The sequence below is a fragment of the Burkholderia sp. LAS2 genome, assembly GCF_018417615.1.
In the GTDB taxonomy this organism is placed as follows: domain Bacteria; phylum Pseudomonadota; class Gammaproteobacteria; order Burkholderiales; family Burkholderiaceae; genus Burkholderia; species Burkholderia sola.
Genome location: NZ_CP071053.1, coordinates 571151 through 686493, shown reverse-complemented (window position 1 = coordinate 686493; position 115343 = coordinate 571151). Strand labels below are relative to the sequence as shown.

Annotated in this window: 104 protein-coding genes and 2 riboswitches (2 of these 106 running past the window's edge); of the genes, 56 read left to right on the top strand and 48 right to left on the bottom strand. The window is 66.5% G+C overall.

Annotation, left to right across the window (positions count from 1 at the left end):
• On the bottom strand, window positions 1-343 hold the 5' portion of the coding sequence (locus JYG37_RS23445) for a hypothetical protein (protein WP_050017290.1). 119 nt of this gene lie to the left of the window's left edge; 343 of the gene's 462 nt are visible here — the first part of the coding sequence; its start codon is at window positions 341-343; the stop codon falls past the left edge of the window.
• 87 nt (window positions 344-430) lie between these two features.
• Window positions 431-2560: a TonB-dependent receptor gene (locus JYG37_RS23440; RefSeq protein ID WP_089488999.1), complete on the bottom strand. Its 2130-nt coding sequence runs from the start codon at window positions 2558-2560 to the stop codon at window positions 431-433.
• Window positions 2561-3375: 815 nt separating this feature from the next.
• Between JYG37_RS23440 and JYG37_RS23435 the strand changes: the two genes are divergently transcribed.
• Window positions 3376-5004, top strand: coding sequence for an NADP-dependent glyceraldehyde-3-phosphate dehydrogenase (locus JYG37_RS23435; protein ID WP_050017283.1), 1629 nt, complete (start codon window positions 3376-3378; stop codon window positions 5002-5004).
• 113 nt (window positions 5005-5117) lie between these two features.
• Here the strand turns inward: JYG37_RS23435 and JYG37_RS23430 are convergent, their stop codons facing one another.
• Window positions 5118-5750 (bottom strand): LysE family translocator, encoded by a 633-nt coding sequence (locus JYG37_RS23430; protein WP_124554362.1) that lies wholly within the window; start codon window positions 5748-5750, stop codon window positions 5118-5120.
• A gap of 590 nt (window positions 5751-6340) precedes the next feature.
• Here JYG37_RS23430 and JYG37_RS23425 point away from each other — a divergent pair.
• From JYG37_RS23425 to JYG37_RS23410, 4 genes are all read left to right on the top strand, one after another.
• Window positions 6341-6664, top strand: a complete 324-nt coding sequence (locus JYG37_RS23425; RefSeq protein WP_050018102.1) for a hypothetical protein — start codon at window positions 6341-6343, stop codon at window positions 6662-6664.
• A 122-nt stretch (window positions 6665-6786) separates the two neighbouring features.
• Window positions 6787-7272 carry a DUF2946 family protein gene (locus JYG37_RS23420; protein WP_050018101.1) on the top strand — a complete coding sequence of 162 codons (486 nt, stop codon included), beginning with the start codon at window positions 6787-6789 and terminating at the stop codon, window positions 7270-7272.
• Window positions 7273-7514: 242 nt separating this feature from the next.
• Window positions 7515-8984: a PepSY-associated TM helix domain-containing protein gene (locus JYG37_RS23415; protein WP_213346531.1), complete on the top strand. Its 1470-nt coding sequence runs from the start codon at window positions 7515-7517 to the stop codon at window positions 8982-8984.
• A gap of 40 nt (window positions 8985-9024) precedes the next feature.
• The gene (locus JYG37_RS23410) at window positions 9025-11148 is read left to right on the top strand and encodes a TonB-dependent receptor (RefSeq protein WP_213346529.1); all 2124 of its coding nucleotides are present in this window, start codon (window positions 9025-9027) and stop codon (window positions 11146-11148) included.
• Window positions 11149-11230: 82 nt separating this feature from the next.
• Here the strand turns inward: JYG37_RS23410 and JYG37_RS23405 are convergent, their stop codons facing one another.
• Window positions 11231-12463 carry an NADH:flavin oxidoreductase/NADH oxidase family protein gene (locus JYG37_RS23405; protein WP_124630885.1) on the bottom strand — a complete coding sequence of 411 codons (1233 nt, stop codon included), beginning with the start codon at window positions 12461-12463 and terminating at the stop codon, window positions 11231-11233.
• Between the two features lie 78 nt (window positions 12464-12541).
• Here JYG37_RS23405 and JYG37_RS23400 point away from each other — a divergent pair, with 78 nt between their 5' ends.
• From JYG37_RS23400 to JYG37_RS23385, 4 genes are all read left to right on the top strand, one after another.
• Window positions 12542-13000 (top strand): MerR family transcriptional regulator, encoded by a 459-nt coding sequence (locus JYG37_RS23400; protein WP_213346528.1) that lies wholly within the window; start codon window positions 12542-12544, stop codon window positions 12998-13000.
• 177 nt (window positions 13001-13177) lie between these two features.
• Complete coding sequence (locus JYG37_RS23395; RefSeq protein ID WP_213346526.1) at window positions 13178-13498, top strand: DUF1330 domain-containing protein; 321 nt, start codon at window positions 13178-13180, stop codon at window positions 13496-13498.
• 477 nt (window positions 13499-13975) lie between these two features.
• Complete coding sequence (locus JYG37_RS23390; RefSeq protein WP_213346524.1) at window positions 13976-14284, top strand: hypothetical protein; 309 nt, start codon at window positions 13976-13978, stop codon at window positions 14282-14284.
• Complete coding sequence (locus JYG37_RS23385; RefSeq protein WP_213346523.1) at window positions 14244-14564, top strand: hypothetical protein; 321 nt, start codon at window positions 14244-14246, stop codon at window positions 14562-14564. Before JYG37_RS23390 ends, JYG37_RS23385 begins: the two co-directional genes overlap by 41 nt.
• Before the next feature lie 111 nt (window positions 14565-14675).
• On the opposite strand, the gene JYG37_RS23380 is transcribed toward JYG37_RS23385, so the two are convergent.
• Window positions 14676-15509, bottom strand: coding sequence for an NAD-dependent epimerase/dehydratase family protein (locus JYG37_RS23380; RefSeq protein ID WP_213346522.1), 834 nt, complete (start codon window positions 15507-15509; stop codon window positions 14676-14678).
• A gap of 71 nt (window positions 15510-15580) precedes the next feature.
• On the opposite strand from JYG37_RS23380, the gene JYG37_RS23375 reads away from it, so the two are divergent.
• Complete coding sequence (locus JYG37_RS23375) at window positions 15581-16684, top strand: LacI family DNA-binding transcriptional regulator (RefSeq protein WP_050018094.1); 1104 nt, start codon at window positions 15581-15583, stop codon at window positions 16682-16684.
• Window positions 16685-16762: 78 nt separating this feature from the next.
• On the opposite strand, the gene JYG37_RS23370 is transcribed toward JYG37_RS23375, so the two are convergent.
• On the bottom strand, window positions 16763-18055 hold the full coding sequence (locus JYG37_RS23370) for an MFS transporter (RefSeq protein WP_050018104.1): 1293 nt from the start codon (window positions 18053-18055) through the stop codon (window positions 16763-16765).
• 324 nt (window positions 18056-18379) lie between these two features.
• Here JYG37_RS23370 and JYG37_RS23365 point away from each other — a divergent pair, with 324 nt between their 5' ends.
• Window positions 18380-19852 (top strand): bifunctional transcriptional activator/DNA repair enzyme AdaA, encoded by a 1473-nt coding sequence (locus tag JYG37_RS23365; protein WP_213346520.1) that lies wholly within the window; start codon window positions 18380-18382, stop codon window positions 19850-19852.
• Window positions 19849-20382 (top strand): methylated-DNA--[protein]-cysteine S-methyltransferase, encoded by a 534-nt coding sequence (locus JYG37_RS23360; protein WP_124654157.1) that lies wholly within the window; start codon window positions 19849-19851, stop codon window positions 20380-20382. Before JYG37_RS23365 ends, JYG37_RS23360 begins: the two co-directional genes overlap by 4 nt.
• 13 nt (window positions 20383-20395) lie before the next feature.
• Here JYG37_RS23360 and JYG37_RS23355 read toward each other — a convergent pair whose 3' ends face one another.
• Window positions 20396-21214 carry an AraC family transcriptional regulator gene (locus JYG37_RS23355; RefSeq protein WP_213346519.1) on the bottom strand — a complete coding sequence of 273 codons (819 nt, stop codon included), beginning with the start codon at window positions 21212-21214 and terminating at the stop codon, window positions 20396-20398.
• Window positions 21215-21291: 77 nt separating this feature from the next.
• On the opposite strand from JYG37_RS23355, the gene panB reads away from it, so the two are divergent.
• Window positions 21292-22146, top strand: a complete 855-nt coding sequence (panB, locus tag JYG37_RS23350) for a 3-methyl-2-oxobutanoate hydroxymethyltransferase (protein ID WP_213346516.1) — start codon at window positions 21292-21294, stop codon at window positions 22144-22146.
• A 29-nt stretch (window positions 22147-22175) separates the two neighbouring features.
• On the opposite strand, the gene JYG37_RS23345 is transcribed toward panB, so the two are convergent.
• Complete coding sequence (locus tag JYG37_RS23345; RefSeq protein WP_089488990.1) at window positions 22176-22667, bottom strand: Lrp/AsnC family transcriptional regulator; 492 nt, start codon at window positions 22665-22667, stop codon at window positions 22176-22178.
• Between the two features lie 156 nt (window positions 22668-22823).
• Between JYG37_RS23345 and glmS the strand changes: the two genes are divergently transcribed.
• Window positions 22824-24653 carry a glutamine--fructose-6-phosphate transaminase (isomerizing) gene (gene glmS / locus JYG37_RS23340; RefSeq protein WP_213346515.1) on the top strand — a complete coding sequence of 610 codons (1830 nt, stop codon included), beginning with the start codon at window positions 22824-22826 and terminating at the stop codon, window positions 24651-24653.
• A 211-nt stretch (window positions 24654-24864) separates the two neighbouring features.
• On the opposite strand, the gene JYG37_RS23335 is transcribed toward glmS, so the two are convergent.
• The 8 genes from JYG37_RS23335 to JYG37_RS23295 form a co-directional block, all read right to left on the bottom strand.
• Entirely contained in the window at window positions 24865-25359 is a 495-nt protein-coding gene (locus JYG37_RS23335; protein ID WP_213346513.1) for a hypothetical protein, read from the bottom strand.
• A 336-nt stretch (window positions 25360-25695) separates the two neighbouring features.
• Complete coding sequence (locus tag JYG37_RS23330; protein ID WP_213346512.1) at window positions 25696-27426, bottom strand: Ivy family c-type lysozyme inhibitor; 1731 nt, start codon at window positions 27424-27426, stop codon at window positions 25696-25698.
• Window positions 27427-27490: 64 nt separating this feature from the next.
• The gene (locus JYG37_RS23325; protein WP_185731868.1) at window positions 27491-27895 is read right to left on the bottom strand and encodes a hypothetical protein; all 405 of its coding nucleotides are present in this window, start codon (window positions 27893-27895) and stop codon (window positions 27491-27493) included.
• Between the two features lie 42 nt (window positions 27896-27937).
• Window positions 27938-28041: riboswitch (SAM-I-IV-variant riboswitch) on the bottom strand.
• Window positions 28042-28290: 249 nt separating this feature from the next.
• The gene (locus JYG37_RS34855) at window positions 28291-29925 is read right to left on the bottom strand and encodes a phenylacetate--CoA ligase family protein (RefSeq protein ID WP_249746075.1); all 1635 of its coding nucleotides are present in this window, start codon (window positions 29923-29925) and stop codon (window positions 28291-28293) included.
• A gap of 1200 nt (window positions 29926-31125) precedes the next feature.
• Entirely contained in the window at window positions 31126-32478 is a 1353-nt protein-coding gene (locus tag JYG37_RS23310) for a sensor histidine kinase (protein ID WP_050018087.1), read from the bottom strand.
• 50 nt (window positions 32479-32528) lie between these two features.
• Window positions 32529-33203: a response regulator transcription factor gene (locus JYG37_RS23305; RefSeq protein ID WP_213346510.1), complete on the bottom strand. Its 675-nt coding sequence runs from the start codon at window positions 33201-33203 to the stop codon at window positions 32529-32531.
• Window positions 33204-33211: 8 nt separating this feature from the next.
• On the bottom strand, window positions 33212-34027 hold the full coding sequence (locus JYG37_RS23300; RefSeq protein WP_204384021.1) for a MipA/OmpV family protein: 816 nt from the start codon (window positions 34025-34027) through the stop codon (window positions 33212-33214).
• A 123-nt stretch (window positions 34028-34150) separates the two neighbouring features.
• Complete coding sequence (locus tag JYG37_RS23295) at window positions 34151-34966, bottom strand: hypothetical protein (RefSeq protein ID WP_213346509.1); 816 nt, start codon at window positions 34964-34966, stop codon at window positions 34151-34153.
• Between the two features lie 635 nt (window positions 34967-35601).
• Here JYG37_RS23295 and JYG37_RS23290 point away from each other — a divergent pair.
• The 7 genes from JYG37_RS23290 to JYG37_RS23260 all read left to right on the top strand — a co-directional run bounded on the left by JYG37_RS23290 (window position 35602) and on the right by JYG37_RS23260 (window position 45898).
• Window positions 35602-38364, top strand: coding sequence for a type VI secretion system Vgr family protein (locus JYG37_RS23290; protein WP_213346507.1), 2763 nt, complete (start codon window positions 35602-35604; stop codon window positions 38362-38364).
• A 19-nt stretch (window positions 38365-38383) separates the two neighbouring features.
• Window positions 38384-40696: a T6SS effector phospholipase Tle3 domain-containing protein gene (locus JYG37_RS23285; RefSeq protein ID WP_213346505.1), complete on the top strand. Its 2313-nt coding sequence runs from the start codon at window positions 38384-38386 to the stop codon at window positions 40694-40696.
• Window positions 40693-42174 carry a virulence factor gene (locus JYG37_RS23280; RefSeq protein WP_249746074.1) on the top strand — a complete coding sequence of 494 codons (1482 nt, stop codon included), beginning with the start codon at window positions 40693-40695 and terminating at the stop codon, window positions 42172-42174. The genes JYG37_RS23285 and JYG37_RS23280 overlap by 4 nt, the downstream gene beginning before the upstream one ends.
• Window positions 42175-42239: 65 nt before the next feature.
• Complete coding sequence (locus JYG37_RS23275) at window positions 42240-43583, top strand: virulence factor (protein ID WP_213346503.1); 1344 nt, start codon at window positions 42240-42242, stop codon at window positions 43581-43583.
• Between the two features lie 79 nt (window positions 43584-43662).
• Window positions 43663-43920, top strand: coding sequence for a PAAR domain-containing protein (locus tag JYG37_RS23270; RefSeq protein WP_050017691.1), 258 nt, complete (start codon window positions 43663-43665; stop codon window positions 43918-43920).
• A gap of 18 nt (window positions 43921-43938) precedes the next feature.
• Entirely contained in the window at window positions 43939-44253 is a 315-nt protein-coding gene (locus JYG37_RS23265) for a TrfB-related DNA-binding protein (protein WP_050017699.1), read from the top strand.
• A 166-nt stretch (window positions 44254-44419) separates the two neighbouring features.
• Window positions 44420-45898 carry an aminotransferase class V-fold PLP-dependent enzyme gene (locus JYG37_RS23260; RefSeq protein WP_124654139.1) on the top strand — a complete coding sequence of 493 codons (1479 nt, stop codon included), beginning with the start codon at window positions 44420-44422 and terminating at the stop codon, window positions 45896-45898.
• 93 nt (window positions 45899-45991) lie between these two features.
• Here JYG37_RS23260 and JYG37_RS23255 read toward each other — a convergent pair whose 3' ends face one another.
• From JYG37_RS23255 to JYG37_RS23210, 10 genes are all read right to left on the bottom strand, one after another.
• Window positions 45992-46384: a 2-oxoglutarate dehydrogenase gene (locus tag JYG37_RS23255; RefSeq protein WP_245170090.1), complete on the bottom strand. Its 393-nt coding sequence runs from the start codon at window positions 46382-46384 to the stop codon at window positions 45992-45994.
• An 82-nt stretch (window positions 46385-46466) separates the two neighbouring features.
• Complete coding sequence (locus JYG37_RS23250; protein WP_089488979.1) at window positions 46467-48314, bottom strand: S10 family serine carboxypeptidase-like protein; 1848 nt, start codon at window positions 48312-48314, stop codon at window positions 46467-46469.
• 695 nt (window positions 48315-49009) lie between these two features.
• Entirely contained in the window at window positions 49010-50824 is a 1815-nt protein-coding gene (locus tag JYG37_RS23245; RefSeq protein ID WP_124631798.1) for an ExeM/NucH family extracellular endonuclease, read from the bottom strand.
• 168 nt (window positions 50825-50992) lie between these two features.
• Window positions 50993-51934 (bottom strand): CopD family protein, encoded by a 942-nt coding sequence (locus JYG37_RS23240; protein WP_124631799.1) that lies wholly within the window; start codon window positions 51932-51934, stop codon window positions 50993-50995.
• The gene (copC, locus tag JYG37_RS23235; RefSeq protein WP_050017697.1) at window positions 51931-52311 is read right to left on the bottom strand and encodes a copper homeostasis periplasmic binding protein CopC; all 381 of its coding nucleotides are present in this window, start codon (window positions 52309-52311) and stop codon (window positions 51931-51933) included. Before copC ends, JYG37_RS23240 begins: the two co-directional genes overlap by 4 nt.
• 14 nt (window positions 52312-52325) lie before the next feature.
• Window positions 52326-52673, bottom strand: a complete 348-nt coding sequence (locus tag JYG37_RS23230) for a copper-binding protein (protein ID WP_050017683.1) — start codon at window positions 52671-52673, stop codon at window positions 52326-52328.
• Window positions 52674-52739: 66 nt separating this feature from the next.
• Window positions 52740-54035, bottom strand: coding sequence for a multicopper oxidase family protein (locus JYG37_RS23225; RefSeq protein WP_089488975.1), 1296 nt, complete (start codon window positions 54033-54035; stop codon window positions 52740-52742).
• A gap of 1 nt (window position 54036) precedes the next feature.
• Window positions 54037-55539, bottom strand: a complete 1503-nt coding sequence (locus JYG37_RS23220; RefSeq protein ID WP_089488974.1) for a TolC family protein — start codon at window positions 55537-55539, stop codon at window positions 54037-54039.
• The gene (locus JYG37_RS23215; RefSeq protein WP_050017696.1) at window positions 55536-55817 is read right to left on the bottom strand and encodes a hypothetical protein; all 282 of its coding nucleotides are present in this window, start codon (window positions 55815-55817) and stop codon (window positions 55536-55538) included. Before JYG37_RS23215 ends, JYG37_RS23220 begins: the two co-directional genes overlap by 4 nt.
• 89 nt (window positions 55818-55906) lie before the next feature.
• Window positions 55907-56254: a hypothetical protein gene (locus tag JYG37_RS23210; protein ID WP_050017680.1), complete on the bottom strand. Its 348-nt coding sequence runs from the start codon at window positions 56252-56254 to the stop codon at window positions 55907-55909.
• 232 nt (window positions 56255-56486) lie between these two features.
• On the opposite strand from JYG37_RS23210, the gene JYG37_RS23205 reads away from it, so the two are divergent.
• The gene (locus JYG37_RS23205; protein WP_050017679.1) at window positions 56487-57158 is read left to right on the top strand and encodes a heavy metal response regulator transcription factor; all 672 of its coding nucleotides are present in this window, start codon (window positions 56487-56489) and stop codon (window positions 57156-57158) included.
• Window positions 57155-58564, top strand: a complete 1410-nt coding sequence (locus tag JYG37_RS23200) for a heavy metal sensor histidine kinase (protein WP_213346502.1) — start codon at window positions 57155-57157, stop codon at window positions 58562-58564. Before JYG37_RS23205 ends, JYG37_RS23200 begins: the two co-directional genes overlap by 4 nt.
• Window positions 58565-58587: 23 nt before the next feature.
• Here the strand turns inward: JYG37_RS23200 and JYG37_RS23195 are convergent, their stop codons facing one another.
• The 4 genes from JYG37_RS23195 to JYG37_RS23180 all read right to left on the bottom strand — a co-directional run bounded on the left by JYG37_RS23195 (window position 58588) and on the right by JYG37_RS23180 (window position 61369).
• Complete coding sequence (locus tag JYG37_RS23195) at window positions 58588-59796, bottom strand: MFS transporter (RefSeq protein ID WP_050017676.1); 1209 nt, start codon at window positions 59794-59796, stop codon at window positions 58588-58590.
• A gap of 97 nt (window positions 59797-59893) precedes the next feature.
• Window positions 59894-60079, bottom strand: a complete 186-nt coding sequence (locus JYG37_RS23190) for a DUF1289 domain-containing protein (protein WP_080334385.1) — start codon at window positions 60077-60079, stop codon at window positions 59894-59896.
• A gap of 2 nt (window positions 60080-60081) precedes the next feature.
• Window positions 60082-61077 (bottom strand): CDF family Co(II)/Ni(II) efflux transporter DmeF, encoded by a 996-nt coding sequence (gene dmeF, locus JYG37_RS23185; protein ID WP_050017675.1) that lies wholly within the window; start codon window positions 61075-61077, stop codon window positions 60082-60084.
• 16 nt (window positions 61078-61093) lie between these two features.
• Entirely contained in the window at window positions 61094-61369 is a 276-nt protein-coding gene (locus tag JYG37_RS23180) for a metal/formaldehyde-sensitive transcriptional repressor (RefSeq protein ID WP_050017674.1), read from the bottom strand.
• Window positions 61370-61480: 111 nt separating this feature from the next.
• Window positions 61481-61653, top strand: a riboswitch (yybP-ykoY riboswitch).
• Window positions 61654-61721: 68 nt separating this feature from the next.
• On the opposite strand from JYG37_RS23180, the gene JYG37_RS23175 reads away from it, so the two are divergent.
• Complete coding sequence (locus JYG37_RS23175) at window positions 61722-62732, top strand: sodium:calcium antiporter (RefSeq protein WP_213346500.1); 1011 nt, start codon at window positions 61722-61724, stop codon at window positions 62730-62732.
• Window positions 62733-62824: 92 nt separating this feature from the next.
• Here JYG37_RS23175 and JYG37_RS23170 read toward each other — a convergent pair whose 3' ends face one another.
• The 6 genes from JYG37_RS23170 to gstA all read right to left on the bottom strand — a co-directional run bounded on the left by JYG37_RS23170 (window position 62825) and on the right by gstA (window position 70391).
• Window positions 62825-63193 (bottom strand): copper-binding protein, encoded by a 369-nt coding sequence (locus tag JYG37_RS23170; RefSeq protein WP_124631804.1) that lies wholly within the window; start codon window positions 63191-63193, stop codon window positions 62825-62827.
• On the bottom strand, window positions 63190-66396 hold the full coding sequence (locus JYG37_RS23165) for an efflux RND transporter permease subunit (protein WP_124631805.1): 3207 nt from the start codon (window positions 66394-66396) through the stop codon (window positions 63190-63192). The genes JYG37_RS23170 and JYG37_RS23165 overlap by 4 nt, the downstream gene beginning before the upstream one ends.
• Window positions 66393-67916 carry an efflux RND transporter periplasmic adaptor subunit gene (locus JYG37_RS23160; RefSeq protein ID WP_213346499.1) on the bottom strand — a complete coding sequence of 508 codons (1524 nt, stop codon included), beginning with the start codon at window positions 67914-67916 and terminating at the stop codon, window positions 66393-66395. Before JYG37_RS23160 ends, JYG37_RS23165 begins: the two co-directional genes overlap by 4 nt.
• An 11-nt stretch (window positions 67917-67927) precedes the next feature.
• Window positions 67928-69220, bottom strand: coding sequence for a TolC family protein (locus JYG37_RS23155; protein WP_213346497.1), 1293 nt, complete (start codon window positions 69218-69220; stop codon window positions 67928-67930).
• Window positions 69221-69311: 91 nt separating this feature from the next.
• Window positions 69312-69698, bottom strand: a complete 387-nt coding sequence (locus JYG37_RS23150) for a hypothetical protein (RefSeq protein WP_089488968.1) — start codon at window positions 69696-69698, stop codon at window positions 69312-69314.
• 60 nt (window positions 69699-69758) lie between these two features.
• Entirely contained in the window at window positions 69759-70391 is a 633-nt protein-coding gene (gstA, locus tag JYG37_RS23145; protein ID WP_050017665.1) for a glutathione transferase GstA, read from the bottom strand.
• 136 nt (window positions 70392-70527) lie between these two features.
• Here gstA and JYG37_RS23140 point away from each other — a divergent pair, with 136 nt between their 5' ends.
• From JYG37_RS23140 to JYG37_RS23120, 5 genes are all read left to right on the top strand, one after another.
• A complete protein-coding gene (locus JYG37_RS23140; protein ID WP_050017663.1) occupies window positions 70528-70908 on the top strand; it encodes a winged helix-turn-helix transcriptional regulator in 381 nt (126 codons plus the stop codon).
• 22 nt (window positions 70909-70930) lie between these two features.
• On the top strand, window positions 70931-71299 hold the full coding sequence (locus tag JYG37_RS23135) for a hypothetical protein (protein WP_050017662.1): 369 nt from the start codon (window positions 70931-70933) through the stop codon (window positions 71297-71299).
• A 213-nt stretch (window positions 71300-71512) separates the two neighbouring features.
• Window positions 71513-72916 carry an MFS transporter gene (locus JYG37_RS23130; protein WP_050017661.1) on the top strand — a complete coding sequence of 468 codons (1404 nt, stop codon included), beginning with the start codon at window positions 71513-71515 and terminating at the stop codon, window positions 72914-72916.
• 179 nt (window positions 72917-73095) lie between these two features.
• Window positions 73096-73980, top strand: coding sequence for a helix-turn-helix transcriptional regulator (locus JYG37_RS23125; protein WP_089489697.1), 885 nt, complete (start codon window positions 73096-73098; stop codon window positions 73978-73980).
• 135 nt (window positions 73981-74115) lie between these two features.
• Window positions 74116-74706, top strand: coding sequence for a GNAT family N-acetyltransferase (locus tag JYG37_RS23120; protein WP_089488967.1), 591 nt, complete (start codon window positions 74116-74118; stop codon window positions 74704-74706).
• Between the two features lie 41 nt (window positions 74707-74747).
• On the opposite strand, the gene tam is transcribed toward JYG37_RS23120, so the two are convergent.
• Window positions 74748-75533: a trans-aconitate 2-methyltransferase gene (gene tam / locus JYG37_RS23115; protein ID WP_124631811.1), complete on the bottom strand. Its 786-nt coding sequence runs from the start codon at window positions 75531-75533 to the stop codon at window positions 74748-74750.
• A 137-nt stretch (window positions 75534-75670) separates the two neighbouring features.
• On the opposite strand from tam, the gene JYG37_RS23110 reads away from it, so the two are divergent.
• Together JYG37_RS23110 and JYG37_RS23105 are read left to right on the top strand one after the other, a co-directional pair.
• Window positions 75671-76561, top strand: coding sequence for a LysR family transcriptional regulator (locus JYG37_RS23110; RefSeq protein ID WP_089488966.1), 891 nt, complete (start codon window positions 75671-75673; stop codon window positions 76559-76561).
• Window positions 76562-76706: 145 nt separating this feature from the next.
• Entirely contained in the window at window positions 76707-77990 is a 1284-nt protein-coding gene (locus tag JYG37_RS23105) for a cystathionine gamma-synthase family protein (RefSeq protein ID WP_176016409.1), read from the top strand.
• A gap of 145 nt (window positions 77991-78135) precedes the next feature.
• Here JYG37_RS23105 and JYG37_RS23100 read toward each other — a convergent pair whose 3' ends face one another.
• Both JYG37_RS23100 and JYG37_RS23095 read right to left on the bottom strand, forming a co-directional pair.
• Window positions 78136-78714 carry a DUF4142 domain-containing protein gene (locus JYG37_RS23100; protein WP_089489553.1) on the bottom strand — a complete coding sequence of 193 codons (579 nt, stop codon included), beginning with the start codon at window positions 78712-78714 and terminating at the stop codon, window positions 78136-78138.
• Window positions 78715-79118: 404 nt separating this feature from the next.
• On the bottom strand, window positions 79119-79742 hold the full coding sequence (locus JYG37_RS23095; RefSeq protein WP_050014984.1) for an HAD hydrolase-like protein: 624 nt from the start codon (window positions 79740-79742) through the stop codon (window positions 79119-79121).
• A gap of 161 nt (window positions 79743-79903) precedes the next feature.
• Between JYG37_RS23095 and JYG37_RS23090 the strand changes: the two genes are divergently transcribed.
• Together JYG37_RS23090 and JYG37_RS23085 are read left to right on the top strand one after the other, a co-directional pair.
• Window positions 79904-80347, top strand: a complete 444-nt coding sequence (locus JYG37_RS23090) for a GNAT family N-acetyltransferase (RefSeq protein WP_050014986.1) — start codon at window positions 79904-79906, stop codon at window positions 80345-80347.
• 57 nt (window positions 80348-80404) lie between these two features.
• Window positions 80405-80623 (top strand): DUF1653 domain-containing protein, encoded by a 219-nt coding sequence (locus JYG37_RS23085; RefSeq protein WP_006480837.1) that lies wholly within the window; start codon window positions 80405-80407, stop codon window positions 80621-80623.
• 29 nt (window positions 80624-80652) lie between these two features.
• Here the strand turns inward: JYG37_RS23085 and atpC are convergent, their stop codons facing one another.
• Complete coding sequence (gene atpC / locus JYG37_RS23080; RefSeq protein ID WP_050014989.1) at window positions 80653-81111, bottom strand: ATP synthase F1 subunit epsilon; 459 nt, start codon at window positions 81109-81111, stop codon at window positions 80653-80655.
• A gap of 10 nt (window positions 81112-81121) precedes the next feature.
• Window positions 81122-82003, bottom strand: coding sequence for an ATP synthase F1 subunit gamma (gene atpG / locus JYG37_RS23075; RefSeq protein WP_213346495.1), 882 nt, complete (start codon window positions 82001-82003; stop codon window positions 81122-81124).
• On the opposite strand from atpG, the gene JYG37_RS23070 reads away from it, so the two are divergent.
• The 4 genes from JYG37_RS23070 to fabI are packed head-to-tail and all read left to right on the top strand — an operon-like array spanning window position 81996 to window position 86256.
• A complete protein-coding gene (locus JYG37_RS23070; RefSeq protein ID WP_311769354.1) occupies window positions 81996-83120 on the top strand; it encodes a phosphate acetyltransferase in 1125 nt (374 codons plus the stop codon). The two genes, atpG and JYG37_RS23070, sit on opposite strands and share 8 nt — an antisense overlap.
• Before the next feature lie 10 nt (window positions 83121-83130).
• Entirely contained in the window at window positions 83131-84339 is a 1209-nt protein-coding gene (locus tag JYG37_RS23065; protein WP_050014993.1) for an acetate/propionate family kinase, read from the top strand.
• An 8-nt stretch (window positions 84340-84347) separates the two neighbouring features.
• Window positions 84348-85469: an alpha/beta fold hydrolase gene (locus JYG37_RS23060; RefSeq protein WP_050014996.1), complete on the top strand. Its 1122-nt coding sequence runs from the start codon at window positions 84348-84350 to the stop codon at window positions 85467-85469.
• 28 nt (window positions 85470-85497) lie between these two features.
• Window positions 85498-86256, top strand: a complete 759-nt coding sequence (gene fabI / locus JYG37_RS23055; RefSeq protein WP_050014998.1) for an enoyl-ACP reductase FabI — start codon at window positions 85498-85500, stop codon at window positions 86254-86256.
• Between the two features lie 21 nt (window positions 86257-86277).
• Here fabI and JYG37_RS23050 read toward each other — a convergent pair whose 3' ends face one another.
• The 4 genes from JYG37_RS23050 to JYG37_RS23035 all read right to left on the bottom strand — a co-directional run bounded on the left by JYG37_RS23050 (window position 86278) and on the right by JYG37_RS23035 (window position 91510).
• Window positions 86278-87489, bottom strand: a complete 1212-nt coding sequence (locus JYG37_RS23050) for a winged helix-turn-helix domain-containing protein (protein ID WP_213346494.1) — start codon at window positions 87487-87489, stop codon at window positions 86278-86280.
• 335 nt (window positions 87490-87824) lie between these two features.
• The gene (locus JYG37_RS23045) at window positions 87825-88904 is read right to left on the bottom strand and encodes a terpene synthase family protein (RefSeq protein ID WP_213346492.1); all 1080 of its coding nucleotides are present in this window, start codon (window positions 88902-88904) and stop codon (window positions 87825-87827) included.
• Window positions 88905-88957: 53 nt separating this feature from the next.
• Window positions 88958-89728: a polyprenyl diphosphate synthase gene (gene uppS, locus JYG37_RS23040; RefSeq protein WP_213346491.1), complete on the bottom strand. Its 771-nt coding sequence runs from the start codon at window positions 89726-89728 to the stop codon at window positions 88958-88960.
• A gap of 393 nt (window positions 89729-90121) precedes the next feature.
• Complete coding sequence (locus tag JYG37_RS23035) at window positions 90122-91510, bottom strand: MFS transporter (RefSeq protein WP_213346489.1); 1389 nt, start codon at window positions 91508-91510, stop codon at window positions 90122-90124.
• Between the two features lie 389 nt (window positions 91511-91899).
• Here JYG37_RS23035 and JYG37_RS23030 point away from each other — a divergent pair, with 389 nt between their 5' ends.
• Both JYG37_RS23030 and treA read left to right on the top strand, forming a co-directional pair.
• Window positions 91900-92529 (top strand): TetR/AcrR family transcriptional regulator, encoded by a 630-nt coding sequence (locus tag JYG37_RS23030; protein ID WP_050015006.1) that lies wholly within the window; start codon window positions 91900-91902, stop codon window positions 92527-92529.
• Window positions 92530-92666: 137 nt separating this feature from the next.
• Entirely contained in the window at window positions 92667-94385 is a 1719-nt protein-coding gene (gene treA, locus JYG37_RS23025) for an alpha,alpha-trehalase TreA (protein ID WP_050015008.1), read from the top strand.
• Window positions 94386-94505: 120 nt separating this feature from the next.
• Here the strand turns inward: treA and JYG37_RS23020 are convergent, their stop codons facing one another.
• Together JYG37_RS23020 and JYG37_RS23015 are read right to left on the bottom strand one after the other, a co-directional pair.
• Entirely contained in the window at window positions 94506-95996 is a 1491-nt protein-coding gene (locus tag JYG37_RS23020; protein WP_213346487.1) for a carbohydrate porin, read from the bottom strand.
• 92 nt (window positions 95997-96088) lie between these two features.
• Entirely contained in the window at window positions 96089-96358 is a 270-nt protein-coding gene (locus tag JYG37_RS23015) for a hypothetical protein (protein WP_089489770.1), read from the bottom strand.
• A 1083-nt stretch (window positions 96359-97441) separates the two neighbouring features.
• Between JYG37_RS23015 and JYG37_RS23010 the strand changes: the two genes are divergently transcribed.
• Window positions 97442-97579, top strand: coding sequence for a hypothetical protein (locus tag JYG37_RS23010; RefSeq protein WP_162838124.1), 138 nt, complete (start codon window positions 97442-97444; stop codon window positions 97577-97579).
• Window positions 97580-97701: 122 nt separating this feature from the next.
• Window positions 97702-99348: an NRAMP family divalent metal transporter gene (locus JYG37_RS23005; RefSeq protein ID WP_213346486.1), complete on the top strand. Its 1647-nt coding sequence runs from the start codon at window positions 97702-97704 to the stop codon at window positions 99346-99348.
• Between the two features lie 122 nt (window positions 99349-99470).
• On the opposite strand, the gene JYG37_RS23000 is transcribed toward JYG37_RS23005, so the two are convergent.
• Window positions 99471-100379, bottom strand: coding sequence for a helix-turn-helix transcriptional regulator (locus JYG37_RS23000; protein WP_050015089.1), 909 nt, complete (start codon window positions 100377-100379; stop codon window positions 99471-99473).
• Window positions 100380-100660: 281 nt separating this feature from the next.
• Here JYG37_RS23000 and JYG37_RS22995 point away from each other — a divergent pair, with 281 nt between their 5' ends.
• The 15 genes from JYG37_RS22995 to asnB form a co-directional block, all read left to right on the top strand.
• Window positions 100661-101494, top strand: a complete 834-nt coding sequence (locus JYG37_RS22995) for a helix-turn-helix transcriptional regulator (protein WP_050015015.1) — start codon at window positions 100661-100663, stop codon at window positions 101492-101494.
• A gap of 250 nt (window positions 101495-101744) precedes the next feature.
• Window positions 101745-103961 (top strand): type III secretion system export apparatus subunit SctV, encoded by a 2217-nt coding sequence (sctV, locus tag JYG37_RS22990; RefSeq protein ID WP_124638776.1) that lies wholly within the window; start codon window positions 101745-101747, stop codon window positions 103959-103961.
• Window positions 103958-104236 (top strand): type III secretion system export apparatus subunit SctS, encoded by a 279-nt coding sequence (sctS, locus tag JYG37_RS22985; RefSeq protein ID WP_006480854.1) that lies wholly within the window; start codon window positions 103958-103960, stop codon window positions 104234-104236. Before sctV ends, sctS begins: the two co-directional genes overlap by 4 nt.
• The gene (sctC, locus tag JYG37_RS22980; RefSeq protein ID WP_050015018.1) at window positions 104236-106281 is read left to right on the top strand and encodes a type III secretion system outer membrane ring subunit SctC; all 2046 of its coding nucleotides are present in this window, start codon (window positions 104236-104238) and stop codon (window positions 106279-106281) included. The genes sctS and sctC overlap by 1 nt, the downstream gene beginning before the upstream one ends.
• The gene (sctD, locus tag JYG37_RS22975) at window positions 106262-107620 is read left to right on the top strand and encodes a type III secretion system inner membrane ring subunit SctD (protein ID WP_124595238.1); all 1359 of its coding nucleotides are present in this window, start codon (window positions 106262-106264) and stop codon (window positions 107618-107620) included. The genes sctC and sctD overlap by 20 nt, the downstream gene beginning before the upstream one ends.
• A gap of 138 nt (window positions 107621-107758) precedes the next feature.
• Window positions 107759-107971 (top strand): hypothetical protein, encoded by a 213-nt coding sequence (locus tag JYG37_RS22970; RefSeq protein WP_050015022.1) that lies wholly within the window; start codon window positions 107759-107761, stop codon window positions 107969-107971.
• Between the two features lie 124 nt (window positions 107972-108095).
• A complete protein-coding gene (locus JYG37_RS22965; RefSeq protein ID WP_089489769.1) occupies window positions 108096-108572 on the top strand; it encodes a hypothetical protein in 477 nt (158 codons plus the stop codon).
• A 53-nt stretch (window positions 108573-108625) separates the two neighbouring features.
• Window positions 108626-109510, top strand: coding sequence for a type III secretion system inner membrane ring lipoprotein SctJ (gene sctJ / locus JYG37_RS22960; protein ID WP_213346485.1), 885 nt, complete (start codon window positions 108626-108628; stop codon window positions 109508-109510).
• On the top strand, window positions 109507-110247 hold the full coding sequence (locus JYG37_RS22955; RefSeq protein WP_050015027.1) for a SctK family type III secretion system sorting platform protein: 741 nt from the start codon (window positions 109507-109509) through the stop codon (window positions 110245-110247). Before sctJ ends, JYG37_RS22955 begins: the two co-directional genes overlap by 4 nt.
• Window positions 110229-110858: a type III secretion system stator protein SctL gene (sctL, locus tag JYG37_RS22950; protein WP_213346484.1), complete on the top strand. Its 630-nt coding sequence runs from the start codon at window positions 110229-110231 to the stop codon at window positions 110856-110858. The genes JYG37_RS22955 and sctL overlap by 19 nt, the downstream gene beginning before the upstream one ends.
• Window positions 110855-112231 (top strand): type III secretion system ATPase SctN, encoded by a 1377-nt coding sequence (sctN, locus tag JYG37_RS22945; protein WP_050015031.1) that lies wholly within the window; start codon window positions 110855-110857, stop codon window positions 112229-112231. The genes sctL and sctN overlap by 4 nt, the downstream gene beginning before the upstream one ends.
• On the top strand, window positions 112224-112892 hold the full coding sequence (locus JYG37_RS22940; protein ID WP_050015033.1) for a hypothetical protein: 669 nt from the start codon (window positions 112224-112226) through the stop codon (window positions 112890-112892). The genes sctN and JYG37_RS22940 overlap by 8 nt, the downstream gene beginning before the upstream one ends.
• On the top strand, window positions 112886-113695 hold the full coding sequence (sctT, locus tag JYG37_RS22935) for a type III secretion system export apparatus subunit SctT (protein WP_069619387.1): 810 nt from the start codon (window positions 112886-112888) through the stop codon (window positions 113693-113695). The genes JYG37_RS22940 and sctT overlap by 7 nt, the downstream gene beginning before the upstream one ends.
• Before the next feature lie 16 nt (window positions 113696-113711).
• On the top strand, window positions 113712-114743 hold the full coding sequence (locus JYG37_RS22930) for an EscU/YscU/HrcU family type III secretion system export apparatus switch protein (protein ID WP_050015036.1): 1032 nt from the start codon (window positions 113712-113714) through the stop codon (window positions 114741-114743).
• Window positions 114744-115011: 268 nt separating this feature from the next.
• Window positions 115012-115343 carry the start of an asparagine synthase (glutamine-hydrolyzing) gene (gene asnB, locus JYG37_RS22925; RefSeq protein WP_050015037.1) on the top strand. Its footprint extends 1639 nt past the window's final position, so the window shows 332 of its 1971 coding nt (coding positions 1-332); it begins with the start codon at window positions 115012-115014; its stop codon lies off the right edge, out of view.

Below are 115343 nucleotides of genomic sequence, written 5' to 3'. Positions count from 1 at the left end.
CGAGCGTCGCACGCCCGTCGAACCGGCATACGCCGCGGGGTTGCACGGCCGGTAGCCGTAGCCCGCGTCTCGCCTCGTGCTGGTTCGTGAAAACGATCACGCCCGCGCGTTGCGAGCGGGCGGGCAAGCGTCGCGCCGATGCGTCGTCCTCTTCGAACCACACGTCCGACCCGATCGATTCGTCGCCGTAGTCGAGCGCGTAACGCCCCGACAGCGTGATCGTCCGGTCGATCTGCATCGCATGGCAAGCCGGCTCGGCATCCGCCGGGATCGTCTGCGCCCCGGCCGCGAGCGGGCCGCACGCCAGCAACGATAAAAACAGCGCGCGGGCGCGGCCGGTCATGCTCGAGACATCAATCGCGGGGCGGATCATGGGCAGCGAAGTGCGGATCATCGTGACGAAGACCCGCATTGTCGCGCACCGCGTGCGTTACATGTGCCACTTCACCGTGGCGGTCAGCGTGCGCGGATCGCCGGGCATGTTGTACAGGTCCGCGTTGCCGTGCGCGGAGATGAAGTAGCGGCGATTGAACAGGTTGTCGAGCGTGAGCGTCACGTCGACCTTCTTGCTGCGATAGCCTGCGCCCAGGTTGAACACCGTGAACGACGGCAGCGTGACGAGATCGCTCGCCGACGTATAGCGCGCCGACTGGAACTGCATGCCGGCCGCCGCATAGAAGCCGTACGGCAGCTCGCGCTTGAGCCACAGGTTCGCGCTGTGGCGCGGCATCAGCCCCGGCGTGTTGCTCGACACCGCGAGGCCGGCCGCCGTCGATTGCGCGGAACCGTCCACCGTGCCGTTCAGGTACGCGTAACCCGCATACACCGACCACTTCGGCGCGATCTCGCCGGTGAAGCCCAGCTCCATCCCGCGCACGTGCTGCGTACCGATCGGCAGCGCGTAGCCGGGATTCGCCGGATCGCCGATCTGCTGGTTGGTCTGGCGCATGTCGAACAGCGCGACGCTGGCCGTCGCCTTGCCGCCGAGGTCGAAGCGCGAGCCGACTTCATACGCGGTGGTCTTCTGTGGCGCGAGCGCGGCGCCGTTCGAGAACGCGCCGGAGCTGATCAGCGTGTCGGCCAGCGGCGAGAACGACTGGCTGAACGACCCGTACAGCGTAAGCCAGTCGAGCGGTTCGTAGATCAGCCCGACGCGCGGGCTCCACGCATGATCGGTACGGTCGAGATTGACGTTCGACGACGTGTAGTCGTGGCGGATCTGGTTCAGGTAGTCGAAGCGCAGGCCCGCGAGCACCTTCCAGTGTTCGGTCAGCGAGATCAGGTCCTGCGCGTAGACGCCCGCGAGCCCGACGACGGTCGACGCGTTCGTCTTCGCACGCGCGCCGGTCGGCACGCCGGGCAGGACGACCGGCTGCGGATTGAAGAGATCGTAGGTCGCGACCTTCGTCACGCTGTAGATCGTGTCGAACTTCTGCTGCTGCGACAGCTCCAGCCCGTACAGCAGCTCGTGGCGCATGCCGAACAGCGACGTCTTCTGCGTGAGTTCGAACAGCCCGTCGATGCCGTGATCGGTACGCTGGCGCGTCGACTGGTCGAGCGTGACGACCGGGTGCGCGGCAGTCTTGATCGGCTCGTAGTTCACGTAGTTCTTCCGCTCGAGCGAGAAGTCGTACGCGCGGATCGCGCCGTGGAACGACAGCGAATCGTTGAAGCGGTGATCGAGCGACACCGTCGCGCTTTTCGCGGAGACGTCGTTGTATGAACTGTTCACCCCGTCGGCCGACCCGTAGTACGTGTTGATCGGCACGTCGACCGGCCGGCCGCGATACGCGGGCACTCCCTGGTCGGACGTGCGGCGGTCGTGCAGGTAGTCGAATTCGACGTTCAGCACCGTGTCGCGGTCGAGCTTGAACTGCGCGGACGGCGCGATCGCCTGCCGGTTGAGCTGGAACTGGTCGCGGAAGCTGTTCGAATTCTCGGCCGCGCCGGTCATGCGGAAGCGCGCCGCGTCGTTCGGGTTCCACCCGAGGTCGAATTCGCCGCGCCGCTCGCCGCGCGTGCCGAGCGTCACGCCCACGTCGTTCACCGGGTTCGCCTGCGGCCGCTTCAGCACGCGATTCACGATGCCGCCCGCCGAGCCACGCCCGTACAGCACGGCCGCCGGCCCCTTCAGCACCTCCACGCGATCGACGTTCGACAGGTCGCGGTAGTACAGCGCATCGTCGCGAATGCCGTCGACGTACTGGTCCGTGATGCTGTTGAAGCCGCGGATCGTGATCTGGTCGCGCTGGCCGTCGCCGACCGAGAAGCCGACGCCCGGCACGTTGCGCAATGCATCCTGCAGCGACGTCGCGTTCTGATCCTCGATCACCGCGTGCGGCACGACGTTCACGGTCTGCGGCACGTCCATCAGCGACATGTCGGTCTTGGTCGCCGCGCGCGAATGGCCGCCGTCGTACGACGCATGCTCGGCGGCCGCGTTGACGGAAATCGCGGGCAGGGTCGCCGCGGCGTCGGCCGCCTGCGCAAACGAAGTGCGGGCGCCCGCCAGCGACGTGGCGATCAGAAGCGCATGGCACGCGCTCGTGTTGAGTTTCATCGTGAACGTGGAAGGGGGTGAAGAAAACGGCGAACGGCCGGCGCGTATCGCTGCCGACCGGCGCAACCGGCACGAAAAAAGCCGTGACGCCCCGTCACGGCCCGTAATGCGGCGAAATAATAAACGAGAATGATTCGTGTTTTTAATTAATTTTCATCGTGTCGCCTGCCCGCAACGTGAACGCTTATCGCGCCCCGCATTCCTGACGAATGCCTTTCTATTCAGGTCATTTGGCGGCCCGAATCGCAATGAAAAAGAAAGCATTGGATCAGTCGCCTCATGCGGCAACGATCGGTAAAAGGCGAGATTCGGGAGGGCGACGGAGAAACTGGGAAGGATCACGAAGGATCGGGACAAGCAGGCGGGACGGATTCAATAGTCCGGTGTGCGCCGGACCGGGCAACCCCGGCCCGGCGCTCCGGCCAGCCGACCTCGCATCGGCGGCGCGGCGGATCTTCTTCTGTTCTTCACTACGTCTGCTCTCAGGTTCACTGCATTTTTTTCCTCAACGCGTCGGGCCATTATCCGCTCAATTCTGCCGAAGTAAAACGTTTGCGGTTGCACTCAAGCTGTTATACCGGCGATTCGGCAACAGTCTTTCCAAATGCTTACGGTAATTGCGACACGATTCCCTCTGTGTTGCATTCGTCGCGACGTTCCTTTTAAATGGAACTGGTTCCATTCGTTGAATCGGCCATGTTCGTGCGTGACGCGCGCTCGCGTGCGCGTCATGATGCCGATTCAGGATCGAGGATCATTCCGTTCAGGATTCGCATCGCCCGTCCTTCCCGGACACCCCGTCAAACGAGACCGTCATGCCCGATTCCGCCTCCCTGCAGCACCTGTTTCCCGCATTACAGGACATCCCCGCCGAATTCCGGCTGGCTTCGCCGATTCACCAGCGCGTGTCGCTCGTCGACGGCGAATTGCGACCGTGGGACGGCGCGACCAAGACCGTGCTGTCGCCCGTGTGCGTGCGGCAGGCGGACGGCAGCGTCGAGCAGGTCGAGATCGGCAGCTACCCGGTGATGGGCGAAACGGAAAGCGACGCGGCACTCGACGCCGCGGTGCGCGCGTACGACGCCGGCCGCGGCGAGTGGCCGACGATGAAGGTCGAGCAGCGCATCGCGTGCATGCAGGACTTCATCAAGCGGATGGTCGCGCAGCGCGAACTCGTCGTGAACCTGATCATGTGGGAGATCGGCAAGAGCCTCGCCGATTCGCAGAAGGAGTTCGACCGCACCGTCACGTACATGACGCAGACGATCGACGCGCTGAAGGAGCTCGACAACGCGAACTCGCGCTTCGTGATCGCGGAAGGCACGATCGGCCAGATCCGCCGCACGCCGCTCGGCGTCGTGCTGTGCATGGGCCCGTACAACTATCCGCTGAACGAAACCTTCGCGACGCTGATTCCCGCGCTGCTGATGGGCAATACCGTGGTGTTCAAGCCGCCGCAATACGGCACGCTACTGTTCGAGCCGCTGCTCGAAGCGTTCCGCGACGCGTTCCCGAAGGGCGTGATCAATACGATCTACGCGCCGGGCGCGGTGGTCGTGCCGCACATGCTCGCGTCGGGCAAGATCAACGTGCTCGCGCTGATCGGCTCGAGCAAGGTCGCCGATCACCTGAAGAAGCAGCATCCGAAGTCGCACCGGCTGCGCGCGATCCTCGGCCTCGACGCGAAGAACGCGGCGATCGTGCTGCCCGACGCCGATCTCGACCTCACCGTGAAGGAGTGCCTGCTCGGCGCGCTGTCGTTCAACGGCCAGCGCTGTACCGCGCTGAAGATGCTGCTCGTGCATCGCTCGATCGTCGACGAATTCCTGAAGCGCTTCACCGCCGCGCTCGAACAGCTGAAGATCGGCATGCCGTGGGAAAAGGGCGTCAGCATCACGCCGTTGCCCGGCATGCATCGCACCGCGTACATGACCGACGCGATCGACGACGCGAGGGCGTTGGGCGCGCAGGTCGTCAACCATCAGGGCGGCGAGTTCAGCAAGACGCTGTTCTACCCGGCCGTCGTGTATCCGGTGTCCGAAGGGATGAAGCTGTACCGCGAGGAGCAGTTCGGGCCGATCATTCCGGTCGCGCCGTTCGACGACGTGGACACCGCGCTCGACTACGTGACGACGTCGGAGCACGGCCAGCAGGTCAGCATCTTCGGTTCGGATCCCGCGCAGATCGGCGCGCTCGTCGATCCGCTCGTGAACCAGGTGTGCCGCGTGAACATCAATTGCCAGTGCCAGCGGGGGCCCGACGTGTTCCCGTTCGCGGGCCGCAAGGATTCGGCGGAAGGCACGCTGTCGGTGAGCGATGCGCTGCGCGCGTTCTCGATCCGCTCGATGGTCGCGGCGAAGCAGACCGACAGCAGCAAGCAGCTGCTCGATTCGATCGTGTCGGATCACCACTCGAAGTTCATCAATACGGGCTTCATTTTCTGAAGCGGTATTGATCGATGCCGGCGCCTCCGTCGCACGTCGGTGCGGCGGAGGCTTCCGGCAAAGCTCCACGCGGGCTAGGGTCTGTTCACGCTAATAACGGGCTTGCGCTGGCCCTAGACGTTCGTCACCAGCAGCCGAACGCCCGCCACCCCGAACACGACAGCCAGACACGCTTCCATCGCGCGCCGCCCGCGCACGTACAACCGGCGCGCACCGTCCATCGAGAACACCAGCGCATAGCCGCCGAACACCAGGCAGCCGATCGCGAGGCAGCCCGGCACGACGGCGCCGTGCGCGCCGCCCGCGCCGTTCGACGACAGCGCGACGATCGACACCCACACGAGAATCGCCTTCGGATTGGTCAGGTGCAGCATCGCGCCGCGCACGTAGAAGCGCGACAGCCGCTGCTCGCGCGCGGCGTTCGCCGCTGCCGCCGGCGGGCCGGACAACGCCGTGCGCGCCGACTTGAACGCGAGCCACAGCAGGTACAGCCCGCCGAACACCTTGATCGCGACCAGCAGCTTCGACCACGCGAGCAGCGCGGCCGAGACGCCGAGCGCCGCCACCGTCGCCCAGAACATCGACCCCGACATTACGCCGAGCGCGAACGCGAACGCCGCCTTGCGGCCCTGGTTCGCGGCGACCGACATGATCGCGAGATTGCTCGGCCCGGGACTGGCCGTGCCGATGAAATACGCGGTGTAGGCAAGCAGCAGGTTGGCGGAGAAGAAGGCGTGGACGTTCATGTCGAAGCTCGCGGAGACGATCGGGAGATTGTTGGCAAACCTGCGCCGTCTGCCCATGGACAATTGCACGGCAATTCGCTGGGCCAGTTGTGTGGCCATGCAACCAGTCGCCACGCCCGGACCGTCTCTGTTTTGAAACAACTGGCGCATTCGCCGCCGGTTCGCGCGATGCGGCGGCGGGCGCTCCATGCAGTCGTTTCCCGTCGGCGAACGCACGACGGGCGTGGCCGAACCACCCGGCACGCGCCGTTGCGGCCTTTCGCCGGCAGAAACGCGCGACGCGCCCGATGCCCGCGTTACGTTACATCCGTGAAGCATTTCGCATCGTCGCGCCGCTTCCGGCGTCCGATACCGTCTGCCTGCAGCCGATAGACACGCTCCTCGATCGCCTGCGCGATCCAGTCCCGACGGGACTCGCCGCGCGATGCCGGATCGCGGCTCAACATTACTCAACAATCGTGCGGCGGCGCTGGTACGGAATCTGCATTCCGTTCGGGCAGAAGCCGCGCCCGTTACCGCGCGGACATGAATTCACCCTCGGGCGCTCCCCGGATCCGCCCGTACGACATGCACACGCAACGAGGCTCTCCATGGATGCGCAGCCCAACTCGTCCGATTCGTCGTTCCAGCTCTTCCTCGCGAAGGTGCTCGAACAGCCGCTGCCCGACTGGACCGAAAAACAGCAGATGGAACTCGAGATGGCGCACACGCTGTCGACGCAAATGGTCACGCTCGCCGAAGACATGCGCGGCCGCACGCCCGATCTCGCGCGCTGCCTCGTGCTGCTGCGCTACGCGAAGGTGCTCGACTTCATGCTGACGTCGCTCGCCGCGCATCGCGACATTCATCCGCAGACACTGCGCACGCTGTTCCGGCTCGCGAACCTGAAGGTCGACGACGCGTATCCGGTGTAAGCCGGCGCAACGGACCGGAGGCCGCGCACGTCCCTTGCGGCCACGCCGGCCAGGCGCGATTCGCCTCCGCACACGCACGGCCCGCCTGCTCCTGCGCGCAAACGGCGGTACAATCGCGCGCCATGAACGCACTTCGCCGCTTCCTGCTCCGGCCAGGCGTCGCGCGACAGTGGCTGTGGGGGTTGCTCCTCGTGACGCTGCTGTCCCGCGCGCTGATGTCGGGCGCCGTGATGCTCGATCCGGACGGTCCGGAGGCGGGCTCGGTGGTGCTGTGTTCGGGCCGCGGCCCGCTGATCGTCGCCGGCGCCGCACTGGCCGCCCGCTTCGACGCGAGCGCGCCGATCACGCCGGCCAACGATGCGCTCGCGCTCGTCGATGCACTCAAGCATGACGCGCACGCCGACAAGGCCGCATCCTCCGGCGACGGCGACGGCCTGTGCGCATTCGGCGCCGCGCTGTTCACCGCGCTCGCGTCGTTCGTGCTGCTGGTGCTGCTGTTTCCCGCGGCGGCGCCGCGGCGCTTCCGCGTTCACTTCTACAGCCCTCCTTTCGTGCGATCGATATTCGACGATCGCCCGCCCTCCCGCGCGCCTCCCCGGTTCTGCTGAACGTTCCGTCCTGTGACGCATGCACGTCGACGTGCATGCGCGTTCACGCCGTTCGTTTCGCCCGACCTGATTCACGCGTTCACCCGCATGCCCGCGGCGCGCGGGCGACGCCGCCCTGCGCCCCGTTTGCGCAGCGCGCGGTGCCGCCTGCCGCGCCGACGCATGCACGCGGGTGCGACGCACGTTGACGGCCGCCGGCCCGCGCCGGCCCCGCCGCTCGACGAACCCGAGGAGTTCATACCATGTCGACCATCGTCGATCGGGCCATCTCGCCCGCCCGTTCCGCCAGCGCCGGTTACCGGACGCTCTGGCGCTGGCATTTCTATGCCGGCCTGTTCGTGATGCCGTTCCTCGTGATCCTCGCGATCACGGGCACGCTCTACTGCTTCCAGCCGCAGATCGAGCCGCTGCTGTATCCGCACCGGCTGGTCGTCGAACCGCGCGCGACGCCGCGGCTCGATGCCGACACGCTGCTCGCTCGCGCCCGCACCGCGATGCCGGCCGGCGCGACGCCGGTTTCCGTGCAAGTCTCCGCCGCGCCGGACCGCAGCGCCGAGTACGTTTTCCGGTTGCGCGACGGCAGCCGCGAGAGCGTGTACGTGAACCCGTACGACGGCAGCGTGCTCGGCACGCTGAGCGTCGAGAACCGCTTCATGCAGGTCGACCGGATGCTGCATCGCAAGCTGCTGCTCGGCAAGACCGGCGAGTTGCTGATGGAACTCGCCGCCTGCTGGACCTTCGTGATGATCGGCACGGGCATCGCGCTGTGGTGGCCGCGCGGCGCGGCACGCGTCGGGCGCGCGCTGCAGCCCGACCTGTCGCTGCGCGGCCGGCCGCTGTGGAAGAGCCTTCACGCGACGGCCGGCATCTGGCTCGCGGCCGGCACGATCGCGTTCATCCTGTCCGGGCTGCCGTGGTCGGGCTCGTGGGGCAAGAATTTCAAGGCGCTCGCCGCGACCGTGAACCTCGGCGCGCCGGAAGGCGCGTGGGGCGGCGCGTCGGTGCGCTCGACGCGCCCGGGCGCCGCCGCGGTGGCCGACACTGCGCGTGCGCCGGCCGCCGTCCCGTCCGGCCATCACCACGAATCGGACGAATCGATGCCCGGGATGGTGATGGACGACCTGCCGTTGCCGCAAACGCCGTGGGCGGTCGGCAACGTGCCCGTCCCGCATTCACCGTCCGCGCCGACGCCCGCGCCGCTGCCGCTAGGCCGCGCGATCGCGATCGTCGCCGGGCTCGGCGTGACGAGCGGCTACACGCTCGCGCTGCCGGCCGGCGCGGACGGCGTGTTCACCGCGTCGTACTTTCCGGCCGACCCGAAGGCGGAACGCACGATCTACGTCGACCAGTACAGCGGCGCCGTGCTGAAGGACATCCGCTATGACGACTACGGCGCGGTATCGCGCGCGGTGTCGTACGGCACGTCGCTGCACATGGGCCGTTATTTCGGGCTCGCGAACCAGATCCTCTGCGCGGTGCTGTCGCTCGGGCTGGCCGCGATGGCCGTCACGGGCACCGTGATGTGGTGGAAGCGCCGCCCGGCCCGGACGCTGGGCGCACCGTCGCGCGAACGCGGCGCGCCGCCGATGCGCGGCTGGATCGCCGGGCTCGTGCTGCTCGGCATCGTGTTCCCGTTGATGGGGCTGACGATCGTCGCGGTCTGGTTGCTCGACCGGCTGCTGTTCGGCCGCGCGGCGCGCGCCGCGGCGTGACCGACGCAAGCGCTTCCCCCATTCAAAGGAAACCGAAGCAATGAAGTTCAGATTGATGCTGCCTGCTGCCGTGCTCGCGGCGCTGTCGCCGGTCGGGCACGCACACGCACAGGAAAACGGCGTCGACGGCAGCGGCGCCACGCTCGCACCGATTCGCGTCGACGCGCAGAAGGCGCCCGCGCTGATGCAACCGCTCGACACCGGCAGCCATCTCGGGCTGTCGTCGCTCGAAACGCCCGCGAGCGTCGAGCAGATCAGCCGCGCGACACTCGACACGCGCGGCGACCGTTCGATCATCGACGCCGTGAGCCGCGCCGCCGGCATCAGCGCGTCGCCGCATCCGGGCAACGGCAACTCGGAGCTCGCCGCGCGCGGCTTCGTCGGCGCGTCGTCGGTCACCCAGCTCTACGACGGCGTGCGCCCGTACGGCGCGATCGGCGTCACGTTCCCGTTCGACACGTGGTCGGTCGACCATATCGACGTGCTGCGCGGCCCCGCTTCGGTGATCTACGGCGAAGGCGCGATCGGCGGCGTGGTCAACATCGTCCCGAAGAAGCCGACACGCACGCCGATCCGCAACGAACTGCAGGTCGGCGGCGGCACCGAAGGCACCGCGCGGGCCGCGTTCGGCAGCGGCGGCGCGATCAACGACAGGCTGTCGTACCGCTTCGACATCAGCGGCAACCGATCGTCGAACTGGGTCGATCACGGCAATTCGCGCAACCTGTCGGTCTCCGGCGCGCTGCGCTACGACGTGACGCCCGACCTGTTCGTGACGGCGTCGTACGCGCAGGGCTTCATGCATCCGATGCAGTACTTCGGCGTGCCGCTCGTCAACGGTGCGCGCGATCGCGGGCTCGACAAGAAGAACTACAACGTCGGCGACGCCGACATCGCGTTCCGCGACAGCTGGGCGACCGTCTCGGCGAACTGGCAGCCGAGCGACAGCCTGAACGTGACGAGCACGCTCTACCGGATGAAGAGCAACCGTCACTGGAAGGATGCGGAGTACTACACGTACCTGCCATCGAGCGCGCAAGTCCGGCGCAGCAGCTATACCGAGATCTTTCACGACCAGGAGCAATACGGCAACGTGACGACGGCCACCGTCGGCGGCGCGCTGTTCGGCATGCGCAACACGTTTTCGGCGGGCGTCGAGTTCAACCACACGACGTTCCAGCACGACAACAACTCGCCGTATGCGGGCACGTCGACGGTCGATCCGTTCGACTTCGATCCGGGCAGCTTCATCAATACGGCCGGCACGTTTCCGAAGTACCGCAGCCAGTCGAACCAGTACGCGCTGTTCGCGGAGAACCGGCTCGAGATCACGCCGCGCTGGTCGGTGATCGGCGGGCTGCGCTACGACCACGCGAGCGTGAACCGCGACGATCTCGTGAACGGCGGCGCGTTCACGAAGGTGTTCGCGAACACCGGCTGGCGCATCGGCACCGTGTACGACGTGCAGCCCGGCCTCGCCGTGTACGGCCAGTATTCGGTCGCGGCCGATCCGGTCAGCTCGCTGCTGTCGCTGAATGCGTCGAAGGCGAACTTCACGCTCGCGACCGGCCGGCAGATCGAGATCGGCGTGAAGCAGTCGTTCCTCGACGGCAAGGCGGAATGGACGCTCGCCGCGTACCGGATCGTGAAGCGCAACCTGCTGACGGCCGACCCGGTGAACCCGAACCAGTCGATCCAGGTCGGCCAGCAGTCATCGCGCGGGCTCGAGGCGACGGTCGGCGCGGAGATCGCGAAGGACTGGCGCGTCGATGCGAACGTGTCGATCCTGCGCGCGAAATACGACGATTTCCAGCAGTCGTCCGGCGGCACGGCCGTGTCGCGCGCGGGCAACGTGCCGGTGTCGGTGCCGCAGCGGCTCGCGAACCTGTGGGTGAGCTGGCGCTTTGCGCCAGACTGGACGGGTATCGCAGGCGTGAAATACGTCGGCAAGCGGTTCGCCGATACCGCGAACCAGCTCGTGATGCCGTCGTACACGACCGTCGATCTCGGCCTCGCATGGACGCCGCGCAAGGACACGACGATCACCGCCCGCGCGTACAACGTGTTCAATCGCCGCTACGTGCAGTCCGCGTACTACAACGAAACGCAGTATCTGCTCGGCAACGACCGGCGGTTCGAGGTGCTGGCGAACTACCGGTTCTGATGCGGCGCGCCGGCGCGCAACGGGTGCGCGGCGGCGGGCCGGTCAGTGTCCGGTCGCGCCGCTGCCGGCCCGCCCGCGCCCGTCACGCACGCGGGCCCGCCATCCACTTCCGGTAGCGCCGCGTCTGGCATTGCGCGGCCAGTTGCTGCCGCACCAGCGCACGCAGCGGCGACACCTGCGGGTGCGTGCGGCGCCCTTCGCTCAATCGCGTGAGCTGGAACTTGACGACGGCCATGTTCGCCAGCGCGCCCAGCGCCTTGTTCTTCCAGCGGATCGGCTGCAGCACCGGCGCGCTGTCCTTGCCGGCGCGCCAGTCGCGCGGCAGGTTCGGGTCGATCGACAGCGCGGTCGCGATGCCGACCATCGCCACGCCGCTGTCCACCACCTGCTCGGCCACCGCGCGGCGCCGAATACCGCCCGTAACCATCAGCGGCATCCGCGCGACGGCCGTGATGTCGCGCGCGAACTCGAGGAAATACGCTTCGCGCGCCAGCGTGCGCCCGTCGCGCGCCTCGCCCTGCATCGCCGGCACTTCATAGCTGCCGCCCGACAGTTCGACGAGATCGACGCCGAGCGGATTCAGCAGTTCGACCACGCGCTTCGCGTCGTCCGCGCTGAAACCGCCGCGCTGGAAATCGGCCGAGTTCAGCTTCACCGCGACGACGAATGCCGGCGACACCGTCGCGCGCACCGCCTTCACGATATCGAGCAGCAGGCGCGCGCGATTCTCGATGCTGCCGCCCCATTGGTCCTGCCGGCGGTTCGTCAGCGGCGACAGGAACTGGCTCAGCAGATAGCCGTGCGCCGCGTGCACCTGCACGCCGGTGAAACCGCTTTGCTCCGCGAGCTGCGCGGCGCGCACGAAGCGCTGCTGCACGTCGGCGATGTCGGCTGCCGTCATTTCCTTCGGCACCGGAAACTGCTTCGACAACGCGCCGAGCGCGAGCGGCACGGCCGACGGCGCGAGCGTCGTCTGGCCGAGCGCCGCCTGCATCTGCCGCCCCGGGTGATTGATCTGCATCCATACGTGCGCGCCGCCCGAGCGCGCGATCTGCGCCCAGCGACGGAATCGGTCGAGATGCGCGTCGCTTTCGAGCACGACGCCGTTCGGCCCCGTCATCGCGCGGCCGTCCACCATCACGTTGCCGGTCAGGATCAGCCCGACCTGACCGTCGGCCCACGCCTGGTACAGGCGCAGCAACGCGTCGGACGGTGCGTGGTCCGCATCGGCCATGTTTTCTTCCATCGCGGCCTTGGCCAGACGGTTCGGAATCACCGCCCCGTTGGGCAGTGTGAGGGGCGCAAACAGATTCATGGTGGGACATCCTCGATTGACGATGGCCCACGATAACCTTAAAGTCAACTTTAAGGTCAAGCCCTTTTGGAGCCCACCATGAAAATCGGCGAACTGGCGAAGGCGAGCGGCCTCGCGGCGTCGCGCATCCGCTTCTACGAGGCGAGCGGCCTGCTCGAGCCGGCCCGCCGGCAGGCGAACGGCTATCGCGAGTACGGTCCGGAAGCGTTGACGCGGCTCGCGATCATCGACCGCGCGCAGGGCGCGGGCTTCTCGCTCGACGAGATCCGTGCGGTGCTGCCGCCGGATCTCGGCGCATGGCCGCACGATCAACTGCTGGTCGCGCTGCGGCACAAGGTCGACGAAATCGCGCTGCTCGAACGGCGTCTCGCGCAGAACCGGCAGCATCTGGAAGCGCTGATCGACGAGATCGAGAACAAGCCGGCCGGCGAGGATTGCGCGGGCGCCGCGCAGCGGATGCTCGATCGGCTGTGCGAGCAGGCTGCCGAGCCGCTGGAGCCCGTGCCCGTCGTGCGGCCGGCGCGCAAGCGGGCGTGACGGAGTGTGATGCGAGATTGCGGTGCGCCGTCCATCGATCGATGTGCGTCGCGGCCTGAAACACGATGCGGCACGATTGTCCCGATTTGCTTACGTCGCAGGTAATCGACGCGCGCCGCCCACGCCGCGATCATGGCTCCATCGACTCTCGAACCGCATTACGCCAAGGAGCCCGCCATGACCGCCTACGCCATCGCCCATCTGCACGACGTCGAAATGTGCGACGACATCGTCGAATACCTCGAACGGATCGACGGCACGCTTGCGCCGTACGACGGCCATTTCGTGATTCACGGCGCACGGCCGGAGGTACGCGAAGGCGTCTGGCGCGGCGACCTGATCGCGATCGCGTTTCCCGATCTCGACACGGCACGTGAATGGTACGACTCGGCTGCGTACCGGCAAATCCAGCCGCTGCGCGCACGGCACGCGAGCGGCCCGTTGATCCTGATCGACGGCGTCGACGAACAGCACAAGGCGACCGATATTCTGCGTTGAGCCTTGACGCAGGCGACGACGCTTACGACGCGTTGCGCTCCGCCCTCATCCGTCACGGTTCTCAGTAACGACACTGAGATGGCCTGTATACCCGCCATTAATCAGACAAATATTTTCCCGGCATGCTCGACCCGATTATGCGAAACCCGGGGTTGTGTAGATGGTCGCGGGGGATTGCTCAGTCAAGCCGCGCAGCCGCATGGCCGTGAGATACACAACGGCCCCTTCAGGGGCCGCGCTTCGGTGCAGCCGCGAAATCATGCGTTCATGCGGTTGTGCAATCGTGCGATTGTGCTATAGTAAATGCAGGCACTAGCCGGTGCCTGTTTACAAATCGAAGCACCATCCGGTGCTTCAGCGTCAACGTAACAAAACACTATAGGTCGTCAACCGCCGAAACGCCGCGCACCGTTTGGGCATACAGGAGGCAAGTTGGAGCGTGCGCCTACTAAATAAATCACTAGGACGAAACCGGCTATGAACACGTTTGAACACAAGACCAGTGTCAAGGTCGTCGGTTCGAGCGGTCAGATTTCGCTTGGCAAGGAATTCGCCGGCCGGCAAGTGCTCATCGAAGAGCGCGAGCCGGGGGTGTGGCTCGTCCGCACCGCCGTCGTGATCCCCGAGAACGAAGCGTGGCTGCATGCGCCTCAAGCCCAACGTGACCTGCAGGAAGCACTCGCGTGGACTCAAGCCAATCCGCCGCAAGAATCAGACCCTGACGCCCTTTTCGAAGAGCTGCAACATGCACAAGAAAAACGACGTCGTAAAGGTAGATCTGAATAATCCGGTCTTCCAGCGTCAGTGGGTCGACCTGGACAAGACCGAGGCATCACGGGTGCTTGCGACCCTCAAGAAGTTGCTGCAGTTGAACTGGGACCAGCTGTACCGAGACCAGGGGCTGAAGTGGGAAAAGATCACCAGCGTAGCGCCGCCGGCCGGCATCGATGCGCTGTATTCGCTGCGCATCACGCAGGCGCGTCGCGCGACCGCCTATCGTGACGGCAATACGCTCCGCTTCCTCACGATCGAGCCCGATCACGACGCGACCTACGGCAAGAAGTGATCCGATGCGCCGGACCTCGACGCTCGAGGGCCCGGCGTTTTTCAGTTGATCGAGCACGGCCTCGACCACAAATCCGTCGTCAATGAAGCGGCCCTCGGCGGACCGTACCGCTTAAGCCTTCCGCTCCATCGGCTCGCCGACGACGAACCCGCCGCCCTGGAACCGCTGCGCGGGATCGTCGTACTCGGCGGTCGGCGCCGTCACCGGAAACAGCCCGGCGAACTGCTCGGAACTGTCGCGCGGACGGAAGCCGAGGAAGCCGACCTTCGTGTTGTCCCACCACTTCACCGGGTTGTCCGACGCGCCGTAGACGATCGCGTGCCCGACGCGGTTCGTCAGCAGCGAGCAGCGCACGAGCTCGATGAAGTCGCGATAGCTGAGAAACGTGACGAGCATGCGCGGGTTCTTCGGCACCTCGAACGACGACCCGATCCGCAGGCACACCGTCTCGATCCCGAAGCGGTCGAAATAGTAGCGCGACAGCGATTCGCCGAAGCACTTCGTCACGCCGTACAGGCTGTCGGGCCGCAGCGGCGCATCGGCGTCGAGCACGTCGGTGACCGGATGGAAACCGATCGCATGGTTCGAGCTCGCGAACACGACGCGCTTCACGCCGTGCTTGCGCGCGGCTTCGTACACGTTGTACGTGCCGGTGATGTTCGCGCCGACCAGATCGTCGAACGGCGCATCGACCGAAATGCCACCGAGGTGGACGATCGCGTCCACGCCGTCGACGAGATCCATCACGGCCGGCCGGTCGGCCAGGTCGACCACGCGGAGCTCTTCATGCGCGGCCGCGTCACCGAGCGCCGCAATGTCGCTGACGCGCACGACGTCGGCCCAGTCGGCGAGCGCGCCGCGCAACTGGCGGCCGAGGTTGCCGGCCGCGCCCGTCAGCAGCAGGCGGCCGAACGGTTTGCGCGCGGCGGGGGATGAGGCGTTCATCGAATCTCCTTGGATCTGACCTAAGACGGAAAACGTTTTCCAACTATACGCGGACGCGACGCCGAGCGTCAATGGTCGAAGCTGCTCGCAGCCATCCGCACTTTCCCGATATCGGCTGCGATCTGCGCGCCGGCTTTTTCTGCCACAATCGGGCGTTATCGAACGAAAACGTTACCCTTCGCATGAAAAAAGTTTCCTCGACGATCCGCGACGTGGCCGCGGAAGCCGGCGTGTCGGTCGCGACGGTATCGAAGTACGTGAACGGCACGCAGCGCTTCTCGCCGACCGTCGAGGCACGGCTGAAGGAGGCCATCGAGCGGCTCGGCTACCGGTCGAACCCGCTCGCGCGCTCGATGATCACCGGCCGCACGCGCACCATCGGCCTCGTGATCCTCGATATCAGCAACCCGCACTTCACGAACGTCGTGAAAGGCGCGAACCGCGTCGCGCTGCAGCACGACTACACGCTGCTGCTCGTCGATACCGAAGAGAGCCAGGCGCGCGAACGCTCGCTGATCGAGGCGCTCGCGCAGCGCGTCGACGGGCTGATCGTCAGCACGCGGATGCCCGACGACGAAGCCGGCTGGATGCTCGACCTCAACAAGCCGCTCGTGCTGCTGCGCCGCAGCCCCGGCCTGCCGATTCCGAGCGTCGGCATCGACAACCGGCTGTCGACCTACATGCTCGCGCGCCACCTGCTCAATCTCGGCCATACGCGCATCGCGTATCTCGGCTTCGGCACCGCGCGCGTGAACGACGAACGGATCCAGGGCGCGCGCGACTGCCTCGCCGAAGCGGGGCTCACGCTCGACGTGCACGACGCGCACGCGCCGACCGCCGAGGCCGGCGAGCGCGCGTGCTCCCGCGTGATGCTCGGGCCGCAGCGCCCGCAGGCCGTGATCTGCTACAACGACCTGATCGCGCTCGGCTTCATGAAGGAAGCCGCGTCGCTCGGCTTCCGGCTGCCGCAGGACGTGTCGGTGGCCGGCATCGACAACGTGCCGTACGGCGAATACGCGGCGCCCGCGCTGACGACCGTCGACATCCAGAGCGAGAACATGGGCGAGCTCGCGATGCAGAAGCTGATCGACGCGCTCGCCGGGCGCACCGACGCGAGCTATTCGACGTTCGAGCCGCGGCTGATCATGCGCGCGTCGACGGCGTCGGCCGGCTGACGCGATCGCGACGCGCGTCACGTCCCCGAACTGAAAACGCCGCCCCGAGGGCGGCGTTGTCGCTTGGCCGATACGCCATCACGCATCGAGTTTCGCGGGCTTCATCTTCGGCGTGAGCACGTGCATCACGGCCAGCGCGATCAGGTAGGCCGACGCGCCGATCGCGAACAGCACCCAGTAGTGGCCGGTGCGCTGCAGCACCTGGCCGATCACTTCCGAGAACAGCACGCCGCCGATCGAGCCGGCCATCCCGCCGATGCCGACCACCGACGCGACCGCACGGCGCGGGAACAGGTCGGACGCGGTCGTGAACAGGTTCGCCGACCAGCCCTGGTGCGCGGCCGCGGCGAGACCGACGATCAGCACCGCGATCCACAGGCTCTGCACCTGCGACACGAACGCGATCGGCAGCACGCAGCATGCGCAGATCAGCATCGCCGTCTTGCGCGCCCGGTTCACGCTCCAGCCCGCGCGCAGCAGCATCGACGACAGCCAGCCGCCGCCGATGCTGCCGACCGTCGTCAGCGCATAGATGCAGACGAGCGGCAAACCGATGTGCTGCATGTCCATCCCGCGCGACTCGTTCAGCCACTTCGGCAGCCAGAACAGGTAGAACCACCACACCGGATCGGTCAGGAACTTGCCGACCAGGAAGGCCCACGTCTCGCGCTTGCGGATCAGTTCGCCCCAGCGCGGCGCGCCGGCGTTCGCGTTCGCCGCGTCGAGCGCCTCGGCTTCGTCGCGCGGCTCGTCGTATTCCGCGGCGAGCGCGCGCGTGTCGGCCGTGCGATACATCACCAGCCACACCGCGAGCCACACGATGCCGATCGCGCCGATGATCACGAACGCCGCGCGCCAGCCGTAGGCCACCGCGATCGCCGGGATGATCGCCGGCGCGAACACCGCGCCGATGTTCGCGCCCGAGTTGAAGATGCCGGTCGCGAGCGCGCGTTCGCGGCGCGGAAACCATTCGGCCGTCGTCTTGATCGCGGCCGGGAAGTTGCCGCCCTCGCCGATCCCGAGCAGCGCGCGCACGGCCGCGAAGCCCGTCACCGAGCCGACCGCCGCGTGCAGCATCGCGGCGATGCTCCATACCAGCATCGCCACCGCGTACGACACGCGCGTGCCGAGCCAGTCGACGATGCGCCCGAAGCCGAGCAGACCCAGCGCATAGAACGCCGAAAACGCCATCACGATGCGGCCGTACTGCACCTGGCTCCAGCCGATGTCGTGCTGCAGCATCGGCGCGAGCAGGCCGAGGATCTGCCGATCCATGTAGTTGATGACGGTCGCGAAAAACAGCAGCGCACAAACGGTCCAGCGGTAGCGGCTGGCGGCCGCGCGCACCGCGCCGACGACGGCAGAAGGCATGAATGTCTCCGATGCGCGGTCGCGCCCGTCGCGCCGCACGAAGTTCGTTGACCGGCGACCGGCGCCGGGGCGAACGGCCCACGCGCTGACGCACGGGCCCTTTTCACCAACCAATCTGGAAAACGTTTTTCAAAAGGATAGGCCGCGTGCCGGTACCGTGTCAGTCGGGGATTTCGATGAGTCATCTCAAATTGGTCGCGGCAAAAGAGACGACTGTTTCGCAGAGTGGCATTAACCGTTTTTCCGCTGATTTTCCCGCCGCGGCGCGGCAGGCGCGGGGCGGCCGACATACATGTCCGATTCCAGCCAGAATCGACCGCGAGGATGGTTTACAGTCGTCGCATGCGCCTCGATCCCAACACCTGCTACGACGCCCTGCTTTCGCGGAACCGCCGCTTCGACGGCTGGTTCTTCGTCGGCGTGGCGACGACCGGCGTGTATTGCCGCCCCGTCTGCCCGGTGCGGCCGCCGAAGGCGCAAAACTGCAGCTACTACCCGACCGCCGCGGCCGCCGAGAAAGCCGGCTTCCGGCCCTGCATGCGCTGCCGACCCGAGCTCGCGCCCGGCCACGGGCTGCTCGACCTGTCCGGCAATCTCGCCGACGCGGCCGCGACACTGATCGACGACGGTTTCCTGAACGCGCATTCCGTCGATGCGCTTGCGCGGCGCGTCGGCGTGACTGAACGCCATCTGCGGCGGATCTTCGGCGCGCAGTTCGGCGTGTCGCCCGTCGAGTTCGCGCAGACGCAGCGGCTATTGATGGCCAAGCGGCTGCTGACCGATACCGCGCTGCCCGTGGCCGTCGTCGCGTCGACGGCCGGCTTCGGCAGCGTGCGGCGCTTCAACGACCTGTTCCGCCAGCGCTACGGCCTCAATCCGCTGCGGCTGCGCAAGGGGGCCGGTGCAGCGGCCGACGGCGACATGACCTTTCCGCTGCCGTACCGGCCGCCGTTCGCGTGGGCCGACCTGATGCGTTTTCTCGCGCAGCGGCAGATCGACGGCGTCGAGCGGATCGACGCGCAGCGTTATGCCCGCATCGTCGACCTGCCCGACCGGAACGACGGCCGCCGCGTGACCGGCTGGCTGTCCGTCGCGCACCTGCCGCAGCGCTTCGCGCTGGCCGTCACCGTGTCGCCCGCGCTGACGCCGGTCGTGCCGGCCGTGCTCGCACGCGTGCGCCGGCTGTTCGATCTCGACAGCCGCCCCGACGTGATCGATGCGCATCTCGGCGATCTCGCAAGCGGCTCGCCGGGCCTGCGCGTGCCCGGTGCGTTCGATGGTATCGAGATCGCGATCCGTGCGATCGTCGGCGAGCAGCTTGCGTCGGCGCAGGCGGATACGCCGTCGCTGGCCCGCCTCGCGGAACGCTTCGGCACGGCGGTCGACGGCGCGCCGCCGGGCCTCACGCATGCACTGCCTTGCGCCGCGACGCTGGCCGCGCTGCCGCCTTCGGCCCTCGAAACGATCGGCATCGAACACGACACGGCGCGCGCGATCGTGTCCGTCGCCCGCGCCATCGACGACGGCACGCTCGCGCTCGAACCGATGGCGCCGCTCGACGCGACGCTCGCCGCGCTGCGCGCGCTGCCCGGCTTCGACGAACGCGCGGTGCAGTACGTCGCGATGCGCGCGATGGCCTGGCCGAACGCGTTCCCGGCCGACGACGCGTGGCTGCCCGCTCGCACCGAACTCGCGCGCGGGCCGTCCTCCGCACCGCACGCGGCGGCGCGCTGGGCGCCGTGGCGCGCGTATGCCGCCCTGCATGGGTGGCGCCTTCATGGAGATCTGTCGCGATGACTCCCGCTCACCTGATTCCGAGCCCGCTGGGCGACATCGCCGTGCGCATCGAGGACGATGCGCTGACCGGCCTGTACTTCGTCGGCCAGAAATACTTTCCGTCGCTTGCGATCGTGCGCGCAGCGGACGCGCTCGCCAGGTCGCCGGTCGCACGCCGGGTCGCGGAAGAAATCGCCGAGTACTTCACCGGCGCGCGCGACACGTTCTCGGTGCCGATCCACCTGCGCGGCACCGCGTTTCAGCAACGCGTATGGAAGGAACTGCTTGCGATTCCGTTCGGCGAACTCGTGTCGTACGGCGACATCACCGAGCGCGTCGGATTGCCGATGAGCGGCGCGCGCGCGGTGGGCGGCGCGGTCGGCCGCAATCCGGTATCGATCATCGTGCCGTGCCATCGCGTGGTCGGCGCGTCAGGCAGCCTGACCGGTTATGCGGGCGGCATCGACCGCAAGCGTGCGCTGTTGTCGCTCGAAGGCGCGGGGTTTTCGCGCGGCGCGTATCAACCGATGCAGCAGACGCTCGCGTTCTGACGAAGGGTGCGCATCACGCGCTCAACACCGGCCGACGCGCTTCACGCTTCGCATACGCACCGGGCGTCACGCGGAATTTCGCCTGGAACAGCGCAATGAACGACGACGTCGACTCGTAACCCAGTTGCGCGGCCACCGTGCCGATCGGTGCCCCCGCATCGAGCAGCGGCAGCGACGCGAGCAGCCGCACGGCCTGCCGCCATTCGGTGAACGACAGCCCCGTGTCCTGCCGGAACAGCCGCGACAGCGTGCGCCGCGTCGCGCCGACCTGATGGCCCCATTCGTCGAGACTGCGCGTATCGCCCGGCGCCGCGTGCAGCGCACGCGCGATTTTCAGCAGGCGCGGATCGCGCGGCAGCGGCACCGTGAGCGGGGCCGGCTGCATGCGGGCGATCCGGTCCGCGATCAGGCACACGAGCGCACCGTCGGGCCCCGTCTCGTCGTAGTTCACCGGCAACTCGCCGGTCGCGAGCACCAGTTCGCGCAGCAGCGGCGTCATGCAGAGGATCGTGCAATCGTCGTTCACGTCGCCGCGCGCGATGGCTGCGTCGAGATACAGGCTGTGGAACGCGACGCAATCGCGCGTCGACACCGCGTGCGGCACGTGTGGCGGAATCCACATCGCATAGTGCGGCGGCAGCAGTTGCCGGCTCGACGGTGTCGTCACCTCGAGCACGCCGCTCGTCGCATACATCAGTTGCGCCCACGGATGACTGTGCGCGTCGACGCTCACGTTGCGAGGAATCCCGAACGCACGCACGTACAGCGGCCTCGGCAGGCGCGCCATCGGCGGCACTGCGTAAGGGTCGCCGGGATGTCCCGCCAGCAACATAAGACGTCCTCCGAAGGTCATTGCACGAACGAGCGCGATGCTACCGTGGCGGCTCCTTTGTCACACGGCTTCCGCCCATGAGCGCTCATACCCGCATCACCCGCAAGACCGTCACCGCGATCCGCTCGACCAAAGGCATCGGCAGCCTCGTGTCGCTGACCGCGTATTCCGCGCCGATGGCGAAACTCGTCGACGACGTGGCCGACGTGATCATCGTCGGCGACTCCGTCGGCATGGTGCTGTACGGGATGCCCGATACGCTGCGCGTCACGCTCGACATGATGATTGCACACGGGGCGGCCGTCGTGCGCGGCGCCGCGCAGGCGTGCGTCGTCGTCGACCTGCCGTTCTCCACGTTCCAGGAATCGCCCGCGCAAGCCTATCGCTCCGCCGCGCGGCTCCTCGCCGAAACCGGCGCGCAGGCCGTGAAGCTCGAAGGCGGCTGCGAGATGACCGACACGATCCGCTTCCTGACCGATCGCGGCATTCCGGTGATGGCGCATGTCGGCCTCATGCCGCAGCAGGCCAACGCGACGGGCGGCTTCCGCGCGCAGGGCATGGACCCGCGTTCGGCCGCGCAGGTGTTCGACGCCGCGTGCGCGGCCGAGCGGGCCGGCGCATTCAGTGTCGTCATCGAAGGCACTGCCGAAGCGCTCGCGCGCCACCTGACCGAAACGCTGACGATCCCGACGATCGGCATCGGCGCATCGCCCGCGTGCGACGGGCAGGTGCTCGTGACCGAGGACATGATCGGCGCGTTCGATGCGTACACGCCGCGCTTCGTGAAGCGCTACGCGGATGCGAACGCGGTGATGCGCGACGCGATCCGCCAGTACGCGCACGACGTGCGGCAGCGCGTGTTTCCCGAACCTGCGCATTGCTTCGGATACGGCAAGCCGCTGCAACTGCCGGGCGCGGCCCCGACTGCGTGATGCGGGACGAACGACGCGGTTACCTCACGCTACGCGAGCTTGCGCATCGCATGCGCGACCCGCGCGTTCGCCTCGAATTTCGCGCGATGCGTCGAGAAAAACGTCCGCACGTTGCGGACGTTCGACGCGCCGGTGAACAGCCGCCGCGCGAATTCGTCGTATTCGGCGACGTCGGCGAGATCGGCGATCACGACGAAATCGGGCCCCGGCGACACGCGATAGCACTGCGTGACGGCCGGCTCCGCGCACACGTACGCTTCGAACGCGTCGTAGTCTTCGGCCGTCTGCCGGTCGAGGCTGATCTCGATCAGTGCGGTGACGCCCGTGCCGATCGCGACCGGATCGAGCACCGCGACCTGCCGACGGATCACGCCAGCCTCCGTCAGCCGGCGCACGCGACGCATGCAGGTAGGTGGCGACGACAGCGCCCGCTCGGCGAGTTGCAGGTTCGATACCGACGCGTCGTCCTGCAGGATCGCGAGGATGCGCAGGTCGAGGTCGTCGAGGGTGATGCCGGCCATCGCGCACTCCTTCCGGTCAGAAAGTGAAATTTAATTTCAACATGATAGGCGATCATCCACCAATTTCATGTTTTGCAGTTTTTTGAAATTTAATTCCATTTCACTGGCTCTACCATCGCTCTCACTGATCCAGACAGGACATTTACGGAGCGCGATATGTGTGGAATCGTCGGGGCGGTTGCCCAGCGGGACATCCTGCCGAACCTGGTCGACGGCCTGAAACGGCTCGAATACCGCGGCTACGACTCGTGCGGCGTCGTGGTCTACCGCGACCGCGCGCTGGCGCGCGCCCGCAGCGTCGATCGTGTCGCCAACCTGCAGCGCGAGATCGCCGAGTTGGCGTTGTCCGGTTACACGGGAATCGCGCATACGCGCTGGGCCACCCATGGCGCGCCCGTCACGCTCAACGCGCATCCGCACTTCTCGCCGAGCGACGCGAATGCGCGCATCGCGCTGTCGCACAACGGGATCATCGAGAACTGCGATCAACTGCGCGCGGAACTGCAGGCGCACGGCTATGTATTCGCGAGTCAGACCGACAGCGAGGCAATCACGCACCTGATCGACCACCTGTACGACGGCGATCTGTTCGATGCGGTCCGGCGTGCGGTGGCGCGACTGCGCGGCAGCTATGCGATCGCGGTGATGTGCCGCGACGAGCCGCACCGGATTGTCGGCGCGCGCGACGGGATGCCGCTCGTCGTCGGGGTCGGCGAAGGCGAGAATTTTCTGGCGTCCGATGCGATTGCGCTGTCGGGCATCACCGATCGCATTGCCTATCTGGAGAACGGCGACGTCGCCGATATCCAGCTGCATCGCTACTGGATCGTCGATGCGAACGGCCAGCGCGTCGAGCGCGCGGTGCAACGCGTCGCCGCGCATAGCGGCGCGGCCGATCTCGGGTCGTATCGCTACTACATGCAGAAGGAGATCTTCGAACAGCCGCAGGCCGTGGCCGATACGCTGCTCGACGTTTCGTCGATCATGCCCGAGCTGTTCGGCGACGGCGCGTGGCGCGTGTTCAACGACGTCGATTCGGTGCTGCTGCTCGCGTGCGGCGGCAGCTATCACGCGGCGCTGACCGCGAAGTACTGGATCGAGAGCATCGCGAAGCTGCCGGCCAGCGTGGAGATCGCCAGCGAGTTTCGTTATCGCGACAGTGTGCCGAATCCGCGCACGCTGGTGGTTGCGGTGTCGCAGAGCGGTGAAACCGCTGATGTGCTTGGGGCCGTGCACGTCGCGAAACGCAGCGGGATGATGCACACGCTCGCGATCTGCAACGTGGCGACGAGTGCGCTGATGCGCGAATGTGCGCTGCAGTTCGTAACGCGTGCGGGGGTCGAGATTGGGGTGGCTTCGACGAAGGCGTTTACGACACAGCTCGTTGCGCTGTTCCTGTTGACGCTGTCGCTGGCGCAGGTGCGCGGGCGGTTGAGTGACGACGAGGAGAAGAAACACCTGCGCGCGCTGCGGCATCTGCCCGATGCGATGTCGAAAGTGCTCGCGCTGGAACCGCAGATCATGGCGTGGTCGGAGTTGCTCGCGCGACGCGACAACATGCTGTTTCTCGGGCGCGGGATGCATTATCCGATCGCGTTGGAAGGCGCGCTGAAGATGAAGGAGATTTCTTATATTCATGCGGAGGCTTATCCGGCGGGGGAGCTCAAGCATGGGCCGCTGGCGCTCGTCAGCAATGAAATGCCGGTGATCGCGGTTGCGCCGAATGACATGCTGCTTGAAAAGCTCAGGTCGAACATGCATGAGGTCAGTGCGCGGAATGGGCGGCTGTTCGTGTTCGCGGATGTGGACTGTGGGTTGGTGCCGAGTGAAGGGATCGAGGTGATTCGGCTCAACGAGTACTACGGGCCGTTGTCGCCGATCCTGCATACGGTGCCGATGCAACTGCTCGCGTATCACGCTGCGCTGGCAAGGGGGACGGATATTGATAAGCCGAGGAATCTGGCTAAGTCGGTGACGGTGGAGTGAGGGGGGCTTCGCGCTCTTATTGTGTGCTCAGGTGCATTAATTTCGATTACAAAGCCTCGATTCAGTTTCGGCTAGTGTCAGATCAGGTCGGCGGAGCGTTACATCGCAGCAGAGCGCGCATCGCACGCGTTAGAGGGGAAATGGCCGGGAGTTGCCCGGCCAGACTGCGATGACTTTTTAACGTTGTGAAGATCAACCGACTCCCGTCGCATCACTCGGTGCAGAACGCACCATTTTCGAGGAATGGTCGGAGTAATTTTCGATCGACATACTGGACGGGTTGGATGCTCGTCGATTCTTCACTCAAGGCTCCCGCATCCGAAAGTTCGATGCGGCACTCGTTTCGGTATCCTTTTATCATGGCGGTATAGTGATGACCGCTCTCCGGCGTAAAGGTCAGAATGCGAGTGCATGCTTCCGAGAAGTAATCCCGAGCGCGCAAGAGTGAGATCGACAGTGGTTGTCCCGCGACAACTGTTCGAGTTACATCGCCATTGTTAGGTATCGCCGGTAGGCGATTTCGGTCCGTGCAATTGGATGCATTTCCGAATATGCTAGGCAAAACCAAAAAATAATCGTTTTTCGCGAAGGTTAGTAAGGCGGTATCGCCGCCTGTTGGCTCCGCATACTGTGGAGCGACGGCAATGGCGCATCCGGCAAGCGCCGAGGTCAGTGCCGATGCAATAAGTGGGTAGCGCGATTTCAATTTGTTATCCTGTTATCCATATGCCTTGCCTCGATGGCATATCGTTAACGACAATAAAGATCGAAACTTGAGGGCCGTGTCGGAAATAGAGGCAGACTGCCGTCACCACCGATTGAGTGACGCCCCAATCCCCACCAGAAAAGGAACGAGGCTCGGGAATCGGCTGCGATCGCTTTGATTGTGAGGTAGCGTTCGACTTTATCGATCGAATGGTCGATTGCAAAGCGGAACTGGAAACTGAATGACCGAACTACGCGGTGGTGAATGGCTCTTTGTGGCCGAACTGAGTCAGACGATCTGACGCTATCTGTTTGCTCTAGTCCAGCCATAGACAAATTACGGACCGACAACACCTGTTGCCGCGATTTCGCCTAACGCATTCTTTTGGTCAGCGTACCATCGTACGAGACATTCTCTGTCATGGCATTTCCTCTCCCGATAGTTCCATTGCCCGCGCGTTCTTTCGCGAAAAGCAGCTTGGTCCGTTACAGCAGCTTTGGCTTTCGTGTAGATGTCAGCCAACTCGACATCAGCAGCAGCCAGCGCAGCGTCATTGCAAATCAGATGCTCGGCGTCCGAACGAGACTTCGAGCAGTCGAAGCTTGTCGGATAGGTCGCGGACAGAGCTGCGGTCGTTTGAGCGCCTTGCCCCGACCCCGAGCTTGCCGAAAACGGGTATTCATCAATCTGCTGTTGCTTCCAACCGGCCAACGGCGTCCCCTCGATAGACACATTCGCGGCTCCGTACGTCGTGAAAACGGGAGTATTGTCCGACGTTTCCATCATCATAAGCACGCCTTTACCGGTGCTCTCGTTGATGGCAAACACGGCTTTCTCAGAGCTGCACTGATGAGCTTTGCACCCCTCTCCAACGAGGAACCCGTCTTTCAGTTCAATTCCAGATTGACTTCCCACCATAAGACGGTCTGATATTTTTTTCCAGCTTGCACGAGATACGCTTCCGAACGCAGCCTTGAAGCGGTGATCGTTCACAACTTCATACGACGGCTTTCCGATCATCCAGGCGAATTTGCTAGCTGCCGGACTTCCGCTGGCCATCGACGCTTGAGAAACGGCGCCGTCGCTAGTAGCTTGAGCCGAAGATGCCGTGGTGTTCGTCCCAGCTGCCTCCGGCTTCAACAGGTGCATTGCCAAAGCGGCGATCATAGCGACAAGTACAGTGATACCGAATCCAATGACTTTCGGCTTTACGGTATCGCGAGTTGACCGCAGCGCCGGGCGCGGAGTGATTTCAGCTACCAATAGCGATTCGAAGTGTTGGTCTCGTTCTTCGATAAGCGCCAGGGCAGCATCCCGCTCTCGAAAGTAACTCAAGGCCTTGCCACTACCATAGAGAAGCGCAATTGCGATAACAACAAAGCCTGCAACGATGTTCACGACTGGGATGAGGAAAGCGCCGAACAGACCGGCAATGAGCGATCCGGTCAACGACGGCGTTGCCGGATAGCTTCGCACTGCCGCCAGCAACGCAGATGCAGCGTCACTTAGATCTTTCAGGTTCCCGTGATGCTCGGCGCATTTCTTTTCAATCTCGTACACCGCACGCATCGCCTTCTCTTTCTCTGCAAGCGAGATTGAGCCGATGTCAACTGCAAGTCGGATTGCGTTCGTCGTTGTCTCGAACTCGGGGGAAATTGATTCGAGGAAGCCCTGGTGGTCTTCCAGAGTCACCGCCTCGCTCAAGTCTTCAGTGTCGACGTACACGCCGTGCGAGAAGAAGTAATCGACCAAGGCAGTAGTCGTGCGTGTTTTGACCATCACGACGAAGTCCCGCGTCGCTTGCTCCCGCTTTGATAGGCGTTCAAAGCCATTGGTGCCAAAATTTCGGCTTCCAGCAACAACAGAACTGACCGGTTTCGACGTTCGCTTGGCGCTCTTCAGCGAATGCGTATGGAGAATCCCCGTACCAGGGATGCTTGTAGTGATACGGCCCCGTGTGTTGTAAGTGAAGCCTTTTCCGCCGATTGATGTGCTGACGCCGCTCTTGCTGAAATTAATGCGGATGCCCGGTGCGACCTTGATGCTTTTTCGAAAGCCCCAGCCCATTTTTCTTCTGCTCCACGAGCTCCAGCGGTGCCACGCTAAGTCGCATCAGCACTGTGGAATTTGGTCATAGTTTGTATTCTGTTTGGTCGATAGTACAAGATAAATCCGTCGCTCGGCTATAAGACTCCGACGCATGTCCGGCCGCCGCCGAACCACCCCGAACGAAATGATGCTCGACCCTGGTCCGGAGCACACCATCCAGCGCAGCCAGCCGCTCTCGCAGCCGAACCGCTTGCCCTTCCGTCATTTCACCGAGCACGATTTTTTGTTCGAGAACGTCGCCACAGCGGGTGATGGCCCACCGATCGACGGTCGCCGTTTCACCTTCGAGCACAGCAGCCGCGGTCGAGACAATACCCGGATTCCGTCTCGAAACGAGATGAACCGTGTGCGTCAACGTAAAACCGGGAAGAAAATGCGACCAGTCTTCACAGACGGTCGGGCGGGAAGCGGAGGAAACTTGGCTCATGGTTGCTCCGGATGAATGGTTATCGAACCGGTGCCAGCCATGCTGCTCCCGTTTCGTTGCCGTCGATCGGCCGCATCGCCTCAAGGGCGTCCACCTTGCCCGGGAGGGCAGGTTGGCGTCGGAAAACCCGACTCTGGATGCTTGAATTTTCACGTTCGACATTCCGAACGTTGATTCATTATATCGAAAATCCGGCCGCTGACAAGCTGTCCGGTGAAAGCCACATTTCAGTGGGAAGGCTCCACCGATCCGGCCCTCATACGAGAGGGGGAGTCCGGCGACGTCCAAGTCCGAGGACAATCAGTAGAGGCCGCCGGACCGGGATGAGCGATAAGGGAATACGCCGGATGACCCGGCGTGAAGCGACGCTGCCCAAACGCATCCCCCTCCCGCCCTCACGCGATGTACTTGTTCTTGATCCGAATATCGCGCCCCTGAAAGGGCCCCGTATCGTGATCGTGCACATGCACGATCACTTGCGTCGGATCGAACAGCCTCGATACCTCACGAAAATCCTGGTTCACGCGCTTCATACCCTCGAACATCTCGGCATGCAGTACTGCGTCGTCAAGCGGCATCGGCGCACTGGTCGACGCACGCTCGATATGAATGTGCAGGAAGCCCGTCAGGTTCGCATCCTCGGTGGTGGCGAGCTGGAACGTGCTGATTGCATCGTGCAGCGTCGGGGAAGCGGACAGAACCTGCTCGATATCGGACGGGAAAACCTTCGCACCGTAGAACGGTACGCTCGAATCGTTGCGGCCGTAGACAAACAGGAACGGGAAGTGGCTGGTCCGCGATGCGAAGTCCGTCAGGCGTATGCCATGTGCCGACAGGCGCCTGTTCAGTTCGCGGAATCGATACGTCCCGCCCGAATCGCGAATGTTGTAGCGGATCTTCGGCGCCGCACCGGACTGACGGCCGATGGTCACCAGCAGTTCACCGTCGGTATTCGTTTCGATCACGTAGTCGAGCGCGTTGTACTGGAAGAGCATCGGCGGCGTATCGCGACCGAACAGTTCACGACACAATTCGGGGCGGCTCAGCAACGTGCGCCGCAAACCGATCGTCGTCGGAGTCTCGACGCCGATGTTGATCTCGAGATCCGACGCGCCATACGACGAAATGACCGTGCTCGCCTTGCGCAGCAAATGATCGCGCAACGCTTCCGACAAGCCCTCGCCGCCGACGATGAAATCGATGTGATAAGGCGACAGGTCGAGATCGCATTCGTCGACTACCGAGCGGATAAACGGCGGATAGCCGAATATCAGGTACTGATATTTCGGCCCGAACAGCTTCAGCGTGTTGATCAGCTTGGCCTTGTCCGGTCCGATCGACTTCATGATCCCGACGTCGACGAGCGACATCGACACGTTCATGCCCGTTGCCCACGGCCCGAGCGCAAAACAGTTCAGCAGCATCTTGCCGGAATCGCGAAACACCAACTGATAGTTCAGTTGCAGGATGCGCTTGACGTCGCTGCGTTCGGCCGCGCTGCGCACCCAGTTGTTCGGCTGGCCGGTGGACCCCGACGATTCGTCGATGACGACGCCCGACTTCGGAATGGCCCCGCCATAGCAGCGCTGTTCGATCGAGTAGCGCTTGATGTAGTTCTCCTTGGTCATCGCGGGCAGGTCCGATAGCCGCCATCTTCCGCCAGCCTTGTAACCCTCGGCCTTCAGGAACTCGACGTAGGCCGGGCACGTCGTGCTCGCTTTGAGGAAGGCTACGCGAGCGCGCAAGCGGCCAACATAGGCCAGATAAGGTTGAAACACCGGTGCGTTGAGGAACACGTAAAGACGTCCATCGACACTGATCACCCGGCGAAGAAACCACAGCGTCCAAAGAATGGTTTCGAGAAACAGACGGTGGAGCGTATTCATGCAGATCTCGGAGAATGGGACGAAACCGTCGCGTCGACAAGGATGTCGGCGAGCGCCCTGCGCTGGCTTTGCGGCGGTGTACGCGAGTAGCCGACCTTGAAGACGAGCCATGCCCCGTCGACACCGGTGTGCGCACTGAACCATGCGGCGGCGCCGGGGTTCGTGACCAGGTTGCCGTACGGATGCAGGTACAGCCCGAGGCTCGTCAGGGCAAGCCAGAAGCGCAGCAGGAAACGGCCCGACTCGATCGCATTCTCCGGGTTGAAGAAATCGCCGCTCAGCACGCCGATCGCGGGTACGTGGCCCAGTTGCGCGCGATACCGGTGCCTGAAGTAAAAACGCGTCGGCTTGAACGTCAGGATTTTCGACAGATGCGCGGAAAGCCAGAACTCCGCGCGCGACAGGTTCATGCAGCGCCAGTCGAGACCGTCGCGATGCAGCGCCGTCGAGCGTTCGGTGAAGCGAAACCACCCGGTGATTTCATCGTGGTAATCCGCGACGTTCATGTCGTGGAACACGGCATCGATGTTCGCGGCGATGATCGGCTCGACCCGTTCGGCCCCCGATACATGGGTATAGCGATGCCCCCATTCGTCGGCCAGCGCTGCCAGTTGCGTGACGGCCGCGTCCGGTACCGGTGTCGGGTCCATCGAAATGCGCGACGTGCGGCGCGCCATCATCAGCGCCGACAGGTCCTCGCTCGGCGCCCCGGGGTTGGCGACGAGCCGCAACGCAGCGAACGGAATCAATTCCGGCAGGGTCGGCTGGGACATGACGGCCGCCAGTTCCCGTACCGGGCGATGCAACTGCCATTCGACACGCAAACCGTGTGGTGCCGCGAGCAGATCGATCGCTTCGATGAACATGCCCATCGCGGACAACAGGAATGACCCGGTCGTGTCTTCCTTCGGTAACGTACGCGTGCCATCGACGAACAGTTCGGCGCATTCGTCCGAAATCAGTTGCACGCGCCATGGTTGAACGTTGTGCGGCGACGGTGCATGCCGGGCAACGGACAGAATCGCGTGCCAGACAGAAAAGGCTTCAGTGGAAATCCCCGGCATCTCTCGTGGCTTCCTTGTTGTTGTTCGGCAAATTGCCGCTGCGGCGCGAGAATCCGGTCCCTCTCAAGACCGGGCGAAGTTGTGCGCATCTTACACGAGGGCCGGAATCAGTTCACGTGCGCCTGCGGCCGACCTTGACGCTGCCGGCCATCCCGACGATAGGCGGCCGGTGCCTTTCCTAGCAGTCGATGAAAATCGCGAATGAGATGCGCCTGATCGAAATACCCGCACGCATGCGCCCCTGTCGCGCTTGCGCTGCCAGCCAAGACAACCGCCCCGACTAAAACCAAACACTAAACCGCGTCCCCGTCATCAGCACATCGACCGTCAACTTCCATTGATGAGCCTCCGCAATCTCCCTGCAGATTGCCAGCCCGAGCCCCGCACCGTCATATCGCGAATCCGGCGCCCGCCAGTATCGGTCGAAAAGCAGCGGCAGATGTTCCCGCCGAATACCCGGCCCCTCATCTTCAATATGAATCGCCGTCTCGAGAACGGTCAGCACGACGACACCGCCCGACGGCGACGCATTGATCGCATTCTCGATAAGGTTCTTGAGCAGGACGAAAAGCGCCCCGCCGTCCGCGCGTATCGGCGCCGCGGAATCGCGCGCTTCGATATGAAGCGTCACCTGCTTCGCATCGGCCTTGCCGGCCAGCAGGCTCACGACGTCCCGCGCGACGTCGACGCCGCTCACATCACCGAAACTGAAGTTCTGCGCTTCGCTGACTTCAGCCAGATGCAGGAGTTGCTTGACCTGCCGGGCCATCAAATCGATCTCGCGAAGCAAAAGCGCCTTATGGCTGATGTCGGGCTGCAGCTCGATCTGCCCTCTGACCAGCGTGAGCGGCGTCTGCAACTCGTGCGCGGCGTCGGCCAGAAACTGCTGCTGCACCGCGAAGCCATTCTCGAGCCGGGTCAGCGCGTCGTTGAACGCATCGATCAGCGGCTTGATCTCGCTGGGAATCCCGGCCGACGACAGCCGCGTCTTCAGGTTGCGCGGCTCGATTTCCCGCGCGGCACGCGATACCTCCCGCAACGGCTTCAGCACGTGACCGATCGTCAACGGCAGCGTCAGTCCGAAAATGACGGTCGCGATGACGAGCACATACGCGACGGTCCTCGGTATCGGATCGATCCGCGTCCTGACGAGCGCATCGACGAGTTGCCTGCTGTGCGCCACCTGCACGTAATAGACGACGCTCCCGTTCAACGCGCGCTGCGTCGCGACCGCGTACGCCTTGCCGTCGATCGTGGCGGGCAGCACCTTGCCTGCCACCGTCGCGAGGTTCTCCGTCAGCCACGGTCGATCGTCGCTCGAAGGCACCGACGCCAGCAACACCTTCCCCGTCGCATCGAGCACGCGATACTTCACGTCGGCCGGCAAGAGCCGGAACATCACCGCCGGATGCTCGCCCAATCGCACGGATGCCGGGCGCCCGGCCGCATCGAAATGCATTCCGTCCACGATATGACGGATGCTCTCCATCTGCTGGCGCCTTCCCAAGAACTCCGGATATCGATCCAGAAAATAGATGGAAAGCACGGACAGCAGCGCCAGGCTGATGGCGAACGCGGCGACGTTGGTCACCCACAGACGCGTCGACAGGCGCAGGATCCAATGACGGAACATGGCGTTTTTTTACCAGGGAGCAGCAACGGGTGACACGCGGCGAAGCATCGTCACGCGTCCCGCAGCGCGAAGCCGGCGCCGCGGATATTGGTGAGCCGCGTCGTTGTGCCGATCGCCGTCAGTTTCTTGCGCAAGCGGTGCACGGTCACCTCGAGCGCGTTCGGCGTGACCGCCTCCGCGAGCCCCCACGCGGCATGCTCGAGTACCGCATGCCGGACGGTCCGGCCCGCGGCTTCGATCAGGCAGAGCATGACCTGCAGCTCGGCCGGCGCCAGCAGCACCGTCCGGTCGCCGCCGCGCAGCGCGCGCTGCGGCGGGTCCACGGTCACATCCGCGAACGATGCGACGAGGGTCGTGAGCAGCGCCGGACGCCGCATCAGCGTGCGTACGCGGGCGACGAGTTCGGTCATTTCGAACGGCTTGGTCACATAGTCGTCGGCGCCGCTTTCGAGTCCGTCGATGCGGTCATGCAACGCGTCGCGTGCCGTCAGCATCAGGCAAGGCATCATGCGGCCCGCCGCGCGCAGCGTCCGCAGGAACGTCAGGCCGTCTCCGTCGGGCAATCCGCGGTCGACGATCAGCAGCGCGTAATCGGCCCGGTCGATACCGTAAGCGGCTTCCCGGGTATTGCCGAACCGGTCGGATTCGATGCCCGCCGCGGCCAAGGCCTGAGACAACAGGCCGGCCAGGCGTTCGTGATCCTCGACTATCGCCACTCTTGGCATGCTCGCACTCACTTGAACCGATACATGTAGCCGATCCGGGCCTGGGGAACGAACCGCCTGCCGACGAGCGGACTGTCGGTGATGCCGTCGCCGAGACGCGACACGCCGACGTCCACAAACATCGTCTGCTGCTTCGTCAACCGATAGTCGAAACGGGTGCCGGCCGACACGTTCACGGCCGAACCCGCGCTGTAGGCGGGGCGCCACGCACGCGCCTCGGATGGTCGCACGCCGTAATAGTAGTCGACGTATTTGTTGCTCAGCCATTCCGCGCCGACATGCGGCGTGATCGAGAACGCGCCGAGCTCGAACGCCTTCTCGAAGCCGATTTTCGCGCGCTCGCCCTTGTTTCCGCCGAGCAGGAAGCTACCCGACAACGTGCCGAAGCCGGTGCTCCATGACAGTGCGGGCCCATACCACAACGCGCCCTTGCGCTTTTCCATGCCGTTCAGGATCGGGGCATCCGAGCCGCTGTATCCATCGAACAGCGAAAACTGGCCACGCAGCGCGACATTGACGCCGCTCCAGTTGCCGATTTTCAGATCGACCGTGGTGCCGATGGCCTGCACCCATTTGTTGTCGAAGTAGACCAGCGGAAAAGGCAATACGCGGGTGCCGTCGCCCCTGTAGGCCGACGGCTCGATGCCGACGCCCGCGCCCAATCCCCAATGCGTGACGTTGGTCGCGTTGTTGAGGATGGTCAGCCCTGTATTGTCGGGATCGGGCGGGCTCCTGCCGTCGTCCGCCCACGCGGAAGCAGATGAAAGTGCGAATGAAGCGGCAATCAGCCATAACGGGCGGGCGCGGCGAGAGGCAATTTTCACAATCGTTTCCTGGTGTCGAGGGTCGAAACCGGGGCTACTGTAGGACCAGTCGACTTACCGCTCACTTACCAGGAAAAATATCGTCCAAGGCCTCTCCGCGCGCCTGCACGACCCGCCCGCCCCCTACTTCGACAACCGCAGCTTCTTCGACACCACGACGCCGCTCGACGGACTCACCAGCGAGATATCACGAAGATCCATGTGCACCGTGGAGATCCGCGTCGAAATGTCCGTCGGCTCCTCGATACTCGGGTCGGCATGTTCGGTTTGTTCGGTCAGGTAAGGCCGAACCAGGCGTCCGGAAAAAACCAGCGCGAAGTCGCCATGCGTTTGCGCGTACTCGGCGGGCGAAAGGTGCATGCGGCTCCGAACCGTGGTCTTTTTGCCTTGTCCGGCGTCGAGCTCGATGATGTCGACGTGCTGGACGTACCCTTTCGCCTTCGCTTCCGGAGCAATCACGAGCCCGCGCCCGCGCGGCCCCTTCGTCACCTTGCTGAGCAGGATGCCGTCCCGGCCGTCGCGCTCCGCATCGAACAGGTCGACATCCAGCGTCAGCAACTGCCGCCGCGACCGGTATCTCAGCCCGTACCGCACCGGCACCACGAAGGTCACGTCACGGTCCAGACCGACGGCCGCCAGGTCGGGATTCGTCGGGCCGTGCCGGCCGGCGGCACCGGCGACCGCGCCGCGAACCCGGTCGCGCAACGAAGGTGAGAGCGTGCTGACGTGCACCTTCTGCAACGCCTCCCGGATGGCAACCGGATCGTCGCCGACAATCGGTCGTGCCGGGGACGTGTCGTGATCGACAGCCGACGCGACGTGCGTCGGGGCGTCGCCGGCCGCCCCCTCTGCATGCGCCGCGACGGGCGCCAGCATCGTCGTCACGGCGACGATGCACGCGAAGCGCGAACAACCCAATTTGAATTTCCGGTGAAACACGACGAACTCCCGATTGCTTGCGGATCGATCAACGACGAGCACTATAGGGCGGAACGATCGGCAACGCACCCGCCGCTTGAAATTCGCCGATGCCGGCACGCCTCGCCATAGGCTCCTTGTCGGCCCGGCGGCACGTCAACGGCCAACACAACACTACCGTGTTGCCTTGGCGACAACAACCGACGGAAAGCGAGCAGCGGCGCCCATCGAATTCGATCGGCGGGGTGCACATCGCGCGCCAGCGCGCAAGCCCGCTCGCACCGGTTTCAATGGCGTGACGTACCGCTACTCATTTTGAGTCGGGACAACTCTGAATTTTCAAATTCCAATTCAATCATGTCCGAGCCAAAAAAGCCCCACACCAACGATATGCGAAGACGAGGCATGACAAATACCAATTCAGAATATTCGATTCGACACATTCTCATTTAAATAAAAAAGTTCATTCTAATCAAACGATCATTAACCACTGTTTCAAAATGAATTTTTCAACATCTCAAAATAAAAATATCGATTAAAGCTAGAAATAGCTTGCTATTCTTCGCACCGAAATCCCAATTGCCGTTGCATTACCACCCTGAGAGGCGGATTCGAACCCATCCGAATCCGAAACAAAAAATAACGAGATTGTCGTTATGTCGATCGCAGCAACTTTTAGAAACTTTGCGTCGGGTCTGATCGATCTGAACAAGCGTCCAGTCTCCCTGCATTTCGGGCAGGCGCAACGCGCGGTCGGCCATCTGCTGGCGCTCCATCACGCCGATATCCGCGAGGGACTGATGTCGGGCATCGAAGGGCAACTGACCTGCGTGTCGACCTACGATCATCTGCCGCCTGCGCTGTTTCTCGGTTTGCCCGTATCGGTCCGGCTGACGACCGATCGGGGCAACATCCAGGCGATCAACGCGATCGTGCGCGAAGTGCGAGCCGGTCAATCCGACGGCGAACTGACCGTCTATCAGCTGCATGTGTGCGACGCCCTTTCACTGATGGACCGTCGTACGAACGCCCGCCTGTTCCGCTCGCGCAGCGTGCCGGACATTCTGGCGACGCTGATGAACGAGTGGAAACAGCGTAGCCCCGCACTCGCGCGAGCGTTCGATTTCGACCTGTCGGCATTGCGGGCCGATCGGTATCCGGCACGCGAGCTGACGCGGCAAGTCAACGAATCCGACGCACGCTTCATCCGGCGTCTGCTGCGCCGGGAAGGCATCACGGTCTTTGCAAAGGCCGCGCCGGTCGACGGAAGACGCGGCGTGGCCGATGAGCGCCCGATTCACACGCTCGTGTTCTGCGACGATCCGCATCGTCTGCCGGACGCGCCGGCCGGTATCGTACGCCTTCACCCGCGCGACGCCGGCGTCGAGCAACGTGACACCGTCACCCTCTTTGCGTACGACCAGAGCCTGTCGCCCGGCAAGGTCCGCCGCCCGTCGTGGGATTACAAGACCGCTCGCATGGACGACTTCGAGGCCGTCACCGGCCTCGACCAGGGCGAGTCGGGGAACGATCTTGCGCGCCTGCTGACCGACGTCGCGATCGACATCCCGCACGTCGGCGACTCGTGGAACGATCACGCGCGCATCGCGCACGACCGGATGCTGGCCCACCAGTTCGCGGCCGCGCGCTTCGAAGGCATCGGCACCGTACGCGACATGCTGGTGGGGCACGGGTTCACGCTGGCCGGCGACCCCGAGCTGGATATGAAGTCGATCGATCGCCGTCGGTTCGTCGTCACGTCGATTCGACACGCCATCTGGAACAACCTGCCGAAAGACCTGTCGGGCCGCACAAGCGGACTATTCGCGGCAAGCCGCAACCTGACGCCGACCGCCCCGCCGCCCGATGCATCGGGATCAACGGACACGCGCTACGAGAACAGTTTCACGTGCGTGCAGCGCGGTGTGCCGCTGAAGCCCGCCTACGATCCGGCGATCGACGTGCCGCCGGTTCACCTGCTGACCGGCACGATCGTCGGCACGCAGGGCGAAGAGGTGTTTTGCGACAAGGCCGGCCGCGTGCGGGTGCAGATTCACGGGCTGGATCCGGCGGACCATGCGCACGCGCAAGGCGCCGGCACGAACGGCCTGGCCGGCGACAGCGCGCCGATTCGCGTCGCGGCGAGTCTCGCGGGCGAGTATTTCGGCGCGCTGTTCCTGCCGCGCGTCGGCATGGAGGTCCTGCTGGGGAGCCTGTCGGGCGATCCGGACCGTCTGGTGATCATCGGCGTGTTGAGCAACGGCGCGAACCCACCCGCGACTTTCAGCCATACCGGCGGGCTGCCGGGCAATCGCTACGTGTCCGGGATCAAGACGCGGGAAATCAAGGGCCGCCGGCACAACCAGCTTCGCCTGGACGATACGCCGTCGCAAATCTCCGCGCAGTTGGCAAGCGAACATGCGCATACCCAGTTGAATCTCGGCTACCTGACGCAGCCGCGCGTGGACGGACACGGGGACGATCGAGGCGAAGGCGCGGAGCTGCGCACCGACGCCGCTGCGGCCTTGCGCGCCGCCCAAGGCATGCTGCTGACGACCTATGCGCGGTCGCACGCAACCGGCGGTCAACTCGATCGTGATGAGCTGATCCATTTGCTCGATCAATGCACGGCGCTGTTCAAGTCGCTCGGCGATCACGCCGGCCAGCATGGCGGGCAATCCGCCGACACGGCCGGCCAGGACAACATCGCCAACGCATTCCGTCACTGGAAACCCGGCGGGTCGGAATCCGGCGCCACCGGCGATGCCTCCGCGTTCATGGCGTTCGGTGCGCAAGCGGGATCGCTGAACGTCACGCCGAAAACGCACGTCATGTATGCGGGCGAGAACATCGATCAGATCGCGCAGCAACACATGCAAATCACGAGCGGCGAGCGAATCAATCTGCATGCCGGGCATGGCGTCGCGATGTTCGCGCACGGCGACGGCATATCGGCGATTGCGAACCACGGGAAAGTGGCCCTGCAATCGCAGCACGACGACACGCAAATCGAGTCCGGCAAAAACATCCAGTTGACCGCGGCCGACGGCAGGCTGGCCGGCACGGCGAGCGACGAAGTCGTATTCGTCACGGCGGGCGGCGCGTATCTCAAGCTGCATGGTGGCGATATCGAACTGGGATGCCCCGGCAAGTTCACCGTGAAATCCGATGGGCATGCGTGGGACGGCCCCGCCAGCATGAGCGTCGACCTGCCGACATTCGATCAAAGTCCGCTCGGCCGCGTCCCGAAGCTGATTCGGCCAACGGACGGTAACGCGGCGCCGGGATTCGAAGGACAGATTCGAAAGGCATCGGGAACGCTGTCGAGTTTGACGACCGACACGGCCGGGGAACTGCCGGCGGTCGATACCGACCGGTTCGAGAGGCTGGCGGTGCAGTTCGCCAAGAAGAATGTTTAACGCAAGCGCAGGAGTCCGGATGATTGATTCATCTCTCGATCCTCGGCCGGAAGAGGACGCACGCACCGACGAGCACGCCTCGCGGGCCGATGTGCCCGACGCGGCTGCGTCGCGCCCGGAGCCACCTCAGATCGTCGTCGGTCGGAGCGACGGAGTCTCGATGTGGACGAAAGACACCCGGCTGATCTGTATCAAGCAAATGCCGTTGCCTGGTGTCGTCATCTTCGTCCATGGCGTGAACTCCGAAGGCGAATGGTTTGAAGCCGCCGAGCAAGGGCTGTGCGATGGCCTGAATCGCCGGCTTGGGCGGCTGGACGATCAATTGATGTATCACGGCATCGACGCCGGGCAATTGGTGCCGGCGAAGTACACGGAAAGCGTGACGCCGGACGGGTTTCTGAATCCGAAGCTTTGGTCCGGCAATTACATCAAATCTGACCCGTCCTTCTCTCCCGTCATTCATTTCCGATGGGGCTATCGGGCAACCGCCGCAGAGCTGAAAGAGTACGGCGACAAGATTTTCCTGAACGAGAAGGACTATTGGGGCGGCGGCCCGTTCACGAACGGTTGCGCGAGTCTGCCCGATCTCTGGCACGGCGGCCTCGACGACCGCGCGGCCGGGTGGTTGACCGTCCAGGGGATCAACCCGACCAACCGGCCGCTGTATCGCGCGCCGCCCCGCGCATATGGCGTGCTCGCGGCGTTGCGCCTCGCGAGGCTGATCGAGTCGATTCGCCGCATGCAGGCCGACGTGCCGATTACCGTCGTATGCCATAGCCAGGGCAACATCGTGGGCCTGACGGCGGCGTTCTTCGGCGATGCACTGCCCGATGTCGAAGATCCGTGGGGACGTAGCGGGCATTGCGTGGCGGATGCCTACGTACTGGCTAATGCGCCGTACAGTCTTGCGCGCGCAGATGGCCCAAATCCATCCGATACGTTCATGGATACCTGGTCGCAACGCGCGACCAGGGACGGCAGCGGTCGTCGCGGACGGCAGACCTACGCCGCGCGCACGAAAACATTCGGCAAGTTTCTGTCGATCATCGGCACTCGTAAGGCATACGAACTTTCCACCGACAAGATCGATGAAGACATGGCCAACGAACGGGTATCGCCGACCAGCAAGCGGTCTTATTCGGCGCAAGAGGATCGGATTCGCCACGGCCTGAACGGATCGACGTATGGTCGCGTCACCGCGTATTGCTGTCCGCACGATCAGGTGATTTCGGCGGTCACGGTTCAAGGCATCGGCTGGCGCGGCATCGACGAGAACGAACTGAACGATATCAGCGTCCCCGGCGTGCTGACGCAGCGCGTCTTTGCCTCCGGCTTCAAGGTTGGCGTGCAGAAACGCTATCGGTATCGGGAGGATGACTGGCGGCATGGCAAAGAGGGAACGACGTCGGGATTCTGGTATCCGCCTTCGCCGCCGGCCAAGTTCAATCTCATCGGTGCACTCAAGGGAAACGAGTCCGTGTTCGGGGTGGCGGCCACGCTTGCATCCGCGCCGATCATGTTTTTCGTGACCCAGATCAGCTCGGCATTGAATATGTTCCGCGTGAACGCCAATCCGCCGAAGGGCTGGAGCGTGGTGGCGGACGCTCCGGCACTCGACGAACCGTTCCCGCCGAAGGCGTTGCGGTTCGGCAAGCCCATCGAAACGAAGGACGGCAATGCGACAAGCGACTTCAACGAAGGCAACGATCCGCCGGCCGCATGGCGCGACGCAAGCAAGACAGACGCCGACAAGCGCGCTGATGATCCCTACGATCAGTACAAGGCGAAGAACAATGACAGCGTCGCGCAAGGTACGGCAGAGAGCGAAGCCGGACAGCGTTATGAGGATCGCGCGTTGATGCGGATGGAAGCGCGGCGCACGCTGAATACGGAATGGCTCGATGGGGATGGCCACGTGATCGGTGAGGACGGCAAGAGCGAAATGCCGGAGGGCTACAAGGAATGGCGCGACAAGCAGATTGTCGATTGGCTCGATCGTGGTTCGACCAACAGCCCGACGAATCACTCCACGACGATGACCAATCCGAAGCATGCCAGAAAGGCGCTTGCGTACGATGTGGCGATCGGGGTTTGCTATCTGACGCCCGAGCAGCTCTACGACCTGCGAATTGAGGCGGATTGGCGGATGTGCGGCGGGATTCCAGATGACCATCCGAACAAGAAATATGGAGAGTACTTTGCCAGTGGTGCAATTGACGACCTACCGATACATGAGTGGGTACATGCTGAGAGCAGTGAAGGCAAGATGCCGGACGCGATCACGAATGAACGAGAAGATCAGTTCTATCTGAAGGTCGGGGGAGCGATATGAAGGCGCTGATCGCCGAATGGCCGCGACGTGTTGCCGTTGCGGTGGCGGCATGGATGATCGCAGCCCTACTCATGGCCTCCCTGATGGCGCACGTAGAACAACCGGACCCCGCACAATTGGAAATAGGAGATTGGATGAAACGATTTGTCGTCGTACCCGGCCTAGTGGCGCTCGTGGTGTTTCTGTTCACCACGGCCATGGTGCATTCCGCACATTCCGCCCCTATCCCGCAGCCAGTAGGAAATGCAACTCCGACCACCGAAGAATCGGTGAAGCCGGTTGTGGCACAGGTTGTCGGGTTGATCTGGCTGAATCCGTTGCAACGCATGGACTACCCGACCGAATGGCAACTGCTGTGGACGCAAGGGCTTGCCTCGCCGAACAAGAATGACGACATGGTGCGCACAGAGCCGAAGTCTTTCACTACGTTGCAATCGGTAGCCGGAATCGCTTATGGGAATCGCGGCACGGAGACATTCAAGGGCTTCTACCACAAGTACATGGAAAAATTTCCCGGCCTATTGAGTAGTCGTTACGCGATGAACGCCAAGTATTTCTACACAGTAAAACCGGATGACAAGAAGGATTGGCGCGAACTTTCCGGGATTCGCATCGAGGGTGCAGTTCCTGAGCGCCTTGATCCGGCTATCGCGCGCGAATACCTGGCAGAGCCGATCCGAAAAACCTTCTTTATCGGCAACCCACATTTCCCGACGATGTGGAGCCGCAGCGCGCTTCCCGACGTACAAATCACGCGAGGCGGCGCGAACGCCGGATTCACTTCATTGAACAACGCGTTGGACTACTTGCAGGCGAATCCCGACAAGAGCGTCTGGGTAGTGAACTGGGACGCGCCCAACTTCCCGCCCACGGACGCACAGATCAACGAGAACCTTGTCGTGCTGTTCCTCGCCGGCCCAACCTTCAACACCGAGCGCGAACCGCTCGCCTGGATCGGCAAAGCCGCAACCGGCAACACGCATGATTTTCCGCAGAAGGTCGGCACAACACGCGCCGTGCAGGCGTGGAAGGCGACCCTCGAGCAAGCGGCGCGCAATGCCGGCATCGCGGCAACCGGCGTCAACTACATCGTTCACGACGCAGGTAAAGGCAGCGACGCATCGTCGGCGCGCCTTGCCACCCTCGCGCAGACGTTGACCGAAACCCTCCCCGAATACGACCACCGCAAACAGACATTCAACACGGCCGCCCTACTTGGCGACATGGGAACCGGCAGCGCACTGACAGATGTCGCGCTCGCCATCGGCCGGATCAACCACTTCGGCGGCAACGCACTCGTCGCCGGCACGACCGATCCCGAGCATCCCGTCGCGGTCGTTGTCCGGCCACCGTCGAAGCTCACGCCGATCGATCCCGACAAGGACTGGTTCCGCGCACGCGGCGGCAACAATGCCTACCTGCCGTGGTGGGGCCGTCGACACGATACGAATTACGGCATGCAAGGCTATTCATGGTGATGCACACCGGTACGGCAGCGCGTTAAATGTGAACGTAGATGTTGTATAGAGCAGCAGGAGGTGGGGTGAAACGATTTGTAGTTGTCCCTAGTTTGGTGGCACTTGTGGCGTTTCTGTTCTCGACGGCCATGATGCGCTCGGCGCATTCCGCACCTGCCGCTGAACCAATAGCGAACGCAGCTCCCTCCGTCGAAGAGCCGGCGAAGCCATTCTTTGCCCAGGTCGTCGGACTCATTTGGTTGAATCCGTTGCAACGCATGGACTACCCGACCGAATGGCAACTGCTGTGGACGCAAGGACTCGCGTCTCCGAACAAGAACGACGACATGGTGCGAACCGATCCGAAGTCCTTTACAACGCTTCAATCGATTGGCGCGCTGGTATATGGTAACGAAGGCGCAGAAACATTCAGAGGTTTTTATCGCAAGTACATGACCAAGTTCCCGCTGCTGCTTCACTCGCGCTACGCGAGCAACGCGAAATACTTCTACACGGTCAAACCTGACGATAAAAAGAACTGGCGTGAGTTGGCTGGCATCCGTGTCGAGCTTGCGATTCCGGAACGACTCGACGCGGCCGAATCGCAAAGCTACTTGCAGGACTCGATTCGAAGGACGTTTTCGATCGGGAATCGGTATTTTCCAACGATGTGGAGCCGCAACACGCTCCCCGACGTACAAATCACGCAAGGCGACGCGAACGCCGGATTCACTTCATTGAGCAACGCGTTGGACTATTTGCAGGCGAATCCCGACAAGAGCGTCTGGGTAGTGAACTGGGACGCACCTAACTTCCCGCCCACGGATGCACAGATCAACGAGAACCTTGTCACGCTCTTCCTCGCCGGTCCGACCTTCAACACCGAGCGCGAACCGCTCGCGTGGATCGGCAAGGCCGCAACCGGCAACACGGTCGATTTTCCGAGGAAGGCCGGTACGACCCGCGCCGTGCAGGCGTGGAAGGCGACCCTCGAGCAAGCGGCGCGCAATGCCGGCATCGCGGCAACCGGCGTCAACTACATCGTTCACGACGCAGGTAAAGGCAGCGACGCATCGTCGGCGCGCCTTGCCACCCTCGCGCAGACGTTGACCGAAACCCTCCCCGAATACGACCACCGCAAACAGACATTCAACACGGCCGCCCTACTTGGCGACATGGGAACCGGCAGCGCACTGACAGATGTCGCGCTCGCCATCGGCCGGATCAACCACTTCGGCGGCAACGCACTCGTCGCCGGCACGACCGATCCCGAGCATCCCGTCGCGGTCGTTGTCCGGCCACCGTCGAAGCTCACGCCGATCGATCCCGACAAGGACTGGTTCCGCGCACGCGGCGGCAACAATGCCTACCTGCCGTGGTGGGGCCGCCGACACGACACAAATTACGGCATGCAGGGCTATTCATGGTGACGCACACCGGCGCGGCAAATCGCTTCGTCCGAACGTGATCCCCGCGTCAGACCTCAAACCATTTGGAGGACGGAATCCCATGCGGGGAATTATCCGGGTAGAAGATACGCACACCCACGGCGGCCGGGTCGAATCCGGCGCCCGAAAAAGCACGGTGATGGGGCGCGCGGTCGCTCGTATCGGCGACGCGTGCTCGTGTCCGATTCATGGCGCCTGCACGATTGCCGAAGGCGACCCGGCCTTCGACATCGAAGGCGGGGCCGCCGCGTTCGACGGCCACAAGACTTCGTGCGGCGCGGAATTGATCTCGTCGCTTCAACATTCGGGGCGGGTCTGAATGCCGACGCCCCGACGCATGACCGACGAACAGTTTCGGCTGTTGCGGATGCAGGATACGCGGATCAAGCCGCTGAACCAGTGGGCCTTGCACGAGATTTTCGTGAAGGGCCGATCACAACGGGCGCTGGCCGCCGAACTCGGCATGACGCACTCCGCGATGTCGCAACTTGTGCGAAAAGCCTGGCGACGCTATCTCGATCTGCCATGCAACGCCGCCCGCCTCACGACGCTCACGGTCACGATTCCGTCGAGGTACGAGCAGGCGCTGCTGGCATGGGTACGGGATGCGCACCGGTTATCGACCCAACCCGGCCTCGATGGGGCGACGTAATCGCGACGATTCCGGCCAGCGAACCCGTGGAGAAACAAATTCCCCCACTTCCCATAAAAAGACAAATTAATTCCACTTACAGCTGAATCCTCAGCCAACTTTGGATCCTTTTTCCCTTCTGTCCCCCGTATCATTTCCGTCACTACGCAATCAGCAAGAGACGGACATGAGCGACACCCCCCCGCTGCACTACCTCGACTACGCAGCCACGACCCCCGCCGATCCCCGCGTGATCGAAGCGATGACGGCCTGCCTCGGCTTCGACGGCATCTTCGGCAACCCCGCATCCAGCTCGCACGTCGCCGGCCGGCTCGCGAAAGACAAGGTCGAGCACGCCCGTGCACAGGTCGCCGCACTCATCGGCGCGGATGCTGACGAAATCGTCTGGACGTCCGGCGCCACCGAATCGAACAACCTCGCGCTGAAGGGCTATGCGGAAAACGCGACCGGCAAGCGTCACCTGATCACGAGCCGCCTCGAGCACAAGGCCATTCTCGACACGATGGCGAACCTGTCGAAGCACGGCATGCAGGTCACTTTCCTGACGCCCGACGCGCACGGCGAAATCACCGCCGACGCAGTCGCGGCCGCGATCGGCCCCGACACCGGGCTCGTGTCGCTGATGCTCGTGAACAACGAGATCGGCACGCTGACCGACATCGGCGCGATCGCTCGCATCGTGCACGCGGCCGGCGCGCTGCTCCACGTCGACGCCGCGCAGGCGCTCGGCAAGACGGCGATCGACGTGCGCGCGCTCGGCATCGACATGATGTCGATGTCCGCCCACAAGGTGTACGGCCCGAAGGGCATCGGCGCGCTGTTCGTCCGCCGCGAGATCGCGAGCCGGATCGCCCCGCAAATCCACGGCGGCGGCCACGAGCGCGGGTTGCGTTCGGGCACGCTCGCCACGCATCAGATCGTCGGCATGGGCGTCGCATGCGAACTCGCCGCCGACAAACTCGACGGCGAAGCCGCACGGATCGCGGCGCTCGGCGCGCGGCTCACCGACGCGCTGTTCGCGCTCGGCGACGTCACGCAGAACGCAGCCGCGGCCCGCCGCATCCCGCACACGCTGAGCCTGACGGTACATGCGCAGGGCTTTTTCCCGTTCATGCTCGGCGAAGCGCTTGCCGTGTCGTCCACCTCCGCCTGCAATTCGACCAGCGGCGCGCCGTCCCACGTGCTGACCGCGATCGGTCTCGATGCGGAAACGGCCGGCCGCACCGTGCGCATCAGTTTCGGGCGTTTCACGACGGAACAGGAGGTCGACTTCGCGGTCGCCTGTTTCGCGCGGGCGATCGAGCAATGTCGGTCGGCGGCGGCGACCGGCTTCACCGCGTCGCGGCAGATCACGCCGGCCGACCTGAAGGCGATCCGCAATGCCGGTTTCCGTGCGGTGATCTGCAACCGGCCGGACGGCGAAGGCGCGGATCAGCCGGCGTTCGAGGAGATCGCCGCTGCCGCGCGCGAACTGGGCATGGACGCGCGCTACCTGCCGGTCGAACGCGACCGCATCGGCGACGCGGAAGTCGACGCGTTCGGCGCGCTGGTCGACACGCTGCCGAAGCCGGTGCTCGCGTATTGCCGCAGCGGCAGCCGCTCCGGCATGCTGTGGAATCGGCTGTCCGAACGACGCACGGCGTAAACCGCCCGCCACTACACCCGCCCCCCCTGCGTTCAGGCACGAAGCCGGCCCGCGCGATGGAAAACCGCGCCGGCCGCCACCCTGCCTGCTACATCACTCGTCCTGCTGTTCCTGCTGCGCCTGCACCTGCCGCTGCCGGATGAACTGCCGCACATCGCTCATCGTCACGCGACCGGTGTGCTTCGCGTCGATCTCGTCGAAGTGCTTCGACACGAAACCGAGCCCGCTGCTCTGCGCCTGCGCCTTCGTCACGGCCGCGCCGTTGCTCAGCACGGTATTGGCGCCGAGCCGCGCGTCGACGCGCTGCTGCGCCTGCTGCTGCAACGTCGCGCCGGTCGACGGCAACACCGGCGCCGCCCGCGTGGCCGGAAAGAACGGACCGTCGACACCGCGCCCGCCGTGCGGCAGCTTCACCGGCGCCACCGCCTGCGGCGGCAACGCGTAGGCAGTGCTCATCACGGCGCCGAGCACGATCAACGGAGACATACGCCGCATCAATTGGATTAGGGACATGATCGCTCGCATTCAATGGATGAATAGAAGGTTCCTTTGATAAGGACTCCGTCGCTCAAGGGGCGGCCGCCAGCGTGGTCGCCGTCGTCGCACCCGGCGCGCTGCCGGTCGGTACGCTCGGCGGGTTTTCATCCGGCCACGGCGGCGGCAGCATGTGCAGCGTCAGCGCCGTCGGAATCCGCGCGCCCTTGTAGAACGTCTGCAAATCCCGCTTCATCAGCGGACGGGCGACGTCGTCCAGATAGATCATGTGACCGCCCTGGAAGAAATTCACCTGCAGCTTCGGATGCAGGCCCTTCACCGTCTGCAGCCGCGCGAGCTGCTTCTCGGTGTTGAAGAACGGCGTCGCGAGATCGTGGTAGCCGTTCTCCGCGAGCACGCGAAGCTTCGGGTTGAGCTGCAGCGCACCGAGCAGATCGGGGATCGTGTCCGGCATCGGCTGGCCGTCGTGCGAGAAGTCCCAGACGCCGATGATGTCGTCGTTCAGCGGCAGGTACGTCGCGTTCGGGGCCGTATAGCCGAGGTAGTCCGGCATCTGCGTCGCGAGCGCGTTCGTGAACGGCTGCGAGATCAGGATGTCGGACGGATCGCCGTCGTTCTGCAGCCGCGGGTCGGAATTCGGCAGCGACACGCGCCCGTCATACCGGCCGATCGTCGTGCCGGGCACGAGGCTCGTGCCGAACGGATTCGCGTTGAAGTAGTCGCGCAGCGCCTGCTGCGTGAGACTCGACGGGATCGACCACAGCCTCAGCGTCGCATCGCTCGGGAACACCGGCGTGCCGAGCGCATCCGGAATGCCGAGCTGGCTCAATACCCACGACTGCGAGTACTTCTGCAACTGGCTGTAGATCAGCGTCGTGAACAGTTCCGTCTGGAGTGCGTACAGATCCTGGTTCACCGGCGCCGGCGACACCTGGTTGAAGTACGCGGCGACCGCCGCATAGCCGGGCAGATAGCCGGCCACCGTATCGGTATCGAGCAGCAGCCCTTCGGTCGACTGCGTGATCGCCACCGCTTCCACTGCATCCGCGAAGTAGTTCAGGATCGCCGACTGCAGCACGATCCCCGTCAGGTGCACGCCGGCCGATTCGAGCGCGAGCGCGAGCATGTCGGTACGCGGCGTGCCGTACGATTCTCCGTACAGGTAGATCGGCGACGTGCCGCGGCCGTTGACGTTCAGGTAGCGCTGAATGAAGTCGCGCATGATGTTCACGTCCACGTCGGAACCCCAGTACTTCTGGTTGGTGTTCGGCAACACGGCTTCCGACAGCCCGGTGCCGGGCGGGTCGATGAACACGAGGTCGGTGGTGTCGATCAGGCTCTCCGCATTGTCGACGAGCGGATAGTTCGGCCAGTTGTTGCCGAACAGCGGGTCGGGCGTGGCCACGCGGGTCGGCGCGAACGAGCCGAGCCGCAGCCAGATCGACGACGAACCAGGCCCGCCGTTGTAGACGAACGTGACCGGGCGCGGCTTGCCGTTCGTGCTGGGCGCGGTGTACGCGACATACGACATCGACGCTTCCGCATTGCCGTTAGCGTCCTGCGCGGTCAGGTGGCCGGTGGTCGTCGTGTAGTCGATCGTCTTGCCGCCGCCGGTCCACTGGTAATGCATGACGGCCGCCTTCTCGGACACCTGCGACGGCGCGAGGCCGTCGGTCGCGTTCATCGAGTACGCGACCGGGTCGACGTACGGCTGGTTGGCGGCCGGCGCCTGCGTACCGGCCGCCTGCGCGCTGGCCTGCCGGCTCGCGGTGGCCTGCGCGAGGCTCGACGCGCCGACGGACGACGAATCGTCGCCGCCGCACGCCGCGAGCGCCAGTGTCATGAAGGTCAATGCGCCTAGCCCGGCCAGCCGGCCGCGACGAACACGGCGGCTGCCGGTACTGCTCCTGTCTGGTTTCATCTCTTTCCTTTGGCTTCGGATACCGCGTCACAAAGGCCGCCAACGCCTGCGACACGCGCAGGCCGACCCGCCACTCGCGTTGCACGGTCGGCAGTCGGCGATTGGGGATGGGACTTCTCAGAGACTGAACTTGATACAGACACAGAAAACTGCTGGCGAGAATGGTGCTCGGACGCGCCCCCTGCAGTTTGGCCAACTTTTATATGACTAAAATTTACGACACCACAAAAATAGGCGGTGCCGCGCCGCGTTGTCAAAGATCATTCGGATATTAAAATTCCCGCAATGATGCGAAGGGCGGACAGTGTCTGGAATTTGAAAGAAAACGGAATTATTCGTGCAAGGTACGCGTTATCGGCATTGCCGCGTCGAGTATTTTGCCTTTCTCGCGCAAAGCAGCAGCCTTTCCTGTATTGACGCGGCGCATCCAAGGCCTTCGGATCGAGCGGGCATTTCTTTCATTTTTATTATCGCCGATCGATTAATGCGATGCCGCGACATATATGCCATTCAGCGATTCGATTCGCTTCGATCACGCTTCAATTGCAGTTCCGGTGTGCACTGCGTCATCCATAAAATACCGGTTCGATTAATATTTCGAGGAATTATTTACCCGGCATTCGAACGGCTTTGCCGTGCGCACGGCGACGTACGGCATCGCCGCACGTCGCCCGTTGCGATGACTCACGCCACGATCACTTCCCGCCGCCCGGCAGCGCGATATCGATCAGCACCGGATCGTGATCCGACGAACGATACGCATCGGCCGCGTAGAACGTCTTCTGCTGCTCGGCCGACTTGTACGCGAGCGTGTACTGCAGCGCGAGCGGCTCGTCCGCGTTGATGTGCCATTCGTGCACGGCCTTCACGTGCGACGCGAGCGGCAGCGTCGCGAGCGCGTGGTCGAGATAACCGGCTTCGCCGTTGTACACGTAGCTGTACGCGTTCGCGCCGATCCAGCGCGCGACGAGGTTGCGGTAGCCGCGCGATTCGAGCGTGCGGATCGGGTCTTCGTACGTGTAGCTGTTGAAGTCGCCGATCAGCAGCACGCCCTGGCTCTTGACGCCCGTCGGGTTGCCGGCCAGCCAGTCGGCGACCTTCGCCGCCGCGCGCGTGCGCGTCGGATTCCAGCAGCCCTGACCATCGCCCTGGTCGAGATCGTCGTTCGTGGCATCCGGGCAGTTCTTCGACTTCAGGTGGTTCACGGCCACCGTCAGCGCCTGCTTGTTGCCGCCGACCAGCCGGAACGACTGCGCGAGCGGCTGGCGGTTCTTGTCGTCGATCGCGAGCGTCGCCGCGCGGCCGACCGGTTCGACCTTGCGGCTGTCGTAGATCATCGCGACCGAGATCGCGTCGCCGCCGAGCCGCGACGTGCCCGGATCGACCACGCGCCATTGGGCACCGAGCTTCGCCGCGAGCTGGCGCACCGCGCTCAGTTCGCCGTAGCCGTTGTTCTGGATTTCCATCAGGCCGATCACGTCGGCGTCGATCGCCTTCAGCGCGCTGACGATCTTCGCTTCCTGGCGCTGGAATTCCTCGAACGTCTTCGCGCCGCGGTTGTCCGGATCGTCGAAGCCGCCGCCGAGACCGTTGCCGTTGAAGTAGTTGAGCACGTTGAACGACGCGACGCGCAGGTTCGATTTCGGATCGCGCGCCGGTGCGTTCGTGCGCGGGTTCTCGCGCTTGTCGAACACCGGCACGGCCGCGCCGGGCAGCGGCTGTACGCGCCATGCGCCATAGCGCACCTCGAGCACGCCTTCGACGTCGCGCACCGTGTAGCCCGCGCGCAGCGTGTTCGCGGCCGCGAGGCCCGGCGCCGGATACGGCACGGTCGCGGGGTTCTGCTTGTTCGAGCCATCGTCGAGGATCAGGCGGTTGCGTGCGTTCGCATCGATCTGCGTCCGGGCCTGCGCGGGCGGCACGACGCTCGTCGGCGTACGCAGGCGGCCGTTGCTCAGCATCACGCTGCCGTAGCGGCCGAGCTCGTAGTTGTCGGTGACGTTCAGCGTCTGCGGCAGGCGCACGCGCATCCCTTCGTACGCGGCGAACGCGTTCGGGCTGTCGACCGGCAGCGTGAGCGTCGCGGGCGTGACCGTCTGGCCGTTCGCGCACACCGCGATCGCGCCCGACAGCGTGAGCTGCGTCTGCCCGTATTTCTCCTCGACCTTGCCCGTCACGTGCACGAGATCGCCGGCCTTCGCACGCACCTTCGGCGCATAGACGAACAGGCCTTCGGACACGCCCGGCTGGTTGCGGCGCTGCGCGTCGGCCTGCTGGACGAAGAAGCCGCCGAAGCCGTCCGTGCCGCCGAAATCGGCAGTGACGACCGCTTCGATCGATGCGTTCTGACCGGCGAGCGGCGACGGTGCGCCCGGCCCCTGGATATCGGCGATCGGCGTCGTGCTGCCGCCGCAGTTCGCGCTGACGGGCGCGGCAGTGGCGGCAAATACCGGCGCGGCGAGCGTCGGGAGCAGCAATAGCGGGGCAAACAGGCGGATTGTCGAACGCATGGCGGGAATCCCGGTTGTGAGGGTGGCGAAAGCTTAGCGGCGCTCGGTGACAGTTTTTGGTAATCGGCAGACAGGCCGATGTAATTGCCGTCATCATGCCGTGATCGCCATGCGTCGTACGGCCGCGCGTCGCTCACGCCGCGAATCCTCCGCCGAAAAAACGCCGCGCTAGACCGTCCCCGGCAACGCGCTCGACACGAGCACGGCCGCCACCATCAGCACGCCGCCGAGCACGACCGCCTCGACGCGCAGCACCGTGCCGAACCGCTTCAACGCGCCGGCCGGCATCGCGACGGCCGGGTCCTGCAACGCGGCGAGCAGCTTCGGCATCCCGAAGAACCGGTTGTGTCCGCCGAGCATCGCGGCAATCAGCACGAGCACGAGCTTCAGCAGCAGGATCTGCCCGTACGTCGACGCGAACAGGTTGGCGGGCGTATCGACACCGCGCCAGCCGTTGTACGCGCCGGTCGCGAACAGTACGACCAGCGCGTAAGTGGACGCATCGGACAGCGACTGCACGAACGATGCGCCCGTCGCGCGTTCGCTCGCCGGCATGCGGACGAGCCGCGGCATCACGCCGAACGCCGTCACGAGCACGAGCCCGACCCACGCGCTGATCGCCAGCAGATGCAGCCAGTCGATCCACACCGGCGCGCTGAACAGCCCGGCGTCGACCGGATGTCCGCCGTTGCTGCGTGCGAGCGCGACGCAGGCGAGCGCGGCCCACATCGCGAACGGCAAGCGCGTATCGTTCGCGCGTCGGATAAACGACAGCACCACGACGACGAGCATGAACACCGCACCGACCAGCCACGCATGACCGAACCCCGTACCCGCGAGCATCGAATAAACCGCCGGCCCCGCGTCGAGCAGCGACACTTCGCTCATCAGCGCGCAATGCGCCCAGAACGCGGTGACGCTCGCGAGCAGCGATACGACGGACGCGCTGCGCAGCGTCGCGACGAGTCGCCGCCCGACATCGTGTTGCCACACCGATGCGCCGCGCGCGAGCCAGTGCCGGCCGAGCAACGCACCGACGACGACCGCGAACCCGGCGTTCTGGATCGCCACGGCCACGAGCCTCAGCAGGCCGACGATGCCGTCGTTCATCCCTTCACCCGGAACGTATACGTGCCCTTCGTGCGATGCGCATCGGCCGTCATCGCCACCCACTGCACCGTGTACGCGCCGGCCGCAAGCTTCGGTATCGCGACGGTCATCACGCGCGGATTCGACGCATCGACCTTCGCCTTGTCCTGCGTGACGGCGTTGCCGCTCGCGTCGGACACCTTCACCGAGCTGAACGCCGGTTCGAGATCCTCGTTGAACGTGAGCCGCAACGCGTCGGGCGCCGCGTCGACCGTGCCGCCGGCCGCTGGCACCGCGCCTTCGAGCTTGCCGTGGGCCGAAGCCGCGGCCGGTGTCATCGCGAAGAGGGCGGCCGCCGCGGCGAACGCGGCGAGCCCTCCGGAAATCGTGCTGGTCATGTTCGCGCTCCGCATCACGGCTTCTTCAGTTCGACGACGGTCAGCGCGCCGTTCACGTCCTCGGCGACGAAGTCGATCGTATCGCCCACCTTGACCTGCGACAGCATCGCCGGGTCCTTGACCTTGAACACCATCGTCATCGCATCCATCCCGAGGTTCTCCAGCGGACCGTGCTTGATCGTCAGCTTGCCGGCGGCCATGTCGATCTTGCGAATCTCGCCGTGCGACATGCGCTGCGCCGCCGCGGCGCCCTGCTTCGCGCCGCCGCTCATGTCCATGCCGGCCATGTCGCCGGCCGCGTACGACGCGGCCGAGAACGCCAGCGCGCACCCCGTCGCCATCAGAACCAGTCCTTTCTTCATCGTGTCGACTCCCGTGTGAGTGAATGGAAATCGACGGCCGCATCGGTGCGGCCGCCGCGTGCTGCTTCAGCCGTCCGGCAATTCGCCGGTGTATTCGTGCGCGACCGTGCCCTTCGGATGCCGGAACCAGCCCGGATCGCGATAGTCGTTGCGGCCGAGCCCCTGCCGCACCTTGAGCACCGTGAACATGCCGCCCATCTCCAGCGGCCCGAACGGGCCCGTGCCGGTCATCATCGGCAGCGTGTTGTCGGGCAGCGGCATCTCCATGCCGCCCATCGCGCCGCCCGTGCTGCCCATCGCCATGTAGTCGGGCACGAGCTTGCCGATCCGCTTCGCGAGATCCTTCTGCGGCACGCCGATCAGGTTCGGCACCTGGTGGCCCATCGCATTCATCGTGTGATGCGACTTGTGGCAATGGAACGCCCAGTCGCCCGGACGATCGGCGGTGAACTCGATCGCGCGCATCTGGCCGACCGCGACATCGGCCGTCACTTCGGGCCAGCGCGCGGCCGGCGGAATCCAGCCGCCGTCGGTGCCCGCGACCTCGAAGCTGTAGCCGTGCAGGTGGATCGGGTGATTCGTCATCGTCAGGTTGCCGAAACGAATCCGGACGCGGTCGCCGGCGCGCACCGGCAGCGGATCGATGCCCGGAAACACGCGCGAGTTGAAGGTCCACATGTTGAAATCGGTCATCTCGTTCACGCGCGGCGTGTAGCTGCCCGGGTCGATGTCGTACGCGGCGAGCAGGAACACGAAATCGCGATCGACCGGCATCGTGCCGCGATCCTTCGGATGCACGATGAACATGCCCATCATCCCCATCGCCATCTGTACCATCTCGTCGGCGTGCGGGTGATACATGAACGTGCCGTGCGCTTCGAGCTGGAACTCGTAGACGAAGGTCTTGCCGGGCGGAATGTGCGGCTGCGTGAGGCCGCCGACGCCGTCCATCCCGTTCGGCAGCCGCAGCCCGTGCCAGTGGATCGTCGTGTGCTCGGGCAGCCGGTTGGTCACGAAGATCCGGACCTTGTCGCCTTCGACGGCCTCGATCGTCGGGCCCGGCGACTGGCCGTTGTAGCCCCACAGGTTCGCGTTCATGCCGGGCGCCATCTCGCGCACGACGGGCTCGGCCGTCAGGTGGAATTCCTTCCAGCCGTTCTTCATCCGCCACGGCAGCGACCAGCCGTTCAGCGTCGCGACGGGCGTGTACGGGCGGCCGTTCGGCGGCACGAGCGGCGGCTGCGTGCCGGTTTTCGCCATCGTGGGCGCTTCGGGCAGCGACGCGGCGCCGGCCTTGCTGACCATCGCCGCACCGAGCAGCGCGGCGCCCGAGCCGCTGAGAAATTGTCGACGGGACACCATGTCAATGACCTTCCGGATGCGGTTGCGTGGCGGGCGCCGGCGGCGCCGCTGGAGGGGAAGCCGGCTGCGGCGCAGCGTCGGCCTTCGAAGCGGATTCGGGTGCTGATTCGGCGGAGTTCGTCGCGCGCGGCGTAGCACCCGACGACGGCAACCGGCCGCCGACCGCCATCTGCAGATCGGTTTCCGCGAGCCAGTAGTCCTTCAGCGCGTCGATGTAGCCGTTGACCGCGCCGACCTGTTCTCGCGCATCGGTCAGCAGCTCGAACACGCTCGCGAGCATCCCGTTGTAGCGCAGCAGCAGTTCGTCGGAGATCGTCTTGCGCAGCGGCACGACTTCGTCGCGGTAGTGCGTGGCGACGTCGTAGCTGGTGACGTAAGCCGCGTACGATTCGCGCACTTCGGAGCGCGCATCGATGGCGGTTTTCGCGAGCCGGTTCGCGGACTGCATGTAGATCGCCTCGGCGCGCGCGACCTTCGCGCCGCCCCAGTCGAACAGCGGAATCTCGACGCTGATCTCGTAGCCGTGCTCGTGGCCCTTGCCGGTTTCGTAGTCATTCACGTAGCCGAGTTCGACCGCGTTGACGAAGCGCGTGGCCTTGCTCAGGCCGAGCGACGACGCGACGCCCTGCGTCTGCAGCTTCGCCGCCTGGATGTCGAGGCGGTTGCTCATCGCGAAGCGTTCGAGATCCGGCAGGTCCGGGCGCGCCTTCGGTAAATCCGGCAAGCGTTCGGGTAGCGCGTATCGCGTGCGTTCGCCCCACAGCCCCATCGCGCGCGTGAGCTTCTCGCGGGCGGCGACGGCCTGCTGGCGCGCCTTCGCGTACTGGGCGACCGCATCGGCATGAAACGCCTGCTCGCGTGCGTAGTCGAGCCGGCTGAAGTTGCCGGCCTGCCGCATGCGCAGCGCGAGTTCGGCGGCCGCGCTCGCGGCGTCGCGCACCTGCTGCGCATAGTTCGCGGCCTGCTCGGCGGCGACCGCTTCCACGTAGGCGCGGCGCGCATCGGCCGCGACCTTCAGCATCGCGTCGGCCGTTTCGAGCTTGGTCTGCTCGAAGCGGCGGCGTTCGATCTTCGTCGCGAGCGGCATCGTCAGCAGCGCGAACACGTTCGCCGAGAACGTGCGGCCGAGCGTCAGCTCGCCGTCGCCGGCACGCGTGCGGCTGAACGCGAAGCGCGGGTTCGGCAGCCGGCCGGCCTGCACGAGGTCGGCCTCCGACAGCCCGAGTTCCGCGTACGACGCCTGCAGCCCGCGGTTGTTCAGCAGCGCGACCTGCACCGCGTCGCCCATCGACAGCGGTTTCGCCAGCAATTCCCGTGTCCGCCGGTCGACCGCTTCGCGGTCGGCGTCGGTCCGCACCACTACCGCGTCCTTCCCGATGCGTTCCGATGCGACCGACGACACGGCGTCGAACCCGCCGTCCTTCGAAAACGTCGTGCAGCCCGCGAGGAGCGTCAGCACGACCGCGGCCGCGCCGATCCGAGGCGATATCGCGAGCGTCGTCATCGCGTGGCCCCTCCGTGCGTCGAATGGGCGGCGCCGTTGCCGGCCGCGCCGCCGCTCGTGCGCCCTTTCGCAGGTCGCTCCACCACCTCCCGGTTCAGTTGCTTCCAGCCCGGGCCTGCGTCGTCCTCATACCGCTGGTAGCCATCGAACGCGGACGTCACGGTGACGTCCGGCACCGACGCGGCGGCGTCCGCCGGGTCGGGAAACGCGGTTTGCGCGGGCGCGAGCGACGGCACGAGGGCCGCCGCGCCCCACAGCGCCGCAATGATCAATCGCATGAACATGTCTCGTCGTAAGTCGTCCGGCGCAGCGTGATGCGGTGGCCGGAGCAAATAGCGGATCGCGGCGGGTCGGCCGCGGACAGGAACTAGACGGGCATCCTGCGAGGCGGCCGGTCGATGCCGCCGGTCAGGAACGACACGTCCCCGGCCGAACGCGGCGGCGCGACGGTCGTGACGCCGACGCTCGCCGCGGCCGGCGCCTCGAGCGCGCCCGGCATTGCGGAGCCGAAGCAGCAGGACACGCACGCGGCACATGACGACGCATGCCGCGCGTGATCGTGATGGCCGTCCTGCGCGGTCGGCATCGTGTGCAGCGCTTGGTCCTCATGCGGCACGGCAGCGCCCGCGCACGGCATCGAAACAGCCGCGAACGACTGGATCGGCAGGCTCAGCGCCAGCAACACGACGACGAGGAAGGTGCGCCAGTACGACATGGATGCGAAATCAGGCAGGCAATGATCGTTAGGGCCGGCGCGTCGCACGACGGCACGCTCCGGGGACAAGACGGCCGCAGCTTATCGCCGCCGCGGTGACGACGACATGGCCGAAACATGACCGGCCTTTCATGACAATTCCGTCATCCGCCGATCATCGTTCGCGCACGCGCGGCGCCGTACGCTCTGGCGTTACACTGACCGGCTGGAATCACGGACGGCCTGCCTCACCATGCGGATACTGATAGTCGAAGACGAACCCAAGATGGCGTCCTACCTCCGGAAGGGCTTGATGGAGGCGAGCTACACGGTCGATGTCGCGGAAAACGGCCAGGACGGGCTGTTCCTCGCGCTGCACGAGGATTTCGATCTCGTCGTGCTCGACGTGATGCTGCCGGAACTGGACGGCTTCGAGGTGCTCAAGCGGCTGCGCGCGCAGAAGCAGACGCCCGTGCTGCTGCTCACGGCCCGCGACGCGATCGAGGACAAGGTCGCCGGGCTCGAGCTCGGCGCCGATGATTACCTGCTCAAGCCGTTCGCGTATGCCGAGTTCCTCGCGCGCATCCGCTCGCTGCTGCGGCGTGCGCCGCGCAACGTGCGCGACATCCTGCACGTCGCCGATCTCGAAATCGATCTGCTCAAGCGCCGCGTGCGGCGCGCCGACACCCGCATCGACCTCACCGCGCAGGAATTCGCGCTGCTGCAGCTGCTCGCGGAACGCGAGGGCGAGGTGCTGACGCGCACCTTCATCACGTCGCAGATCTGGGACATGAATTTCGACAGCGACACGAACGTCGTCGACGCGGCGATCAAGCGCCTGCGCGCGAAGATCGACAACGCGTACGAGAAGAAGCTGATCCACACGATCCGCGGGATGGGCTACGTGCTCGAGGATCGTTCGTGACCGCACACGCCGCTTCGTATTCGCTGCTGCGGCGCCTGACGCTCGCGTTCGCCGCGGTCGCGGCGCTCGTGTTCGCACTGACCGGCGCGTATCTGTACCGGTCGCTGTCCGCCGAGCTGACGCGGCGCGACGACATCGAGATCTCCGGCAAGCTCAACCAGTTCCTGCAGCTCGCGCGCGCCAGCGGATCGACGGCCGCGCTACGCGCCGACCCGGCCGTGTTCCACGACGTGCTGCTGTCGCATCCGGGCGTCTACCTCGGCATCTACGATGCGCAAAACCGTCCGCTCGTCGAGCATTCCGACGAAGCCGGCAACACGCTCGCGTCGGTGATCGCCGCATCGCATCGGGCAGGCAGCGCCGACGGCCCGTTCACCTGCGCGCCGCCCGGCATCGGCACGTCGCGCTGCGTGTCCGCACGCGAGACACTGCCGTCCGGCGAAACGATCCAGGTCGCACTCGCACGCACGGCGACCGATCGGCAATCGCTGCTCGAAAGCTATCGCGTCGATATCTGGCTCGCGGCGGCCGTCGGCGCGCTGCTGGTCGGGGCGCTCGGCTACGCGGTCGCGTCGCGCGGCCTGCGCCCGGTCGAAAGCCTCGGCCGGCAGACGTCGCGCATCGAGGCGCACAACCTGAACGCACGCCTCGACGCGCGCGGCGGCCCGGTCGAATTGCGCGAGCTCGCCACGTCGGTGAACCGGATGCTCGACCGCCTCGAACGCGCGTTCGTGCGGCTGTCGCAGTTCTCGTCGGATCTCGCGCACGACATGCGCACGCCGCTTGCGAACGTGATCAGCTCGTCGCAGATCACGCTGTCGCGTGCCCGCACGGCCGACGAATACGAAGCGCTGATCGAATCGAACATCGAGGAATGCGAACGGCTGCAGCGGATGATCGAGAACATGCTGTTTCTTGCCCGCACCGACAACGCGCGGCAGCACCTGAAGGCCGCCGAACTCAACGCGGGCAGCGAATTGCGCCGGCTCGCGTCGTATTTCCAGGCGCTGGCCGACGAAGCCGGCGTGCGCATCGACGTGCATGGCGAAGCGCCGGTCGTCGCGGACGCGACGCTGTTCCGGCGCGCGGTGAGCAATCTCGCGTCGAATGCGCTCGAACACGCGGAAGCCGCATCGACGATCGAGCTGGCCGTGTCGACCCAATGCGGTTACGCGGTCGTCGAAGTCACGAATCGCGGCGTTGCGATTCCGCCCGAACAGGTCGAACGGATCTTCGAGCGCTTCTACCGGATCGATTCGTCGCGGCACGGCGCGGCGCGCAACGCGGGGCTCGGGCTCGCGATCGTGAAGTCGATCATGGAGCTGCATCGCGGCAAGGTGGAAGTCGCGAGCCGCGACGGGCGCACGACGTTCGCGCTCTACTTTCCGCGCGACACCGATAGTTAGACGACGCGCCGCCGCGCTCGGCGCTAGCGTTCCTGCGCGGCGGCGAACGACGTACGAACGCACACGAGCAGCACGATGGTCGCCGCGCTGAAGATAGCCCCCGCGTAGAACGTGGCCGCGGCGCCCGCCCGATCCCACAGCATGCCCGCGACGACGCTCGATACGAGCGTCACGATGCCGCTGATCAGGTTGAACACGCCGAACGCCGTGCCTCGCAATTCGGCCGGCGCGGCCTGCGCGACCATCGTCGCGAGCAGCCCTTGGGTCATCCCCATATGGAGTCCCCACAGCGCGACGCCGACGAGTACGGCCGGCCAATGCGCGCCGTGCGCCAGCACGATGTCGGCGGCAATCAGCAGCACGAGCCCGATCACCATCAGTTTCGTGTGGCTCGTCGTATCGGCGAGCTTGCCGAACGGGTAAGCGGACAATGCATACACGACGTTCATCGCGACCATCACGAGCGGCACGAGCGCGACGGGCACGCCGCTGCCCATCGCGCGCAGCACCAGGAACGCTTCGCTGAAACGCGCGAGCGCGAACACGCCGCCGACGGCGACGACCCACCAGTAGCGGGCGCCGAGTTGCGCGACGACCGCGCGGCGGATCGGGTTCACGCGCTTCTCGCCCGGCGCACGCGCCGGCTCGTCGATGCCGAACGCGAGCAGCGCCACGGCCAGCACGCCGGGAATCACGGCCAGCCAGAACGCGAGGCGGAAATCGTCGCGCCACACCAGCATGATGACGACGGCCAGCAGCGGCCCAAGGAACGCGCCCACCGTGTCGAGCGACTGGCGCAACCCGTACGCGGCGCCGCGCAGGTGAACGGGCGTGACGTCGGCGACGAGCGCGTCGCGCGGCGCGCCGCGAATCCCCTTGCCGATGCGGTCGACGATCCGCGCGGTCACCACGACGCCGATCGTCGGCGCGATCGCGAACAGCGGCTTGCTGAGCGCGCCGAGCGCGTAGCCGGCGACCGCGAGCCATTTGCGATTGCGCAGGTAGTCGCTCAGCGTGCCGGAGAACACCTTGACGACCGGCGACGTCGCCTCGGCGATCCCTTCGATCACGCCAATCGTCGTCGCGCTCGCGCCAAGGCCCGCCATCAGGAACATCGGCAACAGGCTGTGGATGATTTCGGACGACACGTCCATCAGCAGGCTGACGCAGCCGAGCACCCACACGCTGCGCGGAATCTGCCGAAGAATGCCGGTCGGTGCGTCGGTCTGCATGGATCGCTCCCGGTTCAGGCATCGTGATGCCGAATGCCTGTGATGCTACCGCATGCTCGCAACCCTGATCGCAGACCGAGGCGCGCGTGCGCGCTTGCTATTGCGCCGCGTCGCGCCGCAGCTTCGCCTGCCGCCGCGTACGATCGTTCAGTATCTGGTGTCGGCGATGATCGGTCAGCTTCTTCCAGTCGCGCGCCTCGTCGCGCGTGCGCAGGCAGCCGACACAAAAGCCCGTGCGGCCGTCGAACGCGCACAGCCCGATACACGGCGATTTCACGGCCACGATCAGGCTGCCTTCCCACGCGTCATCACTTCGACGGTCACGTGCGACACGCCGTCGAAGCGCGCGAGCAGCGCATGGTAGAAACGCGCGTCGCGCGCGGCGTCGCCCGATTCGACCGACACGATCGCACTCATGTGCCCGGGGCCCACGCGCCATACATGGAGGTCGTTGACCTTGTCGCCGAGCGCCTCGATCGCGCGGCGCACGTTGTCCGTCAGCCTGCGGTCGACGTTGACGTCGAGCAGGATCCCGCCCGTATCGCGCATCAGCCCATACGCCCAGTTGGCGATCACCAGCGCGCCGACGATGCCCGCGAGCGGGTCCATCCAGACCCATCCGAACGCGCGCGCGAGCAGCAGGCCGACGATCGCCAGCACCGACACGGCCGCATCGGCGATCACGTGAACGTAGGCCGACCGGATGTTGTGGTCGCGATGCGCGGCCGAGTGCGAACCGTGAGCATGATGCGCGTGGTGCGCGTCGTCGTGGTCATGATCACGGTCATCGTGGTGGCCGTGCCCATGCGCGTGATGATGATCGCCGCTCAGAAGCCACACGCTCGCGAGATTCACCGCAAGCCCCAGCACCGCAATCGGAATCGCTTCGCCGAACTGGATCGGCACCGGCGCCAGCAGGCGCGCGATCGCCTCATAGCCGATCAGCAACGCGATCATCGCGAGCACGATCGCGCTCGTGAAGCCGGCCAGGTCGCCGAGCTTCCCGGTGCCGAACACGAAGCGCGGATCGTCGGCGTGCCGGCGCGCATAGGTATAGGCCAGCGCCGCGATCAGCATCGCGCCCGCGTGCGTCGACATGTGCAGCCCGTCGGCGACCAGCGCCAGCGAGCCGAACAGCGTGCCGCCGACGATCTCGGCGATCATCATCGCCGTGCACAGGCCGATGACCATCCACGTCTTCCGCTCGTTGCGCGCATGTGCGGCGCCCAGAAACGCGTGGCTGTGCGCGCCGCCCGCCGCCGCGCCGTTGAATTCGTTCATGTTTCGATCCGGTGACTTACTTGAAATAGCTGTGCACGACCTCGATCAACTGCTCGGTCGCGCTGCCTTCGTGTGCGTCGGGCGCATCCGCATCGACGAGATGCGACCGGATGTGGTCTTCCAGCACGACGGCCAGCAAGCCGTTCATCGCGCCGCGGCAGCTCGTGATCCGTTGCAGCACGTCGTTGCAGCCGCGCTCTTCCTCCAGCGCGCGCTCGATCGCTTCGACCTGCCCCTTGATACGGCGCACGCGGTTCAGCAGCTTCTGTTTCTCGCGAACGGTATGACTCATCGATGGCTCCTGTATAGGGTAGGGGAGTATATCTCCGGACGCTTTCCCCTATAGGACGGAGGGGTATATTTTTCGAGACGAAGGCTTGTCGAACGAAAACCGCTCGGCTAGACTGGTTTTCGTCTTTGGGGAGTAGCCTGCTTTCCGTCACCGGAAAGCGAGCGCGTCAACACACTCGGCCCGCGGCCGTGGCGCGTTCGGCCTGATCGGCTTGGCGAGACCATCGGCACATCGCGTCGTTCCTGGTCGGACGCCGGCGGATGTGTCATGGTTCGTCAGCGTCCGACCACGGAGTCCCCATGTTCCTTCCCGCTCGTCTCCCTCACGCCACCGCTGCCCGCGGAGGTGCCGCATGACCTTCATGTTCGTCGAACTGGCGTTCATGCTGATCGTCATCCTCATCGCCGCCGAAGTCTTCACCAATGCGCTCGAACATCTCGGCGAACGCCTGAAGATTTCCGAAGGCGTGACCGGCTCGCTGTTCGCGGCCGTCGGCACCGCGTTGCCCGAAACGATGGTGCCGCTGCTCGCGCTGGCCGGCGGCACGTCGAACCAGGCCGTGAACGAGGAGATCGGCGTCGGCGCGATTCTCGGCGCGCCGCTGATGCTCGCGACGCTCACCACGCTCCTGATGGCGCTCGCCGTGATCCGCTCGCGCGGGCTGCGCGGCACGATCGCGCCCGAACGCACGGGCTTCGTGCGCGACATGAACACCTTCCTCGCCGCATTCTCGCTGGCGACCGTCGCGATGTTCGTCCCGCATCACAACTGGGCCGTGCGCGCGCTGCTCGCCGCGATGCTGGTCGGCCTCTACGTGGTGTACGTCGTGCTGACGTTCCGCGCGTCGACCGGGCTCGTCGACGCCGGTCACGGCACCGAGGCGCCGCACGCAATGTTCCTGTCGCGCGTCGGCCTGCCGACCAACCTGTCGACGATCTTGCTGCAACTGCTGATCGGCGTCGCGCTGCTGGTCGGCGGCGCGAAGGGCTTCATTCACGGTGTGGAAGGCGTGTCGCACGCGCTCGGCGTGTCGGCGTTGCTGCTGTCGCTGATCATCGTGCCGATCGCGACGGAACTGCCGGAGAAGGTCAACAGCGTGCTGTGGATTCGCCGCGGGAAGGACACGCTCGCGTTCGGCAACATCACCGGCGCGATGGTGTTCCAGGGCACGCTGCTGCCGGCGATCGGCATCATGCTGACGCCGTGGGAGCCGCGCCCCGAAGTGCTGACCGGCGTGATCGTCACGCTCGCGGCGGCGGCCTGGCTGCGCGTCAATGCACGCACGCGCGGGCTCGCGATCTGGGCGTTGCTCGCGAACGGCGCGGGGTATGCGGGGTATCTGGTGGTGACGCTGACGCGCTGAATGCCGGTCGGGCGCGCCGGCCGACGAACACGTCGGCGCGGCGCGTTTCATGGCACCCGACGCGGGCGACGGCAACGCCCGCATCCGGACGATCAGGAACCCTTGACGAGTTTGACGATCGTCAACGTACCGTCGACCTTCTCGATCCGCACCCTGACCTTGTCGCCCGCATGCGCTTGAGCAAGCATCGCCGCGTCCTTCGCCTTGAACGCCATCGTCATCGGCGGCATCCCGACGTTCTCCAGCGCGCCGTGCTTCAGCGTGATCTTGCCGCTCGCGGCATCGACCTTCTTCACTTCGGCGTCCGTCAGCGCGGCATTCGATTCCGCCGCACCGTCCGACGACATCTTCATGCCGGACATGTCCATGCCCGACATCTCGCCGGCGGCGAACGCCGGTACCGCGAACGCACTCAGCGCGACGACAGCGGTGGCAGTAGCGATCAATTGATTCATCTTCAACGTGATTCTCCGGTTGGGATAGATGGCACGTTCGTGCCGGAAGGAACTGCATCGGAATGCCGCGCGCGGCCCGCGCTTCGCGCACGACGGCGCTGAAGCAGAAGCCACGCGGCGGGAATGACGAACATCGACAAGAGCGGCGCCGTGACCATGCCGCCGACCATCGGCGCGGCGATGCGCTGCATGACTTCGGAGCCGGCGCCGTGGCCGATCATGATCGGCACGAGCCCGGCGAGCACGACGGCGACCGTCATCGCCTTCGGCCGCACGCGCAACACCGCGCCTTCGCGAATCGCGTCGAGCAGCAACGCATCGGTCAGCGGTTCGCCGGCATCGAGCCGGCGCTGCAGCGCGCCCTTCAGGTACAGCAGCATCACGACGCCGAATTCGGCGGCCACGCCGGCCAGTGCGATGAAACCGACCGACGTCGCGACGGACACCGCATGGCCGAGCGCCCACACGAGCCAGAACCCGCCGACCAGCGCGAACGGGACCGTCGACATCAGCAGCAACGCGTCGGCCGCCGAATCGAACGTGACGAACAACAACACGAAGATCACGACGAGCGTGACAGGCACGACGGTGCGGAGCGTCGCCGCCGCGCGTTCGAGGTACTCGAACTGACCCGACCACGCGATCGAATAGCCGGGCGCCAACGCGACCTGTTGCGCGACGGTCTGCTGCATCGCACGGACGGCCGTGCTGAGATCGGTACCGCGGAGATCGACGTACACGTAGCCGGACAGCCGCGCGTTTTCGCTGCGGATCATCGGCGGCCCGTCGGCGATCGCGACGTGCGCGACGTCGCCGAGGCGGATCTGCGCGCCGCGCGCGGTGACGATCGGCAGTTGCCGCAGGTTCTCGAGCGAATCGCGGATCTCGCGCGGATAGCGGATGTTGATCGGGAAGCGCTCGCGCCCGGCGATCACTTCGCCGACGTCCTCGCCGCCGATCGCCGACGACACGACCGACTGGATATCGGCCACCGACAGCCCGTAACGCGCGGCGGCGAGCCGGTCGATGTCGACGTCGATGTAGCGGCCGCCGTTCAGCCGTTCCGCGAGCGCGGACGTCACGCCCGGCACGCGCTTCACGGCTGCCTCGACCTGCGTCGCGATCGCGTCGATCCCCGCCAGGTCCGGCCCGGAAATCTTCACGCCGACCGGCGTCTTGATCCCGGTGGACAGCATGTCGAGCCGGTTGCGGATCGGCGGCACCCATACGTTCGACAAGCCCGGCACCTTCACCGTCCGGTCGAGTTCGTCGACGAGCTTCTCCGGCGTCATGCCCGGCCGCCACGCGCTGCGCGGCTTGAAGCGGATCGTCGTCTCGAACATCTCGAGCGGCGCCGGGTCGGTCGCGGTATCGGCGCGGCCCGACTTGCCGAACACGGTGTCGACCTCCGGCACGGTCTTGATCAGCCGGTCGGTCTGCTGCAGCAACTCGCTCGCCTTGTCCGCCGAGATGCCCGGCAGCGCGGTCGGCATGTACAGCAAATCGCCTTCGTCGAGCGGCGGCATGAATTCGCTGCCGAGCCGCGACAACGGCACGGCGGTCAGCACGAGCGCGACGACCGCGACGCCGATCGCGGCCCACGGGCGCCGCAGGGTCGCTTCGAGCAGCGGCCGGTACAGGCGAATCAGCGCGCGGTTGATCGGGTTCGCGTGCTCGGGCGGAATGCGGCCGCGTACCAGATAGCCCATCAGCACCGGCACCAGCGTCACCGACAGCCCGGCGGCGGCCGCGATCGTATAGGTCTTCGTGAACGCGAGCGGCGCGAACAGCTTGCCCTCCTGCCCTTCCAGCGAAAACACCGGAACGAACGACAGCGTGATGATCAGCAACGAGAAGAACAGTGCCGGCCCGACCTCCGCGGCCGACGCCGCGACGATTTCCCAACGGCGCGCAGTGGTGATCGGCTCGCCGGGATGCGCGCGGTCGTATGCTTCCAGATGCTTGTGCGCGTTCTCGATCATCACGATCGCCGCGTCGATCATCGCGCCGATCGCGATCGCGATTCCGCCGAGCGACATCAGGTTCGCGTTCACGCCCTGGTAGCGCATCACGATGAACGCCGCCAGCACGCCGAGCGGCAGCGACAGGATCGCGACGAACGCGCTGCGCAGATGGAACAGGAACACCGCGCACACGATCCCGACGATCACGAATTCCTCGATCAGCTTGTCCCTGAGGTTGTCCACCGCGCGCTCGATCAGCTGCGAGCGGTCGTACGTCGTGACGATCTCGACGCCGGGCGGCAGCGAGCGCTTCAGGTTGGCGAGCTTCGCCTTCACCGCGTCGATCGTCGTCAGCGCGTTCTTGCCCGAACGCATCACGACGACACCGCCCGTCACCTCGCCCTGCCCGTTCAGCTCCGCGATCCCGCGCCGCGTCGCCGGGCCGACCTGGATGCGCGCGACGTCGCCGAGCAGGACGGGCGTGCCGGTGTCGTCGGTGCGCAGCACGACGTGACGGAAATCGTCGAGCGTGCGCAGGTAGCCGGACGAGCGCACCATGTACTCCGACTCGGCCAGCTCGACGACCGAGCCGCCGGAGGCCTGGTTGGCCTTGCCGAGCGCCTCCGCGACCGTCGCCTGCGTGATGCCGTACGCGCGCAGCTTGTCCGGATCGAGCACGACCTGGTACTGGCGCACCATGCCGCCGATGCTCGCCACTTCCGATACGTCCGGCACGGCCTTCAGCTCGAACTTCAGGAACCAGTCGTTGAGCGCGCGCAGTTGCCCGGCATCGTGGTGACCGGTGCGATCGACGAGCGCGTATTCGTATACCCAGCCGACGCCGGTCGCATCCGGCCCGAGCGACACGGTCGCGCCCGCCGGCAGGCGGCTCTGCACCTGGCTCAGGTATTCGAGCACGCGCGAACGCGCCCAGTACGGATCGGTGCGGTCGTCGAACAGCACGTAGACGAACGCGTCGCCGAACGACGAGTACGCGCGCACGGTTTTCGCGCCCGGCACGCCGAGCAGCGTCGTCGTCAGCGGATAGGTCACCTGATCCTCGACGACCTGCGGCGCCTTGCCCGGATACGACGCCTTCACGATCACCTGCGTGTCCGACAGGTCGGGTAATGCGTCGAGCGGCGTCTGTCGCAGCGAATGCACGCCCCATGCCGCGAGCAGCACGGTGGCCAGCAGCACCAGAAACCGGTGATGGACGGACCAGTGAATGATTCGCGCGATCATCGCTCGCCTCCCTGCGGCTCGACCTTCGTCAGTCGGTAACCGTCATCGGTCTGCGTGAACGCGAAACGCACGGTCTGGCCCGGCTTCACGTCCGGAAACGCGTGCGCCGACGGCTTGCCGAACGCCATCGTCATCGCGCCCCAGCCAAGCGCCGGCACCGGTTGATGCGAGAACGTGATGTCGTCGGCCGTGACGTTCTCCACCTTGCCGGTGGTTTCGTAGACCGGCGCGGTTGCCGTCGCGGATGAGGCGGCCGCGCTTGTGCCTGCCGCCCGCTCCAGCCGCGGCAGCACGCTTTTCAGGCTGGCTTCCGAATCGATCAGGAACTGCCCCGACGCGACGACCGTGTCGCCTTCGTTCAGCCCGCCGAGCACTTCCGTGTCACCGCCGACGTCGTTGCCGACCGTCACCGACACCGGCTGCAGCCGGCCGTCGCCGTGCTTCGCGATGACGATCGTGCGCCGGCCGGTCGCGATTACCGCCTCGGACGGCACGAGCAGGCGCGACGCCTTCTCCTGCGCGGCGACCTTCACGCGCATCAGCATGCCGGGCGTGAGCTTCAGCGACGCGTTGTCGATCTCCACGCGCGCCTGCAGCGTACGGCTGCCCGTGCTGATGCCGGGCAGCACTTCGCGAATCCGTCCGCCGAAATGCCGGGCCGGATCGACGGCGAACGTCGCGTCGACCGACATCCCCGGCTGCACGTTCAAGGCGAGCGCTTCCGGCACCTCGACGATCAGCCACAGCGTCGACAGCCCGGCGATCTTCGCGAGTGTCTGGCCGGGCGCGACCATCGCGCCGTCGCGCACGTTCAGCTCGCTGACGACGCCGCTCTCCGGCGCGCTCAGCACGACGTGCGTCTGCGCGCGGCCGGTGCGATCGAGGGCCGCGATCATCGCGTCCGGGATCGACAGCGCCCGCATCCGTGCGCGCGCCGCATCGAGCAGGCTGCCGTCCATCCCGCCGCGCTTCAGCGCGAGATACTCCTCCTGCGGCGCGAGCCAGTCGGGCACGAACAGCGATGCGACCGGCGCGCCCTTCGCAATGCGCTGCATCGGCGCACGCGCATACAGACGATCGATGTAGCCCGTCACGCGCGACTGCACGACCGCCGCGCGCGCTTCGTCGAACTGCGTGGTGCCCACCGCGTCGAAGCCGGCCGCCGTCTGCTGCCGGCGCACGGTCGCATAGCGAATGCCGAGGTTCTGCTGCAGGCCCGCATCGATCCGGATGCCGGATGCGGCACCGCCTTCGTCCGCGTAGACGGGCTGCAACTGCATGTCCATGAACGGCGATTTGCCCGGTTTGTCGAAGTGCTGGTTCGGCACCATCGGGTCATGCCAGTACAGCACCTTGCGCGAGGCCTGCTGAGCCGGCACGCCCGACGGCGCGGCGGCGGGCATGGCGGCCGTCGCCGCGCCGCACGTCGCATGGCGAACGCCCGCGAAATAGCCGGCGCCGGCGAGCGCCGCACCGGCGAACGCGATCAGCGCCGCACGCATCAGTGATTGCCTTGTCATGAGCGTCTCCTTCACTGCGCGGCGGCCGTCGCCGACGGCACGACCTGATATTCGAGTTGCGCCCAGGTCTGCGAGACCTCGCGCCTGAGATCGAGCACCTGCAACTGCGCGTCGAGTTGTGCACGCCGCGCGGCGAACGTGTCGGCGAGCGACCCCGTGCCGGCCCGGTACGCGGCCGTCGCGAGCTGCACGCGCTGCGCGGCGGCCGGCAACAGCGCGGCGCCCAGGTTCGCGATACGTTCGCGGCCGCTCGCCAGCGTGTCGGATTGCGTGCGGATGTCGGCCTGTACCTGCCGCAGCGTGTCCTCGTACATCAGGCGCGCCTTCGTCGCGAGCGCGGCCTTTTCGGCGATGTCGCGGTTCTGGCGATTCTTGCGATTGAGCGGCAGCGGGATCGAGACGCCGACCGACACCATGTTCGAATACGCGCCGCCGCGCTGCTGGTACGCGATTTCCCACGTCCAGTTGGGGCTGCGCTCGCTGTTCGCGACCGCGGCGTCGGCTTCGGCCACCGCGATATCGTCCGCGGCGGCGACGAGCGCCGGCTGCGACAGGCGCAGCTCGTCCGGCGGCAATGACGAGACGAAGGATTCGGGCGCGGGCGGCGTACCCGTCACGTCCGTCACGGGCGCCGCCGTCCAGCGGGCCAGCGCGATGAGCGCGGTGCGATACGCCTGCTGCGCCTTGAGTACCTGGTCCTGCGTCTGCGCGAGCATCGCGCGGGCCTGCACGACGTCGCCCGCGCTCGCCTTCGCGCCGCGATACGACGCCTGCGTCGCGTCGAGTTCATGGTTCATGTGACCGAGCAGCGCCTGCTGAAGCGCGAGCGCCTGCTTCGCATAGATGGCATCGAGCCACGCCGTCGCGGTCTGCCGGCGTACGGCCGCCAGTTGCACGAGATAGCCGGCGCGCTCGCGGCCGACCTGTTCGTCGGCGAGCGCGGTACGCAGCCGCCGCTTGTCTCCGGACACCCATTCCTGCTCGATGCCGATGCGGCGCATCGTCATGAAATCCTGGCCGACGGTGAAGCGCTGCCCGCCGTTGATTGGCAGGTTGTCGATGCCGGCCTTGAGCATCGGGTCCGGCAACTGGCCGGCCTTGACGGCCGCTTCGGAACGCGCGAGCACGGAAGCCTGCGCGGCCTGCATCGACGCGGAACGATCGGTGGCGGACTGCAGCGCGGCGTCCAGCGTCAGCGGCGACTGCTGCGCGTGAACGGCGCCCGCCATCAGCAGCGCGGCCCACGGTACGGGCGCGCGCCGACATGCACGCGGCATGCGCGGCGTGCGGAAAGCGAATGACATGGTGTAACCCCAAATCGGAACCCAAAGGGATTCCCCGTCCTGCGCACAGGACGAACCTCACCGCGTGCGCGGCGAACCGGTCAAATCGGGATCAGCTGAAGCGTGGGGGGCGCCACAACCCGCTCGGGTCGCGCGCCGGGACGGACTGCGTGTAGTGGAAGACGATCGTGCTGGCGAATGCGGCGGGACGGCTGACGTCGGCGCGGGCTGCCGGGTGGTAGAGACTGCCGAACTGGCATTGGGCCGTCACCTTGCAGGCCGTGCCCTTGGCTTTGGCCTTCGCGTGATCGGCGGATGACGGCTGCATCGAATCGCAGCCGCGCATGTCGGCGGACATGGCCATCTTCATGCCGGTGTCCGCCTCCATCGACATCGTCTGCTGCATCGGACATTCGCCGGTCAGGCCGCTGGCTGCCAGCCCAGTGATGGGCAGCACCGCGCACAGCAGCAGCAGGATGAAGGTCCGAAGCAGTTTCATGGCGGCGATTATAGCGCGGGCTGTTGCGGCATGGCGCTGCGTCGCCACGGCCGTCGCGCGTCATCGCAGCAGGTTGTCCGCCGCCAGCACGGCCTGCACCGCCGGCCGCGCGCGCACCCGCTCGTACCACGCACGCAGATGCGCATGCCGGCTCAGGTCGATTTCCGCGTTGTACACCGAGCGCATCCAGTCGGCCTTGCCCCAGCCGGTCAGCGCGAACAGGTACGCATCGGCGACGGTGAACGTGTCGCCGGTGACGAACGTCCTGCCGTCGAGCTGGCGGTCGATCCACGCGAAGCGGCCATCGAGCTTCTGCCGCACGGGCTCGACGTACTTCCCCGCCTGCACCGCATACAACAGCGGGATGAAGCCCTTGTGGATCTCGGTGCCGAGAAAGTTCAGCCATTCCATCAGCCGGTAGCGCGCGAGTGTGCCGTAAGCGGGCGCAAGCGCGGCTTCCGGGCGCTGGTCCGCGAGATACTGGGCGATCACCGGCCCTTCGCGCAGCATCGTGCCGTCGTCGAGTTCGAGCAGCGGCACGTAGCCGAGTTCGGTCACGTCGTAGTAATCGCGGCCGCCATCGACGACATGCTTGCGCGCGTCGACCTTGACGATCTCCGCGTCGAATCCGCCTTCGCGCAGTACGATGCAGATCGCCTGCGAACAGCTGCCGGGAGCGTGATAGAGCTTCATGCGTGTCCTTCGTGGGTTGTCCAGGTATCGATTCGCCGCGACGCGGGCGCTAATATCTCGCATCGGCGCAGCGCTGAGAAGACGGCAGTCGTTTGTGCCGTAGTCACAAAAAATTTACCGACCAGGAACCAGCTCGATGAAAACGAGTGCGACAGGATGTTCCGTTGAAGAAGCGATGCGCCTGCTCGGCGGCCGCTGGCGGCTGCTGCTGGTGTCGTATCTGCTCGACGGGCCGCGCCGCTTCAGCGACCTGCGGCGCGACATGCCGGGCATCTCGCAGCGCATGCTGACGCTCGACCTGCGCGCGCTGGAAGACGCGGGGCTCGTGCGACGCACCGTCTATCCGGAAGTGCCGGTGCGCGTCGAGTACGATCTCACCGCCGACGGCGACCGGCTGCGGCCGGTGGTCGACGTGATGCGCGAATTCGGGCTGTGGCTGAAGGCGCGCGATGTGCTGGCCGATGCGATACCCGACACCGCGGCTGCACCCGAAACGACGATGCACGCTCACAAATAACCCTTCAGCAGGAACCACGTTCATGGAACTTCACGCTACCGTCGGCGCGGCCACGTCCGACCTCGACGACGACGAAAGCTTCGCCAACATCTACTGTCACGATGCGGAACAGGACTATTGCTTCGCGCTGTCGCGCTTTCCGGACGACACGCTGATCGAAGTGATGGTGCGCGACCAGCTCAACGTACGCGTCAAGGATCTGTCGGTGCGGCTGACCGACGATACGATCGACGTCGAGATCGAGCCCGGCGTCGCCGCGCGTCTCGACGGCCAGACGCGTTACGTGATCCATCTCGCGCCCGGTCTATACGATCCGGTCACGCTGCGCGCCGCGCTGAAGGAGATCTTCGTCGGCAAGAACGGCTATCGTGACGACAGCACGCACGGCTGACCGGCCGTCCGCTCGTTGTCCTTCGCCACGACGCTACCCCCGGCCCGCCTGCACTCATTCCCACATACTGAACGCCCAACTTCCCATTAATAGGGATGCCTGTCCAGATGTTGACGCACGCCGCGCCACGGCTCTAACGTTCGCCCCAACGCCATTCGATCCGGCTGCCTCGTTCGCGAGCGCCGGCCGGCGCATAGAACACAGGAGACGACCGTGGCCCAATCCACGTCACGCACCCATGCCCACCCGCCGGAGCGGCCATCCGCGCATGTCGGCGCCTCGTCCGAATCCCTATCCGCCGCCCGCGCGACTGCAGCCGCGGCCACAGCCCCGGCCACGCCGCCGAGCCGCAAACGGCTGCTGATCCTCGCGCTGCTGTTCGTCACGGTCGTGATCAACTATCTCGACCGCAGCAATCTGTCGATCGCGGCGCCCGAGCTGTTCAAGGAACTGCACATCGATCCGGTCCGCGCGGGCCTCGTGTTCTCCGCGTTCGGCTGGACCTATGCGCTGATGCAGATTCCGGGCGGCTGGCTCGTCGACAAGGTGTCGCCGCGCGTGCTGTATGCGGGGGCGCTCGCGCTGTGGTCGGCCGCGACGCTGCTGCTCGGTTTCGCCGGTTCGTTCGTCGGGCTGATCGTGCTGCGTCTCGCGGTCGGCGCGCTGGAAGCGCCGGCCTACCCGATCAACAACCGCGTGGTGACGACGTGGTTTCCGACCCGCGAACGCGCGAGCGCGATCGGCGGCTATACGTCGGGCCAGTTCGTCGGCCTCGCGTTCCTCACGCCGGTGCTCGCGTGGCTGCAGGCGCATCTCGGCTGGCAGATGGTGTTCGTCGCGACCGGCCTCGCCGGGATCGCATGGGCCGCGATCTGGTATGCGGTGTATCGCGAGCCGCGCGCGTTGCGCGGCGTCAATGCGGCCGAAATCGCGCTGATCCGCGACGGCGGCGGCCTCGTCGATCTCGAGGACCGCATCGCGGCGCGCACCGAACGCGCACCGTCGACGTGGCGCGACCTCGGCGTCGTGCTCGGCCGGCGCAAGCTGTGGGGCATCTACCTCGGCCAGTTCGCGCTGAACTCGACGCTGTGGTTCTTCCTCACGTGGTTCCCGACCTACCTCGTCAAGTATCGCGGGATGGACTTCATCAAGTCGGGCTTCCTCGCGTCGCTGCCGTTCCTCGCCGCGTTCGTCGGCGTACTCAGCTCGGGCGTGCTGTCGGACCGGCTGATGCGGCGCGGCGCCTCGCAAGGCTTCGCGCGCAAGCTGCCGATCATCTCGGGGCTGCTGATCTCGACCTGCATCGTCGGCGCGAACTACGTGAGCTCCACCGGCTGGGTGATCGCGTTCATGACGATCGCGTTCTTCGGCAACGGCTTCGCGTCGATCACGTGGTCGCTCGTGTCGGGGCTCGCGCCCGCGCGGCTCATCGGCCTCACGGGCGGCGTGTTCAACCTGATCGGCAACCTGTCCGCGATCGCAACGCCGATCGTGATCGGGCTGCTGGTCGACGGCGCGGACTTCTCGCGCGCGATCACGTACATCGCCGCGATGGCGCTCGCGGGCAGTCTGTCGTACGGGCTGCTCGTCGGCAAGGTGGAGCGTATCGACGCGTAGGCGCACGCGGAAACGGCGAAGGCCAGTGACTCGTTTACACTTCCCCGGTATGCCCGCTTCGGGGTGACACGCGACGTTCTACGGAGCGAACGGATGGCCCTTCCCATGGTCGCCCAACACCTTCTTTTTTCGTATCAATGGAACGCGCGTCACGGGCGGAACAGGCCCTTCGGAACCGCATGCTGCTCAACGTGAACTCCATCCATCGCGACGACGATTGCCTCAACGTGTCGTTCAAGGCATTGGGCGACCTGATCGAGACGGTCGGCACGCCGCACTTCGTGCCGCGCCTCACGCAACTGCTGAACGACATCGTGCCGCTCGACGTCGCGCACGTCGAACGCTCGCGCGTCGACGGCACGATGCCCACCGGCTACCGTTGCGAATGGATCGGCAGCAGCGGCATCGGCGCCGCGTCCACCGAAATCTCCGACGTGATGACGCTCTACTACGAGCGCTTTCTCGACAGCGACCCGCTGTTCGCGGGGCTGCGCGGCAAGACCGGCACGATGCTCGTCGTGCGCGACATCGCGGCGATCCCGCCCGGCGAATTCCGCCAGCGGCTGTTCGACGACGTGCATATCGGGCATGAATGCGTGCTCGCACGCGGCACCCGCTATTCGCAGCATTCGATCGCGCTGGAGCGCGGCCGCGACCGGCCGCCTTTCACGCTCGCCGAGATGAACCGCTTCCGCAGCATCAGCGACATGCTGTTTCCGCTGCTCGAACTGCATGCGTCGACCACCGCCGCGCGGCGCATCGCGCACGCGACGCCCGACGTCCATCCGCTCGCGCAATTCGATGCGCGGCTCGCGGCCGACGGCGTGAAGCTGTCGAAACGCGAATACGAAACCTGCAAGCATCTGCTGTCCGGCAAGACCGTGCCGGAAACCGCCGACATTCTCGGCGTGCGCGTCGCGTCGGCCGAGTCGTACGTGAAGCGCGCATTCGCGAAGCTCGGCGTACGCACGAAGCGCGAACTCGCCGCGTGGAGTTCGGCCACCGCCGTGCTCCCCGCCGCCGGATCGCACAACGGTGGCGCACCGCCGGCCATCCCGCGCTGACCCGAGCCGCTGCGTCGGCGTCCCGGCGCAATGAACGAAGCAACGACAAGGACGCGATGCGGCGCGTATTCATCGCACCGACGATTGCATCACGGATACCATCACGCCATCCCGGCGAAGACAGGACACCGACCTATGGATCAAGCCGAACACATCAGCATCGAACCGGCGATCGCGCTTGCCGCCGACGAACTGGACGGCTGTGATTTCTCGTTCGACATCGCATGGGAATTGAACCCGCCGTATCAGGACTTGCTCGATCTTCGCGCACTGCCGGCGCGGCGCAAGGACTACGGCTTCGATCCGGCCGGCTGGGCGAGCGAAGCGTCGGGCCGAACGGCGCTCTTTCGCGCGACGGCCGGCGAACGGCTCGCCGGGTTCGTCGCGATCGAGGAAAGCTGGAACGGCATGGCCGAGATCGCGGAACTGGCCGTCGACCGCCACTGCCGGCGCCAGGGCATCGGGCAGCTCCTGCTCGCGGCCGCGCAAGCGTGGGCGCGCAGCTACGGGTTCGGCTTCATGCGGCTCGAAACGCAGGCGAACAACGTCGCCGCGTGCTCGACGTATGCGCGCGCGGGCTTCGCGCTCGGCGGCCACGATCGCTTCCTGTACGCCGGTGGCGAGCATGCCGGGGAAGTCGCACTGTTCTGGTACAAGGACCTGCGCGACGGGCAGATCGCGCGAAGCCGCACGGTCGACCCGGCATCGGTGCAGCCGGTGCGCTGACGCACCGCGATCCGTCGCGTCAATGCTGGGGCATTGCCGCGTTACTTGCGCGTCGCCACGATGAACAGGCGCGGAAACGGCAGCAGCACCGTGCCGTCGTCCTGTACCGGATAACCGTTCGGCCCGGCGAGCGCGTCGCGATAGCGTGCGACGAACGCGCGCTGTTCCGACGCGTCGAGCGCCGCGAGAAACGGCCGCAGCGCGCTGCCCTTGAACCATTCGACGACCGCCTCCGCGCCGCCGCGCAGCGGGTGGTAATAGATCGTGCGCCACACGTCCACGCGCGAACACAGCGGCGCGAGTAGCGCATGGTAATAGCGCGCATCGAACCGCTCGGTGCGCGCCGCGCCTTTCAGCTTGTCGGCCCACGGCCCGGCCGCGGCGACTTCGCGCATCAGCCGGTGCGCCGGTTCGTCGAGATTGTCGGGCATCTGCACCGCGAGATGGCCGCCCGGCGCGAGCCGGCCGACGAGCATCGGGAACAGCGTGTCGTGCGCAGGTACCCATTGCAGCACCGCATTCGACAGGATCAGGTCATAGCCGCCCGGATCGTCCCAGGCGGCGACATCGGCAAGGTCGAAACGCAGCGCCGGCAGGCGCTTGCGCGCGGCCGCGATCATGTCCGCCGACGCGTCGATCCCATGGATCGTCGCGTCCGGTGCGCGCGCGATCAGCGCTTCCGTCGAATTGCCGGGCCCGCAACCGATATCGATCGCGGTGTGGATCGGCGTGTTCGGCACGGCAGCCAGCAGGTCGCGCACCGGCCGCGTGCGTTCGTCCTCGAACTGCACGTACTGGTTCGCATATTGATCGAGGGGGGGCGTCACGATGAATCTCCTTGTCGACAGGGGAGCGGCGGCGCATCCGCGCACGAGATGCAACGGGCCGTCGATGCAGCGCATTCTGCGACGGCCGGCGACCTTCAGTAAAATGAATTTAATATCGTGATTGATTCAAAATTCTGATGAAGATCGATACGCTCGGTGTCCAGGCTTTCGTCGCGATCGCCGACGGCGGCAGCTTCCGGCAGGCAGCCGATACGCTGCACGTCACGCAAACGGCGATCACGCAGCGGCTGCGCAAGCTCGAAGCGTATCTCGGCGTCGCGCTGGTCGAACGCACGACGCGCCGCACCACGCTGACCGAGATCGGCCGACGTTTCCTGCCGCAGGCGCGCCGGCTGCTGAACGAACTGTCGGACGCGCTGACCGAAATCCGCGAGACGGGCCTGAGCCAGCGCGGCGACGTCACGATCGCGTGCGTGCCAACGGTCGGCGTGCAGTACCTGCCGCGTATCCTGCGCGCGTTCTCCGGGCGCCGGCCGCACGATCGCGTGAAGATTCTCGATCACGCGTCGGCGTCGGTGCTGCAGGCCGTGCTGCGGCGCGAGGCGGAATTCGGCATCAGCATCGCCGGCGACCAGCACCCGGAACTCGTCAGCGTGCCGCTCACGCACGATCCTTACGTACTTGTGTGCCGCGACGATCACCCGCTCGCGAAGCGGCGGCGCATCCGCTGGGCGGCGCTGCAGCCGCATCCGCTGATCTTCGCCGGCGAAGTGAGCGGCAATCGCGGGCTGCTCGAGGGCGCGCTGAAGACGAGCGGCGTGTCGCTGCATTCGTTCTACGAGGTGCAGCGCAGTTCGACGGCGCTCGGGCTCGTCGCGGAAGGGCTCGGCGCGGCCGTCGTGCCGAAGCTTGCGATCCAGAAGAACGCGTATCCGATGATCCGCACGATCGAGCTCGTCGAGCCGTCGGTGTCGCGCACGCTCGTGCTTGTCACGCGCAGGAATGCGCAACTGTCGCCCGCGGCGCGTGCGCTCTACGACATGATCGTCGGGCGGGCCGCACCCTGACGATAGTGTCAGGGGTGCGTCACGAAGCAGCGCCTTCGGGGTAGTATCGCCACACGCGGTCGCGACAAACGGTGCCTACCCGGCGCCGCACGCGTCATGCCACCGCTGCAACGGCCGTTCCTCACCACCCCGCACGGAGCACTGCATGGCCTATCGCAACTACCACAAGCGCAAGATTGCAGACCGGGAACTCCATCCCGAAACCCAGATGATGTCGTACGGCTACGATCCTTTCCTGTCGGAAGGGTCGGTGAAGCCGCCCGTGTTCCTCACGTCGACGTTCGCGTTCCGCACCGCAGAGGACGGCGCCGAATTCTTCGACGTCGTGGCCGGGCGCAAGCCTTTGCCCGAAGGTGAAAGCGCGGGCCTCGTCTACAGCCGGTTCAATCACCCGAACCTCGAGATCGTCGAGGATCGCCTCGCGCTGCTCGACGATTCCGAAGCCGCCGTCGTGACGTCGAGCGGCATGTCCGCGATCGCCGCGATCCTGCTGACCTTCCTGCGGCCGGGCGACTGCGTCGTCCAGTCCGTGCCGCTATACGGCGGCACCGAAACGCTGATCTCGAAGTTCCTGCCCGAGTGGGGCATTCGCTCCGGGGTGATCGCCGACGGGCTGTCCACCCGGGCGATCGGCGCCGCGCTCGAAGCCGCCGTGCAGAAGGGGCACGTGCGGATGTGCTACATCGAGACGCCTGCCAACCCGACCAACGCGCTGTTCGACCTCGAAGGGCTGCGCAGCGAGATCGATGCGTTCGAGGCACGCCACGGCTATCGCCCGCTGTCGGTCTGCGACAACACGCTGCTCGGGCCGCTGTACCAGAAGCCGTCGCGCCAGGGCATCGACCTGAGCGTGTACTCGCTGACGAAATACATCGGCGGGCATAGCGACCTCGTCGCCGGCGGCGTCACCGGCACCCGTGCCCTGATCACGAAGATCCGCGCGTTCCGCAGCACGCTCGGCTCGCAGCTCGACCCGCATTCGTCGTGGATGATCACGCGCTCGATGGAAACGCTCGTGCTGCGCATGCAGCAGGCCGCGCGCAGCGGCAGCGCCGTCGCGCGCTGGCTCGCCGACAATCCGCATCGGCCGGTGCGCGTGCTGCACCCCGAGCTCATCGACGATCCGGCCTACCAGGCCGTCTACCAGCGTCAGTGCAGCGGGCCCGGCTCGACGTTCGCGTTCATCCTCGACGGCGGCCGCGAGCAGGCATTCAGGTTCATCAACCACCTGACGCTCTTCAAGTCCGCGGTCAGTCTCGGCGGCACGGAGTCGCTGATCTGCCATCCGGCGTCGACGACGCATTCGGGCGTGCCGGCCGAGGCGCGCGCAGCGGCGGGCGTGTCGGAAGGGTTGATTCGCGTGTCGGTCGGGCTCGAACATCCGGACGACCTGATCGCCGACCTGTCGTACGCGCTGGAGCATTGCTGATACGCGTGGCATGCGCCCCGTGCGGGTTCGTACGAGGCCGGTCCCCGCCGGCGCGGGGCGGGGGGGGGGGGGGGGGGGGCGCCCCCCCCCCCAGGGCGGGGGAAACGGTGCGCCGCGCGCGATGCGCGGCGCTGCATCGGATGAATTACTGCGCCGATGCGAGGTGATGACGCTGCGCGAGCTTCTGTGCATCCGCGTAGTGCGCCTGCAGGATCGGTAGCGCCTGGCGGGCGACTTCCTTCAGCTTGGTGTCGCGGCCCGATGCGATTTCGGCCTGGAACGCCGAGATCGCCTTCTGCTGGCCGGCGAGCGCGACCTGTTCGATATACGCCTTGTCGAACTCGGCGCCGCGCAGGCTCTTGATGCCGTTCAGCACGGTCGTGTCGGGGTCGTTGGCCGGCACGTCGACGCCGCGCGGGCTGGCCGCGCGCATCGCCTGGATGATCTTCGCATCGTCGGTCGACACGCGTTGCGCGAACGCCTTGACCTGGCTGTCCGACGTGCGCGCATCGGCGATGCGCGCGGCGTCGTGCTGGGTCGACACGGTCTTCGTGCCGTCGTTGATGAAGGTCTGGTCGGCTTCGTGGATGCGCGTCGCGGTCGCGGCCGGCGCAGCCGATGCGCCGGGTGCCGGTTGCGCGGTTTGCGCGGTCGCCGTCACGGCGACGAGAAGCAGGCCAGCGGCAGACAAGGCAAGGCGCGAAAGGTGGGGAAAGCGGTTCATGGGACCTCCTCGATCGGGACTCTGGTTGAAAAACGGATCGTGCGATCCGTCGCTGTGCGAGAGACCGGGCGCGCCCGGGCCGGGTTCGACTGCCGCTCTGCCGCGGCGGCGTTCGAAGTGTTTTCCGGCCCGACTGATTCTAGGAGAGCGGCCGGGTAGCAGGTGCAACCGTGCTGTGGCTTGTGTAACGGTTGGTAAGACGAAACGATGAGCACGCGCGCAGCCCGGTAGGGCGTACCTGATACGCATGTGGCGGCGGCAATTTTTGCGTGCGCGTGGCGCATGCAATGGATGAGATGCGTGCGCGTGTCATCGGCATTTCAGCGGTGCGATGTCGTCGCGGCAGTTGTCGTCGCGGCGCGTCGTGCGAGGGACGGGGTGCGTGCGTGGCGTGCGTGAAAGCGTCACACGCGATCGAGCAGCGCATCGAGGCGCGGCAGCAACGGCGTCGCGCAATGCGCCTGCAACGCGTCGGGCGCGGTGTAGCCCCACGCGACGCCCTGAAATGCAATATGTGCACGCCGAGCCGCGTCGGCATCGCGGATTTCGTCGCCGACGTACAGCACTTCGTCTGCGCGCACTCCGGCCTCGCGAACGAGCGCGCGCAGACGGCGCGCCTTGCCGAACAGCGGAATGCCGCACGCGAAATGGTCGACGCGTGCGCCGGCGCGCGGGCCAAGCCGGTCACGCACGATCTCCTCGGTATTCGACGTGGCGATCGCGATGCGGATGCCGCGCGCGGCGAGCGCGTCGAACGTTTCGGCGACGCCGGGGAACAGTTGCACGTGCGCGACGCGCGGCCGCATCAGGCGGCGCATGTCGATCGTCACGCGCGGCACTTTCCACATCGGCACGCCGAGCGCGCGAACGATGTCGCGCGCCGACATCCCGCGCAGCGCCGGGCGCAGTTCGGGCGTGGCGTCGCGAAAGCCGTGCAGGCGCGAGGCTTCCGTCAGCGCGGCGAGAAAACTGTCGAGCGAATCGGCGAGCGTGCCGTCGAAGTCGAAGGCGATGAGGCGGAAGGTCATGAAGCGGCGTCTCGGGTTTATCGGCGGGTGCCATTGTCGCCGAATCGAGGGTGGCAGTGCGGCTGTTCGTCCACGGCGGACTCCAGTGCCCCTTGTCCCGCCCCCCCACGGCGCGGTATCGTCGATGCTGCGCCTTCCGCCCCTCGAACCGGAGAACAGACGTGCCCGCAGCCACCCCCGCCACGCTGAGAATTTCCACCGACAAGCGCGAACTCGACATCGACGCGATCTTCGATTTCCTGCATCGCGACGCGTATTGGTCGCAGGGCATTCCGCGCGACGTAGTCGAGCGGGCGATCGAGGGCTCGCTGTGCTTCGGCGCGTATGTCGGCGACCGGCTCGTCGGGTTTGCGCGGCTCGTCACCGATCACGCGACGTTCGCGTATCTGTGCGACGTGTTCGTGCTGCCGGCCGAACGCGGCAACGGCTACGGCCGCGCACTGATCGACCATATCTTCGCGCAGCAGATGGTGCAGCGGCTGCGCCGCATCATGCTCGCGACGACCGACGCGCACGCGCTGTACCGGCCGGTCGGTTTCGGTCCGCCCGCGAATCCCGAGCGGCTGATGGAGATCCGCCGGCCCGACATCTACACGAAACGCTGACGCGCGCCGCAGCGCATACAATACGCGCTTTCCGTTTTTGCCGAAGAGAAGCACACCATGACCGAACAGGAAGCCGAACAGCTCGCGACGCACCGCCACTACAAGGGCGGCCTGTACCGCTACATCGGCGTTGCGCGCCATTCCGAAACCGAGGAATCGGTGGTCGTCTACGAGCATCTGTGGCCGCATGCGCGCGGGCTGTGGGTGCGGCCGGAAGCGATGTTCAACGGCAACCTCGAAGACGGCACGCCGCGGTTTCGCAAGCTGCGCGATTGAGCGGGCGGCACCGGGGCCGGCGCCGGCGTCTAGCCCGCGCTGCCCGGCTTGTCGTGCGGCGCCTGTTGCCGCAGCGCCATCGCAAAGAAGCGTCGAATTTCATCCATCAATTCCGTGCGGGCCGACGCGAAATCGAACGCACGCCGGTTTTCGTGCGCGTAGCGCTGGCGCCAGTCGTCGGCCGCATGCCGCGCTTCGCGTGCGCGCAGATCGTCGAGTTCGGGCGTGCGCAACGCGTGATCGGCGATCAGCGTCACGCCGTCGCGGCTGACCTCCAGCACGCCGCCCGCGACGAGCAGGCGGCGATGCTCGCCGGTCGGCGCATCGACGAGCATCACGACGCCCGGCCGGATCCGCGTGAGCAGCGGCGCGTGGTGCGGGTAGATCCCCAGTTCTCCGCTTTCCCCCGGAACGACGACGAAATGCGCGTCGCCGGCATACAGCACCGCTTCCACGCTTACGATGTCGAGCCTCATCGACGTCTTCATGCATGCTCCTTCAGACCGCCGCCGCGCCGGCGACGATTTCGCACAGCTCGGTGGTGATCTGCGCCTGTCGCGTCTTCTGGTACAGGTGCCGCAGTTCGCGCAACACGCGGTCGGCGTTGTCTGTCGCGGTCTGCATGCTGAACATCCGCGCGCATTGCTCGCACGCGTAGTTCTCGACGACGGCCTGATAGAGCGTCGCCTCGACGTAGCGCAGCAGCAACGTGTCGACGACCGGTTTGGGCGCGGGCTCGTACAGATAGTCGGACGCGGGTGCGGACACGGGCGCGCCGTCGGTCGGCGCGCCGGTGTCGAGCCCCACGATCGGCAGCATCGCATCGATGCGCGGCTCGTACGCGAGCGGGCTCGTCAGCCGGTTGTATGCGACGTGTACTTCGTCGAGCTCGCCGTTGACGAACGCGGTCAGCGGCACGAGCAGCGCACCGAGCAACTGCTCGAAGTGCGGCTCGGCGGCCAGGCCGCTCGCACGCGCGGCGATGGTCGCGCCGTGGCGCAGCAGCGGCGCGAGGCCGCGCGCACCGATCACGCTCAACTCGCATGCGACACCGGCACGGTCCCAGCGTTCGAGCGCATCCACGCATTCGACGAGCAGCCGCGCATTGAGCGGGCCGCACAGCCCGCGATCGGTGCTGACGACGATCAGGCCGACGCGGCGCACGGTATCGCGTCGCGCCATCAGCGCCGATACGTGGTCGGGACGGTCTCGCAGCACGCGTTCCGCCATCGCGCCGATGCGCGCCGCATACGGGCGGAACTCGCGCGCGCGTCGCTGCGCGCTCGCCATCTTGGTGCGCGCCATCATTTCCATCGCCTTCGTGATCTTGCGCGTGGACGAGGTACTGGCGATCTTCGAGCGGATTTCGCGTATGTGCATGTCAGGGGGGCGTTGCGGCCGTCCGGATGTCATCGTGCGGATTCATGCTATCGGGACTTCACCTGAAACGATTGACGGAAATCAAACGACTTCGCCCGGTCCCGCACCAGAATCCGTTCACGTGATCCTTGCGAAGGGGCAGTCGATGACCGAATTGCACACGCATCAGAAATACGACGCGCTGATTGCGCGTTGCCACGCGTTGCGGCCTGTGACGGTCGCGGTCGCGCATCCCTGCGACGAGGTATCGCTGCACGCGGCGGCCGCCGCCGCCCGGGCCGGGATCATCGTGCCCATCCTGGTCGGCCCGGTGGCGCGGATCACGATGCTCGCCGCGACGCTCGGTATCGACCTGTCCGGCTATCGTCTCGTGGACGCGCCGCACAGTCATGCGTCGGCGGCGCGCGCCGTCGAGCTGGTGCGCGCGGGCGACGCGCAGGCGCTGATGAAGGGCAGCCTGCACACCGACGAGTTGCTGGCGGAGGTGGTGCGCGCCGACACGGGGCTGCGCACCGGGCGGCGCCTGAGCCACGTGTTCATCATGGACGTGCCGACTTACCCCAAGCCGCTGTTCATCACCGACGCCGCCGTCAATATCCGTCCGACGCTCGAACAGAAGGCCGACATCGCGCAGAACGCGATCGATCTCGCGCATGCGCTCGGCATCGCCCGGCCGAAGGTGGCGATCCTGTCGGCGGTCGAGACGGTCAGCTCGAAGCTGCCGTCGACGCTCGACGCGGCCGCGCTGTGCAAGATGGCCGAGCGCGGCCAGATCACCGGCGCGCTGCTCGACGGGCCGCTCGCGTTCGACAACGCGATCAGCCCGGAGGCCGCGCGGCTCAAGCATCTCGGTTCCGCGGTCGCGGGCGATGCGGACATCCTGCTCGTGCCCGATCTCGAGGCCGGCAACATGCTCGCGAAGGAGCTGACGTTCCTCGCGAATGCCGATGCGGCCGGCATCGTGCTCGGTGCGCGCGTGCCGGTGATCCTGACGAGTCGCGCCGACAGCGAACGCACGCGCCTGGCGAGCTGCGCGGTCGCAGCGCTCGTCGCGGCGGCGGCGCGCGCCACGGCGGCGCCCATGGACGCGCCGGCGATTGCGGCCGACGCACACTGACGAGGCCGCGATGCGACATCCCGTCCTGGTGCTCAACGCCGGCTCGTCGAGCCTCAAGTTCTCGGTCTACGACACGCGCGACGATCGTTCGCTCGATGCGGGCCTGCACGGGCAGGTTGAGAACCTGCATGGCGCACCGCATCTGTTCGTGGCCGATGCGCACGGCGCGACGCTCGCCGACAGCCCGGTCGCGCGACCGGGGCATCAAGGCGCGATCGAGGCGCTGCACGCGTGGTTCGTCGCGCACGTCGGGCGGGAGGCCGGGTTCGACGGCGTCGGGCACCGGGTCGTGCATGGCGGCCCGTATTTCACCGCGCCGGTGCGGATCGACGCGCACGTGCTCGATGCGATCGCGTCGCTTTCGCCGCTCGCGCCGCTGCACCAGCCGCATCATGTCGACGCGATTCGCGCGGTGGCCGCGGTTGCGCCGAACCTGCCGCAGGTCGCGTGTTTCGATACCGCGTTCCATTCGACGGTGCCGGCGCTCGAACGGGAGTTCGCGTTGCCGCGCGCGCTGACCGAGCAGGGCATCGTGCGCTACGGGTTTCACGGGCTGTCGTACGAGTACATCGCGACGGCGCTCGCGGCCCTCGATCCGTCGTGGGTGCAGCACCGGACGGTGGTCGCGCACCTCGGCAACGGCGCGAGCCTGTGTGCGCTCGAGAACGGCCGCAGCGTCGCGACGACGATGGGGTTCACGGCCGTCGACGGGCTGCCGATGGGCACGCGCACGGGCGCGCTGGACCCGGGCGTGATCCTGTATCTGCAGCGTCACGCGGGCCGGTCGCTCGACGAGGTCGAGCATCTGATCTATGCCGAATCCGGCTTGCTCGGCGTATCCGGCGTGTCGAGCGACATGCGCACGCTGCTCGCGAGCGACGCACCGTCGGCCGCGCATGCGGTCGAGCTGTTCGCCTATCGCGCGGCCCGCGAGCTCGCCGCGCTGGCCGGCGTGCTCGGCGGTCTCGACACGCTCGTGTTCACGGCGGGCATCGGCGAGCACGCGCCGCACGTGCGTGAACGGATCTGCAATCGCGCCGCGTGGCTCGGCATCGTGCTCGACGACGCGGCGAACGCGGCCGGCTTGCCGGTGATTTCGAGCGACGCGTCGCGCGTGACGGTGCGCGTGATTCCGACCGACGAGAACCTGATGATCGCGCGCCACACGCGCCGCGTGCTGGACGACGCGATCCCTTCCACGCCGTATCCGACCCGGTGAGACCTCCGATGACAGCACGCGACACGCCTTCCCCTGCCGTCAGCGCCCCCGCGCTGCCGATTTTCTGGCCGATGGCCGCCGCCACGGCGATGTTTGCCGCCGGCTCCGAGATCACGGCGCGCAATCTCCGCTTCCTCGCGGAAGAGGAGAAGCTCCATTTCGAAGCGCATCCGGTGCTCGCATCGGCGAACCGGCCGTTGCTGGAACTGCGGACGATGACGTTCCGCGATTATTCGGTCGCGCCGGCGCACGGGCTGCCGACGATCGTCGATGCGCCGTACGCGGGGCACAGCGCGATGATCGCCGACTACCAGCCGGGGCAGAGCCTGATGCAGACGCTGCGCGAGCACGGCGTGACGCGTCTGTACCTGACCGACTGGCGCTCGGCCACCGAGGACATGAAGGACCTCGAGATCGACCAGTATCTGGCCGAGCTGAACGTGTGCGTCGACGAACTCGGTGGCCGCGTGAATCTCGTCGGCCTGTGTCAGGGCGGCTGGATGTCCGCGATGTATGCGGCGCGTTTCCCGCACAAGGTCGCGAGCCTCGTGCTGGCCGGCTCGCCGATCGACACCGACGCGGGCGACGGCCCGATCAAGCGGATGGTGCACACGTATCCGACGTCGTTCTACGAGGAACTCGTCGCGATGGGCGGCGGGCTGATGCGCGGGCGCTTCATGCTGCGCGGCTGGAAGAACATGCATCCGGACCAGCACTATCTCGCCGAGCACGTCGACCTGTACGAGCATCTCGACGATCCCGAATACCTGCGCAAGCGCGAGGTGTTCGCGAACTGGTACGAAAGCCCGATCGACCTGCCGGGGCGCTGGTACCTGCAGGCGATCGTGCAGATCTTCAAGGAGAACCGGCTCGCGAAGGGCACGTTCGTCGCGCTCGGGCGCACGCTCGACCTGAAGGACGTCGCGTGCCCGGCCTATCTGCTGGGTGGCGAGGCCGACGACATCACGACGCCGGAGCAGGTGTTCGGTGCGCACGATCTTCTCGGGACGCCCGCGTCGCGGATCGAGAGCCGGCTCGTGCCGGGCGGCCATATCGGTCTGTTCATGGGGACGCGCACGCTGACGACGGTGTGGCCCGACATCGCGCGATGGATCGCCGCGCAGCGCTAGGCCGGCGCGGATCGGCAAGGGAGGCGGCATGACGTTGCGACACAAGCGGGGGCTCGTCGTCGGCATTGCGAACGAACAGAGCATCGCGTGGGGATGCGCGCGTGCGTTTTGCCGGGCCGGCGCGACGCTCGCGGTGACCTGGCAGTCGGACAAGACCTTGCCGCACGTCGAGCCGCTGTTCGCGCAACTCGACGCGCCGATCCGGATGCCGCTCGACGTCGGGCGGCCCGACCAGATGGCGGCGGTGTTCGATGCAATCGCGGCCCAATGGGGCGAAATCGACTTCGTGCTGCATTCGGTTGCGTATGCACCGAAGGCCGATCTGCACGGCCGCGTGGTCGACAGTTCGCCGGAAGGCTTCGCGTTGGCGATGGATACCTCGTGCCATTCGTTCATCCGGATGGCGCGGCTCGCCGAGCCTCTGATGACGCGCGGCGGGAGCCTGATGGCGATGAGCTATCTCGGCGCGGAGCAGGTCGTCGCGAACTACGGGGTGATGGGGCCGGTCAAGGCCGCGCTCGAAGCGAGCGTGCGGTACCTGGCGGCCGAACTCGGCGGCGCGGGCATTCGCGTCAACGCGATTTCGCCGGGCGTGCTGCCGACGCGCGCGGCGTCGGGCCTGCCGGACTTCGGCCGGCTGCTCGACGACACCGCGCGCCGGGCGCCGCTGCATCACGCGCTGGACATCGACGACGTCGGCGCGTTCTGCGCGTTTCTCGCCAGCGACGGCGCACGGGCGATCACGGGCGGCACGCACTATGTCGACGCCGGCATGCACATGCTCTAGCGCGCCGGCGGCGCGCGGCGTTCAGGTCCGCGCGAATGCCTGCACGAGGGCCGGCGGCGCGTGGGCGACCGTGACCTCCGGCGTGCCGTGCCACGCCGCGAGTTTCTTCACGGCCTTCGCGACGTCGGCTGCGAGCCCGGCGCCGAACCGCACGCCCGGCTCGACATGCACGGCTTTCAGCTCGAACGTGCCGAGCGTGCGATGCGCTTTCGCATCGACGCGGCCCACCAGCCGGCCGCGATGCAGCACGGGCAGGCAGAAATAGCCGTAGCGCCGCTTGTGCTCGGGCGTATAGCACTCGATCGTGTAATCGAAACCGAACAGCGTCGACGCGCGCCGCCGGTCCCACACGACCGGGTCGAACGGCGACAGCAGCGTCGTGACCGTCGAGCGCAGCGTGTCGGCAGCGGCCGCCGGCAGCAGCGCATCGAGCGAGCGATGCACGTAGGCCGGTTCCTTCCAGTCGTCGATCTGCACCGGAATCAGGTCACCGGCCTCGGCGAGCCGCTCCAGTTCCGCGCGGTACGAACGGCGCGGCAGCCGATAGTAGTCGGCCACCCAGTCCGCGCGCACGACGCCGAGCGCGCGGCACGTGTAGTCGAGCAGCGCAGGCAGCACCGCATCGCGCGGCGGCAGGTCGCGCGTATCGTCCCAGTCGGGCAGCACGCGTTCGCGCACGTCGTACACGCGCTGGAAATTGCGGCGCTCCGACACCATCAGGTCGCCCGTCGTGAACAGCACTTCCAGGTGACGCTTCTCGGGCTTGCGATCCCACCAGCCGTTGCCTTTCACGCCGTCCTCGCGCGCGAAATCGGCCGAGCGCACCGGGCCTTCGTCGCGAATCCGCGCGAGCAGCCGTTCGATCTCCGGACGATTCTGCTCGTGCCATTCGGCCGCATATTTCCAGCCCATCCCCGACGGATCGAGCATCTTGTAGCGCATCAGCCCGAACTGCTCGATCGGCAGGAAACACGCTTCGTGCGACCAGTATTCGAACAGGCGCGCCTCGGCGAGATGTTCGTCGAGCCAGCGCGGCGGGAAATCGCCGAGACGGCTGAACAGCACGAGATACGGGCTGCGTGCGACGACGTGGATGGTGTCGATCTGCAACTGCGCCATCCGGCGGATCGTGTCGAGCACGTCGGACTTGGTCGCCTTGCGGCGCGGCGGGGTGAGCAGGCCCTGTGCGGCGAGATGGAGCGCGCGGGCGGCGGCGGGCGGAAGCGTGAGCATCGGCGAGACGGTCGAGGGTGGCGATCGGGAACCACTTTAGCGCGAAAGCGGCGCGCGCGTGCGACGTGCGGCTGCAACACGTCTGACAATGGTTGACAGATGCGTTTCGCAAGTTTCCCTATAGTGCAGTTCATGGCGCGACGATCAATGCGCGCAACGATTCCGCTTCCGACGCACATATGTCCATGGCACGCAGGAAGCGAATCCGGGATTCCCGACCCCCATCGGGAGACCCGGAGCCCTGAGCGGACATCCATGCGGCTGTGCACCGGCCCCGTGTGGATGTCCGCTGATTTTTTTGTTTTTCCGGTTTTCACCCATTGCCGCGCGACGGGTCATGCCGCGGCGCTCGTCTGTCCGGGCCGCAGCGCGCGGGACAGGTCGTAGTGTTTCGCCGCGCCGTAACGCGGCGAACCGAAGTGCCAGTCGTAATTGCCGCGAATGTACGTCCGGGCCTCGTCGAGCAGGCGCAGCGACGCGCGGTCGTCGGTGCGCGCACGTACCTGTTTTTCCAGATCGAGATAACGCGCGAGATAGCCGTTGTGGATGTCTGCCGCCGTGTCGAGCGCGGCTTGCGGCGCGAGCCCGCGTTCGTGCATCAGGACGCAGACGAGATTGCTGCTCGATTCGCCAGCTTCTTTCGGATACGAAAAGATGTCGTTGCACAGGCAGAGGATCAGGCCGGACAGCTTGCGCAGGCGCTCGACTCCTTCGTCGGCGTAGAACGCGGCGGGCGCTTCGTAGCCGGCGGCGATATCGATCAGCGCGAACGCGCCTTCGCCGCAGCCGTTATAGGTGCGACCGGAAAGGTACTCGGCCGTGTCGGGCGCGACGTCGGTCGCGAACCGGCCGGCTTCCCACAGCGTCGAGAACAGGAACGTCATCATCCCCGCGACCCAGCGTGCGTACTGCACGCGCGTGGACGTCGCGGCGATACGCGCGCACACATCTTGAGTCGCCCGTTGCAGGGCGGGCAGGAACGCGGCCAGGTGCGGCAGGCGCGCCGCCAGCGCGGCGCGCAGCGGTGCCGGATCGTGGCCGGTCGGATCGGCAATCATTTCGTACAGCCACAGGTAGAGCGCGCCGAGCTCGCCGGGCGTGCGCGCGACGCCGTGCAGGCTGCACAGGCCGTCGTCGATCGCGAAGATCCAGCCGTACGCGCGGGTCGTCGTGCACAGGCCGTCGAAGGTGGCGTGCGCATAGACGCGCGAGCAGTATTCGCCGACCTTGCCGTGACGGATGCCGTTGGCCCAGCGCGGATCGTCGAGCAGGCCATGGCCGTTCATCCACGCGAGCAGGTCGGCTTCGGCGCGGTCGGCGTCGGGATGCACCGGCGTTTCGAACGGGTGGAACAGGTGCGGCAGCACGAGCGTGGGCGCGGCGGCTTCGGCGGCAACGGTTTCGGCGGTGAACATGGCGTACCTCGCGGATGGCGGGTGACAACAGGTGTCGTGAAGGGGGGGGCGGCCTACATGCCGAACCGGCGCGCGCGCTTGCCGTATGCATCGATCGCCTGTTCGAAATCGTCGCGTCCGAAATCGGGCCAGCACGTCGGCGTGAAATAGAACTCCGAGAAAGCGGTTTGCCACAGCATGAAATTCGACAGGCGTTGCTCGCCGGACGTGCGGATCACGAGGTCCGGCTCCGGCTGGCCGGCCGTATAGAGCCGGCTCGCGATCAGCTCCGGGCTGAGCTGCGCGAGCAACTGATCGACGGTGCCGGCCGCGACGTGCTCCGCGATCAGCGAGCGGACTGCGTGCAGCAGGTCGAGGCGGCCGCTGTACGCGACCGCGATGTTCACATCGAGCCCGCACGCGTGGGCCGTGCGTTGTTGCGCGGCAACGATGCGCTCGGCTGTCGCGGGCGGCAACTTCGTCAGGTCGCCGATCACGTGCAGGCGCCAGCGGCCGCCGGCGGCGAGCTCGTCGAAGACGTCGGCGATCACCGCGAGCAGACCGCACAATTGAGCGGCGTCGCGATTGAGATTTTCGGTGGACAGCGGCCACAGCGTCACGAACGGGATCCCGGCTTCCTCGCACCACGACAGCAGCGCATGCACGTTGCGCCCGCCGGCCCGATAGCCGTCGACGGCCGGCAGGCCGAGACGGTCCGCCCAACGCCGGTTGCCATCGAGAATGACGGCAAGATGCGTCGGCAACGGCGGCCGGGCCGTCTCTGATGCGGCAGGCGAGTCGATGGCGAACGTTGCCGGCGCGCGCAGAATCAGCTCTTGAGTCATGGCGACTCCTTCGAGGCGAGGAAGCGATCGAAACGTGAAACAGCAGATGGGATCGTTATGGCGACTGCCGCATGCCGGCGTGGGAATTCTGTTCGCACCGATGCGAGCGATTATTATTGATCAATGAATTTCGGATTTTCAAGTCATTCGCATGCACCATTTCTCGGCGCGCCAGCGCAAGCGACCGAGCAGGCGTGGCGGGGTGCCGGCCGATATCGAAAGCGGTGATGCGCAGTCGATTTTCGAGCCGATGTTATTTCGACATGCGGATACGGCGAATGCTTTTTGCGTTTCGCGAGATTGAATAAATCGCGGAATTGGAAAATAAAGCGATGCAATACGCGGGCGACCGATTGCGGCGAAAACGTTTCCGCCGCGTCGGCCGTCGGGCGCTTATGCCCGCTTGCCGCGCGCGACTTCGTCGCCGGCGCCGGGCGGCAGCCGCTGCGTGATCGGAATCGACGCGAACGAGCACAGCCCGACCACGAGGAACGCGGGCCAGAAATCCGACCACATCATCGTCTGATGGCCCTGGAGCCAGTGCGACACGTGCAGCACGAGGCCGGCCACCGTCACGCCGAGGCCGAGCGACATCTGCTGGACGACGCTGCCGAGGCTCGTCGCGCGACCTGCGTCGCGCGGCGAGATGTCCGCGTAGATCATCGAATTCAGGCTCGTGAACTGCAGCGCGGGGAAGATGCCGCCGACCAGCACGATCAGCCAGATCGTCCAGGTCGCCATGCCGGGATGGAACACGCCGTACGCGGCGATCGCGAGGCCCGCGAATGCCGCGTTGTAGATCAGCACCGTGCGAAAACCGAAGCGGCGCAGCGTATGCGTGGCGGTCGAACGGCTGACCGCGCCGCCGAGCGCGGACGCGCACGTGATGAGCCCCGAGTGGAACGCGCTCATGCCGAGCCCTTCCTGCAGCGCGAGCGGCAGCAGGAACGGCACTGCGCCGAGCCCGATGCGGAACAGCGACCCGCCGACGACGCTCGCGTGGTACGTCGGGATCTTCAGAAAACTGAGGTCGAGCACTGGGCGTTCCTTGCGGCGCGCGTACGGCACGTACAGCGCGAGCATCGCGGCGCCGGCCGCGCACATGATGATGGCGTTCGAGCGCGACGTGAGCGAACCGTCGATCAGCGTGAGGCCCATCAGCAGCAACGCGGCGCCGCTGGCCGACAGCAGGAAGCCGAACCAGTCGAGCGGGCCCGGATCGGGCTCGTGCGTGTTCGCGATGTGCTTGCTGGCGAGGTAGATCCCGTAGATGCCGATCGGCACGTTGATGAAGAAGATCATCCGCCAGTGCAGGTAGGTCGTGATGAAGCCGCCGACGAGCGGCCCGACCGTGGGCCCGAACAGCGCGGGAATCGCGAGGTAGTTCATCGCGCGCACGAGATCGGCGCGCGGCACCGCGCGGAAGATGATGATGCGGCCGACCGGGACCATCATCGCGCCGCCGACGCCCTGGATGAAGCGCGCGAACGTGAGCACGCCGAGCGAGTTGGATGCCGCGCACATCAGCGAGCCGACGACGAAGATGCCGATCGCGGTGCGGAACACGGCGCGCGCGCTGAAGCGGTCGGCGAGCCAGCCGCAGATCGGAATGAACACGCCGAGACCGACCACGTAGGCCGTGATCGCAATGTTCAACGTGACGGGGTTGTGCCCAAAGTCCCTCGCCATCGCGGGCAGGGCGGTGACGATGATGTTCGCGTCGACGCTTTCCATGAACAACGCACAGGCAACGATGAGCGGTGCTAGAAAGACGGGCGACATGGGCAGGGCGCGCGGTAAAGACGCCATTATGCCCACAATGTGACCGCTGCGTCACGTACGACAACAGTTGTTCCGCATGTTGCAACAGTCGTCTTTTCCGGCGGATGGCGCGGAAAGGACGACCGCGCACGTGTGAGCGATGTGCTGCCTGGGCGATGAACGACGCGGCATCGTCGTCGCGATGCGCACGCGTTTTCGATGCGAGGCCGGAGGTTGACGCGGTGATCTGCGAACCGCTTGCCGCACGGCAAGTCGACCGCGCGTTCGCGTTGGAATGCGCGACGAGCGGGGACGACGTTGGGCCCGGTCATGTCGATTCCTTTTGACGGCGTGTCCGTGCGTTTCTAGAATATGAGCACTTGCTCACATTCGAAAGCCGCCTTCCCGCCATGTCCGAATCGTCGTCGCGCATTCCGCTTTCGCCGCGCAAGGCGCCGCGCCAGCGCCGCTCGGTGGCGACCGTCGATGCGATCGTCGAGGCTGCCGCCCGCATTCTGGAGCGCGACGGCTTCGACGGTTACACGACGAACGCGGTGGCCGCGCTGGCCGGCGTGAGTATCGGCTCGCTCTACCAATACTTCCCGAACCGCGATGCATTGACGGCCGCGCTCGTCGAGCGCGAGAGCGCGCGTCTGCTCGACGACGTCGACCGGGCCGCCGCGCTGTCGTGCTGTGACGACGTGCTGCGCACGCTGGTGCGCGGGGCCGTCGCGCATCAGATGCGCCGGCCGGTGCTCGCGCGGCTGATCGATTTCGAGGAGGCGCGCTTGCCGCTCGGCGCGCGCACCGCGCGCGTCGCGGACCGCATCCACGCGACCTTGCTGCATGCGCTCGGGCTGCGCGATGCGCCGCGCGTCGCCGCGCCCGGCGTCGTGGCACACGATCTGCTCGCGATCGTGAAAGGCATCGTCGATGCGGCGGGCGCGCGCGGCGAGACCGATGCGGATGCACTCGAAGCGCGTGCGTGGCGGGCGGTACGCGGCTATCTCCGCGAGTCGCGCGAATCGAAACTTGCTTGACATGCATGTTTCGTGCGACAGTCAGGCCCATTCGCACCACAACATGACGCGTATCGATCGAAGGCCATCGAGACGAACGCGCGCGCGAACGAGACCTCGTGCCGATCCACTCACCATTCGAAAGGAGGGGACACGCCATGACGTCACGTCGTGCCGCACCGCTTGCATCTCGCTTCCCGTCGCGTCAGTCACCGCCCGCGCCGCGTCCGCGCTGGGCGGCCGCACTGGCCATTGCCTATCTCGCCGTCGCCGGCTGCGCCGCGCAGGCCGACAATGCGCACCAGGCCGCCGCGCAAGCGGCGAGCCCGTCCGCGTTGCCGGCCACCCCCGCAGCCGCATCCGCTCCCGCGTCCGGCACGCTGCTGCCGCCGCCGAGCCAGCTCTACGGCGACCTGTTCGTCGCGGTGCAGACCGCGCAGCTCTATCCCGACCAGAAGACCTTCGTCGACGCCACGCCCGATACCGATCCCGCGACGATCGTGCAGTTGTATCAGCAACAGAAATCGCAGCCGGGCTTCTCGCTGAAGGCGTTCGTCGACCAGCATTTCACGCCGCCCGCGACAGGCGGCGTGACGCCGCCGCCGAACCAGACGCTGCGCCAGCACATCGACTGGCTGTGGCCGCAGCTCACGCGCACGAGCACCGCGGCGCCCCCGTACAGTTCGCTGATTCCGCTGCCGAAGCCGTACGTCGTGCCGGGCGGCCGCTTCCGCGAAGGCTACTACTGGGACACCTATTTCACGATGCTCGGGCTGCAGGTGTCGGGGCGCGAGGATCTCGTCGACGACATGCTCGACAACTTCGCATACCTGATCGATACGATCGGGCACATCCCGAACGGCAATCGCACGTACTACGCGAGCCGCTCGCAGCCGCCGTTCTTCGCGTACATGGTCACGCTCGCCGCGCAGGTCGAAGGCGACAAGGTCTACCAGAAATACCTGCCGGCGCTGCGCAAGGAGCACGCGTACTGGATGCAGGGCGAAACCACGACACCGCGCGGGCAGGCGACGCGCAACGTGGTCGCGATGCCCGACGGCGCCGTGCTGAACCGCTACTGGGATGCGAGCGACACGCCGCGCGACGAGTCGTATCTCGAGGACGTGACGACCGCGAAATCGGTGCCGTCCCGGCCGGCGAACGAGGTGTACCGCGACCTGCGCGCGGGCGCCGAAAGCGGCTGGGACTACAGCTCGCGCTGGTTCGGCGACGGCAAGACGCTCGCGACGATCCGCACGACGTCGATCGTGCCGGTCGACCTGAACAGCCTGATGTTCCATCTCGAGACGACGATCGTGAAGGGCTGCGTGGTCACGCGCGACATCGCGTGCGTGGCCGATTTCTCGGCGCGCGCGGGGCGGCGTGCGGCCGCGATCAATCACTACCTGTGGAATCGTCGCGGCTATTACGGCGACTATGACTGGCAGTTGCGCAAGCCGCGCGACGGCGTGACGGCGGCCGCGCTGTATCCGCTGTTCGCGGGCGTCGCGTGGCCGGAGCGCGCGAAGGCGACCGCGCGCGAAGTGCGCAAGACGCTGCTGCAGCCGGGCGGGCTCGCGACGACGACCGAGAACACGGGCCAGCAGTGGGATGCGCCGAACGGCTGGGCGCCGCTGCAGTGGATCGCGATCGACGGGCTGCGCCGTTACGGCGAACCGGCGCTCGCGAAGGACATCGGCACGCGTTTCCTGTCCGACGTGAAGCAGGTGTACGCGGCCGAAGGCAAGCTCGTCGAGAAGTACGTGGTCGAGGGCACCGGAACGGGTGGCGGCGGGGGCGGCGAATATCCGTTGCAGGACGGCTTCGGCTGGACCAACGGCGTCACGCTGAAACTGCTGGGGCTGTACGGCGAGTAACGCACGGCGGCGCGGGCCTAACGCACGGCGGCGCGGGCCGCATGCTCGCACGGCAAGCCACCACATGAGCCGGGCCGTCGCGCAAGCGGCCGTCCGGCCCGTGCCTCGATGCGGCGGGCATCAGAACGTGATCGTCGTGCGCACGCCGACCACCGTCTCGTCGCCGATGCGCGCGCCGGCCGCATTCGGGTTCGGGATGCCGCCGCCCGGACGGAAGAAGTGCTGCAGGTCGGCCTGCACTTGCCACCACGGCGCGACCTGATACTGGTACGTCGCCTCGATGACCGTCTCCGCGCGGCGCACCGGATAGCCGGGCGTCGTGTACGCGCCGGTGTCGCCGTCGAGGCCGCGCGCATGCGAGCCGATCTTCGCGTAGCCGATCGCGATGCCGGCGACGTCGTTGTCGCGTCCGACGAACGGCGCCTTCAGCGTCACGCCCGCATTGGCCGCGAAATCGACGATATTGCGATCGCCCGGCGAGCCCATCACGCGCGCGAACACGCCGACCGAGCGCGGGCTGTCGGCCGACGGCCGCCACACCATCTGGTCCGCGACCGCATAGAAGCCGTAGTTGCCGCGATGCGTGGCGGGCGTACCGTTGCTCGCCGGATCGGCGAGCGACAACCCGTCGGTGCCGTAGCGTGGATCGTTCGCGTGCTGCGACTGATACCAGGCGCCGAGTTTGTACGTGCCGGGCAGGCCGGCCGGCGGCGGCGCCTTCGGATCGGCGGCCGGCGCGTTCAGCGCGTACTGCACTTCGCCGATCACGAATGCGCCGCTGCGCAGGTTGAAGTTGGCGCCGTGCGCGTTCAGCACCTGCGCGTCGCCGTCGCTGCGGCCGGCCGGGTTGCCGTCGAACACGCCGACCATCGCGGTCCACGCGTCGGCCGGCTTCACGCGCAGACGCACGCCAAGCGCCGACAGCGGATACGCGGGGCCGCCGGACGGCAGGTCGGTGGACGGCAGCACGGGCCAGCCGAACGTCGCGTTCATGAACGTCGCCGCGTTCTCGCTCACCATGAATTCCTGGTCGACGCTCTGCTGGCCGACTTTCACGTCGACCTTGCCGTCGAGCAGCGACTGCTGATACCAGAGCTCCCACAGGCGCGTGGTCGAATTGGCTTCGATGCCGGTCGCGGTCTGCAACGTCTGCAGGTAGCGCTGCGAGAGGTTGGTGCCGTGGATCTGCAGCCCCGACACGTTGAACGTACCGCCCGGCAGGCCGATCGCCTTGCCGGTGTCGACGTTGAAGCCGAATTGCGTGAGCCCCTGGTACGCGCCGCCGCGCCCCGTGCCGCCGGACGTGTTGTACAGGTACTCGCTGGTTTCCTGCAGGCTCAGCGTGACGCCGTGATGGTCGAGCACGTCGCGCAGGCCGCCGATGTTGCCGAGCAGGTTCGAGCGCTCCCACAAGCCGGTGGGAGCGGGCGCGGCAGCATCGGCGGCCTGTTGTTGCGCGGGGGCGGCCGCATCGCGCGCGCCGGCCGCCGGTTCGGTTGCGGCGGGAGACGTCGCTTGCGCGAATGCGGGTGCGGCGGCGAACGACAGCAGCAGCGCGGCGAGCGCATCGACGCGACGCTTGCGCGGGACGGGTGCGAGAGTGTTCTTCATTTGGTTCCGTTGGCAGTTTGATTCGTTAGGCTGAAGAAACGGGAACGGGATGCGGGACGCATGGCGAGACGGCCCGCACGGACGCAGAGGGATTACGGCAGCCAGCCGCCGACGCGCCATACCTGCGCGAAGCCGACGCGTGGCGCGACCGAGCAAAGCAGCGCGGCGAGCGCGACCGCGGCCGCCGTCGCGGCGATCAGCACGCAATCGAGCAGGCGGGGCGCCGCCGGCACATGGGCGAGCGCGAAGCCGCGGCAGTTGCTCAACACATGGGTGAGCGGCGAAAGGCCGGAAACGAACGAGCGGTCGCACGCGACGTGCACGACGCGCTTGAGCCTGACCGCGAACGATTGAAAGAACATGACGCTGCCTCCGTTTCCGTCCGGCGAACGCCGGACGACGTGATCGAGCGCGGGTGCGTGACGCGACCCTGCGATCGGAGGATGGAACATAACGGAGCGTGCGACTGACGAACCGGCGATGGCCGGCCCGGGAGGAGGCGCGCTAACCCGACGAATGCGAGCTAGCGGCGAAAGACATGTGTCTGGCTGCTATCTCGCGATGGCTTGGCCGGCCTGGACCGGCATCGAACTGCAACTAGAGCATGTGTCCACGGAGGGACTCCCTTGATGAATTGGGGCGGATTGTAGTCGCGACTTTTGCTGCGGCGCAAGCAGAAAACGCACGAAAGATGCGCTGTGTCGCGTGCGCGTCGCCGCAGGGCGGGGCTGGCACTTGGCCGCCGGGCGATCGTCAAAAGGATGCGCAGTAGGGTGCCGCGGCCGTTGCTCGCACGCATCGGCGCCCGGCCGCGTGATGATGGCGCTGAAAGGTTTCGGAACGTTATTTCGAGGGCAAATCTTTCAGTCGCGTCAGGCGGGGAATTTATTTCGAAAAATGGGGTTTCAAGGGGTTGACTTCACTTTCGGGCGGTCCATAGAATCCGCCATCTTCACTCTTGGGGCCGCCGCCTTGGACGCCTGCAGTAGTCGATCTTCGAACGACATTTCCGCCTGAGCGACCGACGTCCGCGCCTCATCGACGCCGCCGTTTGTCTCCCGGGCAAACGGTGCGCGCAGCAGTATTCCGCAGCCACTCCCTACGTGCACCCTGATTCGCGCCGGTTAGCGTGATGCGTTCTCGCATGCGTTGCCCGGTTTCACCGCCGCCAGGCAGGCGGCCGCGTTCGCGCATCCGTTCTCCGGGCGCGCGAACGCCGGCCCGCCCGCCGGACGGCGGTCAACCGTGTTCTCCGGAACACCGCACAGGAGCCGCCGTGAACGACAGTGACAGTTGTCCCTTATGCCCGTTGCATACGCAGACCCTTTTGAACCCGGGTCGCGGGGACACGCCGGCCGCCTAGCCTGACACGTCGTTCAGGCACCGGACTGGCCCCGCGCCCACGACGCGGCCGGCACGATGCCGTCGCCGCACGGAGCCAGACCATGAACTTCGGCCTTCTGCTGTCGAACCTTCCGCACGTCACGGAATCGCGCCACCATTACGACGCGATGCTGACGCTCGACGCCCGTCCGCGGGTGTTCTCCCGCCTGCTGAACCAGCTGAAAGCGTTGATCCACTGAAAAGAAGCGTCGAGCGCGCCTCGGCATGCGCACGCGCGCCCGCCTTCGAGCGGCCGTCCCGCGCGCATGCCAAGGTCACACGCTCATCGAATCGCATAACCCTTAGCCGTACGGAATACATCATGTCCACGCCCTCCAACGTCTCCCCACCGATCGCGGTCGAGCGCAGCGCCGTGCTCGACGAAGCCCATCTGGGCGACATCCGCGGTGCGCTCGGCACGATCTCGCACCACGACACCGGTGCGCGCGGCACGTGGTGGGCGCGCCTGCGCACGCTGCTCGCGATCATCGGCCCGGGCCTGATCGTGATGGTCGGCGACAACGACGCCGGCGCATTCGGCACCTATACGCAGGCCGGCCAGAACTACGGCACGACGCTGCTGTGGACACTGCTGCTGCTCGTGCCCGTGCTGTACGTGAACCAGGAAATGGTGCTGCGCCTCGGCGCCGTTACGGGCGTCGGCCATGCACGGCTGATCTTCGAACGCTTCGGCAAGTTCTGGGGTGCGTTCAGCGTGATCGACCTGTTTCTGCTCAACGCGCTGACCATCGTCACCGAGTTCATCGGCATCACGTTCGTGCTGGATTTCTTCGGATTGCCGAAGGTGGCCGGCGTGTGCGTGGCCGCGGCCTTGACGATGGCGGCCGTCAGTACCGGCGACTTCCGGCGCTTCGAGCGGTTCGCGATCGGGCTGTGCGTGCTGAGCCTGCTGCTCGTGCCGGTGCTCGTGTCGATCCACCCGCCGGTCGCGCAGATGACGCGCGATTTCTTCGTGCCGAACTGGCCCGTGCACGCGAAGCTGTCGGACGTGATGCTGCTCGTGATCGGTATCGTCGGCACGACGGTCGCGCCGTGGCAATTGTTTTTCCAGCAGAGCTACGTGATCGACAAGCGCATCACGCCGCGCTTCATGAAATATGAAAAGGCCGACTTGTGGATCGGCATCGCGTTCGTGCTGGTCGGCGCGGTCGCGATGATCGGCTTCAGCTCGGCGTTGTTCGGCGGCCATCCGGAAGCCGGCAACTTCACCGACGCGGGCGGCGTCATCGCCGGCCTGGAGCGGTATGCGGGCCGCACGAGCGCGACGCTGTTCGCGGTCGCATTGCTCGACGCGTGCATCATCGGCGCGGCGGCCGTGTCGCTGTCGACCGCCTACGCGATCGGCGACGTGTTCAAGATCCGCCACTCGCTGCACCGCGGCGTGACCGACGCGAAGGGCTTTTATCTCGTGTATTTCGGCATCGTCGCGGCCGCGGCCACGCTCGTGCTGATCCCGGGCAGCCCGCTCGGCCTGCTGACCGAAGCCGTGCAGACGCTCGCCGGCGTGCTGCTGCCGAGCGCGACGGTGTTTCTGCTGGTGCTGTGCAACGACCGCCAGGTGCTCGGCCCCTGGGTCAATTCGACGAAGCTCAACGTGTTCACGGGCGCGGTGATCTGGGTGCTGGTGCTGCTGTCGATCATCCTGACCGCGTCGGTGATGTATCCGGACATCAGCGGCGAAGCGATCGTCGACGTGCTGGTGGGCGGCACCGTGCTCGCGATCGCCGGCTATCTCGCGACGGTACTGATTCGCCGCAACAAGCGCGTCGTCGAGCCGGCCGTCGATCGCTCGCTGCGTGACACGTGGCGCATGCCGCCGCTCGACACGCTGGCGCCGCAGAACATGACGCTCGCGACGCGGATCTGGATGGCCGTGCTGCGCGGCTATCTGGTGATCGCGGTCGGCCTCGTGATCGTGAAGGTCGTGCAGATGACGCTGCTGAAGTAACGGCGATCGTCTGCCAGGAAGCGGCGCCAGACCCGGCGCCGCCCGTCCATGCCGGCCCGCGAGGCCGGCATGTGCGTTTACGCGGGCGATGACGCGCAACGGCGTTGCGCCGTCGCCGCGTGTCAGATCAGCTCGAGCTTCGACGTCAGATACGTGAGTTGGATCCGGTTCGCGACGCCGAAGCGCTTGCGCAGCTTGCGCAGGTGATAGTCGACGTTGTGCGCGCTGGTGTCGAGGCGCCGGCCGATCTCCTTGTCGGACGCACCTTCGGCGATGCCGAGCAGCAGCTCCTGCTCGAACGGCGTGAGCCCGTTGACCGCACGCTCGCGCGATGTCGAGATCAGTTGCGGCGACGCGAACTTGTGGACCGACAGCCCGATCGACAGCGCCTGCTCGATCGTCGCCGGCGTGATCCATTCGCGCGTGCGGCGCGGCGCGGTGAAGCTCATGAACGCGTGCAGCCGCGTGCCGGGCACGGCCATCGAATACATGATGCCGCTGCACATCCCGTCGTCCTGCATCGTCTGCAGGAAGCCGTCGAGCGCGGCCGGGCTCACGGACGGCGCGTCGTCGCGCTCGCGGTGCGCGCGGCGCAATTGCTGCAGATCCCACACGATCGGCATGTTGCACACGCGCGCGCCGAGCGTGCGCGGATCGACGTCGTGATGGCTGTGCCGCACGTAGTCGCCGCGATAGGTGGCCGGCGTGAACGCTTCGTGCAGGTAGAGACTTTCGACGCGCTCGCGCGTGAATTCGAGGGCGAAATACGCGAACGTCGAGAAGCCGGTCAGGTGCAGCAGGCTCGTGACGATACGGTTGCGCTCGGCCGTGCTCTGCGCGAGCGCGAGCGTATCGGCGACGCCGAGCTTCGGCGCGTGCGGCTGCGCGTCGTCGCCGCGCTTCACGTCGTCGCACCAGACGACCTGCACGGCGCGCTCGCGCAGCGCGTCCGCGCCGGCGTTCGACACGCGCGACGAGCGCGGCAAGCTGGTTGGGGCGACCGCTTCTTCATGCAATGCAATATCGGACATGAGCCATCCCTCGGAATCGACGCGCATCGCCTGGCGGCGGCCGTATCGTGTACGGCATTCGCGGCGGTGCGACCGAGCATCGTTGTGATTGCGCCGTCGTCATCCCTGACGAAACGCGGGGGCATTGTACAAAAATGCCGGTGTGTGGGTAATATGCCGTAATACTAATCGCGGCGAAAGTTTCATGTTCGCGTGCATATAACGACGACCAGAAAATCATAAAGAAAAGACCAGATCGTGACGGGGCGCAGTTTCACATATTGGGAAAGGGCGGGCTCCTCATGACATATGCTGATGGCGCACCACGCGTCGAGTGGTTCTCACAAGCCGATATCGCGGCCGCTGCCGCTTATTCGAACGAATATCACACCATCGAGCGTGACGTTTTTACCGGTATTCAAATAGCGCCCGGTAAAACCGACCTTGCGTCATTCGATTTCGCGCAATGCCATGCGCGATTGCGGCAAATCGGATTCAGTACGCTCGGTTACGGCGCGTACGAAATGATCGGGCGCCGCATTCTGCGCGCGCATCTGCTGCGCGATCTCGCGCCGGCGACGTTCATGCAGCCGTTCATCGAAGGGATGCTGTACGAAAGCGACCCGCGCTTCGCGCAGGTGCGGCAGAGCGGCTTCCCGGTCGCGTGGCGGCTCGACGAGATCGAGGCGGCCGCGCAGGGCAGCGGCGATCGCAAGGTGCTGGCGCTCGCCGGCCACTTGCGTGCGCATGCAATGAATAGCGGCGTGATCTTCAGTCTGTCGGCGCCGCGCCTCGACCTGCGCGTCGCGGTGAACCTGACGTCGGAAACGCACGGTACCGAATGGATCGACGATCGCGTGATCGGCGGCGCGCTGTCGGTCAGTCTTGCCGTGCACCGCGTCGCGCTGCCGTTCCTCGAGGCGCGTGTCGCGCGCATGCGCGGCTTCGCGCTCGGCGACGAGCAGCAGCAGGTGCTCGACCGGCTCGTGCACGGGTTGTCCGACCAGGAGATCGCGAGCGCGCTGCGTACGTCGCTGCACAAGGTCGGACACCATATCCGCTCGCTGGAAAAGCAGTTCAACGTACAGAATCGCGCGCAGCTCGCGTACCTCGCCGCGCGGCGGCTGCCGTCCTGATCTGACGTCTTCGGGCACGCGCGCCGGCGGCCCCGGCGCGCGATGGAAGCGGTTCCGGCGACGCGTGCCCGAACCGGCCGCCGGGTTTCGTAGTCCGATTCGATCGTCTGACGAAAACGCGCTTTCACGCTACGAGGCGCGCTTCTTTTTCTTGCGGTTCCCGTCGCTACACTCGTCCCATTCAACGGTCCGCGCAGCACGGGGAAGGCTTGCCCGTGCCAGCCGGCGATAACGACAGGACGACGGCACGATGGCTGAACCGAAGGCGCTCCCCCGCGACTGGCAGCGGTTGTTTTCCGCCGGCCGCGGCGTGTCCGGACGGCGCCTCGGGGGCGCATCGCCGCGCGCCGACCTGTTTCTCGCGACCTTCATCGTCGCGGTCGTCGCGCTGTTCATCCTGCCGCTGCCGCAGACCGCGCTCGACGGGATGATCTCGCTGAATCTCGCGGCGAGCGTCGTGCTGCTGACGGTGTCGACCTACGTGCCGTCGGCGGTCAGCTTCTCGTCGTTCCCCGCGTTGCTGTTGTTTACGACGCTGTTCCGGCTCGCGCTGAACATCGCGTCGTGCAAGCTGATCCTGCTGCATGCGAACGCCGGCCATGTGATCGACGCGTTCGGACGGCTGGTGGTCGGCAACAACGTGGTGGTAGGCGGTGTGGTGTTCCTCGTGATCGCGGTCGTGCAGTTCATCGTGATCGCGAAAGGGTCGGAGCGGGTGGCCGAAGTCGGCGCGCGCTTCTCGCTCGACGCGATGCCGGGCAAGCAGATGAGCATCGACGCGGACCTGCGCGCGGGCATCATCAGCGCCGACGAAGCGCGCGAGCGCCGCGAGAAGCTCGAGCAGGAATCGCAGATGCACGGTGCGATGGACGGCGCGATGAAGTTCGTGAAGGGCGACGCGATCGCGGGCCTCGTGATCGCGTTCATCAACATCGTGGCCGGCATCGCGGTCGGCACGCTGATGCACGGGATGGACATCGGCGAGGCGCTGCAACGTTACGCGATCCTGACGGTCGGCGACGGGATGGCGTCGCAGATTCCGTCGCTGCTGGTGTCGATCGCGGCCGGCATCGTGACGACGCGCGTGGCGACGCGCGATGCGCGGCAGCGCCAGCTCGGCGAACAGCTCGGCGAGCAACTGGGTGCGCACCCGCGCGCGCTGCTGATCGCGGCGTTCGTGCTGACCGGTTTTCTCGTCGTGCCCGGTTTTCCGAAATGGTCGTTCGCGCTGATCGCGCTCGGCCTCGGTGCGTTCGCGTTCTCGCAACTCAAACGCAAGACGTCGGCGCCGAGCTTCAACCTGATTCATGTCGCGGGGCGCGTCGGCGCGGCCGACGACGGCCAGCCCGCGAAGGTGTCGCACGCGGCGGGCGTCACGTCGCTGATCGCGGTGTCGCTGTCCGACGAGCTACGCACGGGCCTGAACCTCGCGCAATTGCAGGCGGCGCTGTCGAGCGCGAAGGCGCGCGTCGACGCGGACATCGGCACGGTGTTTCCGCGCATCACGCTGAACGACGACGAGGGCGCGCCGGCCGGCACGTACCGGATCTACCTGCAGGACGTGCTCGCCGCGCACGGCGCGCTGAAGCCGGGATGGCTGCTGTGGGACGGCGTCGCGCCGCTGCCCGAGCGCGCGGAGCGCCAGCCGGCCGAGGCGTTCGGTCCGTTCGCGACCGCGCTGTGGATCAAGCCGGACGGCGCGGCGCCGGACGGCAAGTGGCTGTCGAGCGAAAGCGCGCTGGCCGCGCACGTCGAGCAGATCGTGCGCCAGCATGCGGACGAGCTGCTCGGCATCCAGGAGACGCAGGCGCTCGTGCATCTGGTGCGCCGCGATCACCCCGAGCTCGTCGGCGAACTGACGCGGCTCGTGCCGCTGCAGCGCGTGACCGAAGTGCTGCGTCGGCTGCTCGCCGAACAGGTGCCGATCCGCAACTTGCGCGTGATCTTCGAGAGCCTGATCACGTGGGCGCCGAACGAGCCCGACGACGTGATCGCGCTGGTCGAACTCGTGCGCGTCGATCTGCGCCGGATGATCACCGACCGTCACGCGGGCACGGCGCGCCAGCTGCGGGTCGTGCTGTTCGAGCAGAACCTGCAGGAGCGGATCGAAAGCGCGGTGATGCGCACGAAGCAGGGCAATTTCCTCGCGCTGTCGAGCGCGGTCAAGCAGGACATCGGCGAGCAGGTGCGCGCGATCGTGCAGGCCGCGCAGGCGGCCGGCCCCGGCGGCCACGGTGGCCACGGCAATGCGCCGGGCGCCGCGCGGCTCGCGGTGATGGTCGCGCTCGGCGCGCGCCGCTACGTGAAGACGATCCTGCAGCCGGTGCTGCCCGAGCTCGCGGTGCTGTCGTACCAGGAAGTCGAGGAGGACGTGCAGTTGCATACGGTCGGCTGGGTGAAGAACCCGCCGGACGACGGCACGGTCGGCGCGGGCGCCGACGTGCGCGCGCCGGGAGCCATGCAATGACGAGTTCGACGATCCTCGACCTGACGCGCCAGGCGCTGATGCTCGTGCTGCTGTTGTCGCTGCCGATCGTGCTGATCGCGACCGTCACCGGCCTCGTCGTCGCGATCCTGCAGGCCGTCACGCAGGTGCAGGACGCCAACATCGGCATCGCGGTGCGGCTGATCGCCGTGATGGTCGCGCTCGTGCTGCTGTCGGGCTGGCTCGGCGGCGAAGTGCTGCGCTTCGCACAGCAGGCGCTGGAACGCATGTTCGTTTCTTCCACAGGAGTCCTTTGATGCGTCGACGCGTCGCCTCGATCCGGTTTCAACCGCGCAGCCTGCAACGGGCCGCGCTTGCCGTGTGTGCGACCGCGCTGCTCACGGCGTCGCTGTGCATGGCGCCCGCGCAGCATGCGCGCGCCGCGGACCTGCGCTGGCGCAACAAGCCGTTCACGATCGTCGCGAACGGCAAGAAGATCGGCGACTTCATCCGCGAGCTCGCGTCGTCCCAGGGCGTGACGGCGGTGGTCGACCCGAAGGTCGACGGCGTGATCAGCGGCCGCTTTTCCGGCACGCCGCAGCAGACGCTCGACACGATCTGCTCGACCTACGGGCTCACGTGGTACTACGACGGCTCGTTCCTGTACGTCGATCCGGCCGACCAGTCGCAAACGCAGATGATCCCGATCCCGCCGAACGCGTCCGGCGAAATCGGCCGCGCGCTGCAGGCGATGCAGATTCCGGACAAGCGCTACACGCTGGTGATCAACGATCGCGCGAACAGCGTGTACGTGGCCGGCCCGCGCCGCTACGTCGAGCTCGTGCGGCAGGCGATCGGCTCGGTCGGCGATCCGTCGGCGAACGGCGCGCATGCGGACATCCGCGCGTTCCGTCTGAAATACGGCTGGGCGTCGGATTTCACGATCAATCGCTCGGGCAAGGAAGTGACGGTGCCGGGCGTCGCGACGATCCTGCGCCGGCTGTTCGGCAAGACCGGCGACACGGTCGCGGCGCCGTCGAGCACGCCGCTCGGGCAGGCCGCGCGCCAGGTGAAGCTCGGCTCGGGGCTGACGATTGCGGTGCCGCGCCTCGACTTCCCCGACATCTCCGGCGGCCCGCGGCAGGGCGGCTACGGCGGTGCGGACGGCAGCATGGGCGGCGGGTTCTCGCCGTTCTCGAACAACGGCGGCGGCGACACGCTGCCGCAGATCGTCGCCGATCCCGCGATCAACGCGGTGATCGTGCGCGACCTGCCGGAGAACATGTACCGCTACCAGTCGCTGATCGGCCAGCTCGACGAGCGGCCGCGCATCGTCGAGATCAACGTGACGATCATCGACATCAACGAGGATTCGCTCGACAGCCTCGGGATCGACTGGCGCCTGCACACGACGCACGGCGACGTACAGATCGGCAACGGCCAGAACGCGCTGAACGGCAACACGCAGTACAACGGCGCCGGCAACCCGCCGCTGACGTTCGGCATCGGCACGTCGGAAACCGGGCAGACGGGCGCGTTCATGCCGACCGGCATCGCGCTGACCGCATCGATCGGCGGGTCGCTGCGCAACTACCTGCTCACGCGCGTGAACGCGCTCGCGCAGAAAGGCCAGGCGCAACTGCGATCGAAGCCGAAGGTGCTCGCGCTCGACAACACCGAGGCGATCCTCGAGAACCTCACGCAGTTCTACGTGCAGGTGCCGGGCTATCAGGATTCGTCGCTGTACAGCGTGACGACCGGCACCAGCATCAAGGTGACGCCGATGATCGTCGACGAGGCGATCCGCAACGCGGCCGCCGTGTCCGGCAACTCGCAGAGCGTGATGATGTCGATCGACATCCAGGACGGCAACATCGTGCCGGGGCAGGCCGTGTCGAACGTGCCGGTGATCCAGCAGCGCAACATCGTCACCAAGACGATGATCGACGAAGGCAAGAGCCTGCTGATTGCCGGTTTCAACGACGACGAGGTGCGGCTGAACAAGAGCGGCGTGCCCTGGCTGTCCGACATTCCGCTGATCGGCAACCTGTTCAAGTACACCGACAAGTCGGGCAACCACATGGAGCGGTTCTACCTGCTGACGCCGCGCGTCGTGACGAATGCGTCGATGTATGCGCCGGACGGCTCGCCCGTGAACCCGGGCGTCGACGGTCCGGCGAACCCTGAAGGGCTGTCGATGTATCGGCCGCCGGACAACGACGTCGCGGTGCCGCTGACGCCGAAGCCGCTGCCCGGCACGAAGTTCGGTCCGCCCGCGTTGCCGCCGCCGCCTGCGGGCGCGGCGTCGCAGCCGGCGGCGACGACCGCAGGAGTGGTCACGCATGTCGACGAGCATCATTGATCCGCACGGCGACGGCGCGTTGCCCGGCGGCGCGGGAAGCGCGGGGGCCGGTTCGGCCGCGCTCGCGTCGCCGTGGAACCTGTGCTTCCTGAGCGGGCCGATGTACGGCCGCACGATGTCGCTCGCACGCGGCGCGAACTGGGTCGGCACGGCGGCCGATTGCGAAGTGATCTTGCCCGATCGCGAGATCGGCGCGAAACAGGTATGCCTGCAGGTCGGCGCGCTCGCGGTGACCGTGCAGAACCACGGCGGCGACACCGGTGCGCCGGTGCTGTTCAACGACGAGCCGCTCGGCAGCGGCCGCCGCTCGCTGACGCCGAACGACGTCGTGACGGTCGGCTCGATCCGGCTCGGCATCGCACGGCATGCGCAGGCGAGCGTCGCGTTGCCCGACGAAACCGATACGCCGGACACCGCGCGCGAGGCCGCATGGCTCGGCTGGCTCACCGGCGGGCTGCGGCGGCTGGGCAGCCGGCGGCTCGTGATCGCGCTGGTCGCGCTGTGGGTCGGCGTGCTGCTCGGCGCACTCGGCTACGGCTTCGTCGCATGGTCGGGGCGCCTGCCGTGGCAGCACGAATCGGTGCTCGCGCGCACGCACCGGCTGCAGCAGCTGCTGCACGCGTATCCGGAGCTGGCGGTCGCGCCGCGCGACGACGGCGTGATCGTGTCGGGTTACGTGAGCGACCCGGCCGCGCGCGAGCGCGTCGCGCAGATCGTCGCGGGCGTCGACAACGCGGCGCTCGGCAACATCTACGTGGTCAGCGATCTGGTCGCGACCGCGCAGACCTATTTCAGCGATACGGCGCTGACGGTCACGTATCTCGGGCGCGGCCGGATCGAGCTGACGGGCACGGCCGCGCGCGCGCAGATCGAGCCGCGCATCCGCAACTACATGAAGGATGCCCGGCCGGCGCTCGAGGTGGTCGATCACGTGCGCGACGCCGATGCGGCCGCGCCGCGCACGGCGACGACGCTCGGCGGCACGGCGGGCATTCCGGAGATCACGACCGTGTTCGCGGGCGACGGCGACCAGCGCTACATCGAGACGGTCGACGGCAGCCGCTATTTCGAAGGCGCGCGGCTGAAGGAGGGTGCGACCGTCGTGTCGATCGGCCCGGACGAAGTGGTGTTCGAGCGCAACGGCCAGCGCATCACGATGCCGCTCGGCGGCCCGTCGGCGCATGCGCCCGAGCAGGCGCCGGCGCCGCCCGTGGCGCCGCTCGCGAGCGGGGCGGCGGCAGGCGTCGCGCAGCCGGTGCCGGGACCGACGCTGTTGCCCGATGCGCCGGCGACGCCAGCCGTCGCGGCGGCCGGCGCATCGAAAGGCGCGACGCACTAGCGTCGCGACAGGATCAGCGCAGCGCGTTTCGCGATGCGCGCATTACGCGACACGCCGCGCATGCGGCGCGTCACGTCGCCGGCGGGGCATGGGGCCGCCGCCGGAAGGTGGTGTGTGGTTCACGTAAAGGAGCGAAGCATGGGTACCTCGGCAACAGGTGGTGTGACGAACACGGGCGACGTGCAGAAGCAGGCCGACGACCTGACCAAGACGCAGCTCGAACTGACCAAGATCAACTTCCAGGTTCAGCAATCGACTGCGACGTTCGAAACCAGCAACGCAGTGACCGCGCAGGAAGGGACGGCGAACGCCCAGGTTGCGCAACACCTGAGTTCCGCCGGCCGCGCGTGACGCCGGTCGCCGGCCGCGCCGCGCGACGTCGCATGCCGGGGCCGCCCGTGACGGGCGCCCGGTGTGGCGTCGATGCGTGCCGGCCGGCCCGTTCCCGGCTCTGCCGGTCAAGGAGGACACGATCATGTCGGTAACAGGCGTAGGCGCGGCGCCGCCGGGCGCGGCGGCGCTCGCGAGTGCCGCGCAGCAAACGGGCACGGCGTCCGATCCGGCGCAGGTGCGCCAGTTCGATGCGCTGATGCAGCCGGGCGCGTCGGCGGCCGCCCCGCCGTCTTCGTCGGGCGTCGCGATGGCGCGCGCGCCGGCGGATGCGGCGCCGGCCGTGCAGATGACGCCCGCGCAGGCCAACCAGTCGTCGCTCGTCGAGCGGTTGCGCACGTACGGCAACGATCTCGATTCGCGGTACGCGAACATCGACAAGCATCGCAACGAGATGCTGACGTCGATGGCGGACAGCCGCAGCGACCCGCTGATGACGATGGTGAAGGCGATGGATTTCCAGTGGACCGCAACCACCACGATTTCGGAATACCAGTTGAGCCTGTCGGTTGCGCAGGCGGCGAACGGCTTCACGCATACGGTGCTGAAGACGCAGGAGTGAAAGCGCGTGCGGGCCGGAGGATACGGCCTCATGCGCCCTGACGCGGAAAAACGATGACGACGATCGATTCGACGCCGCGCATGCATGCGTGGCGCAGCCGGGCGGCGCGCGCGCTGCTCGCGGGGCTGCTCGTGCTGTTGGCCGGGTGCCAGAAGGAGCTGTACTCGGGCCTGTCGGAGCGCGACGCGAACCAGATGATCGCGGTGCTCGGCGACGCGGGCATCAGCGCGTCGAAGGACAACGACGCGCGCGACACGTCGGACCGCAACGCGTGGCTCGTGAGCGTCGCGGACGGCGACATGCAGTCTGCGCTCACGGTGCTGCACGCGAACGGGCTGCCGAAGCCGAGCTATGCGAGCCTGGGCGAGCTGTTCCAGAAGCAGGGCCTCGTGTCGACGCCGGCCGAGGAGCGCGTGCGCTACCTGTACGGCGTGTCGCAGGACCTGTCGCGCACGCTGCAGGACATCGAGGGCGTGGTCGTCGCGCGCGTGCAGGTCGTGATTCCGGAGAACGATCCGCTCGCGGACAAGATCAAGCCGTCGTCGGCCGCGGTGTACATCCGCTATCGGCCGGGCGTCGACTTGCGCGCGATGGCGCCGATGGTCAAGGATCTCGTCGCGCACAGCATCGAAGGGCTGCAGTACGACAACGTGTCGCTGTTCCTGCAGCCGGCCGCCGCGCGCGCGACGCGCGTGGACGGAATCGGCAGCGCGGTGTCGGACATCCTGCGGCTGCGCTCGCCGCTCGGCTGGCTCGTGTTCGCGCTGATCCTGCTGACCTGCGCGGTGATCGCGCTGTCGGCCGCGCGGCGCGGGATGTTCGGCGCGCGGCTCGCGGGGCTGCTCGGCGCACCGCGCGGCGCGAACGGCGACGGCGCGGCCCCGCAGCAGGCAGGCGGCGGGCTGCGCACGCCGGACGGCGCGCGCGACGGCGCATGAGCGATTCGCACGCGCTGCCGCCGGGCGACGCGTCTGACGCGACGCGGCTGCCATGGCTGCACCCGCTTGCGCCGCCGCCGGCCGCGCGCGCTGCCGCGTTCCATGCGCTCGTCTGCGATTTCAACCTGCGGCCCGACCGCTATCTGCACGTGACCCGCGTGCCGGCCGACTGGCCCGCGCGCTACCGTTCGCCGGACGCGTTCGGCGCGGCCGGCCGCAAGCTGCTCGCGCGGCATTTGCTCGACGCGAACGGCGTGGCCGACCGGCACGACTTCGACGTCGCGAACCCGTGCGCGCGGCTCGCGCTGCTGCCGGGCGCGGCGCTCGAGCAACTGGCCGCGTATGCGGGGCTGCTGCTGCACCGCGCGTGGCTGCGCGACGCGCTGGCCGGGCGCCGCATCCGCGCGGAAGTCGCGGCGCGGCTCGGCGGCGATGCGCTCGAGCTGGCGCTCGAACGCGCGCCGGAATTCGGCGCGCTCGCGGAAACGCTCGAACCGTGGCGCGCCGATCCCGCCGCGCTGCCGGTCGTGATCCGCGCGCGCGGCGGCCGGCTGCTCGCGGATTTCATCGGCGTGGCCGGCGATGCGGTCGCGCGGCGCGTGCGCCTGAAATTCAACCGTGCGATCGACGACGAGGCGCCGTACTGGCTGAACCGCGCGCAGCGCGATCAGTTCGGCGAACTGATGTTCCTGTTTCTGATTCCCGAGAGGCTTGCGTCATGGGACTGGCTTTTCTGATCACGAGCGACAACCTGCAGCTGCTGTCCGAGCGCAAGGTGCTCAAGGAGCGCGAATACGCGGCGCTGCTCGACGCGTCCGCGGTGATCGCGACCGCGCATGAAGAGGCGGCACGCATCGTCGCCGACGCGCAGCGCGAATTCGACAAGCGCCAGGCGGCCGGCTACGACGAAGGCATGCGCCGCGCGCAGCGCGAGCAGGCCGCGCAGGCGTACACGCAGGCGCTCGCCGCCACGCGCACGATGGAGACGATGAAGGACGCGATGGCCGATATCGTCGTGAAAGCCGTGCGCGCGATCGTCGGCGAGATGAGCACGCAGAAGCTGTACGAGGCCGCGCTCACGCGGATCGCGCCGCTCGTGCGCGACGAGGCGTTCCTGATCGTGCGTATCGCGCCCGGCCGCACCGACGAGATGCGCGATGCGCTCGACGGCGCATTCGCCGGGCAGTCGAACCGGCAGAAGATCCGCATCGTCGAGGACGCTCGACTCGAACGCAACGCGTGCACGGTCGAGACGCCGTCCGGGCGCATCGACGCGAGCCTCGACCTGCAGATCGACGCGTTGCGCCAGGCGATTCGCCGCGACGCGCTGAAGGGGGCCGCGCGATGAACGCGCCGCTCGACGATCCGCCGTCGTTCGGCGACGACGACGGCGCGCCGTTCGATCGCGGCCGCCTCGTCGGCGAACTCGACGCGGGGCTCGCGTTTTTTTCGCCGGTGTCGGTGCAGGGCCGCGTCAACCATGCGGTCGGGCAGATATTGAACGCGACGGGCATTCGCGCGCGGCTCGGCGAGATCTGCGAGCTGCGCACGCCGAACCAGCCGACGCTGCTTGCGGAGGTGGTCGGCTTCTCGCGGCAGACGACGCTGCTCACGCCGCTCGGCGACGTGGCCGGGCTGTCGCCGGAGACGACCGTCGTGCCGTCCGGGCGCGAGCATGTGTTCCCGGTGGGCGAAGGGCTGTTCGGCCGCGTGCTCGACGGGCTCGGCCGGCCGCTCGACGATCGCGGGCCGGTGACGGGCGCCGCGTGGGTATCGACGCAGCAGGACCCGCCGAATCCGCTTGCGCGCAAGCTGATCGACACGCCGTTTCCGACCGGCGTGCGCGTGATCGACGGCCTGATGACGCTCGGCGTCGGGCAGCGCGTCGGCATCTTCGCGCCGTCGGGCGTCGGCAAGAGCACGCTGCTCGGGATGATCGCGCGCGGCGCGCAGGCCGACGTGAACGTGATCGCGCTGGTCGGCGAACGCGGTCGCGAGGTGCGCGAATTCATCGAGCACAGCCTGTCGCCGGAGGTGCGCGCGCGTTCGATCGTCGTCGTGTCGACGTCGGACCGCCCCGCGATGGAGCGCGTGAAATCCGCGCTGGTCGCGACCGCGATCGCCGAGCACTTTCGCGATGCGGGCAAGCGCGTGCTGCTGCTGGTCGATTCGCTGACGCGCTTCGCCCGCGCGCAGCGCGAGGTCGGCCTCGCGAGCGGCGAGCCGCCAACGCGGCGCAGCTTTCCGCCGTCGACGTTCGCGGTGCTGCCGCGCCTGCTCGAACGCGCGGGGCAGGGCGCGCGCGGATCGATCACCGCGCTGTACACGGTGCTCGTCGAAGGCGATGAGGAATCCGACCCGATCGCCGAGGAAGTGCGCTCGATTCTCGACGGCCATATCGTGCTGTCGCGCAAGATCGCGCTCGCGAACCGCTATCCGGCGATCGACGTGCTCGCGAGCCTGTCGCGCGTGATGCCGCTTGTCGCGAGCCGCGCGCACCAGCATGCGGCCGCGCGCGTGCGCGAGCTGATCGCGAAGTACCAGGAAATCGAGCTGCTCGTGCAGATCGGCGAGTATCGCGAAGGCAGCGACCGGCTCGGCGATCTCGCGCTGCGTGCGCGCGACGCGATCGGCGCGTTCTGCGCGCAGGCGTCGGACGAGGACGTGCGCTTCGACGCGCTGCTCGCGAAACTGACGAAGCTGGCGAACGATCATGTCTGAAGCCGACGACCGTCTCGTGCTCGCGACGCTCGCCCGCCTGAAGCGCGTGCGCGAGATGCGCAGCCAGATCGCGCGCGTCGCGGCCGCGCGCCAGCAGGGCATCGCCGCGCAGAGCCGGCGCGCGCTGGCGGCCGCGCAGGCGCAGCTCGCGCAGCAGGTCGCCGCGAAGGCCGCGATCCAGACACGGCTCGCCGACGACGTGCGCGAAGCGCGCGCATTGCAGGACGCGGCGGCCGATACGCGCACGTTCGACCGGCATATCGGCACCGCGAACGCGTCGGTGAGCGAGGCCGCGCACGTGCATCGCGGCCACGAGGCGACGCTCGCCGACCTGCAGCGCGCCGCGCGCAAGGCGAAGGCCGCCGAGGACAAGCTGGACAAGGCCGGCGAGAAGGCGCTGCACGCGCGCGCCGCGCGGGTCGAGCGCGACGCCGACGAGGTCGCGGACGGCTACGCGGTGCGGCGCTTCGCGACGGGCGGCACCTGGGTGGCCGGCGCGGGCGACGCGGCCGGTCATGCGTCCACGCCGCCGGAGGCCGCCGCCGCGTTCGATGCGGCAATGACCGAAGCGGAAACCGGTGCCGACATCACGGCTGAAACCGGCCCGTCCGCCTCGCCCGACGACTCCGCCCCGCCGGCCGTCGCGGAGCGCCGATGCTAGACCAGGCCGCGGGTTTCAACGACGTCGCCGGCATGCTGCGGCCGCTGCTCTACGTGATGCCGCGCCTGCTGCCGATCATGTTCGTCGTGCCGGTGTTCAACGAGCAGATCATCACGGGCCTCGTGCGCAACGGGATCGCGGTCGTGATCGCCGCGTTCGTCGCGCCGACGATCGACGCCGCGCAGGTCGCCGCGCTGCCGTTCCTGATGTGGTGCCTGCTCGTCGCGAAGGAGGCGGTGGTCGGCATGCTGCTCGCGGGCGCGTTCAGCGCGGTGCTGTTCGCGATCCAGGGCGTCGGCTACCTGATCGACTTCCAGACCGGCAGCGGCAGCGCCGCGTTCTTCGATCCGATGGGCGGGCACGAGGGCGGCCCGACGTCCGGATTCCTGAATTTCGTCGCGATCGCGCTGTTCGTCACGGCGGGCGGCTTGCAGGTGCTCGTGCAACTGTTCGCGCAGTCGTACGCATGGTGGCCGATCGGCTCGCTCGGCCCCGATTTCTCGTCGATGCTGCAAACCTTCATCGTGCGGCAGACCGATACGATCTTCGAATGGATGGTGAAGCTCGCCGCGCCGGTCACGATCGTGCTGGTGCTCGTCGAACTCGGCATCGGCCTGGTCGGGCGCGCGGTGCCGCAGCTCAACATCTTCGTGTTCTCGCAGCCGCTGAAGAGCGCGCTCGCGCTGCTGATGATGGTCCTGTTCCTGCCGGTGGTGTACGCGTCGCTGCATTCGCTGCTGAGCCCCGACAGCGGGCTGATGGCGCTGCTGCGCGCGCTGTTCGCCGCGCACGGCGGCGGCTGAGCGCGCGGGAGCCGACATGGCCGAAAAGGACCAGAAACCGACCGCGAAGCGCCTGCGCGAGGCGCGCGAGAAGGGCGACGTACCGAAGAGCGCGGAAACGGTGTCGTCGGCGTTCTTCGTCGGCGTGTGCGTGGCGCTCGCGGTGGGCATCGGTTCGATGTTCGCGCGATTGCAGGCGCTGTTCCGGCTCGTGTTCGACGCGGTCGGCGCCGCCGATCCGTCCGCGCGGCTCGCGGTGCTGATCGACGGCGCCGCGCGCGACTGGGCCACGCAGTCCGCGCAGATCGTCGCGGCCGGGCTGCTGGCGGGGCTGCTTGCGGGCTTCGTGCAGGTGGGCGGCGTGATGGCGTGGAGCCGCCTCGTGCCGCAGTTGTCGCGGCTCAACCCGGCCGAGGGGATGAAGAACCTGTGGTCGCTGCGCAACCTGGTCAACCTCGCGAAGATGCTGCTGAAGACGGCGCTGCTCGTCGCGACGCTCGGCTGGCTGATCGTCGAGTCGCTCGATCCGGCCGTGCAGTCGGGCTTCACGCGGCCGGTCTCGATCCTCGCGCTGATCGTGAAGCTGCTGATGCTGCTGTTCGGCTGGGCCGCGCTGATCTACATCGTGATGGCGCTGATCGACATCGTGCACCAGCGGCACGAATTCAACCAGAAAATGAAAATGTCGATCGACGAAGTGCGGCGCGAGCACAAGGAGGACGAAGGCGATCCGCACATCGAGGCGAAGCGCCGCCAGCTCGCGCGCGAAGTGCAGTTCGCATCGCTGCCGGACCGGGTCGGCTATGCGTCGGTGGTCGTCTATTCGCCGCGCGTCGCGGTCGCGCTCTACTACGGCGGGATGGGCTCGCTGCCGTGGGTGCTCGCGCGCGGCGAGGGCGACGCGGCCGAGCGGATCGTGCGGCTGGCCCGCGACGCGCTGCGCCCGACGCTCGCGAACGTCGGGCTCGCGCAGGCGCTGTACGAGACGACACCCGAGAACGGCACGATCCAGCCGCAGCACTTCCGCGAGGTCGCGCAGTTGCTGAAATGGGCGACCGGCGCCGCGTGACGCGGCGTTCCGGAGGGCGTCATGCCGGTATGCCCCCCTTTTTTTGCCTGCCTTGCCTGCCGGCCATCCGGCGGGATTCGATATGGCCCCGTGATCTGGCCATCCGCACGCGGCGCTTGACGTCCATTTTTTTCCGGACGGTGCCCGCATTCACTGGTGAATTATTGCTGATTTATTTCTTCGTAATATGGCTCGACCGTCATGCCCGACGGCGGGCCGCGAGGTGCGCGGTGCGTGACGGAACAGGTCAACAGGGGCAGACAAATCAATGTGCGGAATCGACGGCTTTCTGAATAGCGTCGCCTTCGATGAGGAGACAGCGCGCGGCACGCTCGCGCGAATGACGGCGAGCCTCGCGCATCGCGGGCCGGACGGGCAGGGCATCTGGGTCGACCCGGAAGCCGGCATCGCGCTCGGCCACCGGCGGCTCGCGATCGTCGACCTGTCGGTGCACGGCCGGCAGCCGATGGCTTCCGCGTGCGGCCGCTACGTCCTCGTCTTCAATGGCGAAATCTACAACCATCGCGAACTGCGCGCGGAGCTCGAGCGCACGGGGCGCGCACCGGCGTGGCGCGGCCACTCCGACAGCGAGGTGCTGAT

Bases quoted from the DNA above. Each gene is read 5' to 3' on its own strand.
- JYG37_RS23015 (WP_089489770.1), bottom strand. From the start codon at position 96,358: ATGTTCTTTCAATCGTTCGCGGTCAGGCTCAAGCGCGTCGTGCACGTC.
- sctT (WP_069619387.1), top strand. From the start codon at position 112,886: ATGCTAGACCAGGCCGCGGGTTTCAACGACGTCGCCGGCATGCTGCGG.
- sctS (WP_006480854.1), top strand. From the start codon at position 103,958: ATGACGAGTTCGACGATCCTCGACCTGACGCGCCAGGCGCTGATGCTC.
- JYG37_RS23210 (WP_050017680.1), bottom strand. From the start codon at position 56,254: ATGTCGTACTGGCGCACCTTCCTCGTCGTCGTGTTGCTGGCGCTGAGC.
- JYG37_RS23035 (WP_213346489.1), bottom strand. From the start codon at position 91,510: ATGTCGCCCGTCTTTCTAGCACCGCTCATCGTTGCCTGTGCGTTGTTC.
- JYG37_RS23325 (WP_185731868.1), bottom strand. From the start codon at position 27,895: ATGAGCCAAGTTTCCTCCGCTTCCCGCCCGACCGTCTGTGAAGACTGG.
- JYG37_RS23310 (WP_050018087.1), bottom strand. From the start codon at position 32,478: ATGTTCCGTCATTGGATCCTGCGCCTGTCGACGCGTCTGTGGGTGACC.
- JYG37_RS23030 (WP_050015006.1), top strand. From the start codon at position 91,900: ATGTCCGAATCGTCGTCGCGCATTCCGCTTTCGCCGCGCAAGGCGCCG.
- fabI (WP_050014998.1), top strand. From the start codon at position 85,498: ATGACGTTGCGACACAAGCGGGGGCTCGTCGTCGGCATTGCGAACGAA.
- JYG37_RS23415 (WP_213346531.1), top strand. From the start codon at position 7,515: ATGTCGACCATCGTCGATCGGGCCATCTCGCCCGCCCGTTCCGCCAGC.
- JYG37_RS23100 (WP_089489553.1), bottom strand. From the start codon at position 78,714: ATGAACCGCTTTCCCCACCTTTCGCGCCTTGCCTTGTCTGCCGCTGGC.
- JYG37_RS23270 (WP_050017691.1), top strand. From the start codon at position 43,663: ATGCGGGGAATTATCCGGGTAGAAGATACGCACACCCACGGCGGCCGG.
- JYG37_RS23110 (WP_089488966.1), top strand. From the start codon at position 75,671: ATGAAGATCGATACGCTCGGTGTCCAGGCTTTCGTCGCGATCGCCGAC.
- JYG37_RS23400 (WP_213346528.1), top strand. From the start codon at position 12,542: ATGAAAATCGGCGAACTGGCGAAGGCGAGCGGCCTCGCGGCGTCGCGC.
- JYG37_RS23360 (WP_124654157.1), top strand. From the start codon at position 19,849: ATGACTCCCGCTCACCTGATTCCGAGCCCGCTGGGCGACATCGCCGTG.
- JYG37_RS23430 (WP_124554362.1), bottom strand. From the start codon at position 5,750: ATGAACGTCCACGCCTTCTTCTCCGCCAACCTGCTGCTTGCCTACACC.
- JYG37_RS23410 (WP_213346529.1), top strand. From the start codon at position 9,025: ATGAAGTTCAGATTGATGCTGCCTGCTGCCGTGCTCGCGGCGCTGTCG.
- JYG37_RS23120 (WP_089488967.1), top strand. From the start codon at position 74,116: ATGGATCAAGCCGAACACATCAGCATCGAACCGGCGATCGCGCTTGCC.
- JYG37_RS23240 (WP_124631799.1), bottom strand. From the start codon at position 51,934: ATGAACGACGGCATCGTCGGCCTGCTGAGGCTCGTGGCCGTGGCGATC.
- JYG37_RS23180 (WP_050017674.1), bottom strand. From the start codon at position 61,369: ATGAGTCATACCGTTCGCGAGAAACAGAAGCTGCTGAACCGCGTGCGC.
- JYG37_RS23155 (WP_213346497.1), bottom strand. From the start codon at position 69,220: ATGTCATTCGCTTTCCGCACGCCGCGCATGCCGCGTGCATGTCGGCGC.
- JYG37_RS23050 (WP_213346494.1), bottom strand. From the start codon at position 87,489: ATGCTCACGCTTCCGCCCGCCGCCGCCCGCGCGCTCCATCTCGCCGCA.
- JYG37_RS23255 (WP_245170090.1), bottom strand. From the start codon at position 46,384: ATGTCTCCGTTGATCGTGCTCGGCGCCGTGATGAGCACTGCCTACGCG.
- JYG37_RS23435 (WP_050017283.1), top strand. From the start codon at position 3,376: ATGCCCGATTCCGCCTCCCTGCAGCACCTGTTTCCCGCATTACAGGAC.
- JYG37_RS23280 (WP_249746074.1), top strand. From the start codon at position 40,693: ATGAAGGCGCTGATCGCCGAATGGCCGCGACGTGTTGCCGTTGCGGTG.
- JYG37_RS23125 (WP_089489697.1), top strand. From the start codon at position 73,096: ATGCTGCTCAACGTGAACTCCATCCATCGCGACGACGATTGCCTCAAC.
- atpC (WP_050014989.1), bottom strand. From the start codon at position 81,111: ATGAAGACGTCGATGAGGCTCGACATCGTAAGCGTGGAAGCGGTGCTG.
- JYG37_RS23105 (WP_176016409.1), top strand. From the start codon at position 76,707: ATGGCCTATCGCAACTACCACAAGCGCAAGATTGCAGACCGGGAACTC.
- JYG37_RS23150 (WP_089488968.1), bottom strand. From the start codon at position 69,698: ATGAAACTGCTTCGGACCTTCATCCTGCTGCTGCTGTGCGCGGTGCTG.
- JYG37_RS22995 (WP_050015015.1), top strand. From the start codon at position 100,661: ATGACATATGCTGATGGCGCACCACGCGTCGAGTGGTTCTCACAAGCC.
- sctV (WP_124638776.1), top strand. From the start codon at position 101,745: ATGGCTGAACCGAAGGCGCTCCCCCGCGACTGGCAGCGGTTGTTTTCC.
- JYG37_RS23140 (WP_050017663.1), top strand. From the start codon at position 70,528: ATGAAAACGAGTGCGACAGGATGTTCCGTTGAAGAAGCGATGCGCCTG.
- JYG37_RS23045 (WP_213346492.1), bottom strand. From the start codon at position 88,904: ATGTTCACCGCCGAAACCGTTGCCGCCGAAGCCGCCGCGCCCACGCTC.
- glmS (WP_213346515.1), top strand. From the start codon at position 22,824: ATGTGTGGAATCGTCGGGGCGGTTGCCCAGCGGGACATCCTGCCGAAC.
- JYG37_RS23085 (WP_006480837.1), top strand. From the start codon at position 80,405: ATGACCGAACAGGAAGCCGAACAGCTCGCGACGCACCGCCACTACAAG.
- JYG37_RS23160 (WP_213346499.1), bottom strand. From the start codon at position 67,916: ATGACAAGGCAATCACTGATGCGTGCGGCGCTGATCGCGTTCGCCGGT.
- JYG37_RS23215 (WP_050017696.1), bottom strand. From the start codon at position 55,817: ATGCGATTGATCATTGCGGCGCTGTGGGGCGCGGCGGCCCTCGTGCCG.
- JYG37_RS23365 (WP_213346520.1), top strand. From the start codon at position 18,380: ATGGTTTACAGTCGTCGCATGCGCCTCGATCCCAACACCTGCTACGAC.
- JYG37_RS22930 (WP_050015036.1), top strand. From the start codon at position 113,712: ATGGCCGAAAAGGACCAGAAACCGACCGCGAAGCGCCTGCGCGAGGCG.
- JYG37_RS23195 (WP_050017676.1), bottom strand. From the start codon at position 59,796: ATGCAGACCGACGCACCGACCGGCATTCTTCGGCAGATTCCGCGCAGC.
- JYG37_RS22955 (WP_050015027.1), top strand. From the start codon at position 109,507: ATGAGCGATTCGCACGCGCTGCCGCCGGGCGACGCGTCTGACGCGACG.
- JYG37_RS23345 (WP_089488990.1), bottom strand. From the start codon at position 22,667: ATGGCCGGCATCACCCTCGACGACCTCGACCTGCGCATCCTCGCGATC.
- JYG37_RS23265 (WP_050017699.1), top strand. From the start codon at position 43,939: ATGACCGACGAACAGTTTCGGCTGTTGCGGATGCAGGATACGCGGATC.
- JYG37_RS23355 (WP_213346519.1), bottom strand. From the start codon at position 21,214: ATGTTGCTGGCGGGACATCCCGGCGACCCTTACGCAGTGCCGCCGATG.
- JYG37_RS23175 (WP_213346500.1), top strand. From the start codon at position 61,722: ATGACCTTCATGTTCGTCGAACTGGCGTTCATGCTGATCGTCATCCTC.
- JYG37_RS23260 (WP_124654139.1), top strand. From the start codon at position 44,420: ATGAGCGACACCCCCCCGCTGCACTACCTCGACTACGCAGCCACGACC.
- JYG37_RS23205 (WP_050017679.1), top strand. From the start codon at position 56,487: ATGCGGATACTGATAGTCGAAGACGAACCCAAGATGGCGTCCTACCTC.
- JYG37_RS23220 (WP_089488974.1), bottom strand. From the start codon at position 55,539: ATGACGACGCTCGCGATATCGCCTCGGATCGGCGCGGCCGCGGTCGTG.
- JYG37_RS23305 (WP_213346510.1), bottom strand. From the start codon at position 33,203: ATGCCAAGAGTGGCGATAGTCGAGGATCACGAACGCCTGGCCGGCCTG.
- JYG37_RS23330 (WP_213346512.1), bottom strand. From the start codon at position 27,426: ATGGGCTGGGGCTTTCGAAAAAGCATCAAGGTCGCACCGGGCATCCGC.
- sctJ (WP_213346485.1), top strand. From the start codon at position 108,626: ATGACGACGATCGATTCGACGCCGCGCATGCATGCGTGGCGCAGCCGG.
- sctL (WP_213346484.1), top strand. From the start codon at position 110,229: ATGGGACTGGCTTTTCTGATCACGAGCGACAACCTGCAGCTGCTGTCC.
- gstA (WP_050017665.1), bottom strand. From the start codon at position 70,391: ATGAAGCTCTATCACGCTCCCGGCAGCTGTTCGCAGGCGATCTGCATC.
- JYG37_RS23005 (WP_213346486.1), top strand. From the start codon at position 97,702: ATGTCCACGCCCTCCAACGTCTCCCCACCGATCGCGGTCGAGCGCAGC.
- dmeF (WP_050017675.1), bottom strand. From the start codon at position 61,077: ATGAACGAATTCAACGGCGCGGCGGCGGGCGGCGCGCACAGCCACGCG.
- JYG37_RS23020 (WP_213346487.1), bottom strand. From the start codon at position 95,996: ATGAAGAACACTCTCGCACCCGTCCCGCGCAAGCGTCGCGTCGATGCG.
- JYG37_RS23420 (WP_050018101.1), top strand. From the start codon at position 6,787: ATGAACGCACTTCGCCGCTTCCTGCTCCGGCCAGGCGTCGCGCGACAG.
- JYG37_RS23060 (WP_050014996.1), top strand. From the start codon at position 84,348: ATGACAGCACGCGACACGCCTTCCCCTGCCGTCAGCGCCCCCGCGCTG.
- JYG37_RS23285 (WP_213346505.1), top strand. From the start codon at position 38,384: ATGATTGATTCATCTCTCGATCCTCGGCCGGAAGAGGACGCACGCACC.
- JYG37_RS23425 (WP_050018102.1), top strand. From the start codon at position 6,341: ATGGATGCGCAGCCCAACTCGTCCGATTCGTCGTTCCAGCTCTTCCTC.
- JYG37_RS22965 (WP_089489769.1), top strand. From the start codon at position 108,096: ATGTCGGTAACAGGCGTAGGCGCGGCGCCGCCGGGCGCGGCGGCGCTC.
- JYG37_RS23070 (WP_311769354.1), top strand. From the start codon at position 81,996: ATGTGCATGTCAGGGGGGCGTTGCGGCCGTCCGGATGTCATCGTGCGG.
- JYG37_RS22940 (WP_050015033.1), top strand. From the start codon at position 112,224: ATGTCTGAAGCCGACGACCGTCTCGTGCTCGCGACGCTCGCCCGCCTG.
- JYG37_RS23095 (WP_050014984.1), bottom strand. From the start codon at position 79,742: ATGACCTTCCGCCTCATCGCCTTCGACTTCGACGGCACGCTCGCCGAT.
- JYG37_RS23245 (WP_124631798.1), bottom strand. From the start codon at position 50,824: ATGCGTTCGACAATCCGCCTGTTTGCCCCGCTATTGCTGCTCCCGACG.
- sctC (WP_050015018.1), top strand. From the start codon at position 104,236: ATGCGTCGACGCGTCGCCTCGATCCGGTTTCAACCGCGCAGCCTGCAA.
- sctD (WP_124595238.1), top strand. From the start codon at position 106,262: ATGTCGACGAGCATCATTGATCCGCACGGCGACGGCGCGTTGCCCGGC.
- JYG37_RS23230 (WP_050017683.1), bottom strand. From the start codon at position 52,673: ATGAAGAAAGGACTGGTTCTGATGGCGACGGGGTGCGCGCTGGCGTTC.
- JYG37_RS23385 (WP_213346523.1), top strand. From the start codon at position 14,244: ATGCACAAGAAAAACGACGTCGTAAAGGTAGATCTGAATAATCCGGTC.
- JYG37_RS23395 (WP_213346526.1), top strand. From the start codon at position 13,178: ATGACCGCCTACGCCATCGCCCATCTGCACGACGTCGAAATGTGCGAC.
- JYG37_RS23370 (WP_050018104.1), bottom strand. From the start codon at position 18,055: ATGCCTTCTGCCGTCGTCGGCGCGGTGCGCGCGGCCGCCAGCCGCTAC.
- panB (WP_213346516.1), top strand. From the start codon at position 21,292: ATGAGCGCTCATACCCGCATCACCCGCAAGACCGTCACCGCGATCCGC.
- copC (WP_050017697.1), bottom strand. From the start codon at position 52,311: ATGACCAGCACGATTTCCGGAGGGCTCGCCGCGTTCGCCGCGGCGGCC.
- uppS (WP_213346491.1), bottom strand. From the start codon at position 89,728: ATGACTCAAGAGCTGATTCTGCGCGCGCCGGCAACGTTCGCCATCGAC.
- treA (WP_050015008.1), top strand. From the start codon at position 92,667: ATGACGTCACGTCGTGCCGCACCGCTTGCATCTCGCTTCCCGTCGCGT.
- JYG37_RS34855 (WP_249746075.1), bottom strand. From the start codon at position 29,925: ATGGTTCAGTGCGCACACCGGTGTCGACGGGGCATGGCTCGTCTTCAA.
- JYG37_RS23250 (WP_089488979.1), bottom strand. From the start codon at position 48,314: ATGAAACCAGACAGGAGCAGTACCGGCAGCCGCCGTGTTCGTCGCGGC.
- JYG37_RS23380 (WP_213346522.1), bottom strand. From the start codon at position 15,509: ATGAACGCCTCATCCCCCGCCGCGCGCAAACCGTTCGGCCGCCTGCTG.
- JYG37_RS23000 (WP_050015089.1), bottom strand. From the start codon at position 100,379: ATGTCCGATATTGCATTGCATGAAGAAGCGGTCGCCCCAACCAGCTTG.
- JYG37_RS23440 (WP_089488999.1), bottom strand. From the start codon at position 2,560: ATGAAACTCAACACGAGCGCGTGCCATGCGCTTCTGATCGCCACGTCG.
- JYG37_RS23065 (WP_050014993.1), top strand. From the start codon at position 83,131: ATGCGACATCCCGTCCTGGTGCTCAACGCCGGCTCGTCGAGCCTCAAG.
- sctN (WP_050015031.1), top strand. From the start codon at position 110,855: ATGAACGCGCCGCTCGACGATCCGCCGTCGTTCGGCGACGACGACGGC.
- JYG37_RS23225 (WP_089488975.1), bottom strand. From the start codon at position 54,035: ATGGTGTCCCGTCGACAATTTCTCAGCGGCTCGGGCGCCGCGCTGCTC.
- JYG37_RS23165 (WP_124631805.1), bottom strand. From the start codon at position 66,396: ATGATCGCGCGAATCATTCACTGGTCCGTCCATCACCGGTTTCTGGTG.
- JYG37_RS23375 (WP_050018094.1), top strand. From the start codon at position 15,581: ATGGTCGAAGCTGCTCGCAGCCATCCGCACTTTCCCGATATCGGCTGC.
- atpG (WP_213346495.1), bottom strand. From the start codon at position 82,003: ATGCACATACGCGAAATCCGCTCGAAGATCGCCAGTACCTCGTCCACG.
- JYG37_RS23010 (WP_162838124.1), top strand. From the start codon at position 97,442: ATGAACTTCGGCCTTCTGCTGTCGAACCTTCCGCACGTCACGGAATCG.
- JYG37_RS22970 (WP_050015022.1), top strand. From the start codon at position 107,759: ATGGGTACCTCGGCAACAGGTGGTGTGACGAACACGGGCGACGTGCAG.
- JYG37_RS23390 (WP_213346524.1), top strand. From the start codon at position 13,976: ATGAACACGTTTGAACACAAGACCAGTGTCAAGGTCGTCGGTTCGAGC.
- JYG37_RS23405 (WP_124630885.1), bottom strand. From the start codon at position 12,463: ATGAATCTGTTTGCGCCCCTCACACTGCCCAACGGGGCGGTGATTCCG.
- JYG37_RS23290 (WP_213346507.1), top strand. From the start codon at position 35,602: ATGTCGATCGCAGCAACTTTTAGAAACTTTGCGTCGGGTCTGATCGAT.
- JYG37_RS23135 (WP_050017662.1), top strand. From the start codon at position 70,931: ATGGAACTTCACGCTACCGTCGGCGCGGCCACGTCCGACCTCGACGAC.